Origin of the sequence: Methylocystis silviterrae (assembly GCF_013350005.1) — a bacterium.
GTDB lineage: Bacteria > Pseudomonadota > Alphaproteobacteria > Rhizobiales > Beijerinckiaceae > Methylocystis > Methylocystis silviterrae.
Genome location: NZ_JABVWW010000001.1, coordinates 1 through 114,011 on the forward strand (window position 1 = coordinate 1; position 114,011 = coordinate 114,011).

General features: G+C 63.5%; 105 protein-coding genes, 1 tRNA gene and 2 pseudogenes (1 of these 108 running past the window's edge). 59 read left to right on the plus strand and 49 right to left on the minus strand.

What is annotated here, in order from left to right:
- Together HUN39_RS18975 and rnd are read right to left on the minus strand one after the other, a co-directional pair.
- Window positions 1–194 (minus strand): annotated as a pseudogene (locus HUN39_RS18975) (hypothetical protein); the annotation flags it as partial.
- A 250-nt stretch (window positions 195–444) separates the two neighbouring features.
- Complete coding sequence (rnd, locus tag HUN39_RS00005) at window positions 445–1,617, minus strand: ribonuclease D (protein WP_175092480.1); 1,173 nt, start codon at window positions 1,615–1,617, stop codon at window positions 445–447.
- 315 nt (window positions 1,618–1,932) lie between these two features.
- Here rnd and HUN39_RS00010 point away from each other — a divergent pair, with 315 nt between their 5' ends.
- Window positions 1,933–2,883 (plus strand): tetratricopeptide repeat protein, encoded by a 951-nt coding sequence (locus HUN39_RS00010; protein ID WP_175092481.1) that lies wholly within the window; start codon window positions 1,933–1,935, stop codon window positions 2,881–2,883.
- Window positions 2,884–2,906: 23 nt separating this feature from the next.
- On the opposite strand, the gene HUN39_RS00015 is transcribed toward HUN39_RS00010, so the two are convergent.
- Window positions 2,907–3,425 carry a peroxiredoxin gene (locus HUN39_RS00015; protein ID WP_175092482.1) on the minus strand — a complete coding sequence of 173 codons (519 nt, stop codon included), beginning with the start codon at window positions 3,423–3,425 and terminating at the stop codon, window positions 2,907–2,909.
- A 136-nt stretch (window positions 3,426–3,561) separates the two neighbouring features.
- On the opposite strand from HUN39_RS00015, the gene HUN39_RS00020 reads away from it, so the two are divergent.
- Complete coding sequence (locus HUN39_RS00020; protein ID WP_175092483.1) at window positions 3,562–7,068, plus strand: AsmA-like C-terminal region-containing protein; 3,507 nt, start codon at window positions 3,562–3,564, stop codon at window positions 7,066–7,068.
- Window positions 7,069–7,089: 21 nt separating this feature from the next.
- On the opposite strand, the gene tyrS is transcribed toward HUN39_RS00020, so the two are convergent.
- Window positions 7,090–8,352 carry a tyrosine--tRNA ligase gene (gene tyrS, locus HUN39_RS00025; protein ID WP_175092484.1) on the minus strand — a complete coding sequence of 421 codons (1,263 nt, stop codon included), beginning with the start codon at window positions 8,350–8,352 and terminating at the stop codon, window positions 7,090–7,092.
- A 628-nt stretch (window positions 8,353–8,980) separates the two neighbouring features.
- Here tyrS and HUN39_RS00030 point away from each other — a divergent pair.
- Window positions 8,981–10,516, plus strand: a complete 1,536-nt coding sequence (locus HUN39_RS00030) for an MBOAT family O-acyltransferase (protein ID WP_175092485.1) — start codon at window positions 8,981–8,983, stop codon at window positions 10,514–10,516.
- 24 nt (window positions 10,517–10,540) lie between these two features.
- Entirely contained in the window at window positions 10,541–11,827 is a 1,287-nt protein-coding gene (locus HUN39_RS00035; protein ID WP_175092486.1) for an alginate O-acetyltransferase AlgX-related protein, read from the plus strand.
- Window positions 11,828–11,842: 15 nt separating this feature from the next.
- Here the strand turns inward: HUN39_RS00035 and HUN39_RS00040 are convergent, their stop codons facing one another.
- Window positions 11,843–12,697 carry an EcsC family protein gene (locus HUN39_RS00040; protein ID WP_175092487.1) on the minus strand — a complete coding sequence of 285 codons (855 nt, stop codon included), beginning with the start codon at window positions 12,695–12,697 and terminating at the stop codon, window positions 11,843–11,845.
- Window positions 12,698–12,955: 258 nt separating this feature from the next.
- On the opposite strand from HUN39_RS00040, the gene HUN39_RS00045 reads away from it, so the two are divergent.
- Window positions 12,956–13,534, plus strand: a complete 579-nt coding sequence (locus HUN39_RS00045) for a DUF992 domain-containing protein (RefSeq protein WP_175092488.1) — start codon at window positions 12,956–12,958, stop codon at window positions 13,532–13,534.
- A gap of 12 nt (window positions 13,535–13,546) precedes the next feature.
- Here HUN39_RS00045 and HUN39_RS00050 read toward each other — a convergent pair whose 3' ends face one another.
- The 8 genes from HUN39_RS00050 to HUN39_RS00085 form a co-directional block, all read right to left on the minus strand.
- Window positions 13,547–14,284 (minus strand): SDR family NAD(P)-dependent oxidoreductase, encoded by a 738-nt coding sequence (locus HUN39_RS00050; protein WP_175092489.1) that lies wholly within the window; start codon window positions 14,282–14,284, stop codon window positions 13,547–13,549.
- 225 nt (window positions 14,285–14,509) lie between these two features.
- Window positions 14,510–16,006, minus strand: a complete 1,497-nt coding sequence (purF, locus tag HUN39_RS00055) for an amidophosphoribosyltransferase (protein ID WP_175092490.1) — start codon at window positions 16,004–16,006, stop codon at window positions 14,510–14,512.
- A 96-nt stretch (window positions 16,007–16,102) separates the two neighbouring features.
- Complete coding sequence (locus tag HUN39_RS00060) at window positions 16,103–16,750, minus strand: CvpA family protein (protein WP_175092491.1); 648 nt, start codon at window positions 16,748–16,750, stop codon at window positions 16,103–16,105.
- A gap of 214 nt (window positions 16,751–16,964) precedes the next feature.
- A complete protein-coding gene (gene radA, locus HUN39_RS00065) occupies window positions 16,965–18,365 on the minus strand; it encodes a DNA repair protein RadA (RefSeq protein WP_175092492.1) in 1,401 nt (466 codons plus the stop codon).
- Window positions 18,366–18,429: 64 nt separating this feature from the next.
- On the minus strand, window positions 18,430–18,783 hold the full coding sequence (locus HUN39_RS00070; protein WP_175092493.1) for an integration host factor subunit alpha: 354 nt from the start codon (window positions 18,781–18,783) through the stop codon (window positions 18,430–18,432).
- A 247-nt stretch (window positions 18,784–19,030) separates the two neighbouring features.
- Window positions 19,031–20,008 (minus strand): beta-ketoacyl-ACP synthase III, encoded by a 978-nt coding sequence (locus tag HUN39_RS00075; RefSeq protein ID WP_175092494.1) that lies wholly within the window; start codon window positions 20,006–20,008, stop codon window positions 19,031–19,033.
- 8 nt (window positions 20,009–20,016) lie between these two features.
- Complete coding sequence (gene plsX, locus HUN39_RS00080; protein ID WP_175092495.1) at window positions 20,017–21,093, minus strand: phosphate acyltransferase PlsX; 1,077 nt, start codon at window positions 21,091–21,093, stop codon at window positions 20,017–20,019.
- Between the two features lie 152 nt (window positions 21,094–21,245).
- Window positions 21,246–21,803 carry a YceD family protein gene (locus HUN39_RS00085; protein WP_175092496.1) on the minus strand — a complete coding sequence of 186 codons (558 nt, stop codon included), beginning with the start codon at window positions 21,801–21,803 and terminating at the stop codon, window positions 21,246–21,248.
- A gap of 195 nt (window positions 21,804–21,998) precedes the next feature.
- Here HUN39_RS00085 and HUN39_RS00090 point away from each other — a divergent pair, with 195 nt between their 5' ends.
- Complete coding sequence (locus tag HUN39_RS00090; protein WP_175092497.1) at window positions 21,999–22,445, plus strand: outer membrane protein assembly factor BamE; 447 nt, start codon at window positions 21,999–22,001, stop codon at window positions 22,443–22,445.
- Window positions 22,446–22,694: 249 nt separating this feature from the next.
- On the plus strand, window positions 22,695–23,765 hold the full coding sequence (locus tag HUN39_RS00095; protein ID WP_175092498.1) for a transglycosylase SLT domain-containing protein: 1,071 nt from the start codon (window positions 22,695–22,697) through the stop codon (window positions 23,763–23,765).
- Between the two features lie 137 nt (window positions 23,766–23,902).
- Here the strand turns inward: HUN39_RS00095 and argC are convergent, their stop codons facing one another.
- The gene (argC, locus tag HUN39_RS00100) at window positions 23,903–24,838 is read right to left on the minus strand and encodes an N-acetyl-gamma-glutamyl-phosphate reductase (protein ID WP_175092499.1); all 936 of its coding nucleotides are present in this window, start codon (window positions 24,836–24,838) and stop codon (window positions 23,903–23,905) included.
- A gap of 38 nt (window positions 24,839–24,876) precedes the next feature.
- Between argC and HUN39_RS00105 the strand changes: the two genes are divergently transcribed.
- The 6 genes from HUN39_RS00105 (at window position 24,877) to HUN39_RS00130 (ending at window position 31,623) form a co-directional block, all read left to right on the plus strand.
- A complete protein-coding gene (locus HUN39_RS00105) occupies window positions 24,877–25,194 on the plus strand; it encodes a DUF1289 domain-containing protein (protein ID WP_232365825.1) in 318 nt (105 codons plus the stop codon).
- Window positions 25,195–25,271: 77 nt separating this feature from the next.
- Window positions 25,272–25,457, plus strand: a complete 186-nt coding sequence (locus tag HUN39_RS00110; protein WP_175092500.1) for a hypothetical protein — start codon at window positions 25,272–25,274, stop codon at window positions 25,455–25,457.
- An 11-nt stretch (window positions 25,458–25,468) separates the two neighbouring features.
- Complete coding sequence (locus HUN39_RS00115; protein WP_210266783.1) at window positions 25,469–25,933, plus strand: flavodoxin family protein; 465 nt, start codon at window positions 25,469–25,471, stop codon at window positions 25,931–25,933.
- A gap of 77 nt (window positions 25,934–26,010) precedes the next feature.
- On the plus strand, window positions 26,011–27,378 hold the full coding sequence (locus HUN39_RS00120; RefSeq protein WP_175092501.1) for a peptide MFS transporter: 1,368 nt from the start codon (window positions 26,011–26,013) through the stop codon (window positions 27,376–27,378).
- A 334-nt stretch (window positions 27,379–27,712) separates the two neighbouring features.
- On the plus strand, window positions 27,713–30,385 hold the full coding sequence (gene alaS / locus HUN39_RS00125) for an alanine--tRNA ligase (RefSeq protein ID WP_175092502.1): 2,673 nt from the start codon (window positions 27,713–27,715) through the stop codon (window positions 30,383–30,385).
- Window positions 30,382–31,623, plus strand: a complete 1,242-nt coding sequence (locus tag HUN39_RS00130; protein ID WP_175092503.1) for a cyclic nucleotide-gated ion channel — start codon at window positions 30,382–30,384, stop codon at window positions 31,621–31,623. Before alaS ends, HUN39_RS00130 begins: the two co-directional genes overlap by 4 nt.
- A gap of 227 nt (window positions 31,624–31,850) precedes the next feature.
- Here the strand turns inward: HUN39_RS00130 and HUN39_RS00135 are convergent, their stop codons facing one another.
- The 5 genes from HUN39_RS00135 to HUN39_RS00155 form a co-directional block, all read right to left on the minus strand.
- On the minus strand, window positions 31,851–32,252 hold the full coding sequence (locus HUN39_RS00135) for a F0F1 ATP synthase subunit epsilon (RefSeq protein ID WP_175092504.1): 402 nt from the start codon (window positions 32,250–32,252) through the stop codon (window positions 31,851–31,853).
- Window positions 32,253–32,369: 117 nt separating this feature from the next.
- A complete protein-coding gene (gene atpD, locus HUN39_RS00140) occupies window positions 32,370–33,797 on the minus strand; it encodes a F0F1 ATP synthase subunit beta (RefSeq protein ID WP_175092505.1) in 1,428 nt (475 codons plus the stop codon).
- A gap of 24 nt (window positions 33,798–33,821) precedes the next feature.
- Entirely contained in the window at window positions 33,822–34,703 is an 882-nt protein-coding gene (locus HUN39_RS00145; RefSeq protein WP_175092506.1) for a F0F1 ATP synthase subunit gamma, read from the minus strand.
- Window positions 34,704–34,753: 50 nt separating this feature from the next.
- Entirely contained in the window at window positions 34,754–36,283 is a 1,530-nt protein-coding gene (gene atpA / locus HUN39_RS00150) for a F0F1 ATP synthase subunit alpha (protein ID WP_175092507.1), read from the minus strand.
- On the minus strand, window positions 36,283–36,846 hold the full coding sequence (locus tag HUN39_RS00155) for a F0F1 ATP synthase subunit delta (RefSeq protein ID WP_175092508.1): 564 nt from the start codon (window positions 36,844–36,846) through the stop codon (window positions 36,283–36,285). The genes atpA and HUN39_RS00155 overlap by 1 nt, the downstream gene beginning before the upstream one ends.
- 250 nt (window positions 36,847–37,096) lie before the next feature.
- On the opposite strand from HUN39_RS00155, the gene HUN39_RS00160 reads away from it, so the two are divergent.
- From HUN39_RS00160 to HUN39_RS00195, 8 genes are all read left to right on the plus strand, one after another.
- The gene (locus HUN39_RS00160) at window positions 37,097–37,972 is read left to right on the plus strand and encodes an S-methyl-5'-thioadenosine phosphorylase (protein ID WP_175092509.1); all 876 of its coding nucleotides are present in this window, start codon (window positions 37,097–37,099) and stop codon (window positions 37,970–37,972) included.
- A gap of 138 nt (window positions 37,973–38,110) precedes the next feature.
- Window positions 38,111–39,127 (plus strand): YheT family hydrolase, encoded by a 1,017-nt coding sequence (locus tag HUN39_RS00165; protein WP_175092510.1) that lies wholly within the window; start codon window positions 38,111–38,113, stop codon window positions 39,125–39,127.
- 10 nt (window positions 39,128–39,137) lie between these two features.
- The gene (locus HUN39_RS00170; RefSeq protein ID WP_175092511.1) at window positions 39,138–39,896 is read left to right on the plus strand and encodes a class I SAM-dependent methyltransferase; all 759 of its coding nucleotides are present in this window, start codon (window positions 39,138–39,140) and stop codon (window positions 39,894–39,896) included.
- Between the two features lie 142 nt (window positions 39,897–40,038).
- Complete coding sequence (locus HUN39_RS00175; RefSeq protein WP_175092512.1) at window positions 40,039–40,230, plus strand: hypothetical protein; 192 nt, start codon at window positions 40,039–40,041, stop codon at window positions 40,228–40,230.
- Between the two features lie 402 nt (window positions 40,231–40,632).
- Window positions 40,633–41,061, plus strand: coding sequence for a universal stress protein (locus HUN39_RS00180; RefSeq protein ID WP_175092513.1), 429 nt, complete (start codon window positions 40,633–40,635; stop codon window positions 41,059–41,061).
- A gap of 41 nt (window positions 41,062–41,102) precedes the next feature.
- Window positions 41,103–41,444 (plus strand): c-type cytochrome, encoded by a 342-nt coding sequence (locus HUN39_RS00185; RefSeq protein ID WP_175092514.1) that lies wholly within the window; start codon window positions 41,103–41,105, stop codon window positions 41,442–41,444.
- Between the two features lie 34 nt (window positions 41,445–41,478).
- The gene (locus HUN39_RS00190; RefSeq protein WP_175092515.1) at window positions 41,479–42,159 is read left to right on the plus strand and encodes an MOSC domain-containing protein; all 681 of its coding nucleotides are present in this window, start codon (window positions 41,479–41,481) and stop codon (window positions 42,157–42,159) included.
- A gap of 110 nt (window positions 42,160–42,269) precedes the next feature.
- Entirely contained in the window at window positions 42,270–42,725 is a 456-nt protein-coding gene (locus tag HUN39_RS00195; protein WP_175092516.1) for a phosphate-starvation-inducible protein PsiE, read from the plus strand.
- 56 nt (window positions 42,726–42,781) lie between these two features.
- Here HUN39_RS00195 and HUN39_RS00200 read toward each other — a convergent pair whose 3' ends face one another.
- Window positions 42,782–43,015, minus strand: coding sequence for a cysteine rich repeat-containing protein (locus HUN39_RS00200; RefSeq protein ID WP_175092517.1), 234 nt, complete (start codon window positions 43,013–43,015; stop codon window positions 42,782–42,784).
- A gap of 228 nt (window positions 43,016–43,243) precedes the next feature.
- On the opposite strand from HUN39_RS00200, the gene scpA reads away from it, so the two are divergent.
- Entirely contained in the window at window positions 43,244–45,406 is a 2,163-nt protein-coding gene (gene scpA / locus HUN39_RS00205; RefSeq protein WP_175092518.1) for a methylmalonyl-CoA mutase, read from the plus strand.
- 202 nt (window positions 45,407–45,608) lie between these two features.
- A complete protein-coding gene (locus HUN39_RS00210) occupies window positions 45,609–45,800 on the plus strand; it encodes a DUF6494 family protein (protein WP_175092519.1) in 192 nt (63 codons plus the stop codon).
- Window positions 45,801–45,805: 5 nt separating this feature from the next.
- On the opposite strand, the gene HUN39_RS00215 is transcribed toward HUN39_RS00210, so the two are convergent.
- Window positions 45,806–47,092 carry a DUF2254 domain-containing protein gene (locus HUN39_RS00215; protein WP_175092520.1) on the minus strand — a complete coding sequence of 429 codons (1,287 nt, stop codon included), beginning with the start codon at window positions 47,090–47,092 and terminating at the stop codon, window positions 45,806–45,808.
- A gap of 314 nt (window positions 47,093–47,406) precedes the next feature.
- Window positions 47,407–47,483, minus strand: a tRNA-Asp gene (locus HUN39_RS00220).
- A gap of 202 nt (window positions 47,484–47,685) precedes the next feature.
- Here HUN39_RS00220 and HUN39_RS00225 point away from each other — a divergent pair.
- The 3 genes from HUN39_RS00225 to HUN39_RS00235 all read left to right on the plus strand — a co-directional run bounded on the left by HUN39_RS00225 (window position 47,686) and on the right by HUN39_RS00235 (window position 52,793).
- Entirely contained in the window at window positions 47,686–47,955 is a 270-nt protein-coding gene (locus HUN39_RS00225; protein WP_408631381.1) for an FAD assembly factor SdhE, read from the plus strand.
- Window positions 47,952–51,491, plus strand: coding sequence for a transcription-repair coupling factor (gene mfd, locus HUN39_RS00230; protein ID WP_175092521.1), 3,540 nt, complete (start codon window positions 47,952–47,954; stop codon window positions 51,489–51,491). Before HUN39_RS00225 ends, mfd begins: the two co-directional genes overlap by 4 nt.
- A gap of 372 nt (window positions 51,492–51,863) precedes the next feature.
- Window positions 51,864–52,793: a Spy/CpxP family protein refolding chaperone gene (locus tag HUN39_RS00235; RefSeq protein WP_175092522.1), complete on the plus strand. Its 930-nt coding sequence runs from the start codon at window positions 51,864–51,866 to the stop codon at window positions 52,791–52,793.
- Window positions 52,794–52,930: 137 nt separating this feature from the next.
- Here HUN39_RS00235 and HUN39_RS00240 read toward each other — a convergent pair whose 3' ends face one another.
- Window positions 52,931–54,589 carry a multicopper oxidase family protein gene (locus HUN39_RS00240; RefSeq protein ID WP_175092523.1) on the minus strand — a complete coding sequence of 553 codons (1,659 nt, stop codon included), beginning with the start codon at window positions 54,587–54,589 and terminating at the stop codon, window positions 52,931–52,933.
- 216 nt (window positions 54,590–54,805) lie between these two features.
- On the opposite strand from HUN39_RS00240, the gene HUN39_RS00245 reads away from it, so the two are divergent.
- Entirely contained in the window at window positions 54,806–55,804 is a 999-nt protein-coding gene (locus HUN39_RS00245) for a TonB family protein (protein WP_175092524.1), read from the plus strand.
- Between the two features lie 30 nt (window positions 55,805–55,834).
- On the opposite strand, the gene HUN39_RS00250 is transcribed toward HUN39_RS00245, so the two are convergent.
- The 9 genes from HUN39_RS00250 to HUN39_RS00290 form a co-directional block, all read right to left on the minus strand.
- Window positions 55,835–56,425 (minus strand): hypothetical protein, encoded by a 591-nt coding sequence (locus tag HUN39_RS00250; protein ID WP_175092525.1) that lies wholly within the window; start codon window positions 56,423–56,425, stop codon window positions 55,835–55,837.
- A gap of 42 nt (window positions 56,426–56,467) precedes the next feature.
- A complete protein-coding gene (locus HUN39_RS00255; RefSeq protein ID WP_175092526.1) occupies window positions 56,468–57,247 on the minus strand; it encodes a polyphenol oxidase family protein in 780 nt (259 codons plus the stop codon).
- An 11-nt stretch (window positions 57,248–57,258) separates the two neighbouring features.
- Entirely contained in the window at window positions 57,259–58,341 is a 1,083-nt protein-coding gene (locus HUN39_RS00260) for a class I SAM-dependent methyltransferase (protein WP_175092527.1), read from the minus strand.
- Window positions 58,338–59,162 carry a prolipoprotein diacylglyceryl transferase gene (lgt, locus tag HUN39_RS00265; RefSeq protein WP_175092528.1) on the minus strand — a complete coding sequence of 275 codons (825 nt, stop codon included), beginning with the start codon at window positions 59,160–59,162 and terminating at the stop codon, window positions 58,338–58,340. Before lgt ends, HUN39_RS00260 begins: the two co-directional genes overlap by 4 nt.
- Before the next feature lie 120 nt (window positions 59,163–59,282).
- Window positions 59,283–61,490 carry a 3-hydroxyacyl-CoA dehydrogenase NAD-binding domain-containing protein gene (locus tag HUN39_RS00270; protein WP_175092529.1) on the minus strand — a complete coding sequence of 736 codons (2,208 nt, stop codon included), beginning with the start codon at window positions 61,488–61,490 and terminating at the stop codon, window positions 59,283–59,285.
- 1 nt (window position 61,491) lies between these two features.
- Window positions 61,492–61,713 carry a hypothetical protein gene (locus tag HUN39_RS00275; protein ID WP_175092530.1) on the minus strand — a complete coding sequence of 74 codons (222 nt, stop codon included), beginning with the start codon at window positions 61,711–61,713 and terminating at the stop codon, window positions 61,492–61,494.
- A 21-nt stretch (window positions 61,714–61,734) separates the two neighbouring features.
- Window positions 61,735–62,550, minus strand: coding sequence for a hypothetical protein (locus tag HUN39_RS00280; protein ID WP_175092531.1), 816 nt, complete (start codon window positions 62,548–62,550; stop codon window positions 61,735–61,737).
- A gap of 24 nt (window positions 62,551–62,574) precedes the next feature.
- Entirely contained in the window at window positions 62,575–63,783 is a 1,209-nt protein-coding gene (locus tag HUN39_RS00285; RefSeq protein WP_175092532.1) for an acetyl-CoA C-acetyltransferase, read from the minus strand.
- 81 nt (window positions 63,784–63,864) lie between these two features.
- Complete coding sequence (locus HUN39_RS00290; protein ID WP_175092533.1) at window positions 63,865–65,658, minus strand: acyl-CoA dehydrogenase C-terminal domain-containing protein; 1,794 nt, start codon at window positions 65,656–65,658, stop codon at window positions 63,865–63,867.
- A 289-nt stretch (window positions 65,659–65,947) separates the two neighbouring features.
- Between HUN39_RS00290 and HUN39_RS00295 the strand changes: the two genes are divergently transcribed.
- The 3 genes from HUN39_RS00295 to HUN39_RS00305 all read left to right on the plus strand — a co-directional run bounded on the left by HUN39_RS00295 (window position 65,948) and on the right by HUN39_RS00305 (window position 71,233).
- Window positions 65,948–69,583 (plus strand): SEL1-like repeat protein, encoded by a 3,636-nt coding sequence (locus HUN39_RS00295; RefSeq protein ID WP_175092534.1) that lies wholly within the window; start codon window positions 65,948–65,950, stop codon window positions 69,581–69,583.
- A 116-nt stretch (window positions 69,584–69,699) separates the two neighbouring features.
- Window positions 69,700–69,993 (plus strand): hypothetical protein, encoded by a 294-nt coding sequence (locus HUN39_RS00300; RefSeq protein WP_175092535.1) that lies wholly within the window; start codon window positions 69,700–69,702, stop codon window positions 69,991–69,993.
- A gap of 64 nt (window positions 69,994–70,057) precedes the next feature.
- On the plus strand, window positions 70,058–71,233 hold the full coding sequence (locus tag HUN39_RS00305) for a lytic murein transglycosylase (protein ID WP_175092536.1): 1,176 nt from the start codon (window positions 70,058–70,060) through the stop codon (window positions 71,231–71,233).
- On the opposite strand, the gene HUN39_RS00310 is transcribed toward HUN39_RS00305, so the two are convergent.
- The gene (locus HUN39_RS00310; protein ID WP_175092537.1) at window positions 71,201–72,364 is read right to left on the minus strand and encodes an AI-2E family transporter; all 1,164 of its coding nucleotides are present in this window, start codon (window positions 72,362–72,364) and stop codon (window positions 71,201–71,203) included. The two genes, HUN39_RS00305 and HUN39_RS00310, sit on opposite strands and share 33 nt — an antisense overlap.
- Window positions 72,365–72,523: 159 nt before the next feature.
- Window positions 72,524–72,724 carry a hypothetical protein gene (locus tag HUN39_RS00315; protein WP_175092538.1) on the minus strand — a complete coding sequence of 67 codons (201 nt, stop codon included), beginning with the start codon at window positions 72,722–72,724 and terminating at the stop codon, window positions 72,524–72,526.
- A gap of 163 nt (window positions 72,725–72,887) precedes the next feature.
- On the opposite strand from HUN39_RS00315, the gene HUN39_RS00320 reads away from it, so the two are divergent.
- The 3 genes from HUN39_RS00320 (at window position 72,888) to lptA (ending at window position 74,803) form a co-directional block, all read left to right on the plus strand.
- A complete protein-coding gene (locus HUN39_RS00320) occupies window positions 72,888–73,502 on the plus strand; it encodes a ribonuclease D (RefSeq protein WP_175092539.1) in 615 nt (204 codons plus the stop codon).
- A 65-nt stretch (window positions 73,503–73,567) separates the two neighbouring features.
- Window positions 73,568–74,272 (plus strand): LPS export ABC transporter periplasmic protein LptC, encoded by a 705-nt coding sequence (lptC, locus tag HUN39_RS00325; protein ID WP_175092540.1) that lies wholly within the window; start codon window positions 73,568–73,570, stop codon window positions 74,270–74,272.
- The gene (gene lptA, locus HUN39_RS00330) at window positions 74,273–74,803 is read left to right on the plus strand and encodes a lipopolysaccharide transport periplasmic protein LptA (protein WP_175092541.1); all 531 of its coding nucleotides are present in this window, start codon (window positions 74,273–74,275) and stop codon (window positions 74,801–74,803) included.
- A gap of 12 nt (window positions 74,804–74,815) precedes the next feature.
- Here the strand turns inward: lptA and HUN39_RS00335 are convergent, their stop codons facing one another.
- Entirely contained in the window at window positions 74,816–75,313 is a 498-nt protein-coding gene (locus tag HUN39_RS00335) for a transglycosylase SLT domain-containing protein (protein ID WP_175092542.1), read from the minus strand.
- A 171-nt stretch (window positions 75,314–75,484) separates the two neighbouring features.
- Here HUN39_RS00335 and HUN39_RS00340 point away from each other — a divergent pair, with 171 nt between their 5' ends.
- The 3 genes from HUN39_RS00340 to HUN39_RS00350 all read left to right on the plus strand — a co-directional run bounded on the left by HUN39_RS00340 (window position 75,485) and on the right by HUN39_RS00350 (window position 76,555).
- Window positions 75,485–75,814 (plus strand): DUF3175 domain-containing protein, encoded by a 330-nt coding sequence (locus HUN39_RS00340; RefSeq protein ID WP_175092543.1) that lies wholly within the window; start codon window positions 75,485–75,487, stop codon window positions 75,812–75,814.
- A gap of 70 nt (window positions 75,815–75,884) precedes the next feature.
- Complete coding sequence (locus tag HUN39_RS00345; RefSeq protein ID WP_175092544.1) at window positions 75,885–76,157, plus strand: AbrB/MazE/SpoVT family DNA-binding domain-containing protein; 273 nt, start codon at window positions 75,885–75,887, stop codon at window positions 76,155–76,157.
- Window positions 76,154–76,555 (plus strand): type II toxin-antitoxin system VapC family toxin, encoded by a 402-nt coding sequence (locus HUN39_RS00350; RefSeq protein WP_175092545.1) that lies wholly within the window; start codon window positions 76,154–76,156, stop codon window positions 76,553–76,555. Before HUN39_RS00345 ends, HUN39_RS00350 begins: the two co-directional genes overlap by 4 nt.
- Before the next feature lie 87 nt (window positions 76,556–76,642).
- Here HUN39_RS00350 and ettA read toward each other — a convergent pair whose 3' ends face one another.
- Window positions 76,643–78,295, minus strand: coding sequence for an energy-dependent translational throttle protein EttA (gene ettA / locus HUN39_RS00355; protein WP_175092546.1), 1,653 nt, complete (start codon window positions 78,293–78,295; stop codon window positions 76,643–76,645).
- Window positions 78,296–78,426: 131 nt separating this feature from the next.
- Entirely contained in the window at window positions 78,427–79,110 is a 684-nt protein-coding gene (locus tag HUN39_RS00360) for a hypothetical protein (RefSeq protein ID WP_175092547.1), read from the minus strand.
- 140 nt (window positions 79,111–79,250) lie between these two features.
- On the opposite strand from HUN39_RS00360, the gene purD reads away from it, so the two are divergent.
- Window positions 79,251–80,534, plus strand: coding sequence for a phosphoribosylamine--glycine ligase (gene purD / locus HUN39_RS00365; RefSeq protein ID WP_175092548.1), 1,284 nt, complete (start codon window positions 79,251–79,253; stop codon window positions 80,532–80,534).
- Window positions 80,535–80,577: 43 nt separating this feature from the next.
- Here the strand turns inward: purD and HUN39_RS00370 are convergent, their stop codons facing one another.
- From HUN39_RS00370 to HUN39_RS00385, 4 genes are read right to left on the minus strand one after another with little or no spacing between them, the layout of a single operon-like run.
- The gene (locus HUN39_RS00370; RefSeq protein ID WP_175092549.1) at window positions 80,578–81,186 is read right to left on the minus strand and encodes a TPM domain-containing protein; all 609 of its coding nucleotides are present in this window, start codon (window positions 81,184–81,186) and stop codon (window positions 80,578–80,580) included.
- A complete protein-coding gene (locus HUN39_RS00375; protein WP_175092550.1) occupies window positions 81,186–81,977 on the minus strand; it encodes a TPM domain-containing protein in 792 nt (263 codons plus the stop codon). The genes HUN39_RS00370 and HUN39_RS00375 overlap by 1 nt, the downstream gene beginning before the upstream one ends.
- Window positions 81,978–81,979: 2 nt before the next feature.
- Window positions 81,980–82,411 carry a transcriptional repressor gene (locus tag HUN39_RS00380; protein ID WP_175092551.1) on the minus strand — a complete coding sequence of 144 codons (432 nt, stop codon included), beginning with the start codon at window positions 82,409–82,411 and terminating at the stop codon, window positions 81,980–81,982.
- Between the two features lie 38 nt (window positions 82,412–82,449).
- Entirely contained in the window at window positions 82,450–82,935 is a 486-nt protein-coding gene (locus tag HUN39_RS00385; RefSeq protein WP_175092552.1) for a hypothetical protein, read from the minus strand.
- A gap of 103 nt (window positions 82,936–83,038) precedes the next feature.
- Here HUN39_RS00385 and HUN39_RS00390 point away from each other — a divergent pair, with 103 nt between their 5' ends.
- The 4 genes from HUN39_RS00390 to HUN39_RS00405 all read left to right on the plus strand — a co-directional run bounded on the left by HUN39_RS00390 (window position 83,039) and on the right by HUN39_RS00405 (window position 88,839).
- Window positions 83,039–84,277 carry an argininosuccinate synthase gene (locus tag HUN39_RS00390; RefSeq protein ID WP_175092553.1) on the plus strand — a complete coding sequence of 413 codons (1,239 nt, stop codon included), beginning with the start codon at window positions 83,039–83,041 and terminating at the stop codon, window positions 84,275–84,277.
- Between the two features lie 199 nt (window positions 84,278–84,476).
- Complete coding sequence (locus tag HUN39_RS00395; protein WP_175092804.1) at window positions 84,477–85,541, plus strand: lysine-2,3-aminomutase-like protein; 1,065 nt, start codon at window positions 84,477–84,479, stop codon at window positions 85,539–85,541.
- A 52-nt stretch (window positions 85,542–85,593) separates the two neighbouring features.
- Window positions 85,594–88,275 (plus strand): DUF3772 domain-containing protein, encoded by a 2,682-nt coding sequence (locus HUN39_RS00400; protein ID WP_210266786.1) that lies wholly within the window; start codon window positions 85,594–85,596, stop codon window positions 88,273–88,275.
- A gap of 39 nt (window positions 88,276–88,314) precedes the next feature.
- Window positions 88,315–88,839: a CAP domain-containing protein gene (locus HUN39_RS00405; protein WP_232365826.1), complete on the plus strand. Its 525-nt coding sequence runs from the start codon at window positions 88,315–88,317 to the stop codon at window positions 88,837–88,839.
- Window positions 88,840–88,841: 2 nt separating this feature from the next.
- On the opposite strand, the gene HUN39_RS00410 is transcribed toward HUN39_RS00405, so the two are convergent.
- On the minus strand, window positions 88,842–89,051 hold the full coding sequence (locus HUN39_RS00410; RefSeq protein ID WP_175092556.1) for a hypothetical protein: 210 nt from the start codon (window positions 89,049–89,051) through the stop codon (window positions 88,842–88,844).
- A gap of 135 nt (window positions 89,052–89,186) precedes the next feature.
- On the opposite strand from HUN39_RS00410, the gene HUN39_RS00415 reads away from it, so the two are divergent.
- Window positions 89,187–90,263, plus strand: coding sequence for a DUF2336 domain-containing protein (locus HUN39_RS00415; protein ID WP_175092557.1), 1,077 nt, complete (start codon window positions 89,187–89,189; stop codon window positions 90,261–90,263).
- Between the two features lie 73 nt (window positions 90,264–90,336).
- On the opposite strand, the gene HUN39_RS00420 is transcribed toward HUN39_RS00415, so the two are convergent.
- The 3 genes from HUN39_RS00420 to HUN39_RS00430 form a co-directional block, all read right to left on the minus strand.
- Window positions 90,337–90,678: a DUF1491 family protein gene (locus HUN39_RS00420; protein WP_175092558.1), complete on the minus strand. Its 342-nt coding sequence runs from the start codon at window positions 90,676–90,678 to the stop codon at window positions 90,337–90,339.
- A 47-nt stretch (window positions 90,679–90,725) separates the two neighbouring features.
- On the minus strand, window positions 90,726–91,349 hold the full coding sequence (locus HUN39_RS00425; protein WP_232365827.1) for a peptidoglycan-binding domain-containing protein: 624 nt from the start codon (window positions 91,347–91,349) through the stop codon (window positions 90,726–90,728).
- A 124-nt stretch (window positions 91,350–91,473) separates the two neighbouring features.
- Window positions 91,474–93,315: a sensor histidine kinase gene (locus HUN39_RS00430; protein ID WP_210266787.1), complete on the minus strand. Its 1,842-nt coding sequence runs from the start codon at window positions 93,313–93,315 to the stop codon at window positions 91,474–91,476.
- A gap of 214 nt (window positions 93,316–93,529) precedes the next feature.
- On the opposite strand from HUN39_RS00430, the gene HUN39_RS00435 reads away from it, so the two are divergent.
- From HUN39_RS00435 to HUN39_RS00455, 5 genes and pseudogenes are all read left to right on the plus strand, one after another.
- Window positions 93,530–93,817 (plus strand): hypothetical protein, encoded by a 288-nt coding sequence (locus tag HUN39_RS00435; protein ID WP_332310696.1) that lies wholly within the window; start codon window positions 93,530–93,532, stop codon window positions 93,815–93,817.
- A 194-nt stretch (window positions 93,818–94,011) separates the two neighbouring features.
- Window positions 94,012–94,605, plus strand: a complete 594-nt coding sequence (locus tag HUN39_RS00440; RefSeq protein ID WP_175092560.1) for a hypothetical protein — start codon at window positions 94,012–94,014, stop codon at window positions 94,603–94,605.
- A 113-nt stretch (window positions 94,606–94,718) separates the two neighbouring features.
- Window positions 94,719–96,524 (plus strand): translation elongation factor 4, encoded by a 1,806-nt coding sequence (gene lepA / locus HUN39_RS00445; RefSeq protein ID WP_175092561.1) that lies wholly within the window; start codon window positions 94,719–94,721, stop codon window positions 96,522–96,524.
- Window positions 96,525–96,663: 139 nt separating this feature from the next.
- Window positions 96,664–97,158, plus strand: a complete 495-nt coding sequence (locus tag HUN39_RS19075) for a type II toxin-antitoxin system Phd/YefM family antitoxin (RefSeq protein ID WP_232365828.1) — start codon at window positions 96,664–96,666, stop codon at window positions 97,156–97,158.
- Between the two features lie 32 nt (window positions 97,159–97,190).
- A pseudogene (locus HUN39_RS00455) lies at window positions 97,191–97,409 on the plus strand (Txe/YoeB family addiction module toxin); the annotation flags it as partial.
- Window positions 97,410–97,413: 4 nt separating this feature from the next.
- Here the strand turns inward: HUN39_RS00455 and HUN39_RS00460 are convergent.
- Both HUN39_RS00460 and HUN39_RS00465 read right to left on the minus strand, forming a co-directional pair.
- On the minus strand, window positions 97,414–98,316 hold the full coding sequence (locus HUN39_RS00460) for a DMT family transporter (RefSeq protein WP_175092562.1): 903 nt from the start codon (window positions 98,314–98,316) through the stop codon (window positions 97,414–97,416).
- 274 nt (window positions 98,317–98,590) lie between these two features.
- Window positions 98,591–99,319 carry a class I SAM-dependent methyltransferase gene (locus tag HUN39_RS00465; RefSeq protein WP_175092563.1) on the minus strand — a complete coding sequence of 243 codons (729 nt, stop codon included), beginning with the start codon at window positions 99,317–99,319 and terminating at the stop codon, window positions 98,591–98,593.
- A gap of 113 nt (window positions 99,320–99,432) precedes the next feature.
- Between HUN39_RS00465 and HUN39_RS00470 the strand changes: the two genes are divergently transcribed.
- The 4 genes from HUN39_RS00470 (at window position 99,433) to HUN39_RS00485 (ending at window position 102,157) form a co-directional block, all read left to right on the plus strand.
- Window positions 99,433–100,737, plus strand: a complete 1,305-nt coding sequence (locus HUN39_RS00470; RefSeq protein ID WP_232365829.1) for a glutamate-5-semialdehyde dehydrogenase — start codon at window positions 99,433–99,435, stop codon at window positions 100,735–100,737.
- Window positions 100,738–100,935: 198 nt separating this feature from the next.
- Entirely contained in the window at window positions 100,936–101,220 is a 285-nt protein-coding gene (locus HUN39_RS00475) for a type II toxin-antitoxin system RelE/ParE family toxin (protein ID WP_018409063.1), read from the plus strand.
- Window positions 101,192–101,506, plus strand: a complete 315-nt coding sequence (locus HUN39_RS00480; RefSeq protein ID WP_175092564.1) for a HigA family addiction module antitoxin — start codon at window positions 101,192–101,194, stop codon at window positions 101,504–101,506. The genes HUN39_RS00475 and HUN39_RS00480 overlap by 29 nt, the downstream gene beginning before the upstream one ends.
- A gap of 84 nt (window positions 101,507–101,590) precedes the next feature.
- Entirely contained in the window at window positions 101,591–102,157 is a 567-nt protein-coding gene (locus HUN39_RS00485) for a nicotinate-nucleotide adenylyltransferase (protein ID WP_175092565.1), read from the plus strand.
- 70 nt (window positions 102,158–102,227) lie between these two features.
- On the opposite strand, the gene HUN39_RS00490 is transcribed toward HUN39_RS00485, so the two are convergent.
- Window positions 102,228–102,548, minus strand: coding sequence for a hypothetical protein (locus HUN39_RS00490; RefSeq protein ID WP_018409060.1), 321 nt, complete (start codon window positions 102,546–102,548; stop codon window positions 102,228–102,230).
- Window positions 102,549–102,594: 46 nt separating this feature from the next.
- Entirely contained in the window at window positions 102,595–103,944 is a 1,350-nt protein-coding gene (gene rimO, locus HUN39_RS00495; RefSeq protein WP_175092566.1) for a 30S ribosomal protein S12 methylthiotransferase RimO, read from the minus strand.
- Between the two features lie 351 nt (window positions 103,945–104,295).
- On the opposite strand from rimO, the gene HUN39_RS00500 reads away from it, so the two are divergent.
- The 8 genes from HUN39_RS00500 to HUN39_RS00535 form a co-directional block, all read left to right on the plus strand.
- Window positions 104,296–105,279, plus strand: coding sequence for a beta-ketoacyl-ACP synthase III (locus HUN39_RS00500; protein ID WP_175092567.1), 984 nt, complete (start codon window positions 104,296–104,298; stop codon window positions 105,277–105,279).
- A gap of 197 nt (window positions 105,280–105,476) precedes the next feature.
- Window positions 105,477–106,451, plus strand: coding sequence for a sulfate ABC transporter substrate-binding protein (locus HUN39_RS00505; protein WP_269750289.1), 975 nt, complete (start codon window positions 105,477–105,479; stop codon window positions 106,449–106,451).
- Window positions 106,448–107,311, plus strand: coding sequence for a sulfate ABC transporter permease subunit CysT (gene cysT, locus HUN39_RS00510; protein ID WP_175092569.1), 864 nt, complete (start codon window positions 106,448–106,450; stop codon window positions 107,309–107,311). The genes HUN39_RS00505 and cysT overlap by 4 nt, the downstream gene beginning before the upstream one ends.
- Entirely contained in the window at window positions 107,304–108,194 is an 891-nt protein-coding gene (gene cysW / locus HUN39_RS00515) for a sulfate ABC transporter permease subunit CysW (protein ID WP_175092570.1), read from the plus strand. The genes cysT and cysW overlap by 8 nt, the downstream gene beginning before the upstream one ends.
- 22 nt (window positions 108,195–108,216) lie before the next feature.
- Window positions 108,217–109,287 carry a sulfate/molybdate ABC transporter ATP-binding protein gene (locus HUN39_RS00520; protein ID WP_175092808.1) on the plus strand — a complete coding sequence of 357 codons (1,071 nt, stop codon included), beginning with the start codon at window positions 108,217–108,219 and terminating at the stop codon, window positions 109,285–109,287.
- Window positions 109,284–110,096, plus strand: coding sequence for a trans-aconitate 2-methyltransferase (gene tam / locus HUN39_RS00525; RefSeq protein WP_175092571.1), 813 nt, complete (start codon window positions 109,284–109,286; stop codon window positions 110,094–110,096). The genes HUN39_RS00520 and tam overlap by 4 nt, the downstream gene beginning before the upstream one ends.
- A 595-nt stretch (window positions 110,097–110,691) precedes the next feature.
- Window positions 110,692–113,061, plus strand: coding sequence for an alginate export family protein (locus HUN39_RS00530; RefSeq protein ID WP_332310697.1), 2,370 nt, complete (start codon window positions 110,692–110,694; stop codon window positions 113,059–113,061).
- A 430-nt stretch (window positions 113,062–113,491) separates the two neighbouring features.
- Window positions 113,492–114,011 carry the 5' portion of an NADH-quinone oxidoreductase subunit B family protein gene (locus tag HUN39_RS00535; protein WP_175092573.1) on the plus strand. 566 nt of this gene lie beyond the right edge of the window, so only the first 520 of its 1,086 coding nucleotides appear in the window; the start codon lies at window positions 113,492–113,494; its stop codon lies beyond the right edge, outside the window.

Sequence of the window (114,011 nt, forward strand, 5' to 3'; positions counted from 1 at the left end):
CCGCGATCCCCTTGCGACATGACCAAGTGAATCAACTCAACCCCGATTTGGCCAGAGGTTTTTGGAGGCGTCCAGCTCGCCGCCATAAGCGGCTTCATCGTCAGGGAAGCATCAGCTGCGGACAGGCCCGAGCTTGCTGCAAGACACAGCGCTCCGCCGAACGCCGCCGCGACAATTCGATTTCCTGTAGTCATATCTTATCCTTCCGTTTCGGAGCAGGGCCGGCGTAACGCACGACCGTCGCAGCGAACTGCGCCCCGCTCGGGATGGAAGGTAGTTACTGCATTGCAGCATGACAATATCGCAGTGCAATAACTTATCGTAATGTCGCATTATCTATATGATATTCAACGGTATTTTATGGCGCACAAATATTCGTCAGCCGCTTGCTTGCGCGCAAAAATGGCGCAGCAGCATTGCTGCGCTGCAGCGCAAGCGTGAGGCTTATTCGGCGTTCGCGGGTTCGTCCGCCGCCTGCCAGTCAAAGGTGACGACCCGGCCGTTTTCCACCGAGAGCGCCAAGCGGCCCCGCTTCAACTCCAACGCCTTCTCGCCGAAGATCGCGCGCCGCCAGCCCTTGAGCGCCGGAACGTCGGCGTGATCGTCATGCGCGACGGATTCGAGATCTTCGACCGTCGCGATCATCTTGGCGGCGACGCCCGTCTCCTCCGACACCTGACGCAGCAAAACCTTGAGCAACTCGACCGTCGCGCCGTTTGAGTTGCGTCGGTCGCGTTCGATGCGCGGCATTGTGGCGGGATCGCGCGCGAGCCCGCGCTCCACAGCGGCGATGATGTCGGTTCCCGCGCGGGAGCGCTCCATACCTTTCGGAAAGGACCGCAAATTGCCGAGCGCTTCGACAGAGCGCGGCGCGGCTTGAGCAATCTCGAGGAGCAAGTCGTCCTTCAGGACGCGCGAACGCGGCACGTCGCGCGTTTGCGCTTCGAACTCTCGCCAGGCGGCCAGTTCCATCAGAACGGCGAGATCGCGCGGCTTGCGCGCGCGATGGCGCAGCCGTTCCCAAGCGTTTTCGGGATGCTGCTCATAGGTTGCGGGCGAGGTGAGCGTCTGCATCTCGTCCACGAGCCATTCGAGGCGGTTGGAACGTTCGAGCCGCGCCCGCAGGGCCATGTATATGTCGCGAAGATGCGTGACGTCGGCGATGGCGTATTCGATTTGGGCGTTTGACAGCGGTCGGCGCGACCAGTCGGTGAATCGCGACGATTTGTCGAGACTGGCGCGCGTGATCGCCTTCACCAGTTCGAGATAGGACGCTTGTTCGCCGAATCCGCAGACCATGGCCGCGACCTGCGTATCAAAGATCGGCGCGGGTATGAGTCGGGCGAGGCGCCAGATGATCTCGAGATCCTGGCGCGCGGCGTGGAACACCTTGACGACGTCGGGATTGGCCATGAGCCCAAAAAATGGCGCAAGATCAAGATCATCGGCAAGGGCGTCGATCGCCACAGCCTCTTCTGGCGACGCCAGCTGGATCACGCAGACCTGCGGCCAGAACGTGGTTTCGCGCAAAAATTCGGTATCGACCGTGACGAAGGGATGCTGAGCAAAACGGTCGCAGACCGCCGTCAGTTCGGGATTGGTGGTAAGAAGACTCATTGAACTGGTTCTAAACGTTTTTGGTCTCGGTCTGAAGTCCTAAGGAGCAACTTAGGACGTCTCAGCCACGCTCGGCCGGCTTCGGCCCCGCCAAAATACACGGTTTTGCCGAAAATTTGCAGACCATCGGACGCCACGTCCGCACTGGACCGCGCGAAAAGCTGGCGCCGATGCGGTCCAGCAGGGGGCGCATCGACTGCTCAACTGTCGCAACAAGACAGCCCGGGCCTCTGGAGTTCCATGATTTGCAAGTTGCGGCCGATGCCCGATGGGGTAGCATGCCGCCGCCACTCTATCCGGGGAGCCACCCAATTCATGCATGAGCGTCTCACTCTCGCAGCGCGCGCGGCCGCGCGGGCGCGGTGTCCGGCGGCTGTCATCGCCGCTTCACTTCTCGTCGTCAGCGCGCCCGCCATGGCTGCGCATAAGCGCGGCGTCAGCCCGGCGTGGAGTCAGTGCCGCGCGCCTGACCCCGACGCGCGCATCGCAGGCTGCACGCAAGTCATTCGGGAGATCGACAAGGAGACCCCGCACAACAAGGTGGCCGCCTATGTCAACCGCGCCGGCGCTTATCAGGCGAAGGGCGACTACGCGCACGCGCTCGAGGACTTCGGCAAGGCGCTGGAGTTTGAACCCAAATCATCGGTGATTCTGGCCGCACGCGGCGCTGCGCATCATGCCAAGGGCGATCTCGACAACGCGCTCGCCGACTATGATCAGGCGATCGCCGCCGACAAAAAGAACGCCGCCGCGCTTCTGGCGCGCGCCTACATTTGGCGCGCCAAAGGCGATGTCGAGAAGGCTCTCGCCGATCTCGGGGACGCCGCGAAAGCCGACCCAAAATCAACGGCGCCGGACGTTGCAGCGGGCGCTCTCTATCACGGGAAAGGCGATCATGATCGCGCCATCGCGGCATTTTCCGAGGCCGCAAAGCGCGATCCCAAACTGGCCGCGGCGCGCAATGGGCGCGGCGCCTGCCACTACGCCAAGGGCGAATTCGATAAGGCGATCGCCGACTTCGACGCGGCGCTGAAAATTGACGCCAGCTACGTCGGCGCGCTTGTCAACCGCGCCAACGCCTGGCGGGCCAAGAAGGATTTCGCCCGCGCCAAGGCCGATTACGACGCCGCGCTGGCGGCCAAGCCTGATCTTGCCGCGGCGAAGAAGGGATCGGACGACATGGCCAGGCTCATCGCCAAGAAGGGTTCGGGCGCGGCGACGCCGGCCGATTCCGCTCCGCCCGAAGCCGAACACGACCACAACTGAAGCCCCGGAAGGCGGAAGGCGCGTTAAAGCGCCTTCGCCGCCGCCAGAACCTCCTCGGCGTGGCCCGGAACCTTCACCTTCCGCCAGATCTTGGCGATGCGGCCGTCGGGACCAATGAGCACCGTCGTGCGCTCGACGCCCATATATTTGCGGCCATACATGCTTTTCTCGACCCAGACGCCATAGGCGCCGAGCGTGTCCTTTCGCTCATCTGACGCGAGGGGCAGCGACAATTCATATTTGGCGCGAAATTTGTCGTGGCTCTTGATCGGGTCCGGCGACATGCCGACGACCACGGCCTTGGCCTTCGCAAAACTCTCGCGTAAGGCGTTGAATTCGATCGCTTCCTTCGTGCAGCCCGACGTGTCGTCCTTTGGGTAGAAGTAGAGCACGACTTTTTTGCCCTTCAGCGCGGCAAGCGAGATCTGTTCGCCGCCAGCCCCTGGGAGATCGAAGGCCGGCGCCAAGCTTCCTTCCTTTAAGCCTCCCTCCTTCTTCGCCTCCTTGAGTGTAGGTTCGGCCTTGCCGGCGGTCGTGCTCATGGCGCCTTCCTTTCGTCGCATCTGCAGCTAAAATCGGTCCGTAGAATGCAGACTGCGCGCCAGCCGGCAAGATCGGCGTACAAGACCGGCGTAATTGCCCGCGTCCGCGCTGCGATCGAGCCGAGAGCGAGGCCAATTGACCGACAGGACGGGGCGCAAGCCTAGCGGCGCCGGAGTCGTCGTCGATAGGGGGCGGCGCGCGATGCAGCGGGCCTGTCGCGCAGCGTTGCGACCGCCGTTTTTTTTGGCGCCGCGCCGCGGACTTCCCCGCCTGCTCATGCTCAGCGGACTTGCCGCAACGCTGCTGTGCGCGCTGACGTTCGGCGGCTTCTTCCTGCTGCTTTCGCAGGGCTCCATCACCTTTGCTTGGCTCGCGCCGCGCATCGTCGAATCGCTCGACGAACTCGCGGGCGGCCGGTACGAATTTTCGCTGGGCGCCGCTGCGATCGGCAATGGCGATCATGGCCCGACGCTGTCCGTCGACAATTTCATCATCAAGAAAGAGGGTCGTCCCATCGTGGCGGCGCCGCGCGCGGAACTGTCGCTCGACCTTCGCTCTTTGCTGATCGGCCGCATAAAGCTGCGCCGGCTCGAGGTTCTCGATCTGGACTTGCGCCTGTCGGTCAACCCGGACGGCGCCGTCGTGATTTCAGCCGGCGCTCAACCCGTTCCTGCGGCGGCGCCAGCGATTGCGCCCGGCGCGCCGGCGAACGGCTCCGGGTCGGAGCGCGTGACTCTGCTGCGCGACGCGGCGGGGGCCCTGCGCGGGCTCATGGACTTGGCCACGAGCCCGAACAGTCCAATCGCCGCGCTTGATCGCCTCGGCGTGGCGCACGGCCGGCTCACCATCGACGACCGCACGATCGATCGCGCCATCCGCTATGAAGACGTGACGCTCAGCCTCGACAAGGGCGGCGCCGGCATGCGCTTCTCGGCGGCGGCCAATGGCCCCTCGGGGCGTTGGACGGCCGTCGCCGTCGCAAAGGGCGCGCCGGGAGGACGGCGCGATTTCAACGCGCAGTTTCGCAATTTTTCGATCGACGAGATTTCGCTTGCCGGCGGCTTCCGCACCACCCGCTTCGACACTGACGCGCCACTCTCCTTCGACCTGAGATTCGCGCTCGGTCCGGGCGACGAGGTTCTCGAAGCATCGGGTCAAATGGAGATCGGCCGGGGCTATTTCCGCTTCGACGAGCCGGATCACGAGCCGGTGATGATCGAAAAGATCGCCGGCGTCGCGGTTTGGGACAGGGCCGCGCGCAAGGTCGCAATCGCGCCGCTTGTGTTCAAGGCCGGCGGTTTCGACATGACCATCGTCGGCGACGCCCGCCCGCCTGACGGCGCTAGGACCTTAGCCGATGCGGCGAGCCTGGATGGGCCATGGACGATCGCGTTGCGCCTGAAAGCGCCAACCATGGTCGCGCCTGAGCGCGCGGGAGAGAAAAATGTCCGCATTGACGACGGACTGCTCAACGCGCGCCTGTTTCGAGACGAACGCCAGATCGTCTTCGACAAATTCGCGTTCGACGGTCCCGACACGCACATCGACCTCAACGGCGCAGTGAGTTGGCGCGACGACATTCGCGTCATACTCAAGATGGGAATCGAAGAGACGCAGATACGCGCGCTCGCGCGCCTGTGGCCCACCCATGTCGCGCCGTCCGTGCGCACTTGGTTCGTCGATCATGTGCCGGTCGGCGTCTTAAAGCGCGTCCAATATGCCGCCGACTTCGACGGCGCGGCGCTGAACGCGATGCGCTACGAGCAGGCGCCGCCGGATCGCTCGCTGTTCGCCGAGGGCGACATCGTCGACGCGACAGTCTCCGACATCCTGCCGGGCATGGCGCCGCTGACCGGCATCAACGGAAGACTGCGGATCACCGGACAGACGGCGTCTTTCGACGCGACCTCAGGCGCCATGGAAACCGGGCCGGGTCGAGGCCTTGCACTATCATCCGGCCGCTTCCTGGTCGCCGACAGCGCGCTGCGCCCGACGCCCGCGATGGTCGAGGTCACTGTTGGCGGCGACGTCGAGGCCGTCTCTGACCTGCTTTCATTGCCGGCGATCGCCGACCACGCGTCTGTCCCCGTGGAAGCGGGCGCGCTGAAAGGAACCATCGAGGGTCGGCTGCGCGTCGATTTCGAGACAGGGGCGACCGCGCGCGACGCGGCCACGACTTTCGCGATCGACGCGACGACGTCGAACCTTGTGATCGAGAAGCTGATCGGCAGGGAAAAGCTCGAGAACGGCGCGCTGCATATTATCGCTGACCGAGCCGGACTGCGCGTGAGCGGAACCGGCCGACTCTTTGGCGCGCCGGCGACCCTCGACGTGCGCCGCGGCTTTGGCGACAAGGGTCCCGCACAGGCGCAGGTCGCATTCACTTTTGACGATGCGGCGCGCCAGCGCGCCGGCTACGCCATCGCCGGCGTCAGCGGCCCGATTCTGGCGACGATACGCACGCCGATCCCGGTTGAGAACGTCGATACGCGGATCGAACTCGATCTCACCCGGACGAATTTCGACAATCCGCTCCCGGGCCTGGTGAAGCCGGCGGGAAAGCCGGCAAAGTCTTCGTTCACGCTGACGCGCCACGGCGAGGCGATGTCGCTCGAACAATTCATGTTCGACGCGGGACCGACGCAAGCGCAGGGCGTCATCGAATTCGGCAGAGATGGCGCATTCCGCGCGGCCCGTCTCTCGCAGGCGCGGCTCTCGCCCGGAGACGACATGCGCGTCGACGTGCAGCGTAGCGGCGAACTGGTGAAGATCGTCGCGCGCGGCGCGAATTTCGACGCCCGTCCGATCATGCAGGGGTTGCTGCGCGCCGATCGCGGCAAGGGCAGCGTTGACGACCTCGATCTCGACTTCAAATCGCCGATCGTCACCGGCTACGGCAAGCAAATTCTCACAAACGTCGAACTGAAATTGGAGCGTCGCGGCGGCAAGCCCCGTGGGGTGGCGCTTAAAGGCTTTTTCGGCCGCGAGCAGCTCACAGTCGGCATGGGGCGCGGTCAGGATAACCAGTCGCAAATCGAAATTGCGACAAACGACGGCGGCTCGCTGCTCTCCTTCTTTGACATCTATCGGAAGATGGACAGCGGCGCCCTGACCGCGACTGTACAGCTTAATCAAAACCGAGCCGATGGCGCTTTGCGCATTCGCGACTTCTTCGTGCGCGGCGAACCGACCGTGCGCCAGCTGATGGCGCAAAGCGGAACGGCGCGCGCGGACGATCGCGGCAATTACCGCTTCGACCCCGACCTCGTTCGCGTCGGCAGATTGGAGAGCGACTTCAGCTGGTCGGGCGGACAGCTTACCGTGCGCGAGGGCGTGCTGTCGGGTCCCGAGATCGGCCTCACCTTCGACGGCTACATCGACTTCCCGCGCGAGCGGCTGGACCTCGTGGGCTCATATGTGCCCGCCTATGCGTTGAACAATCTGTTGTCGAATATTCCAGTGGTCGGCGTCGTGCTCGCCGGCGGACAGCATGAAGGCGTCTTTGCGCTGAGCTATCGCCTCTATGGCGCGCTCTCATCGCCCTCGATCAACGTCAATCCGCTCTCGGCGATCGCGCCCGGCTTGATGCGCAAGATCATGGGCGTCATCGACGGCACTGCGCGAATGCCGCAGCAGCGGTAGGTTTTCGCGGCCGCAGTGGCGCTAAGCGCGCTCAAGCAATACGTGCTTTTTCTTGCCGAGCGAGAGTTTGACGACGCCGTCGCTCGCAAACTCCGCTTCGCCGATGACGCTGCGTTCGTCCGTCACCGGCGCATCATTGACGCGCAGCCCGCCGCCCTTGATCTGGCGTCGCGCTTCGCCGGTCGACGCGACGAGACCGGCTTTGACGAAGGCCGTCAGCACGCCGAGGCCGGCGGCGACGTCCTCAGCCGAAACGGCGATCTTGGGGAGCGACAGCGCGAGCGCGCCCTCTTCGAATGTCGTGCGCGCGGTCGCCGCAGCCTCATCCGCCGCCGCGCGGCCGTGAATGAGCGCCGTCGCCTCCGTCGCGAGAGTCTTCTTGGCTTCGTTGATGTCGGCGCCTTGCAGCGCGGCGAGGCGCGCGATCTCTTCCATCGGCAGGAAGGTGAAGAGCTTCAGGAAGCGGGAGACGTCGGCGTCTTCCGTATTGCGCCAATACTGCCAATAGTCATAAGGCGACAGCATGTCGGCGTTGAGCCAGATGGCGCCCGCCGCCGTCTTGCCCATCTTGGCGCCCGACGCCGTCGTCAGCAGCGGCGAGGTGAGCGCATAGAGTTGCGGGCAGCCCATGCGGCGGCCGAGATCGAGGCCCGTGACGATATTGCCCCATTGATCCGAGCCGCCCATCTGCAGCAGCGCGCCGTAACGCCTGTTGATCTCGACGAAGTCGTAAGCCTGCAGGCACATGTAGTTGAACTCGATGAAGGAGAGTTCGTGCTCGCGTTCGAGCCGCAGCTTCACCGAATCCATCGTCAGCATGCGGTTGACGGAGAAGTGGCGGCCGACGTCGCGCAGGAAGTCGATATAGTTTAAAGCCGCCAGCCAATCGGCGTTGTCGAGCATCAGCGCGTCTGTGGCGCCATCTCCAAAGGTGAGAAAGCGTTCGAAGACGGTTCGGATCGACGCCTTGTTCGCGTCGATCTGCTCGACGGTCAAAAGCTTGCGGCTCTCGTCCTTGCCGGAGGGATCGCCGACTCGCGTCGTGCCGCCGCCCATCAGCGGCAACGGCTTGCCGCCGGTGCGCTGCAGCCAGGCGAGCATCATGATCGGCAGCAGCGAGCCGACATGAAGCGACGGCGCCGTGCAGTCAAAGCCGATATAGGCGGAGAGCGTCCCGGAGAGCGCCTTCTCGTCCAGCCCCTCGAAATCGGAGCATTGATGAACGAAGCCGCGCTCGATCAGAGCGCGCAGGAAATCGGACGTGGGAGTAAAATCAGCGGTCATGGCGGGGTGATAGGCGCTACGCGGCGCCCGCGCAAGCGAGCCCGGCTCGAGAGTTCCAGTTAAAATTTGAAGCTCCTTACGATATGTAAGTGTTCTAAGGAGATGGAGCCTGGCCTCAATGTCGAAGGCAACTCTAACCAGCAAGGGTCAGATCGCTCTGCCCGCGAAGGTGCGCCGAGCCTTCATACGACGCCTTAAAGGCGTTGTTCCGGCGCCCTCGACGCCAGTCACGCTTGAGGCAATGGAAGCGGCGATCCGAAGCCGCGCCAGCGAAAAGTGATAGCGCTCGATACAAATGTGCTCGTGCGCTACCTCGTGCAGGATGATCGCGGCCAGGCTCGAACCTCGACGCGATTTACCGAGCGAGCGGCCAAACTCTCATGAGAGGCGCAACCTGCTCCCTCTCCCGCGAAGCGGGGGAGAGTTGGGGAGGGGGCCGACGTTTCTTCTCACGTCGGAGCGCTCCTTGCCCCCTTCCGGCGCTCCCCTCGCTAACGCGGGAGAAGGGAGAGCGGCGCCGCCGCGCCTCGCGACCTTCGCGGCCGCTTTCTTGCCCCGCTGCGGGGCTTTTGGTAGAAGCCGCAGGCTTTCGCGCTCGCGCCGGCGCGCCGTCGAACGCAGGACAATCATGCTTTTCTACGAGCCGCTGTTCCTGTTCCTGTTCGGCCCGGCGGTTTACCTGCTTTATCTGTTCTTTGGAGAAGTCCGCGCGCGGCGGGCCGTCATCCTTCTTGCGGCAAGCGTGGCCTTTTACGCCTGGAGCGAGCCGGTCTTCATCTTCCTTGTCTTCGCGTCGGTCGGGCTCGACCTCTATGTGGCGCAGAAGATCGCCGCGTTATCCATCGGCGATCCCACTGTCATTCCCGACGCTTCGCATAAGCGAAGCGATCGGGAATCCAGACTTGCGAGCGAGGCTGTGATTGCTCTGGATTCCCGATCAGGCCTTCGGCCTGCCGGGAATGACATGCGCAAACGCTGGCTGGCGCTTGGCGTCGTCGGCAATCTCGCGATCCTTATCTATTACAAATATACGGGGTTTCTGGCGCTCAATTTCGATGCGCTGCTCAAGGCGTTGACGCTGCCGGGGATCAACATCCCGCAGATCGCCTTGCCGATCGGCGTCAGCTTCATCGTCTTCGAAAAGATCACCTATCTCGTCGACGTCTATCGCGGCGTCACGGCGCCGGCCCGCAGTCCGCTGCTTTACGGGCTTTACGTCTTTTTCTTTCCCAAGCTCCTCGCCGGCCCGATCATCAAATATCATGACATCGCGCGCCAGTTCGAGGCGATGCCGCACGCCGACGTCGACGACTTTATCGTGGGCTTTTCCCGCTTCATGCTCGGCGTCGTGAAGAAGCTGCTCTTCGCCGATACGCTTGCCAGCGGCGCGGATCTGATCTTCGCGCATGACGTTAGCTCCCTTGGCTTCGCGGAGGCCTGGGCGGGCGTGCTGTTCTTCACCTTTCAGATCTATTTCGATTTCTCGGGCTATTCCGACATGGCGATCGGGCTCGCGCGCATGTTCGGCTTTCGGCTGCTTGAAAATTTCAACATGCCCTATGTCGCGACGAGCATCACCGATTTCTGGCGGCGCTGGCATATTTCTCTCACCAGCTGGATTCGCGAATATCTATATTTCCCGCTCGGCGGCAATCGGCGCGGCGAAGCGCGCACTTACCTCAATCTGTGGATCTGCTTCTTCGCTTCGGGAATTTGGCACGGCGCGGCTTGGACCTATATCGCTTGGGGCGCCTATAACGGCGTGTTCCTCGTGCTCGACAGGCTATTTCTGGTCAAACGCCTGCAGCGGTTGCCGGACTGGCTCGCCAATATCATCGCGATGATCATCGTGATCGTCGGTTGGACATTCTTTCGCGCAACCTCTCTGTCGCAGGCCGGCGCGCTGCTCGCGTTGATGGCGAATCCATGGGCGCACGCCAGCGCGCCTGTCGCCATTCCTCCCGAATATGTGGTCGTGGCGCTGACTGCAGCGGCAATCTGCGTCGCGCAGCGGCTGTCGCTTTATGTCAAGGACTTCAATTGGGGACGCGCGGCGCAGCGCTTCGCATTGGCGTCGAACAGCGCGCTGTCCATGCTCTTCCTCGCGGCGCTGGCGAAGGGACTTGCCGATCCCTTCAAGCCGTTCATCTACTTCCGGTTTTAAATCGGATGAGCGATTTTAGTCGAAATGGATAAGCGCATCGAGAAACATGAGGCGGAATTTGGAGCGGCGTCGCAGTCGCGCGTTCGGGCCGAGGGCGTCATCGCCTTTTTTAAGTCGCTGACGCTCGCGCGTCTGCCGATTTTCGGTTGCGCGGGCTTCATCGCGTTTTTGTTCCTCGCCAATTTGTGGAATTTCGCCGTCGAGCGCGATTGGCCGAAGCTGCGCATCCGCAGCGCCTGGCCGCTCGCCGGCGTCGCGAAGCCAAAGCCCGCGCCGTGGACGCTCGACGCCTTTCTTTCCGGCGAAACGCAAAAGGCGGTTTCAATAAATCTTGGCCGAATGTCGCCGGTTTTTCCGATCTCCGTTCGCGCGAAAAATCAGCTCGTCTTTTCGCTTTTTGGCGGCTCGGCCGCGCCGGGAGTCGCGATCGGCCGAAACGGCCAGCTGTTCGAGCAGCTCTATATCGACAAATTTTGCGCGCGTGACGACGGCTTCGATCCGTCGCGCCTGAGCGCTTGGTCCTCGACCTTGCGCGACATTCAGGACATGGCGCAGGCGCGCGGCAAGAGCTTCGCCTATCTGATTTCTCCGTCCAAGGCGGCGCGCTATGCGGAAGATTTGCCGAAGTCCGCGCCCTGCGCGGCGCGCGCGACAATAATGCCGGAGAAGCTTGCGCCCTATCGCGCGGCGCTCGACGACGCACATGTGCGCTACGTGGACGGCGCGGCGCTCATTGCGGCGGAAAAATCCAAACAGCCGATCGCGCTGTTTCCGCGCGGCGGCTCGCATTGGAACAGCGTCGGGGGCGCGCTCGCCATGCGCGACGTGACGCGCGCGTCGCCGGCGACGCCGATCGGCGTTCTCGACTTTACCTCAGCGCCGGCGCCGGAAGCCGTCGGCACGGATCGCGACCTGCTGGATCTCTTAAATCTCCTGTGGCCCGACGCGCATTATCCGACGGCGGCGATCGGCCGGGCAGGGGAGAAGGGCGATTGCGCGCGGGCGCCGCGGCTGCTCGCGCTTGGCGGCAGCTTTCTGCATCAGGTGCTGGCGGCGGCGACGCTCGCGCCCTGTCCGCCGCAAATCGACTATTGGTTCTATATGCGCACCGAGAACAACACGATCGAACTCGGTCATTACCGGCGCGCGCCCGGCGACGCCTCGAACGGCGAACGGCTGCCGGCCACGACAGAGGAGCTCGATGAGAACCTCGCGGGCGCCGATTTCGTCCTGCTCGAAGAAAACGAAGCCGGCATCGCCACGACGAAGCAGATCGGGCATCTCGCCGAGGCGCTGCGCCGTTTGCCGTAGAGCGCGCGTCGCCGCTCACGCCGCCTGCGAGGGATCGTCCCAATATCCCTCGGAACGGGCGATCCTGGCGTATTCCGCATGCACCACGGCCGGGCTGTAGCGCCGCTCCAGTCGGCGAACCACGAAATGGCCGCGCGCGAGAGTTTGGAAATGTTCCGTGAAAGCGACATTGATCGCCGCGCCGCTGATCGCGCCGATGATCGGGACGGCCTGCGCCGCGGTCTTTTGCGACACGACCATGCCGAAACGCGCCCCGATCGCGCCGATCAGACGCGCCAGAGCCGGAGCAGCCTCATTGGAGACCTGCCGGACAGTCATAAAGCGTGCGGCGTCGGACACGGATTTCGCGAGCACGGCGCGCAACGCAAGATAGCCGCCCTCCAGCACATTTCCCTCGGCGGAATGGCCGCCGAGGGCGAAAACCTCCAGGCAGGCGAGGGCGGCGCCCGGGTGGCGCAGGTCCTCTCCCTCCGCCTGTGCGATTTCCGCGATCGAGCGCAGCATGATCGTCGTCGACACCGGCAGTTCCAGCGGCAGGCTCGCGAGGCCAACGGCGCCGCCGACGCCTCCCGTCAGCGCAGCGAGACGACGGTGAATCCGTATGGAGTCCTTCGCCGGCTGAGCGTCGAGGCTCGCCAAGGCCATCTTCATCGCCGCGGCGAGCGCCTTTTGCGTCGCAGTGGCGACCGCCGCCTGCAGTCGCGGCGGCAGCGTCAGCGAGCCAAAACTGAGCTGTCGGCTCGCCAATCCCGCCAGCCGCGTCGCAAAGCTATGTCTTTCCAGCGCCGCGACGGCGGAGTGCAGCGCTTCGACATCGGACTGCGACAAGCCCTGGTCCACGAGAATGGGTAGCGGATAGGAATGCGACACGGATGCCTCGGATTTTTGATTGCTCTTTAACAGTCGGACTCTTCCAAGGTCTTTGCAAGCGCGGCAAAGGTGTGGCGAGACGCGAATTCGCGACGCTCGCTCGTGCGCCGGCGCACATGATGCGCCCGTCGAGGCGCGACATCTTCGGTTGCGGCTGAAGCGGCGCTATTGCATTTCGGGGCTCGTCCTGTACTGCAGGGCGGGTGTTGCCGGCTTCGTTTTGTGCCGGCGGCCACAGACTAGGAAGAGGAGCACTGAATGCGGAAGTTTTTTTGGGGTCGCGCGCTGAGCGGCGCTTGCGCTCTGGCCCTGCTGGCGCCGGCGAGCGCCTTCGCGGGCGACCGCGTCGGGATGTTGCAGTGCCGGCTTCTCGGCAATGGCATCAGCGTTCTAGTCGAAAATCAGCAGATGGACTGCATTTATCGCGATGACGCCGAAGGCGCGGCTCCGGCCCACTATGTGGGCGCGCTCACCAAGGTCGGCGCAAATGTGACGATCAATGGTCCTGGCCAACTGTCCTGGGGCGTCGTCGCGGCGACAGACCACCTTGGACCTGGCGCTCTCGCGGGCTCCTATTTCGGCCCGGGAGTCTCAGCCAAGTTCGGGGTCGGGGGCGGGGGCGCGGCGCTCGTCGGCGGATCCGACAATATCTTCTCGCTGCAGCCCTTTAACGTCCAGGCCGGCTCTGGAGTGGGGTGGACGGCCGGCGTCGAGAGCCTGACGCTGGCCTATATCCCGCCGCCTCCGCCGCCCGCGCCGCGCCGCGGCCATGTCCACCATCATCACCACGTGCATCAGGGCCACACCCACCATCACACGAGCCATCACCACCACTAAGGGGTGGCGACGTCAGACTGGCGCGGAGAAACTCAGCAGCCGGTCGGTGGGGAAGTCATAAAGCCTCGCGCTCTCGCGCCATTCCGGCGCCAGCGGCGCGAGGCATTTTTTTGCGAATTCTTCAGGCGTTTTGAGCGTCATCGGATCTTCGCCCGGCATTGCCTGAGCGCGCATGCGCGTGCGCAGCGGACCCGGATTGGCGAGCATGACGGTCACGCCATCGCCGGCGCTCTCAGATGCATAAGTGCGGGCCATCGCCTCGAGCGCCGCCTTCGAGACCGCATAAGCGCCCCAGAACGGCTTCATCGTCTCGCGATGCGCCGCCCCTGAGGTGATGAAGAGGACGCGTCCGACGCCTGACGCGCGCAAGAGCGGATCAAGGGAACGGATCAGCCGCCAGTTCGCGGTGACGTTAACCGCCATGACGCGGTTCCAGTCCTTCGGATCGACGTGGGCGAGCGGCGACAGAGGGCCGAGAATCCCTGCGTTGCCAACGAAGGCGTCGAGCTTGCCCCAGCGTTCAAACAACGCGGCGCCGAGACGGTCGAGGGCGTCAAAGTCGGCCAGATCGCAGGGAACGAGCGTCGCTTGTCCGCCCTGCGCGCGGATTTCGTCATCGAGTTCTTCGAGCGCGCCCTGCGTGCGCGCCAAGGCCACGACATGCGCGCCGTCGCGCGCGAGTTCCAGGGCGAGCGCGCGTCCAATGCCGCGCGAGGCGCCGGTGACAAGGGCGATGCGGGGAGGCTTCACGCAGGGAGCTCGGGAATCATCTCGTCAACAGCGACATTCAGGCCTGGAGGATCGAGCGTCATGCGGCCTTCCTTGACGATTCCGACGACGATCTGATCGACTTGCCCGGCGGTAGTGCAAGATCAGCCGTCGGCTAAGGTCCACGACGAGATAATGCTTGACGCTCGCGATCCGAAAATAATCGCGTGGCCTCTCATAGCACGCGGATCTCGCGTCGGCCGCCTATCAGCTCGCCTCCGCCAGCAGCGACAGTTGCGCGCGGTTTTCGCCGACAAGGTCGGTCAGCGACGTAGGATACTCCCCGGTGAAGCAGTGGTCGGTGAACTGCGGCCGGATGGGATCACGGCGCTCGTAGCCCATGGCGCGATAGATGCCGTCGACCGACAAGAAGGCCAGCGAGTCGCAGCCGATATATTCGCGCATTTCATCGAGCGTATGCGTCGCGGCGAGCAGATTCTCCTTCTGCGGCGTATCGATGCCGTAGTAGTCCGGATTGGTGATCGGCGGCGACGAAATCAGGAAATGCACTTCCGTCGCGCCGGCGTCGCGCATCATCTGCACGATTTTCACCGACGTCGTGCCGCGCACGACGGAATCGTCGATGAGGATGACGCGTTTCCCGGCGACGACGCAGCGATTGGCGCTGTGTTTCATGCGTACGCCGAAATCGCGGGCGATTTGCGTCGGCTCGATGAAGGTGCGCCCGACATAGTGATTGCGGATAATGCCGAGCTCGAACGGCACGCCGGATTGCTGCGAATAGCCGAGCGCCGCCGGCACGCCGGAGTCCGGCACGGGCACCACCACGTCCGCCTCGATCAGGCGCTCGCGCGCGAGTTCGGCCCCCATCGCCTTGCGCACCTCATAGACCGGACGGCCATGGACGATGGAATCGGGACGGGCGAAATAGATATATTCGAAGATGCAGGGGCGCATCGGCTGCGGCGGAAACGGCCGCAAGCTCTGAATTCCGTCCTCGGAGATAATGACGATCTCGCCGTTCATCACGTCGCGCACGAAGCGCGCGCCGATAATGTCGAGCGCGCAAGTTTCCGACGCGAGAATATATTTTCCGTTGAATTCGCCGATGACGAGCGGCCGGATGCCGAGCGGATCGCGCGCGCCGATCAGCTTCTTGTTGGTGAGCGCGACGAGCGAATAGGCGCCTTCGATCGAGCGAAGCGCTTCAATGAAACGGTCGATGAGCAGCGGCCTGCGGCTGCGCGCCACGAGATGAAGGATGACCTCGGTGTCCGAAGTCGACTGGAAGATTGCGCCTTCGCGGATCAGTTCGCGGCGCAGCGTCTGGGCATTGGTGAGGTTGCCGTTGTGGGCGACTGCGAAGCCGCCCGTGTTCAGTTCCGCGAACAGCGGCTGCACGTTGCGCAGCATGGTTTCGCCGGTGGTGGCGTAGCGCACATGTCCGATCGCTGTGGCGCCGGGCAGGCGCTTGATCGTGTTTTCCTGAGAAAAGTGATCGCCGACCAGGCCCAGTCGGCGTTCGCCATGAAAGCGGCCGCCGTCGAAGCTGACGATGCCGGCCGCCTCTTGGCCGCGATGCTGCAAGGCGTGCAAGCCCAAGGCGGCGATCGCTGCGGCGTCCGGCAGATCGAAGACGCCGAACACGCCGCAATATTCGCGAAGCCTGTCGCCGTCGAGATCGTCTGTCGCGTCAATCTCGTGGGATGAGAATCGTTGAAGATCCTCGGCGGCCTCCGTCATGCTTCGTCCCCCGTGACGCGCCGCTCAGCACTCCCAAGCGCTCGGCCGTCGCATTCCCGTCATATGTGCCAGCGGCGGGGCCCAACCGCAAGACCATCATTCAGGCTTGTCGCCCGATTGAGGCGCCGCCTCGGCCGGAGCCTCAGCCGGAGCCTCCGAGCTTGCGTCAGTCGGCGCAGGCTGAATCTTGTCCGGCTCGACGTCGGCCGGCGGCTCCTCATTCGTCGGAGCGCCCTTCTTGGCCTTGATCTTGGCGACGAGGCTGTCGATGTCGTCGGGCAGCATTTCGCGCAGCTTCTCGCCGCCAGCCGTCAGGAACGGTTTAGCGCGCGCTTCCTTGATCCATTCCGGCTGATTCGTTTCGGGCACCAGCCAGCTGTAAAAGACGAAGGCGACGACGGCGAGCAGCGCGCCGCGAACGGCCCCGAACAGGAAGCCGAGCGTGCGATCGAGGGCGCCGACCTTCGAATCGAGGATGACGTCCGAGAGCTTCACCGTGACGAGAGAAACAGCGATCAAAGCGACGAAAAATACGGAGGCCACGGAAGCCGCGAGAGCGATCTCGTCCTTGCTGACGTATGGTTTGATGTAGGGCAGGGCGAGCGGATAAAAGAAATACGCCGCCGCCGCAGCCGCAACCCAGGACAGGATTGCAAGGACTTCGCGGGTGAAGCCGCGCAAAAGTGCGAGCATCCCCGAAATCAGAACGACGGTAATCACAGCCAAATCAAGATATGATGGCATCGCTAGCCCCTTGCTTGTTCGCCCGAGCTCTGAACGCTTCTGAATGGGCTGTTGGCCGCCTTCCGGGCGGCATCCGCACGACCCTCTCCAGAACCTGTGTCAACTTTGCGCCGCCGCGGGCAGCCAAGCGTCGGTCCGGCAGGCGTCTCGCTTTCGCACTGGCAGCCTTCTAACGCATCTTGAGGCCAGCCGGAAACACTAATGCGCGACCTCTTTAGCCGCGCGCGATGGTTCTTTCGCGCGTCGATATGCGGGCGATGGCGGCGACGAGGCCGCCGACGTCCGCGCAGGGACGGATCGTCACGCCGGCGCCGCGCCCATCATCGGAGATTTGTTGGGATTGCGGGACGACGGCGAGATGGAACCCGAGTTTCCTTGACTCGCGCAATCGCATGCCGGCGTGAATGACGGGCCGCACGGCGCCGGAGAGCCCGATTTCGCCAAAAAAGCACATGTCGGGCGGCAGGACGGCGCCGGTGAGGGATGAGACGAGCGCGGCGGCCGCGGCGAGATCGGCGGCCGGCTCGTGGGCTCGAAATCCACCCGCGACATTCAGATAGACGTCGTGCATGCCAAGCTTCAGCCCGCCATGCGCTTCGAGCACGGCCAGGATCATGGAGAGCCGATTCTGGTCGAAACCGACGACGGCGCGTCGCGGCGTGCCGAGGGAGCTCGGCGCGACGAGCGCCTGGATTTCGATCAGCAGCGGACGCTGCCCCTCCATGCCGGCGACGACCGCGGCGCCCGGCGCGCCAGAGTCTCGGCCGGCGAGAAAAAGCGCCGATGGATTGGCGACTTCGGCGAGGCCGAGGCTGGTCATCTCGAAGACGCCGATTTCGCCTGTCGCGCCAAATCGGTTCTTGGAGGCGCGCAGCATGCGGAAATGATGCGCGCCGTCGCCCTCGAAGGACAGGACGGCGTCGACCATGTGTTCGACCACGCGCGGACCTGCGACCTGCCCGTCCTTGGTGACATGGCCGACGAGAACGATCGTCGAGCCTGTCGTCTTGGCGTGGCGCAGGAGCGCCTGGGCGCTTGCGCGCACCTGCGTCACCGTTCCAGGCGCCGACTCCGCCATGTTGGTGTGCATCGTCTGTATCGAATCGATGACGATCAACGCCGGGCGGGCGCCTGTCGCGCAGGTGGCGAGAATGTCTTCGACCTGGGTTGCGGCGGCGAGCTCCACCGGCGCATCGGCGAGATTGAGCCTGGTCGCGCGCAGGCGCACCTGGGCGACGGCCTCCTCGCCCGAAATATAGACGACGCGCGCGCCGCGGCGCGCCAGAGTCGCGCAGGCCTGGATGAGCAGAGTGGATTTGCCAATGCCAGGCTCGCCGCCGAGCAGCAGCACCGAGCCCGGCACGAAGCCGCCGCCGGTGACGCGGTCGAATTCGTCGATTCCAGTCGCAATTCTTGGCGCTGCCCGGCCTTCGCCAGCGAGCCCCTCGAGTTCGAAGACGCGGCCGCGCGCGGCGCGGCGGGAAACGGCGGGCGCGCCGGCCTCCGACTCTTCAACGAGGCTGTTCCACTCGCCGCAGGAGTCGCAGCGACCTTGCCACCGCGACGCGACGGTGCCGCAGTTCTGACAGACGTAGACCGCGCGGCTTTTGGCCATGCCTGCTTGGCGCATGGCGCGCCGACGCTTGTCAAGCGGGTAAGCGCGCCCGAAGGCGCAACCGTCACTCGTCGACGTTGATTTTCGCACGCATGATGTTGGACGGCTTGAAGGAGACGACCAGCCGCGCCGAAATCATGGCGCTTGCGCCAGTCTTCGGATTGCGTCCCTGCCGCTCCTTCTTGGAGCGTACCGTAAAGGCGCCAAAGGAAGAGAGCTTGACGTCTTCGCGCGCGACGATGCGCTCGAAGATCTCTTCGAGCACCATTTCGACGCATTTCGCGGACTCCGCCCGCGGCACTCCAACTTTCCGATGGATTGCGTCTGCAAGGTCCGAGCGGGTCACGGTGCCCCCCCTCGCCATGCGCTTTTCTTTCGCTTCGCCGTTCGGCTTAGCGGTCGCGTCCCCCTTGGCCATCTTCTGCCTTACAATTCATCAAGAACGACGGTCGTGGGCTGTTCGGAGCGCGCCGGGAGGGACGACGGGGCGCTATCAGGGGCGGCGCGTTAGCGCTCCGAAACCCGCCCACAGCGGGTATTCGCCACCGGCTATTGTCAGAATTTTTCAGAATTGAATTCGGAAATCAAGCGCAGGTTGTAACCGCGCGTGTAATATTTCGCGCCAATATTTGCTTACATTGAAATAGTTCTTGTATTACGCCAGCTTACCAGCGTATCAGCGCCGATCCCCAGGTAAAGCCGCCCCCGACGGCTTCAAGCATGACGAGATCGCCCCGTTTGATTCGTCCGTCCGCCGCGGCGACCGCCAAAGCCAGGGGCACTGACGCGGCGGAGGTGTTGCCGTGCAAATGCACGGTGGCGATGATCTTTTCCGGCGCAATCCCGAGCTTTTGCGCCGACATATCGATGATTCGGCGATTGGCCTGATGCGGCACGAACCAATCGAGATCCTCGGGGGTCAGTCCCGTCGCGGCGAAAGCGTCCTTGACGACGTCGGTGACTTGGCCGACCGCGAAGCGGAACACCTCTTTCCCCTCCATGCGCAGATGACCGACGGTTTGAGTCGCGGACGGGCCGCCGTCGACGTGGAGTTTCGCGCGATGGCGTCCGTCAGAGCGCAGATGAGTCGTCAGCACGCCGCGCTCGTCGGCCCCTCCCTGCGACGGTTGCGCCTCGAGCACCATCGCGCCGGCGCCGTCGCCAAACAGCACGCAGGTGGTGCGGTCGGTCCAATCGATGATCCGGGAGAATGTCTCGGCGCCGATGACAAGCGCGCGCTTGTGCGAGCCCGAGCGTAGAAATTTCTCCGCCGTGGCGACGGCGAAAACAAATCCCGAGCAGACGGCTTGCAGATCAAACGCCACGCCGTGCGTAATGCCCAGGGCCGCTTGAATCTGCGTCGCGGTTGACGGGAAGGTCCAGTCTGGGGTCGATGTCGCCACGATGATCAGGTCGATGTCGTCGGCGGTAATTCCCGCGTTGGCGAGCGCATCGCGCGCGGCCATTTCTCCGAGCATCGACGTCGTCTCGCCTTCCGCGGCGATATGGCGCTCCTTGATTCCCGTTCGCTGCACAATCCACTCGTCGCTCGTGTCGACGAGCTTGGACAGCTCGGCATTGCTGAGCGTCTTCGCAGGCAAATAGGCGCCAACGCCAAGAACGACGGAACGCAGTTGAGGCATGCTTGTCGTCACTGAGCGGCTTCCCGGGGAGGACTGGTCGAAGCGGCGCCGTCCTGCCCCTCGAGGCGGTGCGCCAGCGCGACAGTGTCGCGAATACGATTGAGAAGGTCGCTGCCGGCCACCTCATGGCCGATCTCGACGGCCCGCGCGAAGCCGACCGAATCGGCGCCGCCGTGGCTTTTGATGACGATTCCCTGGAGTCCAAGAAACACGCCGCCATTCGTCGCCCTTGTGTCCATCTTGGCGCGAAGTTGGCGGAAGGCCCCGAGCGCGAGAAGATAGCCGAGCTTGGCGAGTAACGTGCCGCCCATCGCCTCTTTGACATAGGCGGTAATCTGCGCGGCGGTTCCTTCAGCAGTCTTGAGCGCGATATTGCCGGTAAAGCCCTCGGTGACGACAACGTCGACGGCGCCCTGTCCGATCCCGTCGCCCTCGACGAAGCCGCGATAATCGAAACCGGGCAGGGCGAGATCGCGCAGCATGGTCGAGGCGGCCTTCACCTCTTCGATGCCCTTGATCTCTTCGGCGCCGACATTGAGCAGGCCGACGGTCGGGCGCTCAACTCCCAGCATGACTCGCGCCATCGCCGCGCCCATGATCGCGAGATCGACAAGGTGGCTGGCGTTGGCGCCCATCGAGGCGCCGACGTCGAGCACCACCGACTGGCCCCTGAGCGTCGGCCAAAGGCAGGCGAGGGCCGGCCGGTCGACGCGCGCCATCGTATGCAGGCAAATTTTCGCCATGGCCATCAGCGCGCCGGTGTTGCCGGCCGAGACGGCGACGTCCGCGTCGCCTTTCTTGACCGCCTCGATCGCGAGCCACATCGACGAGACCCGCCGCCCGTAGCGCAGCGCCTGACTCGGCCTGTCGTCCATACGGATCGACACCGAAGAGTGGCGCACGTCGGCGCATTCGGCGAGGCGCGGATAGCGTTGAAGCTGCGCACGGATCGCCGGCTCGTCGCCGATCAGCAGGAAGCGGCTGTTGGGACGCCGTTCGAGCGCGCTGGCCGCGCCCGCGATGGTCACCTTTGGGCCAAAATCGCCGCCCATCGCGTCGAGCGCGATCCGAACAGTTTGCGGCATTTAATTCGTTTCCCCCGACTGCGCGCCTGGATTCGCCGTCTTAACTCTTGGCCGGCCTTTGTGACGCGTCCGAGAAGCGCGTTCGCGCTCCCGCCCTTGCGGGCGACTTGCCATTTGCTGGCCATAGGCGCAAGTGCCTATTCTGTCTCGCCTCAAGCCTCGCGGCGCGGCTTGAGGCGTCCCAGGGCGGCGAAAGGCGAGACGGCCTGAGCTCCGTCGCCAGGCTGCGGTTCGACGAAAATTGCACCTGGCTTGCGAGGATAGGGATCAAGCGCCAGCGTGAAAAACTCGGAAACCACCGCGCCGAGATCGACGCCGCCGCCGATCAACGGGTCAGGCGGATCCTCATCCAACGTGATTTCAGTCGTCTCTTCATGTCGCCTTCGGTTGCGCGGCGCCTCGTCCCGCGGCGGCGCAAAGCGCATCTGGATGGGTTCGATGAGCTCCGAGTCGAACTCCTCGAGCGTCGTGACGCAGATTTGCCGAATGCGCGCGCGCAACTCGCCCTCGATCTCCAATCCGTCGCCGCGCAGTTGCCGCGCCCGCAGTTCCGCTTGGAGCGAATGGACGGCGGGCAGCGCATTGAGCTGCGCCAGTGCGGCGCATTCGAGCGGCGTCGCGCGGATGTCGACGTCGAGACCTTCAGGGGGCACTTCAGAGAGGGCGAGACGGCGCGAAAGCGGCGCATGCGAATCGAAAGTGTTGTTCATGGCGCTATCTCCATGTCGCTGTCTCCATGTCGCGGGCGTTCCATAGAACCAGATATGTGCGTCGGCGCACGGACGCCAGCGCTGCGCAGCGCAAGAAGAGCGTCTTGCTTTCGCTGCGTTCGAAGATTACGGATTTGGCGAGGGACTATCCACCGAAGCGCAAGCGCGCCGCGGCGTAAGATTTCGGAGACATTCATGGCGCAGGCTTTGCGCGTCGTTTCTCGTTTAGCGGCCGTGGCCGGCCTCGCTGCTTCGCTTTCCGCTTGTCTCGGGTACGAGGGCGTCGTCACCCGCGGCGCCGTGCTCGATTCGCGCAGCACCGGGCAGATCAAGCCTGGCATGCCGGCGCAGCAAGTAATGGCGACCCTTGGCACCCCTTCCACAACGTCGACGGTCGGCGGCGACGCCTGGTATTACGTCAGCCAGCGTATCGAGCGCAAATTCGCCTTCATGCCACAGAATATTACCGATCAGCGCGTCTATGCGGTTTACTTCGACAAGTCGAAGAAGGTTCAGCGCGTGGCCGATTACGGCATGGAGGACGGCAAGCCGATCGACTTCATCACCCGCACGACGCCGACCGCCGGCCCCGAATATCATCTGCTCCAAGGCATGCTCTCCAAGGTGTCGAATCTGTTTTAGAGACACCCGCTCTCGTTTCGAGACGCCGGCCGCAGCAAGTTCGCGTCTCGACCAGTGGCGTCATTGTGGCGACGGCGACGCGCCTGTCTGCGTAATCTATTGTAACTCATGAGTTTTCGGCTGCCGCGCGTCTGTGACGCGGCCGTAATTGTGGCGCGAGCATGGCTCCGGCCGCCGATCTTTCGCCTCGCCTCGCAGGTAACCTTCTGTTTACGCAAACTTTGCGTAATTGTGGAGAAACCGCGAAGCATGACCGTCACGCTGACGAACGCCCCGCCGCCTTCGAAGGATGAGAAGGTCGCGTCGCCTCGCTCAGGCCCGCAGTCCAAGGCGTCGCCCCACGCGACCCTGCCGGGCTTACTGCTGGATCAATCCTGTTCTCCTTTGTTGCGCGCGCTTTGCGTCGCGACCCTGCTATCGGTGTTGGCTGTCCTGGCGATGACCGCCGAGCGCGACGAGACTCGTCGTCCGGAGCGGACCGCGCGCGCTGCACGCGTCCGCGTCGCCGCCTCTCCGCTGACGACGCTGCCGGAATCCGCCGCCGATGACGATACGGCGCTCGACTCGGACTTCTCCTTGGACCAGGCGGCGCTCACCTGGTCGCATCGGCTGGGGAGCGACGACGCCTTCGATGCGCCGGGCGTGATGCGGTTCGGGTCCGTCAAGGTGCAGCAGTCGATCGTCGAGCGCGTCGTCAAGGCGGCGCAGACGACTGAAATGGACCCGGCGCTGCTCATGGCCATCGCCGACAAGGAATCGAATTTCTCCTCGACGGCGAAGGCGCGGACGTCGTCCGCCAGCGGACTCTTCCAGTTCGTCGAAAAAACCTGGCTTAAGGCGATGAAAACCTTCGGTTGGCGCCATGGGCACGGCGAGACGGCGGCGGTGATCGCGAGCGACGATTCGGCGCGCGTCAGCGGACAGAAACGGGCGCAAATCTTGGGCCTGCGCAACGATCCCTATCTTTCCGCGGTTCTCGCCGCCGAAATGCTTAAGAAGGACAGCGCCCGGATCGCCGAGAAGCTCGGCCGTCCTCTGACCCGCGGCGAAACCTACCTCATCCACTTTCTGGGTCCGGACGACGCCGAGCGCTTCATGCGGACCATGGACGAGGCGCCGCACACGTCGGCGGCGTCGCTGCTGCCGCGGCCGGCGCGGGCCAATAAGCCGATCTTCTACGAGCAGCAGGGCCGCCGGCTCAAAACTCGCTCGGTCCAGGAGGTGCACGAAGCCTTCGAGACGATGATGGACAAGCGCACCAGCCGCTATGAGGACGTCGCTGCGAAACTGCCGGGAGGCGCCACCGCCTATGCCGAATAGGCGCGCCGAAGCTTCGCCATGGCGCTTGAGCAGGTTCCGAAAAAGTTGACAGACTTTTTCGATGAGAACCTGCTCCAACATTCCATTTTTGAGCGATTCCTTATCGATCACATGATTCGATGTGATCGGGAAGCGCTCTAAGCTGAGACGGCGATCTTCCCCATCATCAGGTCGAGATTTTGCACCGCAGCGCCGGCCGCGCCCTTGCCGAGATTATCGAGACGGGCGACGAGAAGGGCGTGGCGGCGCGCTTCGTTTGCGACGACAAAGAGCTCCAAATCGTCGGTTCCGTTCAGCGCCAGCGGGTCGAGCTTGCCGCTTGTCGGCGCGGCCGCCAGCCGGACATGTTTCGCCTCGGCGTAGTGACCCGCATAGGCGCCTTCGAAATCCTCGGCTTTGGGCTTACCGGGCAACGCGTCGAGCGCGAGCGGTATCGAGACCAGCATGCCCTGCCTGAAATTGCCGACCGAGGGCACAAAAAGCGGCCGCTCGGAAAGCTTCGAATAGGCCATGATCTCGGGCACATGTTTGTGCTCGAGGCTGAGCGCATAGAGTTCGAACGCCGGCGCTTCGCCGCGCTCATAGGCTTCGATCATCTGCCGTCCGCCCCCCGAATAGCCCGAGATGGCGTTGATCGTCAGCGGCTGGTCCGACCGGATAAGCCCGGCGTCGACGAGCGGACGGATGAGCGCGATCGCGCCCGTGGCATAGCAGCCGACGTTGGCCACCCGGCGCCCGTGGGCGATCGCCGCCGCCTGTCCCTCGCAAAGCTCCGCGAAACCGTAGACCCAACCATCCGCCACGCGATGCGCCGTGGAGGCGTCGAGCAACCGCGGGCTCTCGTCGCCAAGCGCGTCGCAGAGCGCGACAGTTTCTCTGGCCGCGTCGTCCGGCAGACACAAAATCGCGATGTCGACGGAAGCGAGAATGTCGCGCTTCGCGGCGACGTCCTTGCGCGTCTCTTGCGGGAGCGCGTGGAGCGAAATGTCCGCACGCCCGGAGAGCCGCTCGCGGATTTCGAGCCCCGTGGTGCCGGCGTCGCCGTCGATGAAGATCTTCGTTTTTGTCGTCATCGCCCGCATCTAGTCGATTTGGCGAAGGAGAAAAAGGATTGTCGCGAAGAACCTCTGGGGTTTTTGACGCGCGCGGCGCGCCATCCTATAGCGCGGCGGGACGCATCCGCCGTAATCCCGGCGCCGCGCAGTCAAAAGTGGAGCCGATGGTCGACAGTCCGTGCATAAAGATCTGCGAACTCGATCAGGACGGCGTGTGCGTCGGCTGCGGCCGCACGCGCGCCGAGATCGCGGGCTGGATGTCGATGTCGGATGCGGAAAAGGCCCAGGTCGTCGAGCGGGCGGACAAGCGCAAGCGCGCGATGAGCGCCAGCGACAAAAGCAAGCCCCAACCTCTTATCGCGTCGAGCGAATAGTGGTGACGGCGACATTGCGCGCTCTATATCGATTTATACGAAATGAGTTTTGACCGCCTCCTTGAGGAGGAGAGCTTATGGCGAAGCAGGTAACGGAGACAGACGGCGCGCTGAGAGCGTATGCGCTGCGACTGTTGGACACGGTCTACAACGCCTCGGTCTATGCGGTGATCGCCTACAGCGGGCTGCTGGTCCTGCTCGCGATCATCGGCCTGGCGATCTTCATGAAAATTATTTACGTGCCAGAATTTCATCCCTGGTAGCCGCGCTCATTTTGCCAAAGCGCCTGCTCATCGTCGCGCACGCGCCGTCGCGTAACACCGAGCGGCTGCGGGACGCGGTCGCCGCCGGCGCGCGGGCGCCCGAGATCGAGGGCGTCGAGGTTGAGACGCTCAGCCCTTTCGCGGCGACGCCCGAGCATGTTCTCGCCGCTCAGGCGGTCATTCTCGGAACCACCGAAAATCTCGGCTACATGAGCGGCGCGCTCAAGGACTTCTTCGATCGTTGCTACTATCCCTTGTTGGAGCGCACGCAGGGCCTGCCATACGCACTTTACATTCGCGCCGGCCATGATGGAACGGGAACGCGGCGCGGCGTCGAGACGATTGTGACCGGCTTGCGCTGGCGCGCGATACGCGAGCCGCTCATTTGCCGCGGCGAATGGTGGGAAGACTTCGTCGACGCGTGCCGCGAACTGGGGATGCTCGTGGCGGCGAGCCTCGACGTGGGGGCGATTTGAGCCGGTTGAACCATCGTCTATAGAGGCTGCACGGGCCACAGCGGCGCGCGGAACGAAAGCTCGGTCCGGCAGGGCGAATGCAGCGAAGCGACGATTTTCTCGGCCATCCGCGCGGGCTCGCCTTTCTCTTCGCTTCCGAAATGTGGGAGCGCTTTTCCTATTACGGGATGCGGGCGCTTCTCGTCCTCTACATGGTCGACTACTTGCTGACGCCGGCGCGCATGGACGCGGCGCTCGGCCTAGACGCCTTGAAGCGCGGACTCGAGACGATTTCCGGTCCGCTCGCCCCGCAACCTTTCGCCTCGCAAATCTACGGTCTCTACACCGGCCTCGTTTATCTCGCGCCGATTCTGGGCGGGGCGATCGCCGATCGCTGGTTAGGGCGCACGCGCACGATCGTCATCGGCGCGGCGTTGATGGCCGTCGGCCATTTCATGATGGCGTATGATCGCCTCTTTCTGATCGCGCTGCTTTGCATCGCCTTCGGCTGCGGCGGCTTCAAGCCGAACATCTCCGTCCAGGTCGGGGAGCTTTATGCGCCGACCGACGCCCGTCGCGACCGCGCTTATTCGATATTCTACGTCGGCATCAATATCGGCGCGTTCTTCGCGCCGCTGGTTTGCGGAACAGTAGGGGAGACGATCGGCTGGCATTATGGCTTCGCCTGCGCGGGCGTCGGCATGGCGATCGGCCTCGCGACGTATGTGATGGGCCTTCCGAGTCTGCCGCCCGAGCCGATGCGCGGCGTAAGGCGCGCCCCGACGGCGCAGGCGCGCGCGCAGTTTCGCCGGTCGCTCATCACCCTCATGCTGCTCTTTGCGCCTTCCGCGCTGTTCTGGGCGGCCTTCGAGCAGCAGGGCAACACGATCGCGCTCTGGGCGGCGCAATCCACCGACCGCGGCGTCGATGTTTTCGGATGGCGCGCCGAAATTCCGGTGACGTGGTTTCAGGCCTTCAATCCGCTGATGATCTTTCTCTTCACGCCGCCGCTCGTTTCCTTTTGGAGCCGGCTCTCTCGGGCAGGGCGCGAGCCCTCGACGATCAGTAAAATGTCGCTCGGCTGTCTCGGCGTCGCCGTGAGCTACGGCGTCATGGCGCTCGCCGCCTGGACGAGCGACGGAGGTAAGGCGAGTTGGCTTTGGCTCCTCGCCTTTTTTTGCGTCATCACCGTTTCAGAATTGCATTTCTCGCCGATCGCCCTGTCGCTCGTGTCGCATGTCGCGCCTGAAGGATCGCGCTCGGCGCTGATGGGCGTGTGGTTCACATCAATGTTTCTCGGCAATCTCCTGGCGGGATGGCTCGGCAGTTTGTGGTCGAGCGTGCCCAGCGTGTCTTTCTTCCTGCTCATGGCCGCGCTCGGGGCCGTCGGCGCGCTGATCGTTGAGGCTGCGCGGCGACCGCTTTGCGGCCTCCTGTCTTCCCGCGTTCGGCGCAGAGGCGACTGAGAGGAGCGGCTCGCGCTCTGTCGTCGGCTCGCCGCCGCCGCAGCGGCAATGTCAGCTGATCCGGCACGGTTTAAGTTACAAGGATGGGGAAGCTCTTCACCCGTTCCGCCCTGCCTGGCGGTCCCCTCGCCATTGCCGTTTCCCCCCGAAACTGTCATATCGCGCATGATGAAGCGCGCGACGGCGCCGCCTGCCGCAGCCTTCGCCGCAACCTCGGGTCGTCGCCTGTTTCGTTGAAACGAAAGGCCGCTCCAGGTTATTGTTTTAAACGCGTCTCCCGCATCGGCGCAAAAGCCGCTTCGGCGACAGAGACGCATTCGCGAGCCGTGACCGCATGAGTGGCGTCAACCAGATCCGAACCGCCTTCCTCGACTATTTCGCGCATAATGGGCACGAGAAAGTCGCCTCCTCGTCGCTTGTGCCGCACAATGATCCGACGTTGATGTTCACCAACGCCGGCATGGTGCCATTCAAGAACGTCTTCACCGGCGTCGAAAAGCGCGCCTATGCGCGCGCCGCCTCGGCGCAAAAATGCGTGCGCGCCGGCGGCAAGCACAACGACCTCGACAATGTCGGCTACACCGCGCGCCATCACACCTTCTTTGAAATGCTCGGCAATTTCTCCTTCGGAGACTATTTCAAGGAAGGCGCGATCGAGCTCGCCTGGAACCTCATCACCCGCGAGTTCGGGCTTAACGTCGATCGGCTGCTCGTCACGGTCTATCACGATGACGACGAGGCCTATGATCTGTGGAAAAAGATCGCCGGCTTCGATGACAGCCGCATCATCCGCATCGCCAGCGCCGACAATTTCTGGAGCATGGGCGACACGGGGCCCTGCGGTCCCTGCTCGGAGATTTTCTACGATCAGGGCGAGACGCTCAATGGCGGTCCGCCCGGAAGCCCGGACGAGGACGGCGACAGGTTCCTGGAGTTCTGGAACCTCGTCTTCATGCAATATGAGCAGGTGGCGCCGGGGCAACGCGCGCCGCTGCCGCGCCCCTCGATCGACACCGGCATGGGATTGGAGCGCATCGCCGCGCTGATGCAGGGCGTGACCTCCAATTACGACATTGATCTTTTCCGCGCGCTGACCGGCGCGGTCGCCGATTTCACCGGCGCGGCGGTCGACGGCCCGCAGGGCGCGAGCCATCGCGTCATCGCCGACCATCTGCGCGCCTCCTCCTTCCTCGTCGCCGATGGCGTCACGCCGTCGAACGAAGGCCGCGGCTATGTGCTGCGCCGGATCATGCGACGGGCCATGCGGCACGCCCAGCTTCTCGGCGCGAAGGACCCGCTGATGTGGAGGCTGGCGCCGACGCTTGTCGCCGAGATGGGCCAGGCCTATCCGGAACTCGTGCGCGCGCAGTCGCTGATCGCCGATACGCTGCTTTCCGAAGAGACGCGCTTTCGCGCGACCTTGGCGCGCGGCCTCGCGATCCTCGACGAAGAGACGGCGGCGCTCGCCCAGGGCGACAAGCTTTCCGGCGAAACCGCGTTCAAGCTCTACGACACCTACGGCTTTCCGCTCGATCTCACCGAGGACGCCTTGCGTCCGCGCGGCATCGGCGTCGACAAGGAGGTCTTCAACGCCGCGATGGAGCGCCAGCGGGCGGATGCGCGCAAGGCCTGGGCCGGCTCCGGCGAAACCGCGACGGAAGCGCTCTGGTTCGCGCTCAAGGAACGTCTCGGCGCGACCGAATTCCTCGGCTATGAAACCGAGAGAAGCGAGGGCGTCGTCACCGCCATCATTCATGACGGCGGCGAAGCCTTTTCGCTGAAGGAAGGCGCGCGCGGCGCGCTGATCCTCAATCAGACCCCCTTCTACGGCGAGTCGGGCGGACAGGTCGGCGATGTCGGCGTGATGCGCGCCCGCGGCCTGCGCTTTCGCGTCGAAAATACCGTCAAAAAGCTCGGCGACCTCATCATTCACGAGGGCGTCGTCGAAGAGGGCGAGATCACGCCCGGCCTCGCGCTCGAACTCGACGTCGACCACGAGCGGCGCATGCAGTCGCGCGCCAATCATTCAGCCACGCATATTCTGCATGAGGCGCTGCGGCAGGTGCTCGGCGAGCATGTGGCGCAAAGGGGGTCGCTCGTTGCGCCGGATCGGCTGCGCTTCGACTTCACCCATCCCAAGCCCCTCACCGATGAGGAGCTGGCCCGCGTCGAAACGCTCGCCAACGAGATCGTTCAGGACAATGCGCCGGTCGAGACGCGGGTGATGGCTCAGGACGACGCTATCCGCTCCGGCGCGCGCGCGCTCTTTGGCGAGAAATACGGCGACGAAGTGCGCGTCGTCTCGATGGGGCCGTTAAACCCCGGCGCCGCGCATCCCTTCTCCGTCGAGCTGTGCGGCGGCACGCATGTTTCGCGCACCGGCGATATCGGCCTCATCGCCATTGTCGGGGAAGGCGCGGTCGCATCCGGCGTGCGCCGCATCGAGGCGCGCACCGCCGAGGGCGCGCGCGGCCAGCTTGTCGCGCAATCGCGCGCGCTGCGCGACATGGCGGCGCTGATGCGCGCGCCGCTCGAGGACGCGCCGGCGCGGCTTGCCGCGCTTCTCGACGAGCGCAAGCGGCTGGAGCGCGAACTCGCCGACGCCAAGCGCAAGCTGGCGATGGGCGGCGGCGCTGGCGACGGCGCTGCCGAGAAGCCGCGCGACATCGGCGGCGTCAAGCTCCTGGCGCGCGCGGTCGAAGGCATCGAGGCCAAGGATTTGAAGTCGATGGTTGATGACGCCAAGAAGGCGATCGGCTCGGGCGTTGTCGCGATCGCCAGCGCCTCGCCAGACGGCAAGGCCGGCATCGTCGTCGGCGTCACCGACGATCTTACGGAGAAATACAGCGCCGTAGATTTCGTGCGCGTCGCGAGCGTCATGCTCGGCGGCAAGGGCGGCGGCGGCCGCCCCGACCTTGCGCAGGCGGGCGGCCCCAACGCCGCCGCCATCGATCAGGCGCTCGCCTCCGTCGAGGACGCGTTGCGCGGAAAAGCAGCCGCGCCATGAGCGAGCCGGACCGGCGGCGCGGTCTGGCGTTGTTGCGGCGGCGCGTCCACGTCGTCCTTGACGGCGGCAGCCACGACCGGATCGCGCGCGTCGTCCATCGCGGGCTGATTGGGCTCGTCCTGCTGTCGGTCGTTTCCGTGATCTTCGAATCGGTGCCGGAATACAGCGACCGCTATGAGGACATCTTCAACCTCATTGAATATGTCGCCGTCGCCGCCTTCACGCTCGAATATGTCTTGCGCGTCTGGTGCGCGCCCGAACATGCGCTTTACGCGCGCCGCTCGCCGATGGCGGCGCGACTCGCCTTCATCGCATCAGGCTGGGCGCTGATCGACCTCGCCGCCTTTCTGCCTTTCTATCTTTCGTTCTACTTCTCGGCGGATCTGCGCGTCTTTTTGATGCTGCGCCTGCTGCGATTCTTAAAATTCGCGCGCTATTCTCCCGGCATCCGCACATTGCTCGCGGTGATCGAAGCCGAGCGCAAGGCGCTGCTCGCCTGGCTGATCATTCTGTTTGGCGCGGTGCTGTTCTTTTCGACGGCGATGCATATCGCCGAACATGAGGCGCAGCCCGAAAAATTCGGCACGATTCCGGACGCGATGTGGTGGGCGATCGAAACGGTGACGACCGTCGGCTATGGCGAAGTCATTCCACTCACGCTGGCGGGCAAGCTCATCGCCTCCTTCGCCATGGTGACGGGCTTTCTGCTGCTGGGCCTGCCGGTCGGCATTCTCGCCACCGCCTTCGCCGAAGAGATTCACCGCCGCGAATTCGTCGTCACCTGGACGATGGTCGCCAGCGTGCCGCTGTTTCGCGGTCTCGACGCGGCCGGGATCGCCGAGATCATGCGTTACCTTCGGGCGCAGTCCATACCCCGGGGAGCAATGATCGTGCGCAAGGGCGATCCCGCCCATTCGATGTATTTCATCGCCGAGGGCGAGGTTGAAGTCGAGCTGGCGCATGAAAACGTCACGCTCGGCGAAGGGCAGTTCTTCGGCGAGATCGCCGTTCTGCACAAAACGTTGCGCTCCGCCGACGTGCGGGCGACCGCGCCGACGAAACTCCTCATCCTCGACGCCTATGATCTGCAGACGCTGACCAAGCGCAATCCGGAAATCGGAGAGGCGATCCGCGAGATTGCGCGGTCACGATCCGAGCTCGCGCCAGCGGAGCGGCACGGCGACATGATTGAAGCGGAGCTCGATGAACCGGCGGCGGAAGACGTGAGCGAGACATAGCTCACGCTGCGTTTGAGCGAATTGCCAAGGTGCGTCTATGCTTCGACACGCGCGCGATGGATACCCGCAACAAGCTCGGGCATGGCGCCGAGAGGAAGCGGATGGCGACGAAAAGACACTCGGCGTGGAAGCAGGCTCTAACGTGGATGCCCCGCGACGAGCGCGGGCATGACGCGAGAGAAGTTGCGAGTTGCGCCGCGGGCGCCGCGTGAATTATCGCGGTCTGATCAGCCGCCGATCGCCGCGCGCAGTTCCTGCAATTGCGCGAGCTTGTCGGACGCGGCGAGACGCGCTTCGTCAGACTTGGCGTCGGAGATGTCTTCGCGTGCGTTCCGAATGTCGGCGTCGACCTTGGCGACGTCGATTTCGGAAAGAGGAATCGCCTGTTCGGCGAGAATGGTGAAGCCGGACGCGTTGACGTCGGCGAATCCCCCACGCACGAAAAGCTTCTCAACCTTGCCTTCGCCGCCGGAAACGGTCACCACGCCGGCCTTCAGCGTGGTCATGACCGGCGCATGGTCCTTGAGCACGGTGAACTGGCCGTCGGCGCCAGGGGCGACGACCGACTCGACTTCGCCGGAGAAGAGATGCTTCTCGGGAGAGACGAGTTCGAAGTGGAATGCAGCCATGATGTTCTCCGACGGCGCTTTGCGTCCAGCCCGTCATGGCCGGGCTTGATCCGGCCATCCACGAAAACTGATCAGCGTCATGGCCGGAGCACGTCCGGCCAAAGCGCTTTGTAAAAGTTACGCCGCTTCTTTGGCGAGCTTCGCGGCCTTTTCGACCGCCTCTTCGATCGAACCAACCATGTAGAAGGCGGCCTCGGGGAGATGGTCGTATTCGCCTTCGACGAGGCCCTTGAAGCCTTTGATCGTGTCGGCGAGAGCGACGAGCTTGCCGGGCGAACCGGTGAACACTTCGGCGACATGGAAGGGCTGCGACAGGAAGCGCTCGATCTTACGGGCGCGGGCGACGACGAGCTTGTCCTCTTCGGACAGTTCGTCCATACCGAGAATCGCGATGATGTCCTGCAGCGACTTGTAGCGCTGCAGGGTCGACTGCACCTTACGCGCGACGTCGTAATGCTCCTCGCCGACGATCGCCGGCGACAGCATGCGCGAGGTCGAGTCGAGCGGATCGACCGCCGGATAAATGCCCTTTTCAGCGATCGAACGCGACAGCACGGTCGTGGCGTCCAAATGGGCGAAGGAGGTGGCGGGCGCCGGATCGGTCAGATCGTCGGCCGGGACATAAATCGCCTGCACCGAAGTGATCGAGCCCTTGGTCGTCGTGGTGATGCGCTCCTGCAACGCGCCCATGTCGGTGGCGAGCGTCGGCTGATAGCCCACCGCCGAGGGGATGCGGCCGAGAAGCGCCGAAACTTCCGAACCCGCCTGGGTGAAGCGGAAGATGTTGTCGACGAAGAACAGCACGTCCATGCCGCGGTCGCGGAAATCTTCGGCGACGGTAAGGCCTGACAGCGCGACGCGCATGCGCGCGCCCGGCGGCTCGTTCATCTGGCCGTAGACCAGCGCGCATTTGGAGCCTTCGCCGCCGCCCTTCTTGTTGACGCCGCCCTCGATCATCTCGTGATAGAGGTCGTTGCCTTCGCGGGTGCGCTCGCCGACGCCGGCGAAGACGGAATAGCCGCCATGCGCCTTGGCGATGTTGTTGATCAGCTCCATGATCAGCACGGTCTTGCCGACGCCCGCGCCGCCGAACAGGCCGATCTTGCCGCCCTTGGCGTAAGGCGCGAGCAGATCGACGACCTTGATGCCGGTCTCGAGAATCTGCGCTTCCGTCGCCTGCTCGGCGTAGGAAGGCGCCGGCTGGTGAATGGCGCGGCGCGATTTCGTGAGCATCGGGCCCGCTTCGTCGACCGGCTCGCCGATGACGTTGATGATGCGCCCGAGCGTCTCGTCGCCGACCGGAACCGAAATCGGCGCGCCGGTGTCGGTGACTTCCTGACCGCGCACCAAGCCTTCGGACGAATCCATGGCGATGGTGCGAACGGAATTTTCGCCCAGATGCTGCGCGACTTCGAGAACGAGGCGATTGCCTTGGTTCGTCGTCTCGAGGGCGTTCAGAATCTCAGGCAATTGCCCGTCGAACTGCACGTCGACGACGGCGCCGATGACTTGGGTGATGCGCCCGCTGGGCTTATTGGCGGCCATGTTTCGTCCTCGTCCTAAAATGACTCAGAGCGCCTCGGCGCCCGAGATGATTTCGATGAGCTCCTTGGTGATCATCGCCTGACGCGACCTGTTGTAGATCGTCGTCTGCTTCTTGATCATGTCGCCGGCGTTGCGCGTCGCATTGTCCATCGCGCTCATGCGGGCGCCTTGTTCGGAGGCGGCGTTCTCGAGCAGCGCGCGGAACACCTGCACGGAAATGTTGCGCGGCAGCAGCGTCGAGAGAATTTCGTCCTGTCCCGGCTCATACTCGTAGGACGCCTGCGGACCCTCGACGGGCGGCGCGTTTTCGTTCGAGGGAATTTGCGCCGGGATGAGCTGCTGCGCGGTCGGAATTTGAGCGATCACCGATTTGAAGCGCGAGAAGAACAGCGTCGCGACGTCGAAGTCGCCCTCTTCGAACATGCGGATGATCTTCTTGCCGATCTCATCGGCGGTGTCGAAGCCCATCTGCTTGACGCCGCGCAGCTCGATGACCTCGATGATGTTGCGCTCATACTGGCGGCGGAGCTGCTCGAAACCCTTCTTGCCGACGCAGAGGATCTTGACGGTCTTGCCCTGATCCTGAAGCCGCGCGATGTGCTCGCGGGCGAGACGCACGATGGAGGAGTTGAAGGCGCCGCAAAGGCCGCGCTCGGCGGTGGCGACGACCAGCAGGTGCGTCTCGTCCTTGCCATTGCCGGCAAGCAGCGCAGGTCCGCCCGCCGTCACGCCGGACGCGAGATTGGCGAGCACCGACTCCATCCGTTCGGCATAGGGACGCGCCGCTTCCGCCGCCGACTGGGCGCGGCGCAATTTCGCGGCGGCGACCATCTGCATGGCCTTGGTGATCTTCTGCGTCGCCTTGACGGAGGAGATGCGGTTTCGAAGATCCTTTAGCGAGGGCATATCGTTTTTGCCTGTCTCGTTTCACCAACGTCCATATGGCCGGGCGCGCGTTACGCGAAGCTCTTCGCGAAGCTCTCGACGACGTTCTTGAGTTTCGCCGCGGTCTCGTCGGTGAGATCCCTCGTCGTGCGGATGCTCTCGAGAATGTCGCTGTGCTGCGAGCGCAGCAGCGCGAGCAAGCCGTCCTCGAACGCGCGCACGCGATTGACCGGCAGCGGATCGAGATAGCCGTTGACGCCGGCGTAGATCACGCAGGTCTGCTCTTCCATCTTCAAGGGCGAGAACTGCGGCTGCTTCAAGAGTTCGGTGAGCCGCGCGCCGCGATTCAAGAGGCGCTGCGTCACGGCGTCGAGGTCCGAGCCGAACTGGGCGAAGGCGGCCATTTCGCGATACTGCGCGAGTTCGCCCTTGATCTTGCCGGCGACCTTCTTGGTCGCCTTGGTCTGCGCCGAAGAGCCGACGCGCGACACCGAGAGGCCGACGTTCACCGCAGGACGGATGCCCTGGTAGAAGAGATCGGTCTCAAGGAAGATCTGGCCGTCGGTGATCGAGATGACGTTCGTCGGAATATAGGCCGACACGTCGTTCGCCTGCGTTTCGATGACCGGCAGCGCGGTGAGCGATCCGGCGCCGCGATCGTCGGAAAGCTTCGCGGCGCGCTCGAGCAGGCGCGAATGCAGATAGAACACGTCGCCCGGATAGGCTTCGCGTCCTGGCGGACGGCGCAGCAGCAGCGACATCTGGCGGTAGGCGACGGCCTGCTTGGACAGATCGTCATAGATGATGACGGCGTGCATGCCGTTGTCGCGGAAATATTCGCCCATCGCGCAGCCGGAGAAGGGCGCGAGGAACTGCATCGGCGCCGGATCGGAGGCCGTCGCGGCGACGATGATCGAATAGTCGAGCGCGCCGCGCTCTTCGAGCACCTTGACGAATTGCGCCACGGTGGAGCGCTTCTGGCCGATGGCGACATAGACGCAGTAGAGCTTCGCCTTCTCGTCGTCGCCGTCGTTCAGGGACTTCTGATTGAGGATCGTGTCGAGCGCGATGGCGGTCTTGCCGGTCTGGCGATCGCCGATGATGAGTTCGCGCTGGCCGCGGCCGATCGGGATCAGCGCGTCGACGGCCTTCAGGCCGGTCGCCATCGGCTCATGCACGGATTTGCGCGGAATAATGCCGGGCGCCTTGACGTCGACGCGGGAGCGCTGCGTCGCCTTGATCGGCCCCTTGCCGTCGATCGGATTGCCGAGCGCGTCGACGACGCGGCCCAGGAGCTCCTTGCCGACGGGAACCTCGACGATGGCGCCGGTGCGCTTGACCGTCTGGCCTTCCTTGATGGACCGGTCGTCGCCGAAAATCACGATGCCGACATTGTCGGTTTCGAGATTGAGCGCCATGCCCTTGGTGCCGTCCTGAAATTCGACGGTCTCGCCGGCCTGCACATTGTCGAGTCCGTAGACGCGCGCGATGCCGTCGCCGACGGACAGAACCTGGCCGACCTCGGTGACCTCGGCCTCGGCGCCAAAGTTGGCGATCTCCTTTTTGAGGATCGCGGAAATTTCTGCGGCGCGGATATCCATCAGCCGACCTCTTTCATGCGTGTGCGGATTGAGTTGAGCTTGGTGCGCACGGAGGCGTCGACCATGCGTGAACCGATTTTGACGATCAGACCGCCGATGATCGACGGATCTGTCTTCACATTGAGATCGATGGTCTTGCCGCCGGTGACGCCGGCGAGCGTCTGGCGCAGCGCGGCTTCATGATCCGGCTTCAGCGGCGCCGCGATCGTCACGTCGGCGCGCACCAGGCCCTTCGCCTTGTCGTTCAGGCGACGATAGGCGGCGATCATGTCGGAGATGACGAAGAGACGGCGCTTGGCGGCGGCGAGACGGATGAAATTGGCGGCGATGCCGGAGATCTGACCCTTGTTGAGAACGGGCTCGAGGGCCTCGAGCTGCTCCTTGGCGGAGAACACCGGGCTTTTGACCATGCGCTTGAGATCGTCGCTGCCATCCAGCAGAGTCTTGAATCGATCGAGCGCCGCGGCGACGTCATCGGCGGCGTGATTTTCCGTCGCCAAATCATAGAGTGCGGAGGCGTAGCGACCCGCAACGCCCGATAAGGAATCCCCGTCTTGAGCCACTTGGTTCGCTCGTCAATCTACGCCGTTTGGAGACGCCGCTCTCAGTGCAAGTTGCACGGTCGCGACGATTAAGCGGTTAGCCTCAAACGACGGATGCTGTAGGAAAAGGAACGAGGGCCGCTGCGCCCCAGCTCCAAGGCGAGCGTCCCCTAACACAGGCGTTTTGGGGGCGCAACCCTGTCACATTGCCGCGATTTTCGGCGCCGGCCCACAACCGGCCAAGCAACAGCTGTCGAAGGAGACATAATTCATGACCAAAGCGGTCGTCGGAATAATCGGCGGGTCAGGCGTTTATGATCTACCGGGGCTCGCCAACATCCGCCGCGAGCGGGTGACGACGCCCTGGGGCGAGCCTTCCGACGAACTCGTCTTTGGCGAACTCGGCGCGACCCAGGCGGTCTTTTTGCCGCGGCACGGGCGCGGCCATCGGCTCTCGCCCTCGACCATCAACTACCGCGCCAATATCGACGCGATGAAGCGCGCCGGCGTCACCGATCTGATTTCGGTCTCCGCCTGCGGTTCGTTCAAATCCGAACTTTTTCCCGGTCTCTTCGTGCTGATCGATCAATTCGTCGATCGCACCTTCGCGCGCCAATCCTCTTTTTTTGGCGACGGCTGCGTCGCGCATGTGTCGATGGCGCATCCGATCGCGCCTCTGCTCTCCGCCCGCATCGGCGCGGCGGCGAAGGCCGAGGGCGTCGATCATCTCGCCGGCGGAACCTACGTCTGCATGGAAGGCCCGCAGTTTTCGTCCTACGCCGAATCGCTCACCTACAAAGCCGCCGGCTATGACGTGATCGGCATGACGGCGATGCCCGAAGCCAAGCTCGCGCGCGAAGCCGAAATCTCCTACGCCACCGTCGCCATGGTGACCGATTTCGATTGCTGGCACCCCGAGCACGACAATGTCGACATCGCCTCGGTGATCGCGGTCGTTCAGAAGAATTCGGCGACGGTCGCGCGATTGCTGGCGCGGGTTCTGACCGATTTCCCGCGCGAACACGAGCCCTGTCCGATCGGCTCGGACCGCGCGCTTGATAACGCCATTATCACCGCCCCGGACGCACGCGATCCGGAATTGTTGAAGAAGCTCGATGCGGTGATGAAAAGGGTGAATGGGGGGTGAGGGGCGAAGTACGGTCGGCCACGAGGCTCACCCACGAACGGAGCGAGAGGCTGCGCTGCGCTGGCCAAATCCAACGCGGCAAGCTGATCTTGCGACCAGCTTTCGCCAGCCTGCCCAGTCGGCTGTAGGCTAGGAACAATGCGCTGTGAACCCACCTCCTCAAACCCCTCGCTTCCTCCCTTTCGCGAGCGGGCGCCTTGGCTCGGCGGCGATCTGCAGACCCTGCGCAACATCATCTGCGGGGCGCCGCCGGAGCTTATAGGCGGCGAGCGGCTGCTGCTCGCCATGCCCGACGGCGATCTTCTGGCGGCGCGGCTCGACCGGCCGACAACGGATGCCGGCGCGCCGCTCATCGTTCTGACGCATGGGCTCGCCGGCTCCGAATCCAGCCGGCATGGCGTCGCCACGGCGCGCTATCTCGTGAGCCAAGGCTGGCCGGTGCTGCGCCTCAATCTGCGCGGCTCCGCGCCCTCGCGCGCCACCTCGGGCGGGCGCTACCACGCCGGCAAGACTGAAGATCTCGTCGCGGCGCTACGCGGCCTGCCGGCGGAACTCGTCCGTCATGGCATTGTGCTCATCGGCAATTCGCTCGGCGGCAATCTCGTGCTAAAATTCGTCGGCGAGGGCGGCCATGGGCTGCCGGTTCACGCCGCCGTCGCCGTGTCGACGCCGATCGACTTGGCTGCGTCCTGCGCGCGGCTGATGGCGCCGCGCAATTTCGTCTATCATCGCTACATGCTCAATGAGATGAAACGCGAAGCGCTGGCGCCGAGCGCCGCGCTCACCGCCGCCGAGCGCGCCGCGATCGCCGGCGCTCGCAATCTTTACGAATTCGACGATCGCTTCGTCGCGCCGCATTTTGGCTACCGGGGCGCGCAGGACTATTACGAATCCAACGCCGCGAAGAATTTCCTCGCGGGCGCAACGCTGCCGACGCTGATCCTGCACGCGCTGGACGACCCCTGGGTCCCGGCGGAGAGTTACACGGCGATCGACTGGTCGAATCTGCCGATGATCGAGGCGGCGTTGACGCAGGGCGGGGGACACATGGGCTTCCATGGCGTAGGCAGCCTGACGCCCTGGCATGATCGCGCCACGGCGTTGTGGCTCAAGCAAAAAGGTCTGGGCCCGCAAGGCATGTTCGAGACGAAGTGAGACCGCAGCGATGAATGCACGCCAGACGATGGTGTTCGGCGACAATGCCGACGACTATCGCGCCTTTCGCCCGCATTATCCCGACGCGCTTTTCGCGTGGCTCGCAAGCGTCGCGAAACAGGATCGTCTCGCCTGGGACTGCGGCTCGGGGAGCGGGCAGGCGGCGTTCGGACTTTCGCGCCATTTCACACGCGTGCTCGCGACGGATCCCGATCCCCGGCAGCTGGCGCTCGCGCCAAAGGAGCCCAATGTCGACTATCGTCTGGCGCGCGCGGAAGATGATCTTGGCCTGCGCGCGGAGGTCGATCTCATCGCCTGCGCCTGTTCGATCCATTGGTTCGATCTGCCGAATTTTTACGTAAACGCGCGGCGCGCCTTGCGCCCCGAGGGGATCATCGCGGCATGGACCTATGACTGGCCGCGAACGCATGTCGAGCCGATCGATTCGATCCTGCGCACGCTGAAGGAGGATATTCTCGGCCCCTTCTGGGCGGAGAATTCGGCGCTCTATTTCGAGCGCTACGAGACCCTGCCGTTTCCGTTCAAGGAGATCGATTGCCCGCAGTTTCAGACGCCGGTTGCGCGATCGAAAAGCGAGTTCGTGAGCTTTCTGAAGACCTGGTCCGCGGTCGAGAAATACAGACTGCATTATGGCCGCGATCCGCTGGCGCTCGTCGATCGGGAGTTGGAGGAGGCCTGGAGCGCGCATCCGCCGGATCTGCCGCTGTGCGTCCCGCTCTACATGCGCTGCGGCGTCAACACGCCGTGAACTTAAGTATTGGCGAGCGCTATCCTACGTGTCGCCCGCGGCTTTCCCTAATTTTGCCCGTTTCTTGGCGACGATGAAGAGTCGTCGCGTTGAGCCAATGCCGTATTTTTCCCGAGGGAATCGTTCAGCACAGGACAGCAACATGCTTGAGGCTGGCAAAATCTATAAAGTCACGACGCTTGTGAATTGCGAAGGCGCCTGGGACGAAGAGATCGATCTGTGGACCGTCACAGCGGTCGAAGGGACCCGCGCCAAGCTCAGCAATGAGAGTCGCGAAAGCCGGATCGTCGACACGGCGTCCTGGAATTTCGTCAAAGCCGAAGCGGTCGAATAGATTTCTGAGCGGCTGTCGGGGGACAGTGTCGTCCCCGCGACGAAGGATCGCGCGCTGCGCTAGCGCCGGCGCGCCGCTTTTTGCACTTCATCAGCGGAACGTCCTTCGTTAAGCCGGATTCGCTGCACAAGCCGAAATGCCTGTCGGCGTCGTCGTTCGGACAGCCGCCGCCGGAGATTTTGTCGTAAGCAGAGAAAAAATAACTGTCGAAATTCTGCTGGCGCGTTTTCCACGTGCTGAAATAATCAATTTCCGATTCGATGTTCATGTCCCTTTTCAACTACAATTTCTGCGGCGCGTCTGCGGTTTGACCTCATCGGATGCGGGTCAGTGGCTCGGCGGCGCCAGTCGCGCTATGAAGGAGTGAGTCGGCGTCGACGCCGCGCGCATCGGGAGGCGGGGATGTATAAGAAAATTCTGGTGGCGGTGGAGATCGGCGAGGAGGAAGTCACGCAGCTCGCGCTCGACGCGGCGGTGGCGCTCGCAAAAGTGGAGCATGAGGCTGAGCTTCGGCTTGTCAATGTTCAGCCGCTCGTTCCGGTGGCCTTCATCGACTACATTCCGCCCAATTTCGACGAGGAGATGCGCGAGGCGACCGAAAAGGACCTCGCAGTGTTGCGTGGCAAGATCGCCTATCCGGCGGAACGCGTGTCTTCGATCGTGCGCTTCGGCGCGGTCTACCCGGAAGTGCTCGCCGAGGCCGAGGAATGGGGCGCCGACCTTGTCGTGGTCGGTTCGCATCGCCCGACGATGGCGACCTATCTGCTCGGCTCCAACGCCAAGACCATCGTGCGTCACGCCAAATGTTCGGTGCTTGTCGTGCGCAAATAGGGCGCGGTGACAGGCGCCGGGCGCGCGGCTAGACTTCGGCGATGCTTCGATTCGCGGCTGTAGCGATTACGATTTGCCTCTTGCTCGCCGCCGGCGCCGCCGCGGCGAAAGCGCCTGTCGACGCCCAACTGCTGAAGCGCGGGCGGGCGATCGCGCAAGCAAATTGCGGTCGCTGCCATGCGGTCGGCGCGCGCGGCGTCAGCGCCAATCCCAAGTCGCCGCCGTTTCGCGATCTCGCGCGAAAATATCCGCTGCACAATCTCGAAGAGGCGCTCGCCGAGGGCATTGTCGTCGGCCATGAAGGCGTCGAGATGCCGCAGTTCCGGCTCAGCGCCGCGCAGATCGAAGCGCTGCTCGCCTATCTCAACTCCATCCAGAGGTAGACCTGCGCGACCGCTGGCGCGGGAATGAATCGCGATGGTTGAACTCCCTATCGACAGGCTCTATGCGGGGCGCCCGCGCGAGATCGCCCCAGGCCGCAAAAGCGCGATCCGCAAGGCGCCGCTTGAGCCGCCCTGGCGCATCGAGTCGGAAGGGCTCGTCGGCGATCGGCAGGCGGATCGGTGTCATCATGGCGGCGCCGAGAAAGCGCTGCACCATTATCCGCGCGAGCATTACGACGCTTGGCGCGCGGATTTGCCGGAACTTGCGAGCGAATTGGTTGCGCCCGCCTTCGGCGAGAACATTTCGACGAGCGGGCTCACTGAAGCTGAGGTCTGCGTCGGCGACGTCTTCGCGCTCGGCGGCGCGCGCCTGCAGGTGAGCCAGGGACGACAGCCCTGCCTGACCCTCAATTTTCGCTTCGGCCGTCGCGACATGGCGCGGCGCACGCAGGAGACGATGCGCTGCGGCTGGTATTACCGCGTTCTCGAAACGGGCGCGGCGCGGCCCGGTGACAATCTGCGGCTTATCGAGCGGCCCCGTGCCGATTGGCCGCTCGCCCGGCTTTTCGCCTTGCTCTACGTGCGCCCGCGCGCCTTCGACGAACTCACTGAGATGACCGCGCTGCCGGAGCTCGCGGAAAGCTGGCGGGCGCTCGCGCGCAGGCGGATCGAAAACCGCAAGGTGGAAGACTGGAGGCGGCGGCTCGGAGAGTAGGCGCAAAGGAGCTTTGGCGACAAAGTCATTTGCGTCCGGCGGCGCCATGCGCGACGTTGACGCTGTGGCCTTCGACCATGCTGGGCGCTGCACAACCTTGTGGGCAAGCGATGAAAGACTTGGACAGGAAGCAACACCCGGCGGTGCGTCGATTGCTGGATCGGATGGATCCGATCGGCTACCTGCTCACCGAACTTTTCCACCTTCTGGGACTGTTCGCGATCGGCGGCGCGACGGTCTGGGCGGCGGCGAAAGCGTTTCTCGAAATGGCGACGAAGGGGCACGCTTCGATCGAAGACCTGTTGCTGCTCTTTATCTATCTCGAAATCGGCTCGATGGTCGGCATCTATTTCCGCACCAACCACATGCCGGTGCGCTTCCTCCTCTATGTCGGCATCACGGCGCTCACCCGCCACATGATCGGCTATGTGCAGACGGAATCGCTCCCAGACGTCGGCATACTGATCCTCGCGGGCGCGACGCTCATTCTCTCGCTCGCCGTCCTCACGATCCGCTATGCCTCGGCGCGATTTTCCTCCAAGGCGTCGGACGGCGTGGACGGCTGAACGCGCCGGTGAGGCGCGCTCCCGCCGTCAGCGGCGGAAGCGCGGGAGACGGCGCGTCAGTTCTTCATCTTGGAGAGCGCATCGGCGCAGTCCGGCGTGACTTCGGCCTTATGCGCCTGAAAACAGGCGAGGACCCGCCCGCCGCCGGGCATGACGCCGCTGCACAGCCTCGAATAGTCCGATTTGCATCTTTCCTTCACATCGTCGGGAATCTGGTTCCCCGGCAAGGCCTGCGCGGGCGCCACGCTGGCGAAGAGGGCGATCAGCAACAGGCTTAGGGAATGGCGCATGTCAATTTCCTGGGTTGGGGTTTTTGGGCGAAGGCGATCGGCCGGGAATCTGATTGTGACCTGCCTGCCGCGGTCAGGGCAAGAGGACGGCGCGCCGAGCGAAAAAGGTGCGCCGAGCAGGGGCTGACCCGCAGCGCTTCAAATCGCCGCGCTCTGCCCTTTGCGGCCACGGCTTTGCGAGACAGGCCGCTCTGGTCTAAGAGAAAACGGCAAATAGCCGAGGAAAGAATGTCCGCGATACCGAACTTTGCATCGATTCCCTTTGCGCCCGTCGCGCCCGAGCAGGAGGCGAAGCCCCGCCGCTGGCTGACGCCGGAAGGGATAGAGGTGAAGAACGCCTATGGGCCGGCGGATATCGAGGGCCTCGCCTTCGTCGACGGCTATCCCGGCGTCGCGCCTTACGTGCGCGGACCCTATCCGACGATGTATGTCGCCCAGCCCTGGACGATCCGCCAATATGCGGGCTTCTCCACCGCCGAGGACTCGAACGCCTTCTACCGGCGCAACCTCGCCGCCGGACAGAAGGGCCTCTCCGTCGCCTTCGATCTCGCGACCCATCGCGGCTATGATTCCGACCATCCGCGCGTAATGGGCGACGTCGGCATGGCGGGCGTCGCGATCGACTCGATCTATGACATGCGCACGCTCTTCGACGGCATTCCGCTCGATCAGATGTCCGTGTCGATGACGATGAACGGCGCGGTGCTGCCGGTTCTCGCGCTCTTCATCGTCGCGGCGGAAGAGCAGGGCGTGCCAGCCGAGAAGCTGACCGGCACCATCCAGAACGACATTCTCAAAGAATTCATGGTGCGCAACACCTACATCTATCCGCCAGAGCCGTCGATGCGGATCGTGTCGGATATTTTCGCCTATACCTCAAAACATATGCCGAAGTTCAACTCGATCTCGATTTCCGGCTATCACATGCAGGAGGCTGGCGCCTCGGCCGATCTCGAATTGGGCTATACGCTTGCCGACGGCGTCGAATATGTGCGCGCCGGCGTCGCCGCGGGACTCGACATCGACGCCTTCGCGCCGCGTCTGTCCTTCTTCTTCGCCATCGGCATGAATTTCTTCATGGAGGTCGCAAAGCTGCGCGCCGCGCGCCTGCTCTGGGCGCGGCTGATGAAGGATCTCGGGGCGAAGTCCGAGAAGAGCATGACGTTGCGCACGCACTGCCAGACTTCCGGCTGGTCGCTGACGGCGCAGGATGTTTACGTCAACGCCATCCGCACCTGCGTCGAGGCGATGGCGGCGACTCAAGGGCATACGCAGTCGCTGCACACCAATGCGCTAGACGAAGCGCTCGCTTTGCCGACCGACTTCTCCGCCCGCATCGCCCGCAACACGCAGATTGTGCTGCAAGAGGAGAGCGGCACGACGCGCATCATCGATCCGTGGGGCGGCTCTTATTATGTGGAGCGCCTGACCGCGGAGCTCGCCAAGGGGGCCTGGAAGCATATCGAGGAGATCGAGACGCTTGGCGGCATGGCCAAGGCGATCGCCGCCGGCGTTCCCAAGCAGCGCATCGAAGAGGCGGCCGCGAAGACGCAGGCGCGCATCGACAGCGGAACGCAGGTCGTCGTCGGCGTGAACAAATATCAGCCGGTGAACGACGCCAAGCCAAATGTGCTCAAGGTCGACAACGCCGCGGTGCGCGCCGCGCAGCTCGATAAGCTCAAGCGACTGCGTGATGAGCGCGACGAAGCGAAGACGCAAGCAGCGCTCGACGCGCTGACCGACGGCGCAACATCGAGCGCCAATCTTCTCGATCTCGCCGTCAAGGCGGCGCGGGCGAAGGCTAGCGTTGGCGAGATCTCTTTCGCGCTCGAAAAAGTGTTCTCCCGCCATCAGCCGAAGGCCAATGTGATTTCGGGGGTCTATGCGCGCGAGGCCGGCAAGGAGAGCGTCCATCTCGGCCGCGTCATCGGCATGACGCGCGACTTTCAAGAGAACGTCGGGCGCAAGCCCCGTATCCTCGTCGCCAAGATGGGCCAGGACGGCCATGATCGCGGCCAGAAGGTCATCGCCTCGGCCTTCGCCGACATGGGCTTCGACGTCGTCATCGGCGATCTCTTCGCGACGCCCGACGAAGTCGCCAGGAAAGCGGCGGAAGCCGACGTGCATATCGTCGGCGTCTCGACGATGACCGCCGGCCATCTGACTCTGACGCCGGAACTGCGCGACGCGCTGAGGCGCGCCGGGCGCGGCGACATCATGATGGTCGTCGGCGGCGTCATCCCGCCTGATGATTTCCAGGCGCTGTATGATTCTGGCGCGGCGGCGATCTTCCCGCCCGGCACCAACATTCCGCTGGCGGCGGAGAAGTTGCTATACGAGCTGAATATCCGTCTGGGCTTTGCGCAGCGCGAAGTGGCGAAGGCGGGGTAACTGACGGGTTTACTGCCCCCTCTCTGTCCCTCCCCCGCTATCGCGGGAGAGGGGACGCTCACGACGATTCGCACCATCCTGATTGACGAGCGCAATCCGCTCCCTCTCCCGCGAGCGTAGCGAGCGGGGGAGGGTTGGGGAGAGGCAATAGCAGCGCTACAAAAAAGCGTTATCTAAATTGCGCGAAGTCGGGAGAAGCACGATGGACGAAGACGCTTTCAACATGGCCGTTCGGAAGTTTCTCAAGGAGGTGGGCGTCACCTCGCAGCGCGAGATCGAGCGCATCGTGCGCGAGCACAAGGTCGATAATGGCCGCTTGAAGCTGCGCATGGCGTTGACGGCGGAAGGCACGCCGCTCAACCACGTCGTCGAAACCGAGATCGACGTTCGCTGAGCCGGTCAGATCGTCGGCGCCTCGACGAAGCGAGCGGCCTCGTCGATCTGTGCAGCGAGCGCGCGTATCTGCTGCTTTTCCGACTCGAGGGTTAGTTTTGCTTCGGCGCGCGCCAGGGCGTCCGCGGACTGGCGGAGGGCGGCCTTGCCGAAGGTCGTTTCGTCATCGCGCGCCAGACCGAGCAGGATTTTCTGCAGCCAGATCTGCACTTCGACCATGGCGGCGCCGTCGCGCGCGATGGGGCGAAAGAAATCCTCGAACATGTCGCCGACGTCGAGCGGCGGCAAATAGATGTTGGGAAAGTTCACTTCCGCTTCGCTGCGGGTCTCCCATAGAGCGAGCAGGCGCGCGCCCCGCGTGAGCACGTCGATCGCCGTGCCGGGATCATTGATCGCCGGCGATAGGGCGCGCGATGCGATTTCGCAAAGCACGATCAGGCCAAATCGGGGATCCTGCTCGAAGGTTCGATTGTCGCCGACGGAAAAAACGCCTCGCAGAGTCTCCGTCAGCTCCTTGAGCCGCTCTTGCTCGATGTTCGGACATGCGACGTAACACAGGGGTTTGGTGCGATGCGCGAAGGAGCCGGGGTTCACCTCTATCCACACGGTCGCGCCTGTCTCTTCCGCCGCTTCCTGCGCGGCCGAGAGGTCCATGTGCAGGACATAGCCCGGCCGCTCCGCATGGATCGGCGTCGCGTTCTCGGGTGGAGGCTCGATTGAGGGGTTACATCCGAGGTATGGCGATTCGAGCCGCTCCTCGAGCGCTTCGGCGGTCGCCTTCTCCACCCGCGGCAGAAGGTCCGAAAAGCGGCCGAATACGCGCAGCAGATCAATCCAGCGAATGAAATTCCAGAACATCAGCGCGATGACCACAAGCGTGACGAAGAACAGCAGAAGCCGTCCGGCGCCGCCGTACATCCCCATTTTGAGCGTGACGATTCCGACGAGGCTGAAGACGAATGCGCCGAGAAACGTCGCGATGACCTTTTGAGAGGTCTTATCTTCGAGCAGAAGCTGTATCGCGCGCGGCGTCGCGCTCGATGCGGCGCTCGCGATCGCGGCCGCCATGATGCCGAGCGAGAAGGTCGATACCGCCAGCATCGAGGAGGCCAGTATCGTCAGCACGCTTTCGATGGCGTCGGCGCCGAGCTCCTGGTCGATCCATTCCGGCACATAGGTGCGCAACAGGAAGGCGGCGAAGGCCGTGACGCAGGCGCCGATCGCGTAAAGCGTGACCCGCACCCATAACTGCTGGAAGAAATGGGACAGCCGCCAAGCCCACTTACTTTGCATGTCCCATTCCCTCTGAAACGCCGCGTCGAAGCTCAAGAGAGGCAAATAGCGCGCGCCGGGAGCCAAGCCACAGCGGTCTAATTCAGGCGAAGGCGGGGCTGTTAGGGAGCGTAGCGCTTGGCCAGCGAAGATAAGCCGGCGTCCTTATAAGTTGAGAACGCTTTCTCCGGAAGCGAATTGGAAGAGGGCCACGACCGAATGGGCGCCTTGCGCCTCGCAGTCGCGTCGTCGGTTGGAAGAATTCGCCAGCCCCGGTGGCGCTGGAAAAGCGCCGGATCGGCGATGTGCGAGGTTTTTTGATGCTATGGAAGTTATGGCGAGAGAGACGGGACTTGAACCCGCGACCTCCGGCGTGACAGGCCGGCGCTCTAACCAACTGAGCTACTCCCCCGCGAGCGCGCGCACGCGAGAGGCGCCAGATAGCGCAGCCGCATCTTGAGGTCAAGGAACTTCGCGAATGCGGAGCCTCAGACGAAGCGCCGCGGGGCCGGGCAAGCCGTGCGAGCGCCCCGCTGCTCGGCGTCTTTCCCTGACCTTCCTTTGCCTTTCCTTTGCGCCTGCATTAAGCCTCGCGCCATATAAGGAGACAGACGTTGGACGACGACATGCGCAGGCGGCGCATCCGGGTGCGCGCCTGGCGGCGAGGCATGCGCGAGATGGACATCCTGTTGGGAGGCTTCGTCGACGCGCGCGTCGAGACGCTTCCCACGCAGGCGCTGGACGAACTCGAGGCGCTGCTCGACCTGCCCGACGCCGCGGTGTTCCGATGGCTGTCGGGGGCTGAACAGCCTCCAGCCGAGCATGACACGTTGGTTCTGCGGCAGATCATCGCCTTTCACCAACACGACGGGCCGATCCATTGAGCGCGGCTGCGACAAAGCTAAAGAAAGCGGCGGCGGGACTTCAAGCGGCGCGGAGCGGTCTGGTCAAAGGCGAAAGGCTGATTTTCGCCCATGCGCCGGACGGCTTCGACGCTTTCGTCAGCGCCGATCTAGCGCGCGCGCTCGCGCGCGAGGCGGAAGGACATGCGGCGGTCTTCGTGCATGTCGCGCGCGACGGCGCGCGGTCGGCGGCCTTTCGCACCGCCCTGCGTTTCGCCAATCCCGACGTCGAAATCCTCGACATTCCGGGATGGGACTGCCAGCCCTATGATCGCGTGTCGCCGCACGCGGGTGTGGTGGCGCGGCGCATGACGGCGCTTTCGCGTCTCACGCGCGCAAAATCCTCATTTGAACGTCCGCGCGTCGTCACGACGACCGTCGACTGCCTGTTGCAGCGCGTTCCGCCGCAGAAGATGGTCGCCGCCGAAAGCTTCGCCGCGGCGCCCGGCAATGTGGTGAAGCTCGACGAATTGGCGCTTTGGCTCGAGTCGAACGGGTATTTGCGCGCCAGCACGGTGCGCGAGACCGGCGAATATGCGCAACGCGGCGGCATTGTCGATCTTTATCCGCCGGGGCTGCCGGCCCCGATCCGTCTCGATTTCTTTGGCGAAACGCTCGAATCGATCCGCTCGTTCGATCCCGATACGCAACGCGCAACGGGGCAGCTCCGTTCGCTCGACCTGACGCCGATGAGCGAATTGCGGCTGACGAGCGAGACGATGCGCCGCTTCCGGCAGTCTTACGCTGCGCGCTTTGGCGGGCAGACGCGTGGCGACGCCCTTTATGAGGCGGTCAGCGAAGGCCGGCGCTTCCACGGCATGGAGCATTGGCTGCCGCTCTTCTACGAGCGGATGGATACGCTCTTCGACTATCTGGGCGAGGCGCCTGTCGTGCTCGATCCGCTGGTCGAGGATGCGGCGGCGGAGCGCGTCAAGCAGATCGAGGATTATTATGACGCGCGCAAACATACGCATGATCTCGATCCCGCCGCCTCAAACTACAAGCCGCTGGAACCGCGCGCGCTCTATCTGTCGCTTGAGGATTGGCGCGCGGCCATAGAGGGGCGCGCGGCTGCGCAATTCACGCCTTTCGCGGCGCATGAGGGCGAGAAAGCCATCGACTGCGGCGCGCGGACCGGCCGCGACTTTGCGCCCGAGCGCAACACGCCCGACGTCAATGTGTTCCAGGCGGCCGCGGACCATGTCGAGGCGCTGCGCGACGCGGGCAGAACGGTCATCGTCACCGGCTGGTCCGAGGGCTCCTGCGAGCGGCTCGGCCATGTGCTCGCGGAACACGGCTTGCCCGACTTGCCGCGTGTCGCGTCGCTTCCGCAGGCGTTGGCGAAGGCCGTCTCCATAGCTGTTCTCGGGATCGAACACGGCTTCGAGACGGATGCTTACGCGGTTCTGGGCGAGCAGGACATTCTTGGCGATCGCTTCGTTCGTCGCCGCCGCAAACGCAAGCCCAACGAAAATCTCCTCGGCGAAGTCGCCGCGCTCGCCGCCGGCGATCTTGTCGTGCATGTCGATCACGGCATCGGCCGCTTCATCGGCCTCGAAACGATCTCCGCTGCCGGCGCGCCGCATGATTGCCTCGAACTCCACTACGCTGGCGGCGACAAGCTCTATCTGCCGGTCGAAAACATCGAGCTCTTGACGCGCTATGGCGGCGAGGACGCCGAAGCGCAGCTTGATCGCCTCGGCGGCGCCGGCTGGCAGTCGCGCAAGTCGCGGATGAAGAATCGCATCCGCGAAATGGCGAAAGGGCTCATCGAGATCGCGGCGCAGCGGCAGCTGCGCGAGGCGCCGAAGCTCGCCCCGCCGGAAGGACTCTACGACGAATTCTGCGCGCGCTTTCCTTATGACGAAACCGAGGATCAGCTCGCCGCCATCGACGCGACGCTCGACGATCTCGCCGCCGGCCGGCCAATGGATCGACTGGTTTGCGGCGACGTTGGTTTCGGCAAGACCGAGGTCGCGCTGCGGGCCGCCTTCTGCGCCGCCATCAACGGCAAGCAGGTGGCCGTCGTTGCGCCCACCACCCTGCTTGCGCGCCAGCACTACAAGACTTTCAGCGAGCGTTTTGCGGGCCTGCCGGTGCGCATCGGACGATTGTCGCGCATGGTCGGCGCCGCGGAAGCGCGCGAGACGAAGAAAGACCTCGCTGACGGCCGAATCGAAATCTTGATCGGCACGCATGCCGTGCTCGGCAAGACAGTGAGCTTCAAGGATCTTGGACTCGTCATCATCGACGAGGAGCAGCATTTCGGCGTCGGCCATAAGGAGCGGCTGAAGGAATTGCGCGCCGAGGTGCATGTTCTGACGCTCTCGGCGACGCCGATCCCGCGCACGCTGCAGCTCGCCATGACGGGCGTGCGCGAGCTTTCGATCATCGCTACGCCGCCGGTTGACCGGCTGGCGGTGCGCAGCTTCGTCTCGCCCTTCGATTCGCTCATCGTGCGCGAAGCGCTGCTGCGCGAGCGCTATCGCGGCGGCCAGGCCTTCTTCGTCTGTCCGCGCATCGAGGACCTCGAGGAGGCTGCGGCGTTTCTGCGCGAAAACGTGCCTGAGTCGAAATTCGTCGTGGCGCATGGGCAGATGAGCGCGAGCGAACTCGAAGACAAGATGTCGGCGTTCTGCGACGGCAAATTCGACATTCTGCTGTCGACGACGATCGTCGAGTCGGGCCTGGACATTCCGCGCGCCAATACGCTGATCGTCTGGCGCGCCGATATGTTCGGTCTGGCGCAGCTCTATCAGCTGCGTGGCCGCGTCGGCCGCGCCAAATTGCGCGCCTACGCGCTGTTCACGACCCCCGCCAACCGCACGATCACGCCTCAGGCGCAAAAGCGTCTGGACGTGCTGCAGTCGCTCGATACGCTTGGCGCGGGCTTCCAACTCGCCAGTCACGATCTTGACATTCGCGGCGCCGGCAATCTGCTTGGCGACGAGCAGTCGGGACATATCAGGGAGGTGGGCTACGAGCTGTATCAGCAGATGCTCGCCGACGCGATCACGCTGTTGAAAGCTGGAATCGAGGAGCCGCAGGAGGAAGTCTGGTCGCCGACGATCGCGATCGGCGCGCCGGTGACGATACCGGAAGATTACGTCGCCGACCTCACGCTGCGCCTGCAGCTCTATCGTCGTCTGTCGACGCTCGAAACGGATCAGGACATCGAAGCTTTCGCCGCCGAGATGATCGACCGTTTCGGTCCGATCCCGCCGGAAGTGGAGCAGTTGCTCGAGATCGTCGCGATCAAGGCGCTCTGCCGGCGCGCGCATGTCGAGAAGATCGACGCCGGCCCGAAGGGCGTCATCGTCGCGTTCCGCGAAGACAAATTCGCAAATCCCGCCGGACTCGTGCGTTATGTCGCGGAGCAGCGGACAAGCGCCAAGGTGCGTCCCGACATGCGCGTTGTGTTCATCCGCGAATTCGAGAACACGAAACAGCGCCTCGCCGGCACGCGCCGAATTCTGCGCGCGCTCGTCGAGATCGCGGAGAAGAAGAAGGCCGCGTAAGCTTTTGCGCCGCAACGCAGCGGCGTTTTTCGCTTGTGCGAAGAAAAGCAAATTGGCGCGACGAATTTGCGACATCGAACCTCGCGCGCGTTGCGCAAGAGACGTGGCCGAGTGAAAGACGGGCGTTGGGCTTGCGCCTATCGGTTTTTGCGTCGCGGAATCTGTTCAAAAAAAGCAAAGATCGCTTTCAAAATTCATGCGCCTGCGTGACGATTCGCCCATCGCCTCACGGCTTGATCTGTGACAAAGTTGCAGACGTTCAACGGCGCCTGATGCTCGGTTAGGCGCTCAACATGCGCGAAACTCCATCAACGATTCGTCGCGCCAGCGACGACAGGAGCGATCGCGACAAACATTTCAAGGGAGGGCGCCATGACGACGCGAAAACAAACATCGCGCGGAAAATTGCTTGCGGCGAGCGCCGCCGCTTTGCTCCTCGCAGCTGGACTCTCCGTGGCGCAGGCGCAGCAGGGTGGGGCCGAACACAGCGGCATGGACCATGGCAAGATGGAGCACGGCGGCGCCAACGCCCCAGCGCAATGGGCGGACCCTGGCAAGGCGCAATCAGGCGGCGCTGAATCCGGCAAGGCCGAAGAGCGGAAGAGCGAAGCGGGCAAGGCCGACGAAGGTCATGCAGGCCATCACGGCGGTATGTCGGGTATGGGCCAAGGCGGCGGCATGGGCGGCATGGGCGGCATGATGGGCGGCATGTCGGGCATGGGCGAGGGCGGCGGCCAGAGCGGCGGCAAGGGCGGCATGATGGGGGGAATGTCGGGCATGGGCCACGGCGGCGGCAAGGACGGCGGAAAGGGCGGCGACGGCATGAGCGGCATGTCGCATTCCGCCGGCGGGATGATGAACAAAATGGTCTGCGGCTTCGCCGATCATCTTGAGGGACGCCTCGCCTATCTCAGGGCCGAGTTGAAACTGACCGACTCGCAAACCGGCCCCTGGAACGCCTTCGCCGAGGCGTGGCGCGCCGCAGGGCAAAAGGCCAAGCAAAAATGCGACGCCGCCGATATGCGCGCGGACCATTCCAAGCCGGAAGTTTTGAATAAGCTCACGATGATGGAGAACCATATGGTCGACCATCTCGAGGTGGTGCGCGCGCAGAAGGCCGCGATCGAGTCGCTCTTCACCAGTTTGAGCGATGAGCAGAAGAAGACCGCAAATGAGACGCTGAGCGGCATCATGAAGGTCGGCATGTCCATGGGCGACATGATGGGCGGCATGGGCGGCGGTATGGGCGGCATGTCGCATTCAGGCGGAAGCATGGGCGGAATGGGCGGCATGCAGCATTAGTCCGCGCAAAATCGCTCCCGGCGGGCCGAAGGCTCGACCGGGAGTGCGTTTGAATAGGCAGCTTTTAAGATTGAGTTAGATAGACGGCTTCTGGATTTGAGAATGCGCTTCACGGACGCCGCGCGTCTTGAGCCGCTCTACTCCACCGAGAACTCGCGCATCATGCCCGCGTCCTCATGTTCGAGGTTGTGGCAGTGATACATGAAGCGGCCTTTGAAATCGCCGAACGGCTTGATGATTCGCAGGCGCTCGCCGGGCGTGACGAGCACGGTGTCTTTTAGGCCGCTGTCGATGAAGCCGTCGCGGATCGAGGCGTAGGCGTCCTCGTCGCCCTCGAAGCTGCGCTCGATAATCTCGAAGGGCTGGCCGTGTAGATGGATGGGATGCGCCATCGACATCATTCCCATCATGCCCATGCCGCCCATCATGCCCATGCCCATGCCGCCCATTCGGCCGCGCATCATGCCGCCGCCCATCATGCCGCGACCTCGCATTCCGCCCATGCCCATCCCGCCCATGCCGCCGCGCTCATGGAAAATTTCGATGAGCTGCGTCGTGTCGACGGGAATGCGTTCGCGCGGCTGGATGTCGTCGTGGCCGTAGGGCCGGCCGTTCAGGAACATCGCCATATGGTCCATGGTGATGGCGATCGGAATCGGATCGCCGGGATTGGCGGTCTGTTCCTTGCGGATACGCCGTATCGTCGAGAGCTTTTCCGGCAGCTTCCACGTGTCGTTTGAAGCTTTCGTCACGCTCGCCGCAAACAGGGGGAATTCTTCCCCCATCGCGAGATCGCTGCCCATCATGCGCTGCGCCATCGGCGGAATCAGACCGTAGAATTCTCCGCTCAGCATCGTCAGCTTCGAGCCTTGCGGGCGGCCGCTGAAATCGACGATGAGATCGACGCGTTCGGCGGGCGCGAGCATCACATAGGGCCGCGTCTCCGCCTTCTCCAACAGACCGCCGTCGACGCCGATCACGGTCAGCGGAGTCCGGTCGTCCCAGCACAGTTTGTAGATGCGCGCATTCGAGCCGTTGAGGATCCGCAGACGATAAGCGCGGCTCGCGACGTCGAGCGTCAAATTGCGTCGTCCATTGACGAGCACGCGGTCGCCATAAAAACCGAACATGCTCGTATGCATGTCGTCGCCATAGGCGAGCTGATTGTCGCCGTCGAAGGAGCGATCCTGAATGACGAGCGGAATTTCGAATTCGCCGGAGGGCAGTCCGAGCGCGCGCTCTTCCTCGTCCTCAATGATGATGGCGCCCGCCAGGCCGCGATAGACCTGCGTCGCTGTCTTCTCGTGCGTATGCGGATGATAGAAATACATGCCGGCGCGATTGCGGATCTCGAATTCGTAGACGTAAGTTTCGCCCGGATCGATCGCCGCCGTCGGATGGCCGTCCATCAGCATCGGCACATGCAGGCCGTGCCAATGCGTGATGGTTTCCTCCGGCAATTCGTTGCGAAGCCGAATGCGAATCTTTTGTCCCTTGGTGAACCGCAGCAAGGGGCCGAGGTAAGCGTCGGGCAGCGCCGTCAGCGCATTGGGCGGACCTTTGATCAGATTGCCGACGTAGCGCCACACGCGCGTCGGCTTGCCCGTCAAAATCGGCGTCTTGTCGCGCTTGCAGATTAATTCGAGTTCAACGTCCGGCGTGAAGGCGTCGGACGCCCGGTTCGGCGCGATCCGGCGCATCGCATGGCCCTGGCCGAAGGCCGGGGCGCCGATCGTCGCCGCTGCGCCCGCGCCGATGAGAAGTCCCCGGCGCGTCAAAAGCCTAAAGCTTTTCATGCATCCCCCTGAGCGGCGTTCGAGCGCCACTTAAATTAGATATTGCTTATATATGTGGTCTCAGGGCGTTGATAACTGCGGCAAAACGCGTCATGTTTTTACGGGGGGCGCGTTTTTGCCCAAAGGCGGCTATAACTTTAAAGTGTCGCCCCCCGATCACCGACCAAGATCGATTATGCAAGCAGCGGCGGCGCTGGAGCGCGGCTTTCCATCGCAATGAACGACAGCAGCCAACAACGCGCCTTTAGCGCGACCTTGGCCGTGGACGCCATTCGGCGGCGCCGCGCGCTCGTCGTGCGCCCGCGCTTCCTCATGTTTCTCCTGCTGTGCCTGCTGGCGCATCTTTGCGTCCTCGCGTTCCTGCTCTTGGAGGACTGGCGCTCGGCCCGCGAAGCGCCGCGTATCGTCGAGGAAACTCCCGTCGAGGTGATCACCGAACCGCCCGCGCCGAAGCAGGAAGAGCCTCCTGCGCCCGAGCCAGAAAAGCCGCCGGAGCAGCAAAAACAGCAGCAGAAGCCGCCGCCTCCGCCGCCGCTGGAAGACGAAAAGCCGGCTTTCGACGCCCCCGAGGCCGAGAGCAAGACCAAGTCCGACGTTAACGCGCCGGAGGAGAAGGACCTGAAGACGCCGAAGAACGCGGAGGAGAAGGACGCGCCCAAGGACGACAAGCCTCAGGGCATGAAGGACGGCGAGGACGAAGACGGCAAGGCGAAGGCGCCGGAAGAGACCAAGGACACGCCGATCGAGGACAAGAGCGACGCCGAGATCATCGAGAAGGCCGCGCCCGACAAGCAGCCGCAGGAAAAGCCCGACCCGAACGAAAAGGGGCCGGTCAAGAAGGGCGAGGCCAACTCGATCGCCGATCAGCTCGCGGCGCTCGCGCCGATACCCGATTATAAGCTTGCCGCGCCGCGCAAATTCTCGCCGGTCGGCGGCGGCCACGCGAAGACGACCTATCTGACGATCCTCTATGGCCTCATCATGCCGCACATGCGCATTCCGCCGCGCGTGCGCGGGAGCGGCGCGATCGGCAGGGGCGCGGTTGTCTTCTACATCGACGAGTTGGGCAATCTCACTCATCAGGCTGTCCACCAGCCGAGCGGCGCGCCCGATCTCGATGCCGCCGCTCTCGCCGCCGTGCGCCGCGCTGCGCCGTTCCCCGCGCCGCCGCGCGGCCTGCCGCACTCGATGATCTTCAGCTACGCGACGAAATGATTGTTGTCGTGGTGGCGGCGTTCTCGCGCTTTACTCGCGGTGCCTCTTGAAAAATAGCCAGTAGGTTGGGAAGAGCCCGAAACCTAAGATCAGGCTTCCCGCACAAAGCGTCCGTTCCGACAGGAAAAGTAGTTTTCGTACGAAACTTAAATCGCCATCGACTGGCAGTAGAGCTATCAAATAGGTAAGTCCGTAACATATGAGGCTGCATCCAATAAGATAAAAGCAGAAGTCACCAAATTTAGGATCAGGGAATCCCTTCGCACGTGGTCGCGCGAACCATACAGGCGGGATTGGCGCTCCAAAATAAATAAATCCCGTGACCACGAAGAATGTATATTCCATGAGCATCCACTCGAAGGAGCAGATTTCAGCGCTCTTTATGAAACCGTGATAAATCGCCCTTTCGAAAAACGGTAGTTCAGCCATATGGAGTATAGGCTTCCGACAAAAATCGGTGTCGGAGGCTAACCGTGGCGCCAGAAACATCCAGACCACCGCGACGAGCATGAAGCCCTGGAACACTTTTTCCTCAAGGGGGCTTTCCAGTTCAGTCGCGCCGTCTCGTTCCTCCTCGTTTCTTTTTTCTTCTGCGTTTGATTTTTCCGTTCCTTCCATCATCGAGTCTGCCCGCGTTTCTTGCAGTCGTTATGGATAGGCAAATCAGACGAGCGCAATCGCCGAGACGAGCCGCCCATAGTCGGGCTCGCGGCGATGGACGCTGCGGCGGTAGCTGAAACAGCGGGCTTCATCCGCATAAGTGTCAACGCCGAGGTCTTCGAAAGAGGCGACATCCAGCGCCTCGACGCGTGAGGCGATGAAGCCCGGCAGATCGAAGGTGGCATGGCCTTCGCGCGCCGTCGGCGTAAAAAAGCGCGAAAAGGACTCGTCGGCTTCGCGAAACTGATCGGTGAATTCCGGCCCGACTTCATAGCTCGTCGCGCCGATCGCCGGGCCAAGCGCGACATGGATGTTGGCGCGGCGCGCGCCATGCGCCTCCATCTCTCTGACGGTCGCTTCGATGACGCCGCCGAGCGCGCCCTTCCAGCCGGCGTGACAGGCGCCGATGACGGCCGCCTTCGCGTCGGCGAAAAGCAACATGCCGCAGTCGGCGCCGGTGACGCCGAGCGCGAGCGAGACTTCCGTCGTCACCACGCCGTCGCATCGCGGCCGCGCGTCAGCGCTCCACGGTTCGCGCACGGCGCGCGCCTCCGCGGAATGGATCTGGAACGGCACCAGCAGGCGCTCGGACGCCACTCCGAGACGCGCCGCCATGCGGGCGCGATTCTCCTCGACATGCGGTGGCGCGTCGCGCGATCCGACGCCGCCATTGAGCGATGCGTAGACGCCTTCGGACACGCCGCCGTCGCGGGTGAAAAAGGCGTGGCGCAGGCCGGGCAGGCTGAGATTTCGCGCGGTCAGCGCAGGCGGTTCGAACGTCATCGCGTCAGATGTTACACGAAAAATCCGGGCAGGTCGGGCATGTCGGGATGGGTTACCGCCATCACTTTGAACAGTCCGCCCATCTGATGGCGCGCGTCGTCGACGCCGGTGAGACGTTCGAAGGCGTCGATGATCGACTGCGCCTGTTCCGGCGTCGCCTTTTTCGACAAGGTCTCGGCGCGGCGTTCGATGCCAAGCTGCAGCAGAAATTGCGCTTGCGTCACCGGGCCCATCACCTTGGCGCCGCGCGCGCGTGCGGCGCGCGCCAAAGCGGCGAAATCGACGTGCGCCGTCAGATCCGCTTCGCCCGGCGCCGCCAGCGGATCGACATAGGCGTGGCGCGACACCGCCTGCAGACTTTCGCCAAGCGATGTCTGTTCATAGCCGTAGTCAATGAGCAGCAGCGCGCCGCCTTGGGCGACGAGCCGCGTGGCGATGTCGCCGATAAGCTTTTGGCTCACGGCGCTGACTTCGATGATTGAGCCTTCGCGCGCCGGAACATTGAGCGTCGGCTCGATCTGATCGGACAGTCCGAAGGCGAGTTCGCCTTGAGCGTCGAGCCCGACAAGTTGTTCGCGCCAGCCGCCGGCGGTCTTGACGAAGTGCCTGACGGGCAGGGCGTCGAAAAATTCATTGGCGAGGATGAAGGCTGGACCAGGCGGCGTCTCGGCAAAATCCAAATGCCACTGCGCCGGCTTCGCGGCCCTGGCCAGCGTCTGGCGCTGCGCCTCGCGCAGAACCGGACTGGTTTCGACGAGATGCACGCTGACGGCGGAAAAGAAGTTGGGTGCGATCGGCGTCACACGCAGCACGTCCGACATCAGCGTGCCGCGGCCGGGTCCGAGTTCGACAAGCCTTGCCTCAGTCGGCGCGCCCGCGGCGCGCCAGGCCTCGGTGACCCAGACGCCGAGCAATTCGCCAAACATCTGGCTGATCTCCGGCGCGGTGACGAAGTCTCCGCTCGCGCCGAACGGGTCGCGCGTCATGTAATAGCCGTAGCGCGGATGCGTCAGGCAGAGCGACATGAATCGCTCGAGCGTCATCGGTCCGTCATGAGCGATCGTCTCGACGATCTCTCTTTTCAAGGCGCTCATGCCGTCGCGCTCCTCGGGCGCAGCGCGAACATGATCGCCGCCGCGCCAATTAAAACAAGCGGCGCAGAAAGGACCATGCCCATGGTCAATCCATTGGGCAGCGCTTCCTGAACCGGATCCGGTTCGCGAAAAAACTCGCAGAAAATGCGCGCCAGCCCGTAGCCGACGCCAAAAAAGCCGGTGGCGAGACCCGGGTGTTTGAGCGCGCCGTGGCGCGCGGCGAGCCATAACAGCAGGCCGAGCGCGACGCCTTCGAGCCCCGCCTCATAAAGCTGGCTGGGATGGCGCGGGACGTCGCCCGCGCCGGGAAAGACCATCGCCCAGGGAACGTCGGTTTCGCGCCCCCACATCTCCGGCTTGATGAAATTGGCGAGGCGGCCGAAGAAAAGTCCGATCGGCGCGACCGTGGCGCAAATGTCGCTCACGGTGAGCAGCGGCACGCCGCTGCGACGGGCATAGAGGGCCATGCCGATGATCGCCCCGATGAGGCCGCCATGAAAGGCCATGCCGCCCTTCCAGGTCTGAAAAATTTCCAGCGGGTGCGCGAAATAGAATGCCGGATCATAGACCAGCACATGCCCGAGTCGTCCGCCGATGACGACGCCGAAGGCGACGAAGACGAGAAGATCATCGAGCGACTCTCGGCTCGGTCGCGGTTGGCCGCGCCGCCAGAGCGCGTCGTTTGCGGCGAGCGCGCGCAAGCCGAGCCAGCCGAAGATGAAGCCGCCGATATAAGCGAGCGCATACCACCGCAACGGCACGGGCCCGATGTTGACGGCGACGGGATCGATCACTGGAAAGGGAAGCACGAAAATCGGCATTAACCAGGTCCGGGCGCGGGCGCGCGTTTCAAACCTACACGCCCAGCCTGTCTTTTACCTGTCGGCCCTGCGGATGTCATGTCCAGTCTGAAGCGTTTCAAAACGCGCGCGAGACGCAGATCACGCCGCCAATTTCCGAGTCATGAAGCGTCCGTAGAAAGTTTCGCCCTTCGCCGCCATGTCGCGCAGCAGTTGCGGCGGCTCGAAACGCTTGCCGTATGTTGCGGCGAGCTTGTCGCAGAGCGCGACGAAGGCCTTCGCGCCCATGCCGTCGATGTAGGAGATGACGCCGCCGGTGAAGGGCGCGAAGCCGAAGCCGAGAATTGAGCCGACGTCGGCCTCGCGCGGATCGGTGACGACGCCCTCCGCCATGGCGCGCGCCGCCTCGACCGCTTGCGTCACGAGAAAGCGCTGCTTCATTTCGGCGACGTCGAGCGTATCGGGGTCGATCTCATTCTGCGCCAGGGCCGAGAGACCGGGCCAGAGGCTTTTCGTTCCATTGGTCTGATAGTCGTAGAAGCCCTTGCCGTTCTTGCGGCCGAACCGGCCGTTTTCCTCGACCATGAAGCGCAGCACGCGCTCCTGCGCGGGATCGACGGAGCCTTCGCCGAGGTCTTTCTTCGTCGCCTGCAGGATTTTCCACCCGAGATCGAGCGCGACTTCGTCGTTGAGCGACAATGGCCCAACCGGCATGCCGGCCATGCGGGCGACATTCTCGATCATCGCCGGCGGCACGCCGTCGACCAGCATGATCTGCCCTTCACGAACATAATTGAGCACGCAGCGATTGGCGAAAAAGCCGCGCGAGTCGTTGACGACGATCGGCGTCTTCTTGATGATGCGGACGAAGTCGAGCGCCGTGGCCAGCGCGCGATCGCTCGTTTTCTCGCCCATGATCACTTCGACGAGCAGCATCTTCTCGACGGGCGAGAAGAAATGGATGCCGATGAAGTTCTCGGGCTTCTGCGTGGTTTCCGCGAGCGATGTGATCGGCAGCGTCGACGTGTTCGAGGCGAAGATCACGTCGGCGCCCACAACCTCCTGCGCGCGCTTGGTGACGTCCGCCTTGACCGCGCGGTCCTCGAATACGGCTTCGAGCACGAGATCGCACCCTTTGAGCGCCGCATAATCGGCGGTGGCGACGACGCGCGCCATCAGCGAATCCTTGTCGGCCGCGGTGGCGCGGCCCTTGCTGACAGAACTCGAGATGAGCTTGTCGATCGTCGCCACGCCCTTGTCGGCGCTCTCCTGATCGCGATCGATGAGAACGACGTCGAGGCCGTTCAGCGCGCTGATATAGCCGACGCCCGCGCCCATGAAGCCCGCGCCGATAATGCCGATCTTTTTGAGATTGGTGGGGCCGACGTCCTTGGGCCGATGCGCGCCCTTGTCCAATTCATTCTTCGAGAGAAACAGCGAGCGGATCATCGCCGCCGCTTCCTTCGAGCGCAGGATATGCGCGAACCAGCGCGATTCGACGGTCAGCGCCTGGTCCATCGGCAATTGCAGCCCTTCATAGACGGCGTGCAGTATGGCCTTGGCGGCGGGATAATTGTCGTAGGTCTCGCGACGATAGATCGCATTGGCGGCGGGCCAGATCATCATGCCGGTCGGCGAGAACACCCTGCCGGACGGAGTCTTGAACTCCTTCGCGTTCCATGGCGCCTGCGCCTTGCCGCCGTTGACGATGAAGGCGCGGGCGCGATTGATGATCTCCGCTTTCGGCGCGATCTCGTGCACGAGCTTGGCGCCGAGCGCGGCTCTGGGCTTGATCTGATCGCCCCTGAACAGGAATTGCAGCGCATCGCCGGTCTGCATGATGCGCGACACGCGCTGCGTGCCGCCGGCGCCCGGAAAGAGCCCGACCTTGATTTCCGGCAGCCCGACTTTGGTTTTCTCGTCATCGGCCATCACGCGATAATGGCAGGCGAGCGCAAGTTCGAAGGCGCCGCCAAGGCAGACGCCGTGAATGGCGACGGCGAAAGGTTTGCCGCAGGTTTCCAGCTTGCGGTAGAGCAGCGAAAGGCGGCGCGAGAAGTCGAAGAACTGCTTGTTCGCCGCGTCTTCGCCCTGCTCCTTGAGCGCCTTGGCGTATTGCGCGGCGCCATGCTGCAGCATGGAAAGATCGGCGCCGCCGGAAAAGGCGCTCTTGCCCGACGCGATGACGCATCCCTTGACGTTCGGATCAGCGACCACCGTGTCGATGATCGTCTCCAGCTCGTCCATCACTTCCGGCGTGATGACGTTCATCGAGCGCTCGGGCATGTCCCAGGTCGCAAGCGCGACGCCGTCGGGATCGGTCTCGAAGCGGAAATTTGTGAGATTCATTTCACGATTCCTTGCTCAATTCGTCTTCGTCGTCGTCGAACCCAAGATCTAACTCTCGCGGCATCTCATGTATCCTCTCGAGATCGATGTCAGAGCCACGAAGCGGCGAATTCATTAGGAATTCCGCAAGGGTTTGTTCTTCGCCGGATGATTGACGACGGATGGGGTCGACCTGCTCGCGATCAAACTTTAGCTCGGTTTTATTTGCGCCGCTTTTGCTCATTTGCTCTGCTCAAAGCTTCCTTTAGCGCTTCGTCGACGAAGGTTGACGCACGATTTCGTTCCATAGTTCTTCGTTAGTAACGTCATCATCGAAATTTTCGATTGTTTTGACAGCGGGGCCAGAGGGACTCCACAAATCATGAAGAGTGAATTTCTCCCAACCCTCGGCGGTGATGCGGATGATTGTTTGGCCATACTCGATGAAAAGCGCTGCGAAAGCCGGGGTACGTGACCAATAATCACTGAGCAAGGGAAAAAGAATGTCGAGCGCCGCTTCTTGATGTACGTTTGGTAATGGCGTGTTTGAATATACGGATAACCATGTCTCTTGACAGTCATGAGTATTGTAGCGGGGCAGCTTGATAAGCTTCTCGTCAACTCTTTCTTGGATATACGAAGCCCATTCATGTTCTACGCTGTTGCCGCCCCAACCTTCCGATCTCAATCGCTTCTCACTCAGCGATTTTCGTATCTCCGCAGCCGAAAGTTTCGGCGTCCCTGGTCTAAAAAGACCCAAATCGATTATCGCGTCGGGAAACTCTCTCGCAGCGAGTGCGCGACACTCCGCGTAGTTTTGGGAGGTCGCTTCCGTTACCTCGATGCCTATCTTGGCATCGCCCAGATAGGCAAAGAAATCCGGTTTGTCGGCGTGGCTTACTGTTAGCGGATAGGTGAGTTTTCCAGTATGCGCTAAAGAAGAAAGCAGTCGGCAGATTGTCCAGATTTCAGTGTGCTTAGTGGTGCGTCCTTCGGAGAGTCCCGGAACAGAGATATCGATCTTCTGTAACTCATAATAGAGTTCGGCCTCATTTTTTGCGCCTGCAATGAGAGTTGTCACGGTGAATCCGCTCCTTGCCCGCAATCACACCCGCTCCACGATCGTCGCCGTGCCCATGCCGGCGCCGATGCAGAGCGTCACGAGCGCGGTGGATTTTCCCGTGCGCTCCAATTCGTCGATCGCGATTCCCATCAGCATGGCGCCCGTCGCGCCGAGCGGGTGACCCATGGCGATCGCGCCGCCATTGACGTTGACCTTGGCGGGATCGAGTTCGAAGGCTTCGAGGTAGCGCAGCACGACGGCGGCGAAGGCTTCGTTCACTTCGAACAGATCAATGTCGCCGATGCTCATGCCGGCGCGACGCAGCACTTTTTTCGTCACGTCGACAGGGCCGGTCAGCATCAGCGCCGGGTCTGAGCCGATATTGGCGTAGGCGCGAATCTTCACGCGAGGTTTCAGTCCGAGTCTCTCGCCCGCCTCTTTCGAGCCGACGAGCACCGCCGCGGCGCCATCAACGATGCCTGACGAATTGCCGGCATGGTGCACGTAATTCAATTTCTCGACTTCGGGATGCGCCTGAATCGCCACCGCGTCGAAGCCGCCTTGCTCCGCATAAAAGGCGAAGGAGGGCTTCAACGCGGCGAGCGACTGCATGTCGGTTCCCGGCCGCATATGTTCGTCGCGGTCGAGCAGGGTGATGCCGTTGACGTCCTTCACCGGCACGATCGAATGTTTGAAACGACCTTCTTCCCACGCCCTCGCCGCGCGCTTTTGCGATTCGACGGCGTAGGCGTCGACGTCGTCGCGCGAGAAACCGTATTTGGTGGCGATGAGATCCGCCGACACGCCCTGCGGCATGAAATAGGAGGGAATGGCGATCGTCGGATCGACGGGCCAGGCGCCGCCCGACGCGCCGATGCCGACTCGGCTCATGCTCTCGACGCCGCCGCCGATCGCCAGATCATGCTGGCCGGACATGATCTCGCCGGCGGCGAAATTCACCGAGTCCAATCCGGACGCGCAGAAGCGGTTGATCTGCACGCCGGGCACTTTGTAGGAGTAGCCCGATGCAATCGCCGCGGCGCGGGCGATGTCGCCGCCGGCTTCCCCAACCGGATCGACGCAGCCGAGGATGACGTCGTCGATTTCGGGACCTTCGAGCTTGTTGCGTTTCCTGACCGCCTCTAGCGCCGTGACGGCGAGGCCGAGCGAGGAGACCTCATGCAAGGAGCCGTCCGGCTTGCCGCGGCCTCGCGGCGTGCGAACGGCGTCATAGATAAAAGCGTCGGCCATATCGTCTCCTGTAGCGGCAGTCGGCGGTCGGGCTTCGGCAGTAGGAGGTAACAACTGCCGACTGCCGAAATCCGACTGACCTCAAAACATCTCCTCGGCGAGCGACATCATCGTGTCGGCGCCGGTTGAAATGCGCGTCAGGCGCAGGCGCGTTTCGGGCAGCATGCGCTCCATGTAGAAGCGCGCGGTCAACAGCTTCGCATCCATCAGTTCGGCCCGTTCAGGCTCTTGCGCCTTGATCGCCATCGCCGCCTGCGCGATCTTCACCCACATCACGCCGAGCGCGACGCGGCCGAAGAGATGCATATAGTCGTAAGAAGCGGCGCCGGCGTTGTCGGGCTTCGCCATGGCGTTCTGCATCAGCCACATCGTCGCCTTTTGCAGATCGTCGAGCGCCGCCTTCACCGGGACGGCGAAGGATTTCATCGCTTCGTCCGATTCGAGCGGCGCCAACAGCTCCGTGGTGTCCTTGAAATAGGCCATGATCGCTCGGCCGCCGTCGCGCGGCAGCTTGCGGCCGACGAGGTCGAGCGCCTGGATGCCATTGGCGCCCTCGTAGATCATGCTGATGCGCGCATCGCGAACGAACTGCTCCATGCCCCATTCGCGAATATAGCCGTGTCCGCCGAACACCTGCTGGGCCTTGACGGTGTTTTCGAACCCCAGGTCGGTGAGCACGCCCTTGAGCACGGGCGTGAGCAGGCCGAGCCGGTCTTCCGCCGCCTGGCGCGAGGCGGCGTCGTCGGAACGATGCGCGATATCGCTGTCGAGCGCCGCCGACAGCGCAAAGCCGCGCGCCGCTTCATTGAAGGCCTTCATCTCGAGCAGCATCCGCCGCACGTCCGGATGGACGATGATCGGGTCGGCCGGCTTTCCGGGGTCTTTCGGACCGGAGAGCGCGCGGCCTTGCAGACGTTCCTTGGCGTATTGCGCGGCGTTTTGATAGGCGACCTCGGAGAGCGCGAGGCCTTGCATGGCCACGCCGAGCCGCGCCTCGTTCATCATCACGAACATGGCGTTCAGTCCGCGATTGGCTTCGCCGACGAGAAAGCCTTGCGCGCCGTCGTAATTCATCACGCAGGTGGCGTTGCCGTGGATGCCCATCTTTTCTTCGATGGAGCCGCAGCTGACGCCGTTGCGCGGTCCAAGCGCGCCATCGCCGTCAACCAGGAACTTCGGCACGACGAAGAGCGAGATTCCTTTCACGCCAGCGGGCGCGCCCTCGATACGCGCGAGCACGAGATGCACGATGTTTTCGGTCAGATCGTGCTCGCCGGCGGAGATGAAGATCTTTTGCCCGGTGATCGAATAGGAGCCGTCGCCGCGCGGCATCGCCTTGGTCGTCAACAGTCCAAGATCGGTGCCGCATTGCGGCTCGGTCAGATTCATCGTGCCCGACCAGCGGCCTTCGGCCATTTTCGGCACATAAAGCTTCTTCTGCTCGTCGTCGCCATGGCGCAGCAGAGCGGCGAGCGCGCCTTGCGTCAGACCCGGATACATGGCGAAGGACATGTTCGCCGAGGAGGCGAACTCGTTCATCGCCATCGACAGCGTATAGGGCAGGCCCTGTCCGCCATATTCCTCGGGCACCGCGAGGCTGATCCAGCCGCCTTGAGCGAAAGCGTCATGGGCCTCCTTGAAGCCCGGCGGGGTTGAGACGGAGGCGTCGTCGTGGCGCTTGCAGCCCTTTTCGTCGCCAATCTGGTTGAGCGGCGCGAGCGCCTCCTCGCAGATCTTTCCTGCCTCCAGGAGAATTTGCGACATGACGTCCGGCGTCACGTCCGCGAAGCCTGGCAGATTGCCGAAACGCTGAAAATTCAAGACATCATTTAGCAGGAAGAGGGTGTCGTCTACAGGCGCTTTGTAGCTCGGCATCAATGCCTCCTTGCAAGCCGGCGCTTGGGGCCGAGCCGTCGCGCCGCGATTCTCTCGGGCTGCGTCATAGGTAGAGAGGCGCCGGCGCGGGCGCAAGCGAGCCGCGGTGCGACAATCGTGAGCGCGACAGCTCTTTGGAGCCGTTTCTTAACGGCTTCTTTACTTCGATCGACGGAAAGTCACGGCGGTCGGCGGCTCGCGCCGACAGTCGCGCGCGATTCGGGCGTTCGCGTCGGTTCCACCGCGTTTTTGTCCCAATTTCCACGGGTCGATCCCGCCGGACAGCCACATGACCAAGGCGCAATTTCCTGATCAGGGTCGTCCGAATTCCGAGTCGCCCGAAGATGAGCGCGAGGCTGGACATCGGGAGGAAAATCTTCCCAACGCGGAAAAGCCACGCGAGGAGAACCGTAGCGTCGACCAAGACTCCATCTGGCGGTCGATCGCCGCGCTCTCCAAAAGCCGTATCGAGAGCCAGCTCGGCGAGCAGCCTTCCGCGAATGCGCGGCCGATTCGAAATGCGCTGGCGGAGCTCGAATCGCGGCTCGCGCGGCTGTCGGGCGAACATTGCGGCGTCGACGTCGAGAAGACGCTGCGCGGCCTTGATCAGCATCTCGCCGAAATTGCAGGGCGCCTGGACGAAAATGCGGCGCGCGGGGGCGTAGCGAAGCCGGCCATGACGTCGGGCGCCTCCGGCGGATCGCGCTTTGAGGCGCTGCAGCGCTCGATCGATTCCGTCACGCAGGGGTTAGACAGCTTTCGCGAGGACGCCGCCGAGCGCGGCGACCAGCAGCTCGTGATGATGCGACAAATCGAAAACGTCCGTCGCGAACTCCAGGATGTGGCGCAAGCGATCGGCGAGCTCGCGCCGCGCGCATCGGTCGCCGCCATCGAAACGGCGATGGGCGATCTCCGCCAGGGCATCGAGTCGCAACGCGGGCGGGGGGTGCCAGACGAGACGCTCGCGCCTGCCGAGAGAATTATCGGCGAATTGCGCGCCGTGATCGAAGATCTCGATCCGGCTCCTATTGTGCGCAACCTGCGCGCCGATGTCGAAACGATCGGCTTCAGGCTGGAGAAGCTGCAGAATGGAGACGTTGCGAACGCGTCCGCTGTGCGCGACCTCGCGCGCGAAACTCACGAGATCAAGGAACAGCTGACGGCGCTCATGGCGCGCCCGCTGCCGCTTGAGCGGATCGAAACACGCATCATTGACGTCACGCAACGTGTCGACGCTCTCACGCTTTCCTGCAGCGCGCCTGGGGCGGATCTTGGCGAAGTCGTCAAGGCGATCCGCTCCATCGTCGCTGCGGAAACAGGCAAGGGGCTGGAGACCTTCAACAAGCGGCTCGAACGGCTTGCGCGCAAGCTTGACGTCGTCGCCGAACAATCGGCGGCGGCGCGGTTCGACGAGATCGGCGAGCGCATCGACGAACTTGGCAAGACGCTGACGCAGCGCATCGATCGCGGCGCCGCGAACATGGCCCCCCTCGAAGCGCTCATCACAACGCTCGCTAAAAAAATCGATACGGCGCTGGACGGCGACAATAACGCCTCGGCGTTCGAGGAGATCGGCCGCAGGTTCGATCGGTTCGAGTCCCGCGTCGTGGACAGCGCGCCGACAGAGTCGCTCGCGCGCATCGAGGCCATGCTTGCCGAACAGAACGCCGAACGTCAGTTCGCCGATCTCGCGCAGCGCATCGACGAGCTTCGACAGACGATCGCCGCGCGGTTGGAAAACCCCTCGGGCGCCGGCGATTCCAAAAATTTCGCAGCTCTCGAGAATTTGGTGCGCGGCCTCGACAGAAAAATGGATGCCGCCTTCGCCGCCGACGCGCGGGATCTCGATCTGCAGGCCGTCGAGCGTCAGCTCGCGCAGCTCTCGTTCAAGATCGACCGGCTCGACGATCCATTCTCAGCGCCGAGATTTGGCGAACAGAACGCTCGGCTCGATGACATCGTCGAGCGCCTCGACCGTATGCACGCCGCATTCGCGCAGCGGGTCGAAGACGGCGCGCGCGTCGAGAAACGAGAGAGCGAACTGGCGGCTCTCGTCGGGTCGCTCGCCGACCGCATGAAGCAGACGGCTGACCCCACGGCCGATGACGGCGCGCTCAAATCGCTCGAAACTCAGATCGGCGCGCTGGCGCAGCGGCTCGAACGACTCGACGCAGGGAGCGGCGCGCTCATAGGCTTTGAATCGAAGATCACCGATCTTTTCGTGCGCCTGGAGGACACGCGGTCCGCAACGACGCAGGCCGCGGAGGCGGCGGTTCGCCGGGCCGCCACGGAGGTTCTCCGCGATGCGGCGGGCGCTCAGCCGGCGGCCGTGCGCGTCGCTGTGCAACGCGAATTGAACGACATCCTCAAGACGCAAGACGCGAGCGGCCAGCGCACGAATGAGACGCTGACGGCGGTCCATCAAATGCTCGAGCGCGTCGTCAATCGTCTAGGCGTGTTTGATGACGAATTGACCGAGAACCGCGGCGTCGTACGGCGCTCAACTGATGCCGAACTCGGGCTCGAACTTTGCGGCGATGATACGCGCGAGCGCGTCGGCGCGCCGGTCGCCTCTGGCGCCCAAGACGCTGTAAGCGAAGCCTTGGCGCCAGTCGATCCGATGGAGTTCCTGCTGCCGGTCGGCGAGGTCGTGGAGCGGCGCGAGCCTTTCATTGCGCCGCCAGGACTGGAGGCCGATCAGGCCGCGCATCGCAGCTCGATACAGTCGGACTTCATCGCCGCCGCGCGCCGCGCTGCGCAAACGCCTTCGGCTGAGGCCGACGCTCTGTCGGCCGAAGCGGCGCGCCACGCGGGACAGGCTCAGGAAAAGCCGCAGGCCGCCGCCGTGGTCAATTTCAGCGCCCTCATCCAGGACCGCAAGCGTCCGCTGCTCTTAGGCCTTGCCGCGGTCATGCTGCTGATCGGCGCCTATCAGATCGCGCGCATGGAGGGGCAGGGCGGCTTGACGGTCGGGCCGTCGCTCAGACAGCAGGAGGCGAAGGCGCCAGCCAAGGCGGTTCGGCCGGCTTTGTCGCCGGAAAAGCGGCTAGCCTCTAACCACGCCTCGTCGCCGGCGGTGGCCGCGCGCCCGGCGACGCCTGGGCCGGTCCTCAAAGAGCCGCCCGCCGAGACGGCGTCGGCGACCCTCGAACAACCTGTCGCCGCACAGCGGAACATCGATCCGACGCCCACCGGAACGATCGAGGCGCCGCCGCTCTCGTCCGGCGACGCCTTGGCGACGATCGAGCGCCTCGCCGTCGAGGGCAATCCGGTCGCCCAGTATGAAATGGGCGCGCGTCTTGTCGAGGGACGCGGCGCCGCGCGCGACGCCAAGGTGGCCGCGCATTGGTTTGAAAAGGCAGCCGAAATGGGCCTGGCGCTCGCCCAATACCGGCTAGGTTCGATGTATGAGAGGGGCGTCGGCGTCGCGCGCGACTACGCCCGCGCCAGGCAGTGGTACGAGCGCGCGGCCGATTCCGGCAACGCCCGCGCCATGCATAATGTCGCCGTGCTGCTCGCCGAGGGCGGCGACGGCAAGCCGGATTACGCCGCCGCTGCAGAGTGGTTTCGTCGGGCGGCCGAATACGGCATCCGTGACAGCCAGTTCAATCTGGGCATCCTCTACGCCCGCGGCCTCGGCATCAGCCGCGATCTGCAGCAATCCTACGTGTGGTTTTCCGCCGCAGCCGACCAGGGCGACGACGACGCGGCCAAAAAGCGCGACGAAATTGGCGCCCGGCTGGATTCCAAGGAGCTTGCCGCGGCCAAGGCGCTGGCCGCCGCGTTCCGCGCCAAAACCCCGACGTCGGAGGCGAATGACGCGCCGACGCTCAGGACGGGCGGCGGCCAGGGCGCGCGGGAGCAGACCCCGGTCAAGCAGGCGCCGAAGTCGCCTTCCGGCAAGCCGCGCGTCTCGCAGCTTTGAAGCTTCGCCAGGCGTTCATTAACGATTCATCTACGGGATCGCTCCTATTGTCCCGTCGAGCGAGCTTGCCGGCGCAGCGCGTGCGGATGTGGCCCGCCCATCTTGGGGAGAGTATGATGCGCAAAACTATCGCGACGCTTTCGGCGGCTTTGGCTCTCGGTGCCGCAGCCCTGGCGCCGACTGCGCCGGCGCGCGCCGATTCCGCCGGGCCCGCCATTGCGGCGGGCATTGGCGGGTTTGCGCTTGGCGCCATCACCGGCGGGGCGCTCGCCGGTTCCGCGCCGCCCGTCGTCTATGCGCCCGCGCCCGTCTATGTCGCGCCGCCGCCGGTGTGCTGGGTCGAGCGCCGTCCCGTCTTTGACGAATATGGCGAGGTGATCGGCTCCCGCCCGCGCCGCGTCTGCGAGTGACGCGGTCTTTTCACGGCCGATGCGGCTCATGAAAAAGCCGCGTCCTTACGCTAGAATTCGCGGCATGAAGGCACATCATCTTCTGGCGGCGCTTGCCGCGCTCATGCTCACGGCCGCGCCCGCCCGCGCCGAATGGTCGAGCTGCCTCTCCAGTCTGCGCTCGGCGGCGGCCGGCGCCGGCGTCAGCCAGCAGACGATCGCGTCGGCGACGAATGGTCTCGCCCCCAACGACGCCGTCAGCTTCATGGACAAGCAGCCGGAGTTTACGACGCCCGTCTGGGACTATGTCGCCGGGCTCGTCGACGAGGAGCGCGTGGACGAAGGGCGCGTGATGCTGCATCAGCATTCCCGCGCGCTGCACGCCGCGGAGAGCCGCTACGGCGTCGACGCCCCGACCATCGTCGCCGTGTGGGGCGTCGAATCCGACTTCGGCAAGAGTTTCGGCAAGCGCCCCGTGGTGCAGAGCCTCGCGACGCTCGCCTGCGAAGCGCCGCGCCGCAATGACTATTGGCGCAAGGAATTCATCGCCGCGCTCAAAATCCTCGACCACGGCGATATCGCGCCGGAGGAGTTCTACGGTTCCTGGGCCGGCGCCTTCGGCCACACGCAATTCATGCCGTCGACCTTTCTCGGCATGGCGGTCGATCTCGACGGCGACGGGCGGCGCAATATCGCCAGCTCGGCGGCCGACTCGCTCGGCTCGACGGCGAATTATCTGCGCAGGAGCGGTTGGCGCGCCGGCATGCCCTGGGGCTTCGAGGTGCGCTTGCCGGAAGGCTATTCCGGACCTTCCGGACGCAAGGGCCGCCAATCGATGGGCTTCTGGCAGGCGCGCGGCGTGACGCGCCTCGACGGCGGCGGCCTTGGCGGGGGAACTGCGGCGCTGCTCCTGCCGGCGGGGCGGAACGGACCCGCGTTCCTGGTGACGAAAAATTTCGACGCGGTCTACGCCTATAACGCCTCAGAATCTTACGCGCTGGCGATCTGCGTCCTGTCCGACAGGTTGCGCGGCCGGCCGGGCATTCAGACGCCATGGCCGACCGACGATCCGGGCCTCTCGCGCGCCGAGCGCCGCGAGTTGCAAGCGCTTCTGACCCGCAGCGGCTATGAGGTCGGCGAGCCCGACGGGGTGATCGGCACGAAGACCAAAGAGGCGATCGCCGATTTTCAGTCGCGTGCCGGCCTGCAGCGCAACGGCCGCGCCGGCCTAAAGGTTCTTAACGCCTTGCGCGGACGATAGCGCCGGCGACTTCTCCACGTTGAAGTCGGGCTCGGCGTCCGTTTCATTGACCAATTTGAGGTCGTCGGCGATCCAGGCTTTCGTCAGCTCCCAAACGACGGCGAGCACGACCGGTCCTGCAAACAGGCCGGCGATGCCATGCGCGAGAACGCCGCCGATCACGCCCACGAAAATCACCGGTATTGGCGTCGACAGCCCATGCGCGAAAATGAAGGGCTTCAGCACGTTGTCCACGTAATTGACGCTGAGCATGCAGATCGTCAGCGCCAGCGCCGGCCCGGTCGCCAAAGTCGTCCACGCCCAGAAGATGACAGGCGCCACGACGAGCAACGGCCCGATCTGAATAATGCCGAGGACGAGAATGGCGATCGTCAGCAGGCTCGCGCCCGGCACGTCGGCGAGATACATGCCGGCGCCGCCGACGACGGCCTGCAATAGCGACAGGCCCATGACGCCGCGCGAAACCGCGTTGATCGTCGCGCCGGCGAGATCGACGAATTTCTCGCCGCTCGAAGGATCGATGCGCCGCGACAGCGCGCGCGCCCCCGCAAGCATTTGCGGCGCGGCGGCGAGAATGAAGCCCATGAGCAGGACGGAGACGAGAAATTTGAGCGTGCCTGCGCCGGCGCTCTTCGCCATGTCGAGCAAGAATTCCCCGGCGGGCTTCAGCTGCGGCAAAACTTGGGTGAAGGCGCTGCGCAGATTGGTCGAGGCTAGCAGCCAGAAGGAATAGAGCTGCTCGCCGACGAACGGCCAATCCTTGATCGACGCGGGCGGCGGCGGGACGGCGATATTGCCCGTCTCGATCCCCGCCATCAACGTTTTGATGGGGTCAATGGCGCCGACCGCCATCCAGGTGACGGGCCCGATGATCAGCACCAGGCCGGCGATCGTCATCAAAACGGCGGCTGTTATTGGCCGGCCGCCCAATATTTCCGCCACCACGCGAAAAATCGGATAGAGCGCCACGGCGAGCACGACGCTCCACAGAATAATCGCCGCGAAAGGCAGGACGATGATGAAGGTCCAGTAGATCAGCGCGCCGATCGCGAACAGGCGGATCGCCAGTTCGATGACCCGCGCGTTGAAGCGGCGGTCGGAGCCGTTAAGGCCATTGGTCGGATCATTCACCTGCGTTCTCTTGTCATCCCGCGACTTTTGCATCGCAATAGAGTGAAGACTTGGCGGGCGTCTGACAAGAGGAGCGGTTTGCGGGTTATCGGGCGAGTCGGTTCCGGGCGAACCACAGCTCGCCGAACGCCAGCCGAAGCCCTGCGGCGTCACAGCGCCCTAATAGTCGCCGCTTCCAACCAACGGATGGATGCCGCCAGCGCCGCTGCGATCGGAGTTCTGCCGATTGCGCTTGCCGGTTTTTGTCGCCTGGTCCGATTTCGAGGCCGAAACGGATTTGGCGGTGGATTTCGAGGATGCCGCGGAGGCAGGCGGCGCAGCGATTGCGCAAGCGAGAATCAAAGCAAGAATGTAACGCATGGGGTTACTCCCTGGGCCAGGAGGTCCATCGACCAGGGCCCAGCCATTAGGTAGCACAATTCGCCGCGCAGGCGAGCGAGTCGGGCGCGAACCCGCAACGCTTCGACAAGCCTTGCGCATTCTGCGATAGACTGTCCGCTCCACATCGAAAGATTCGAGCCGCATGACCATCCGCCTCCACCAGGGCGATCTCCCCGAGGGGATCGGCGCTGGCGCCATTGTCGCGATCGACACCGAGACTCTGGGCCTCAATCCGCATCGTGATCGGCTGTGCTTGGCGCAGCTTTCCTTCGGCGACGGGAACGCCGAGCTTGTCCAGTTCGGGCGCGGTCAGACGCGCGCGCCCAATCTCGAGCGCCTGCTGGCCGATCCGGCCATTTTGAAGCTCTTCCACTTCGCCCGTTTCGACGTCGGCATATTGGCCAAGACCTTCGGCTTCGTTCCGGCGCCGGTCTATTGCACCAAGATCGCCTCCAAGCTCGCCCGCACCTATACGGACCGGCATGGCCTCAAGGATCTCGTGCGCGAGCTTCTTGGCGTCGAGATTTCGAAGCAGCAGCAGTCGTCGGACTGGGGCGCGCCGGTTCTTTCCGACGCGCAGCAGGCCTATGCGGCGTCGGACGTCCTCTATCTGCATCAGCTCAAGGACAAGCTCGACGCCATGCTTGCCCGCGAGGGTCGCGCCGAACTGGCGCAGGCCTGTTTCGACTTTCTGCCAGCCCGCGCCCGGCTCGACCTCGCCGGCTGGCCGGAAACGGATATTTTCGCCCATGAGTAAGGCTCTGGCGATCGAGGCTTTGGCTTTGCCTCGAATTCGCCACCTGCATGCCTCATGATGACAGCATGACCGACGTCTTGCCGGCGCCCAGCGCCCGCGATCGCTTGGGCGGCCTTGTTGCGCCGCGCCAGAGCGCCTTTCCGGAGGCGCTGCGCCACACGACGCGAGTTGCGCGCCTGCGTCGCTGGATTCTTTGGGGGGCGGGCGGCGTCGTTGGAGTCGTCGGCCTCGGCCTACTGATCAGCTCGCTGCGCTTTCTGCCCGCTGATCTGAGCCTGGCGCGCGTCGCGCTCAAGGGCTCCCGCATCGTCATCGAGAGCCCCAAGCTCGTCGGCTATCGCAAGGACGGGCGTCCTTACGAGGTGCGCGCGCTCGTGGGCACGCAGGATCTGGCGAAGCCTGATGTCTTCGAACTCGATCAGCTCGAGGTCCGGGTCGAGAACACCAAGGACAATTCCATAGTCCTGTCGGCGGCGAAGGGCGTCTACAACAGGAAGGCCGATCGGGCCGATATGAGCGGCGGCGTCGACATCCACGAAGACAACAACTTCGACATGCGGCTCGAGTCGGCGGTCATGGATTTCAAGGATAGCGTGATGACGTCCGACAAGCCCGTGCTCTTGAAGATCGACGGCGGCGAGGTCACCGCGCAGTCTGTCGAATTTTCCCAAAAGGAGCGTCACGCGTCCTTCGCGGGCGACGTCCATTCGGTGCTATACGGGGAGGGCGATACGCCCCCGCAAACTTCGGGCGCCGCGACCAAGGACTAAATGCGCCGCCACCCTTTCGTTCTTCTCCTTGCTGCGCTCGTCGCCGCGACGCCGGCAGGCGCCGCAGGCCGCTCGGGCGGCATTCTGCCTGGCGCCTCCGCCAAGGATCCGCTCAACATCGACGCGGGCAAGCTCGATTATTTCGAGAAGGAGCAGAAGCTCATCTACTCCGGCAGCGTCATCGTCACGAACGGGCCCTCGACGCTTAAGGCCTCGCGCCTCATCATCTTTCTCGAAGGAAAGGGCAGCGGACAACCCGCCGCGACGACCAACGACCGCGTCAAACATATCGACGCCGAAGGGCCAGTGACGCTGGTTTCAAAGGACCAGATCGGGACGGGCGATCGGGGCAGCTACGACAAGGCCGAAAACAAGGTTTATCTCGTCGGCAACGTCACGCTCACCCAGGCCGAGAACATCGTGAAAGGCGACAAGCTCGTCTATGACGTGGCGACCGGCATGGCGACCGTGCAGGGCGGCGCGGCGCAGGGGGGGCGGGTGCGCAGCACCTTCACGCCAAAAAACCAATAAGGCTTCGGGCATTCACTGCGAGGCTGACGTCACCAGCTCGTCGAGCATCCGCTTGCGCTTCGCCTCATAGTAGTAGCCGCCGGCATACAGCTTGATCGCCCGGCCTTCGTCGCGGCCGCTGACCTTATAGGCGTTGGCGAGATAAGGCACCGCGAACGCAAGATTGGTGTCGGCGTCGAGAAGACCGCTCGCCGGGCCCTGATAGCCCATGTGCCGCGCCGTGTCGTGGCGGATCTGCATCAACCCCCAATAGGGTCCGTGCCGGGCGTGGGGATTGTAGTTGCTCTCGCGGCGGATCGAGCGATGAATGAGCGATTCCGGAATGTCGTAGATGCGGGCGTAATGGGAGATTCGCGCATGCAGCGCGTCCTGGCCGGTGAGCTCGGTCGCCTTAGCGGCCTCGTCATAGGCGGCGGGCGCCGAAGCGACGGGCGACTCCTGCGGCGCGCAGCCCGCGAGCGGCAGAACGCCGATGGCGACAAAGGCGGCGGCCCGGCGGAATAGTCTCATCTAAATTTCCCTCATTGGCCGCCCAAGACCCAGCCGGGAAATCCGCCACGCGCAAATGGCGATTTCGTGGCGGTCACGCTTCAGGAACGTTGATTTCTGTGGGCAGCCGACTACCTGCCCAAGGACTCCTGACGAGTGCTCCTGACAAGCGCTCCTGAGATGAGGCGGATGATGGCGCAAAGGCAGCCGAAAAGCCGCGCGCCGGCAAAAAGTTCAAAGACGGCGACCAACTACTGGTCAGGCGAGGTCACGCGCCACAGCAACGCGCTCGATCTCGACGCGGGGGTATTCACTTGGGACGACCCCGTGAAGATCGCCCGCTCCCTCAAGCGGTCGGCGGAGGTGAGCGAGCGGCGCAAAGCGGACCCGTTCCGTTCCGCCATGTCGATGCTGACTTTCTACATCAACAGGGCCGGCAAGGATTTGCCGCAGGCGCGCCGACAGGTGCTGGAGCAGGCGAAGGACGAGCTGCGGAAGGCGTTTGGGCGAACGCCTCATTGAGCGCACCGCAGATTGACGCCTCGATCGAGTGGGTATTACTCTTCTTGAGCGAGTATTACCCATTGGCGTCATGAGCACAAAAGTCACCATAAAGGGCCAGGTCACCTTGCCAAAGGCCGTACGCGAAGCGGCCGGCATCCGGCCCGGCGACCGCGTCAACGTGCGCGCAAGGCCGGAGGGCGGCGTGCTGGTGGAGCGAAGTGATGCAGCTCAGGCGGACCCCGCGGCGCTGAAGGCGGCGAGGAGCAAGATTGAGCGGGCGCTCGCCGCGCTGGATCGCAAGGGCGTGAAATTTCGAACGACGACTGACGAGTGGATGCGTCTCCTGCGGGGCGACGATTGACGCTTGTCGACACCAATATCTTCATCGACCTGCTGACGCACAATCCCAATTGGTTTGAAGCGTCGCAGCAGGCGCTCGAACGAAGAATGTCGCTTGGACCGATCTTGATCGTCGATGCCGTCTTTGCGGAGCTGGCGACCGGCTTTACGGCCGAAGCCGATTGTTCCGATTTTTTAGGCGCGCTCGGGGCGGAACATTCCACAATGTCGCGTCAAGCCCTCTGGCGCGCCGGGCAGGCGTTTCGCGACTATCGGGTACGCGGCGGCGCCAAGACGAATGCACTGGCGGATTTCTTTATCGGCGCGCAGGCGGAAACTCTCCGCGCTCCCCTGCTGACCCGAGACGTTGCGCGTTATCGGACGTATTTCCCGGAGGTCGCGATTGTAACGCCCGGCTGAGAACGGAGCAGGCTATTCAGGCAAGACGAACTTGAATTGAGAAGCTTTTGCGGCGTACGAAAACAGGCCAAAGTGCATCAGCCATCGTCACCGCGCGAACTTCTTATATTTCAGCCGGTGCGGAATGACGCTGTCGATCCCGAGGCGCCGCTTCTTGTCCTCTTCGTAATCGGCGAAGTTGCCTTCGAACCATTCGACATGGCTGTCGCCTTCATAGGCGAGAATATGCGTCGCGATGCGGTCGAGGAAAAAACGATCATGCGAGATGATGACGGCGCAGCCGGCGAAATCGACGAGCGCCTCTTCGAGCGCGCGCAGCGTGTCGACGTCGAGATCATTGGTCGGCTCGTCGAGCAGCAGCACATTGGCGCCGCTCTTGAGCATCTTGGCGAGGTGCACGCGGTTGCGTTCGCCGCCTGAGAGCTGCCCAACCTTCTTCTGCTGATCGGCGCCCTTGAAATTGAAGGCCGAGCAATAGGCGCGGCTGTTGATCTCGCGCTTGCCGAGATAGATCACCTCATTGCCTTCCGAGATTTCCTCCCAGACGGACTTGTTGGCGTGCAGCGCGTCGCGCGACTGGTCGACATAGCCGAGCTGCACGCTGTCGCCGATCTCGATCGTCCCGTTGTCGGGCTTCTCTTGTCCGGTGATCATGCGAAACAGCGTCGTCTTGCCGGCGCCGTTCGGCCCGATCACGCCGACGATGCCGCCGGGCGGCAATTTGAAGGAGAGATCGTCGATCAAGAGCGTGTCGCCATAGCCCTTCGACAGATGGTCGAAATCGATGACATTGTCGCCCAGACGTTCGGCCACCGGAATGACGATCTGCGCGGTCGTCGGCGCCTTGTCGTTCTGCTTGGCGACGAGTTCCTCATAGCGCTGAATGCGGGCCTTGCTTTTCGCCTGCCGCGCTTTCGGCGAAGCGGCGATCCACTCGCTCTCGGCTTCGAGCGCGCGCTGACGCGCCTTGTCCTCGGAAGATTCCTGAGCCAGTCGCTTCTGCTTCTGCTTCAGCCAGCTGGTGTAATTGCCCTCGTAGGGAATGCCGCGGCCGCGATCGAGCTCCAATATCCATCCGGTGACATTGTCCAAGAAATAGCGGTCGTGGGTGACGATCAGGATCGCGCCGGGATACTGGCGCAGATGTCCTTCGAGCCAGTTGACGGTTTCAGCGTCGAGATGGTTCGTCGGTTCGTCGAGGAGCAGCATTTCCGGCTGTTCGAGCAGCAATTTGCACAGCGCGACGCGACGCCGCTCGCCGCCCGAAAGCTTGGTGACGTCAGCGTCGTCCGGCGGACAGCCGAGCGCGTCCATCGCCTGGTCGACCTGGCTGTCCAAGTCCCAAAGGCCTTTGGCCTCGATTTCGTCCTGGAGCTTCGTCATCTCATCGGCGGTCTCGTCCGAATAATTCATGGCGAGATCATTGTAGCGATCGAGAATGGCCTTCTTGTCGGCGACGCCGAGCATGACATTGCCGCGCACGTCGAGCGTCGGGTCGAGGTGCGGCTCCTGCGGCAGATAGCCGACCCGGGCGCCCTCGGCGACGAAGCCCTCGCCAGAATACTCTTTGTCGACGCCCGCCATGATGCGCAGCAGCGTCGATTTGCCGGAGCCGTTGACGCCGAGAACGCCGATTTTCGCATCGGGATAAAAGGAGAGATTGATGTTCTCCAGGACCTTCTTGCCGCCCGGATAGGTCTTGCTGAGGCCCTGCATGTGATAGATGAACTGGCGCGCCATATCGCCTCGCAAAGAGAGATTGCGCTGTCTTTAGAGCATTTTCACTCCGGGAGGGAAGCTGTTTGGCCTACCGCGCGGCATAAAAATACCCCCGGTAGGAGCCGGGGGCATTTATTGCGCTGGCGTTGCGATCAGGTTCGCATAAAGCTCAGAACCGTGGCGCTAAGAGTGCTGCCCGTGAGCACAATCGTGGAGCCGAGCGCCAGCAGCGCGACCAGGTTCAGGGTCAAATCGGCGGGACTGCCGGCAAGCGCCAGAATGCCGAGGACGATCGCCGCCAGTCCTGCGAGCGCCTGAATGCCCGCTGAACCCGACGCCATTTCGCTCGCGAGCATCTCGGCGCCGACATGTTGCGATTGTCCAACCGTGGTCTCCATCTGGGCGGAGGCGCGCCGCAGCACATAGAGGCGCCAAACGGCGTTGCTGCTCAGAAGCAGAGCGGTGCCAAAGCCGATCACGGCCACCGGCGACAGAACGGTGGCGCTGATGCCGAGAAGCGACAGGACGCCGAGCACTATGCCGCCCGCGCCAACCAGAAAGACGAGCGCGAGGCTATTGCCGCCCATCTGCTCGATGGAAGAGGTTCGAACGCCGCCGGGAAACACGACTTGCGTATATTCCGACAGCATAGCTCCGCCTTGAATTAACAGTGCGACGCCAAACACGATCGTCGCGATCGCGACCATCATGGGGGGCGCTATTCCAACTAAACCGCAAATTACAAGGACTATGGTGGCGACGCCGCCTATGGCGTCAATGAGACCGCCATAGGCGACCGCATTGTCATGCGATGCGATATCTCGAGTAATGGACATGTGGGACACTCCAGCCGCTAGCCCCCGGTCGAATAGCTAGCGGCGCTTACGCAACGGGCAAGCCTAGCATTTCGGCGGCGGATTGCCTTTTGGCGTCCGCGCGCTCTAGAAGCGGAAACGAAGCAACCGGGCGAGCGTTAATGAATGTTCTTCTGATCGGATCGGGCGGTCGCGAGCATGCGATCTGCAATGCCCTAAAGAAAAGCCCGCTGCTGACGCGGCTCTATATCGCGCCAGGCAATCCCGGGACGGCTCGCCTGGGAGATAACGTCGATCTCGACGTCGCCAACCACCCCGCCGTGATCAATTTTTGTCGGGAGGCGGGAATTGCCCTCGTCGTTGTCGGGCCCGAGCAACCGCTGATCGGCGGTCTCGTCGACGAACTGGAGAAGCACGGGATCCTCGCCTTCGGGCCGACGCAGGCGGCGGCTAAGCTGGAAGGCTCCAAAGGTTTTACAAAGGATTTGTGTCGCGACTACGGGATTCCGACCGCGAGCTATGCGCGGTTTGCCGCGCTTGAGCCGGCGCTGCGTTATCTGCGTGAACACGGCGCGCCGATCGTCGTCAAGGCCGACGGGCTCGCCGCCGGCAAAGGCGTCGTCGTGGCTCGGACGCTTGAGGAAGCGGAGCGCGCCGCGCAGGCGATGTTCGGGGGCGCGTTTGGCCTCTCGGGCGCGGAGGTGGTCATCGAGGAATGTCTCGAAGGCGAAGAGGCGTCGTTCTTTGCAATCTGCGACGGCGTGCGCGCGGTGCCTTTCGCGACGGCGCAGGATCATAAGCGGGTCGGCGAGGGCGACGTGGGGCCGAACACAGGCGGCATGGGCGCCTATTCGCCGGCTTCAGTGGTGACGCCAGAAATAGAAGCGCGCGTGATGGCCGAGATTATCGAGCCGACGATGCGCGCCATGCGCGACAAGGGCGCGCCCTTCAAGGGCGTGCTCTACGCCGGACTCATGCTGACACAGGAGGGGCCAAAGCTCATCGAATACAATTGCCGCTTCGGCGACCCCGAGGCGCAAGTCATTCTGCCCCGTCTCGAGAGTGATCTGCTCGAGCTGATGCTTGACGCCGCGCGGGGCGAATTGCCTCATCAGCGACCGCGGTTTTCGCCGCTCGCGGCGCTGACGGTGGTGTTGGCGGCGAAAAACTATCCGGGAACGCCGATGACCGGATCGGAAATCCGCAACGTGGAATGCGCCGAAGCCGTCGAGGCCGTCACCATCACCCACGCCGGCACGCGCGAAGAAGGCGGCCGGCTGCTTGCCGCGGGCGGTCGCGTGCTGAATGTCACCGCGCTCGGCGAAAGCGTTGCGGAAGCCCAGGCGCGAGCTTACGCGGCGGTAGACCTCATCGACTGGCCGGGCGGATTTTGCCGCCGCGACATCGGCTGGCGGGAAGTCGCGCGCGAACGAGAGGGCTCCTGAGCGTGGGCGACGGATAGGCCGCCCGGTTAAGAGGCGCGGCCCGCTACATCACATAGATTTTGTCCGGCAGTTCGTCGCCGCTCGCGCCGGGCGGCGCATGCCGCGCCAGGAGGCGCGCGCATTCCTCGATCGCCGCGACAAAGCCGTCCGCCACTCTCTCGCGCCGTATGTCTTCCAGCAGCAGATCCAGCGCGCCCTGCCATTCGTCATCACTGATCTTTGCGGCGATGGCCTCGTCGGCGACAATGCGCGCATAACGCTCTGCGAAAGAGACGAATATGAGCACGCCCATGCGCGCCTTGGTCGCCGAAACGCCGCGCGAGAAAAATTGCTCAATCGCCTCGCGCGCGGCGCGGGCGCGCTTCACGGCGCGCGGCGTCAACAAAAAGCGCACCGGTCCCCATGAAACGACGAGCGTCGCAACAATAAAGATGGCGATCTGCGCGGCAAATATCTCACGAGGCGAATGTTCGGTGAAAAGCAGCATGGGCCAAGGCGACGCTAGCGCGATAAATGCGCCCCAGAGCGGCGGCACGAAAGCGTAATCCGATGAGCGACGCGCCAGCACGCAGACGATCTCGCCGGAGGTTTTTTCTTCGGCCCGACGAATAGCCTCCGCGATGCGCTCGAAGTCGTCCGCCGTGAGTTGCATCACCAGTCCCCCGAAGCGCCGCCGCCGCCGGACGAGCCGCCGCCGCCAGAGAATCCGCCGCCGTCTCCGAAACCGCCTCCCCCTCTCCACCCGCCGCTAGAACCACCCCCCCAGAAGCCGCCGCTCGGGGGCAGCACGACGATCGGCGGTCCGCCGCGCCTGTAGCCCCGGTAATTCGTCGGCCTGCCGCCGCGCGCGCTACGCGCCATCCAGACCACGATGAACAGAAACAGGGCGAAAAAAATGAGCGGGGATAGCTCATCGAAGGTCGTGGACTGTGGCCCCTGCGCGCGTTTCGTCCATTCGGCGGAATCGCCGGAGAGCACCTCGATGATTCCCTCGACGCCGCGTTCTATCCCCGCGCCATAGTCTCGCGCTTTGAATCGCGGCGCCACCGCGCTCGTCAAAATGATCTTCGACAGCGCGTCGGTGAGCGTTCCTTCCAGGCCATAGCCGACTTCGATGCGCATTTTGCGCTCGTTTGGCGCGACAAGGAAAAGAACGCCATTGTTCTTTTTTGCTTCACCGAGCTTCCAAGCGCGAAACAGGCCGTTGGCGTAGGTTTCGACGTCCAGGCCGTCCAGCGAATTGACCGAGGCGACGACGAGCTGAATGCCGGATTTATCCTCGAGATCGCTCAGCTTTGTCTCAATCGCGCTTTTCGTCGAGGCGGCGATGATATCGGCTTGATCGACTACTCGACCAGTCAGCGGCGGATAGTTCGCCGCCGCAAAGGCCAGCGAGGCGATGAAAAAGAGGAGCGGCGCGAGCCAGCGCGCGGCGCCCCGCATTGCTATTTGCCTTCGCATCGGGCGCAGCGCCCGGCGATTTCCACGACGCGCGTGCGGGCGCTGAAATGCGCCGCCGCGACGAGCGCCGCGAGTTCGCGGGCAAAGCCTGGCGACGTCGCCTCTTTCACCTCGCCGCATTGCTCGCAAATGATGAAAACCACCGGCTCTTCGGCCTCATGCGCGTGGCCGCAGACGATATAGGCGTTTTTTGACGCGAGCCGATGCGCGAGGCCGTTGTCCATGAGATAGCCGAGCGCGCGATAGACGGAGACGGGCGCGGGCCGCTTGCCCTCTTCGTCGGCCATGAGGTCGATCATCTCATAAGCGCCGACCGGCCGGTTCGCTTGCGTGAGAATGTCGAGCGCTCGGCGGCGCGCGGGAGTCAGGCCGGCGATCTTGGGCCGTGTGGGGTTTTTCGTCGTACGGCTGCTCATTGCGTCAATTTAGGGGGCTCCGACGTAAAAAACGAGGCTTAGCGCTTGGCGCAGGCCGCGGCGAATTTCTTGAATTTCTCCGTCGCGTCGGCGAGAGGCGCCGAGCGCTTCGCCCCGCCAATGGCGATGTCGAGCGTTTCCCCGCCGGCCATCGCCGCGAAGATCGGGTCTTTCGCCGGCAGCCGCCCTTCAAAGCTCGGCACGCCGGCTTCTTCATTGGGGACGAGCTTGCCGGCGACCTTCGCCGTCTTTTCGCCGACGGAAAGGATCGCCGTCGCCTTGTCTCCCGCTTTAAGCTTGTCGCTGGTTTCGGCGATCCAGATTTTGACCAAGCCGCCCCCGGGCGCGCAGGTGAAGCTCCCGAGGCTGTCGTCGCTTTCCGGCACCCCATAGCCAAGGTAGATGCTGTCGGCGGCCTTCTCCTCCAGTCCGCCGAGCGTCCAGACGCGCTGGTCGGTTTGCGCGCAGAGACCCGACAGCCCCAGGAAAGAAAGGACGCCCGCCAGGGCGAATGTTCGCTTCACGCCATTTCTCCTGCGCGGACGTGGGCCGCGTCGCGCCGCCTTGCGCTCGGGCCCGCGGCGCCTATAGTCCGCGCGCAATCGCCCCCGCCGAGCCAGAGCCAAAATGACCCGCCAGAAAAAAGAAATCAAACGCGTCGTCCTCGCCTATTCCGGAGGGCTCGACACCTCGATCATTCTGAAATGGCTGCAGACGACCTATGGCGCGGAAGTCATCACCTTCACCGCCGATCTCGGTCAGGGCGAGGAGCTCGAGCCCGCGCGCGAGAAGGCGCTGCTTCTGGGCGTGAAGCCTGAAAACATCTTCATCGAAGATCTGCGCGAAGAATTCGTGCGCGATTACGTCTTCCCGATGTTCCGCGCCAACGCCCAATATGAGGGGCTTTATCTGCTTGGCACCTCGATCGCGCGCCCGCTCATCGCCAAGAAACAGATCGAGATCGCGCGCAAAATGGGCGCCGACGCGGTCTGCCATGGCGCGACCGGCAAGGGCAACGACCAGGTGCGGTTCGAACTCGGCTATTATGCGCTCGAGCCCGATATCACCGTGATCGCGCCCTGGCGCGAATGGGATTTCGTCTCGCGCGCCGATCTCATCGCCTTCGCCGAAAAGAACCAGATCCCGATCGCCAAAGACAAACGCGGCGAAGCGCCGTTCTCGACCGACGCCAATCTTCTGCACACGTCTTCGGAAGGGAAGGTGCTCGAAGATCCGACCAACGAGACGCCCGATTACGTCTATTCGCGCACCGGCAATCCCGAGGATGCGCCGAACGCGGCGCAATATGTCACGATCGACTTCGAAAAGGGCGACGCGGTCGCGGTGGACGGCGTCAAGCTTTCGCCGGCGGCGCTTCTCGCCAAGCTCAATGATCTGGGGCGTCTTCACGGGATCGGGCGACTCGATCTTGTCGAAAATCGCTTCGTAGGCATGAAGTCGCGCGGCATGTATGAAACGCCCGGCGGCGCGATTCTGCTCGTCGCGCATCGCGGAATCGAAAGCCTTACGCTCGACCGCGGCGCCGCGCATCTCAAAGACGAGCTGATGCCGCGCTACGCCGAACTGATCTATAACGGCTTCTGGTTCGCGCCGGAGCGCGAGATGCTGCAGGCCGCGATCGACAAGAGCCAGGAGCATGTCACGGGCCGCGTGCGCATCAAGCTCTACAAGGGCTCGGCGACGCTTGTCGGCCGCGAAAGCCCCTGGTCGCTTTACGATCAGGACCTTGTCACCTTCGAAGAAGGCGGAACCTACGACCAGCGCGACGCGGAAGGCTTCATCAAGCTCAACGCCCTGCGGCTGCGCACCTTGGCCAAGCGCGCCGCGCGGGGGGCGAAGCAATAACGGACCGCGCGGTGCGTTTTTCGCGGAACGTTTGACGCCTCCCTCTCCCGCGGAGCGGGGGAGGGTAAGGGAGGGGGAATATATTCGAGCCGAGCGCAAACCGCATCGCCCCCTCTCCAACTCTCCCCCGCTGCGCGGGAGAGAGAGCGATTGCGCGGCGGAGAAACGCTTGCCGTTGGATCAAGGCGCGGCCGCGCGAATGCGCGCGCCGTCGCGCACGCTTACCTCGCTTGCCGATCTGGTTGACGCGCGCCTCATGAGCGAGGTCGACGGTCTCGATCAGGTGACGCAGCGCTACAGCATCGCCGTCACGCCGGAAATCGTGGCGCTGATCGACCGCGCCGATCCGAATGATCCGATTGCGCGACAGTTTATCCCCGATCTTCGCGAGGCCGCGACGACGCCGCAAGAACGCGCCGATCCGATCGGCGACGACGCGCATTCGCCGCTGCCCGGCCTCGTGCATCGCTATCCCGATCGCGTGCTCTTGAAGCTGCTGTCCGTCTGTCCCGTCTACTGCCGTTTTTGTTTTCGGCGCGAGACCGTGGGGCGCGGCAAGGGCGATCTGCTGCCCGAGCGTCACGTCGCGGCGGCGCTCGACTACATCGCGCGGCGACCGCAGATTTTCGAAGTGATCCTCACCGGCGGCGATCCGTTGATGCTGTCGGCGCGTCGTCTCGGCGCCATGTCGCGCCGGCTTGCCGAGATCCCGCATGTGCGGCTGTTACGCGTCCATACGCGCGTGCCGACGGTCGCGCCCGATCTCGTGACGCGCGAGCGGCTTGCCGCGCTTCGCGAAAGCGGCAAGACGCTTTTCATCGCCTTACATGTCAATCATGCGCGCGAATTGACCGAGCCGGCGCGCGCGGCGATCGCTCAGTTGCGCGAGGCAGGCGCAGTCCTTCTCTCCCAGACCGTGCTGCTCAAAGGCGTCAATGACAACGTCGACGTCTTGGAGCAGCTGATGCGCGATTTGGCAGGTTTGGGCGTTCGGCCCTATTATCTGCACCATCCAGATCTCGCGCCGGGGACCGCGCATTTTCGGCTCAGCCTGGCGGCGGGCAGGCGAATCTACGCAGAGCTCTCGCGCCGGGTGACCAGCGTTGCGCTGCCGGCCTATGTGCTCGACATTCCGGGCGGGTTCGGCAAGGCGCGGGTCGCCGAGGGCGCCGCCGCGCCGGACGGGCAGGGGGGATGGACCGTGATCGACCGGAACGGCGACAAGCGGTCCTACCGCGACGAACTCGAACCGCCGCGAGATTGACCGTTCGCCCGTGTGCTCGAAACCGATTTGATCGGCTCGCTCCACTCAAGGAATGCATGTGCGCATACTGACGCTCCTCATCGCTATCCTGATTGCGACGCTCGCCGCCTCTGGATCGCGCGCCGACGAAGCCCCGGCTTCGATCGAACAGTTCAACGCGCGTCTCGATCGCGCGCGCGCCACGCTGGACGAGGTGCAGAAGGCGCTTGAGCAGCCCGAGCTTTCGGACGCCGCGCTGCGCAGTCTGCGCGCGCGTATCGAACCCTTGCCGCACGAACTCGAGGAAACGATCGAAAAGCTGACGCCGCGCCTTGCCGCGATTGATGCGCGGTTGAAGGAGCTTGCGCCCGCCGCCGCAAAACCCCAGGAGCCGCCAAAAGAGGCTCCGAAGGCGACCGAGAAGCCGGCGGAGCCCAAGCCGCCCGGCAAACCCGCTGTGAAGAACGGCGTCGCGAAGCCGCCGCCGGCAAGAGGGCCGCCGGTCCCGGCGCCCGAAGCGACGCCGAACGGACCCGACTCCGCCGACGCGGCGGCGCGCGTCAGCGCCAACGCCGAACTCGAAGAGCAGCGTCGTCTGTACGACGCGGTCGACGCGACTCTGAAACGTGCGCGCGCCATGTTGCTCGAGACGCGGCAGGTCGCCGTCACGATTGTCGCGCGCCAGCGCGGGCTCTTTGCGAAGAATCTATTTCTGCGAACGAACGGTCTATTCTCGCCTTCGCTGTGGCGCGCCGCGCTCGACGGCGCGCCCGCCGCGATCAGCGATTCCGCGAGGTTTCTTTCCGACCGAGCGGCGAACGTCGTAGATCGCGTCAACAGCGGCCGACGCGCGCAGTTTTTTGCGGTGCTTTTATTGATCGCGGCCAGCGTCGCCTTGGCGCTCTTCATGGCGCGACGCGTCGCCCGGCGTTCGGAAAACGAGTCCGCTCCGACGGCTTTGCGCAAGGCGGCCGCCGCCGGATGGACCGCGCTCGTCATAGCGGCCGCGCCGGTTGTGGCGGTCGGAGCGTTAAGCCTCGCCTTCGACGCCTACGACCTTATCGACGCCGCGCTCGAACCGATCTGGCGACGCTTCGTCGAGGGCGTGGCGCGAATCGCCTTCGCCTACGCGATCGCGCGCGCGGTTCTGGCTCCCGCGCATCCGAACTGGCGGCTCGTTGATCCCGGCGATCGGCTTGCGAAACGTCTCACGCAACTCGTCACGCTGGCTGCGGTGACACTTTCCGCGGCGCGCTTCCTGGAGCAATTGGAAGAGGCCGTGCAGGGGGGCCTTTCGCTCGTGATCGTGACGCGCGGCCTCGGCGTTATGATCGTCACGGCGCTCATCGCTATCGCGCTCTTCAATCTGCCAAGCCGAGTCGAAGTCGAGGAGGGCGCCGCCGTCGTCACCCCCGAAGGCCGCGACTGGATGAGCGCCGCGCGTTTTTTCGGCGCGCTTATCGTGCTCGTGCTCGTGGGGGCGAGCGCGGCCGGCTATGTCACATTCGCCAATTTCATCATTCTGCAGATCGGCTGGACGGCGGCCGTGCTGGCCATCCTGTATGTCGTCGTCACCCTTTCGCGCGGCGGCATCGAGGCGGCGCTTGCGCCGACAAGTTTCCTCGGTCGCAAAATGATCAGCGGTCTTGGCGTGCGCCGCGAGCAGCTCGCGCCGCTCGCCGTGCTCCTGTCCGGCATTGTCACGCTGCTCTGTTTCCTCGCCGCGGCGTTGTTGGCGCTCGCGCCGCTCGGCTATGAGTCGGGCGATTTCCTGAGCAATATTCGCTCGGCGTTCGTTTCCTTCAAGATCGGCGACGTCACGATCTCTCCTTCGAGCGCGCTTGTGGCGATGCTGCTCTTCGCCGCGGCGCTTGCCGCAACGCAGGGACTGCGGCGCTGGCTTGACGCGCGTTTTCTGCCGCTCACCCGGCTCGATCTCGGTCTGCGCAACTCCATCAGCGCGACGCTCGGCTACGCCGGCTTCATTTTCGCGGCGGCGCTCGCACTGTCCTATGTCGGGCTCGGTTTCGAAAAACTCGCGATCGTCGCCGGCGCCCTCTCGGTCGGCATCGGCTTTGGCCTGCAATCGATCGTCAACAATTTCGTCTCCGGCCTCATCCTGCTTTGGGAGCGCGCCATTCGCGTCGGCGACTGGGTCGTGGTCGGCGACGAGCAGGGCTATGTCAAACGCATCAATGTTCGCTCCACCGAGATCGAGACCTTCGATCGCGCGACGATGATCGTGCCGAATTCGAATCTCGTCGCGGGCGTGGTGAAGAACTGGCTGCGCGGCGACAAGGTCGGCCGCATCAGAATCGCCATTTCGCCGCATGTCGGCGTCGATCCGGAAAGAATGCGCGACATTCTTCTTGCGGCGGGGCGCGCGCAGGAAGGCGTTTTGCGGATTCCCGCGCCGCAGGTGATGTTCCTCGGCATGGAGGCGAACATCTTTAAATTCGAGCTTTGGTGCTACGTCGAGGATGTCGAGCAGTCCGCGCGCGTGCGCAGCGACCTGCACTTCGACCTCTATGAGCGCCTCAAGGACGCCGGAATCTCGATCGGTCCTATTGCTGCGCCGCCGCCGCCGACAATCGTCAACATCCCCGAACTCGACAAGCTGGCCGCAGCGGCCGTCGCGAGCGCGCTGGCGATCGAAGCGAATCTGGCGGGCGGCAAGAGCGAAGAAGAGCAAACCGAACGGTCCGAGACCTCTAACGAGGACGCCGCGACGTCGGACGATGCGCAAGCGAAGTAACTCCTGCCATTCATTGTTTCTCAAACAATGAGGAGCGAGATGCGCTTAATGTTTCCGTCGCATCTTCCTCGCGTCGCCATTCTCCTGGCGCTCGGCGCGCTTGCCGGCTGCAACGCCGGACAAGAGCCTGCGCCTCGGGCGACAGGGGCGGAGCCGCCGATGTATCGCTCTCTGGCGGCGGCCGGCGCGCGCGTCGATCCCGTGACGGCGCGCGACATGATCTCGCTTTATCGACGCAACAGCGGGCTCGGCGATCTGACGCTGGATGACGGGCTGCAGCGCGTCGCGGAGACGCAGGCGCGGGACATGGCGCAAAGCGGGGACCTTGCAGCGCGCGGCGAACTCGGCGACCGCCTCGCGGGCGCGGGCGTTCAAACGCCGGCCGCCGTGGAGAACGTATCGGCGGGCTATCGTACGCTGGCGGAGGCTTTTTCCGGCTGGCGCGATTCCGCGCCGCATAATGCGCGCATGCTGGATAAGCGCGTGAAGCGGATGGGGATCGCGACGGCATACGCGGCCGACGCGAAATATAAAGTCTATTGGGCGCTCGTTCTTGCCGACTGAGGTCAGGCGCGGACCCGGCGCCTGCGCTTGCCGCCGCCGGGCCGCGCGCCGCGGGATTCCGGAGCGGGCTTCTCCTGCGGATTGACGAGGGCGTCCTCCATCCGCAGGTAGCGCACGCCGAGAAAGAACAGGATCTGCGCGTCGCGCTGCTGCACGTCGTTGCGTATCGACGCCCCCCTCGTGCGCGGTTGGAAGGCGATGACCTTCCCCATGGCGATTTCTCCAAGCTCGGTCCGCCGACGATGAATCAGCCGTCCCAAACGATTAGGAATTGGCGAGGGTTAATGCTCCGTCAACGACCGGATGCTAAATTTTCTGCTCGTTGCGTATGGTTTGAGTGGTGAGTGATGGGCGCCGATAGGGAACAGCGTCGGACGGTCGACGCGTCGCTGCTTCGAGCGGTCGTCGATCAGTTTGTCGAGCGATCGATGCATCCGACGGCCGACCTCCGGCAGTTCGAACAGCTCGCGCTCGGGCTCATCGACATTGTCGATGCTGAAACAGTGGCCCGCGCGGCGCTGCCGCTCTGCTTTCATCCCGAAACGCCTGCCTCGATTTTCGCGCGTCTTTTCGACAAGGGCGGCGCTGCGGCCGCGCTTGCCTTTCAATTCGCGCCTAATCTCGCGCAGCGGGATATCATCGCCACCGCCGAGCAGGGGCCGGCGCAATTCGCGGCGGCCGTGGCCCGCCGACGCGGTCTCGATCGGGAGACGATGCTGGCGCTTGCCTCGCGTCGCGAGGGCGAGGTGCTTCGCGCGCTCGCCGGAAATCTCGCCGCGCATTTTGATTCGGCGTCCAGGCGCGCACTGGTCATGGCGGCGCGCGATGATCTGACGCTCGCGCGCATGTTGCTCGATCGCGACGACCTGGATCTCGATCCAGAACCGCTTTTCCTTGCGGCGAACCGGCTCGAGCGCACGGCCATCGTGCTCAACGCCTGTCGCCAAATATTGGCGAGCGGCGCGACCGAAGCGCCGCTTCGCGCCGACGGCGCTCTCGTCGAGAAACTGGAAGCGGCCGCGCAACGCCATGACCGCAAGGCGATGGCCGCTCTCCTCTCCGAGGCGCTCGAGTGCCGAAAGGATCGAGCGCGCGCGCTCGTCGTCGATCATCTCGGGGAGGCGCTCGCTCTGGCGCTCAACGCGATCGGCGTCCCGCTCGAATCGGCGACGCGCATCTTTCTTTGCGCCGAGCCTGGCATCGCCCATGACGTCGAAGTCGTGCGGGCGTTGCTCGGCGTGATGCGCTCGACGCCGCAGCGTGCGGCGGCGCGGATCGTGGGCGCAATGACCGGCGCGGCGCGATCGGAGCGTGAGAATTCTCGCCGTGCGGCGCGAGAAGATCCGGGCGCGCTGACGCGACGCCGCGCGGCGCCGCAGCAGTCATTGGCGCGGGCATCGCGCAAATTCGATCAATCCGCTTAGAGCGCTTCCCGATCGCATGGAATCATGTGATCGATAAGGAATTGCTCAAAATCGAAATGTTGGAGCGGGTTCTCTAAGCGGCGAGGTCGACGAACACGCGGCCGTCGGGGTCCTCGATCTCGACGATCCAAAGGTCCGGGTCGAACATGATCTCGCGCTTGAGCCTCTGCTCGGCCTCCGCCGGATCGAGCCAGTCGCCTGCATGGACGCGCGCGAACAGCCGATCGACACCCTCCGGCGGCTCTTCGCTCTGCGGGGCAGGGCCATAAACTGCGGCGCGCCCGTCAAGCCGATCAAGCTTGACGAAGATCGCGCCGGCCTCGGCGGCGCCCCGCCGGCGCAGCATGGCGACCGCGCCTTGCACCTCGGCCCGGCGGATCAGCGCGGAGACGAATATGTCGGACCTCAGTCGCATGGGCGCAAACTAGCGCTTGAGCGGCGTGATTGTCGAACGCGCGCGACTCAGGGGAGCGGGAGGCGGGAGCGCGCCGCGAGCTGCTGCAGCAGTTTCGGGGTGATCCGGCCTTTGACCGGAAGGCCGGCGTCGCCCTCGAACTTCTCCAAAGCGTGGCGCGTCGCGCCGTTGAGAACGCCGTCGGAGCGCACCACGTAGCCGAGCTTCAGGAGCGCGCGCTGTGCATAAAGAACATTCTTATCGACAGGCGCAGTTTTGTCGGCGCTGGCCGCCTTGTCGGCTTTGTTGGCCTTGTCGGCGCTTGCCTTAATCGGCGGCGGATCGCCGACGATCAGCAGGCCGATCGCGTCCCGCTTCCTGTCTGTGGCGTGCGGCGGGTCCACGTTCGCCGGCGCGCTCTTCCCCCCGTCGGGGCTTTTGGCGACGTCAAGCTTTTCGATCTTGCTGGCGATGGGGTCTTTCGGAGTGGCGCGCGGGGGGACATTCGCTTCTCGCTCGATCCGTGCGGATTCAATCACGGCCGGTCGTCGCGCCGGCGGCGTCGTCGCGCCTAGGACCGTGTTCGAAGGCGGAGACGAAAAGAGCGGCGCCGGATGTCTTCCGTCCTGGAGGAACAGCGCGTTCATGGGCACGCCGATCGCCGCCACGGCGGCGATGCCGAGGATAAGCATGACGCCGATTCGTTTCGCGCCGAACACGCGCGCAAGGACTGAGCGACGACCATTGCGCCGTCCGTCGCGCGGCGGGGCGCGATCGGTGGGGGAAGCCTGAAAGCGAGAGGCGTAGAGCGAGGCGTCACGCAATTTTCTTCACCGTTGCTGGTTCTACGCCGACGACGACGGCCGCGCTTGGCGGCGCGCCAAGTCGCGCGATCGTTGCGATTCTTGCCGGAGCGCCGGTTGCGCCGCTGTTACGGCAGTCGAGCGGCAGGCGCACAGAAACCATGGTGCCCGCCTGCGGTCCGCTTTCGATGGTGATCGAGCCGCCGTGCAGACCCACGAGTCCGCGCACCACGGAAAGTCCGAGGCCCGTTCCCTCATGCCCGCGTTCAAGCGACGCGCGCGCCTGAAAGAAGGGATCGCCGAGCCGCGCGAGATCGCCTGCGGCGATGCCTGCACCATCGTCGGCGACGGTGACGACGACGTGATTTCCTTCGACCTGAAGCAACAGCTTGACCGTGCCGCCGCGCGGCGTGAATTTTAGTGCGTTCGAGAGCAGGTTGATCAGGATCTGCCTGCAGCCGCGTTTGTCGGCGACGATCTCGCCAAGGGCATCGGCATATTCGCGCGCGAGCGTTACGCCCGACTGATCGGCCTTCAGCTGCATCATGTCGCAGCACTGATCGGCGAGTGTCCGCAGAGCGAACGACTCGGCGGCGATTTCCATGGCGCCGGATTCGATCTTGGACATGTCCAGGATGGAGTTGACGATCTCGAGCAGATGGTGGCCGGAGTCGCTGATGATTGACGCATATTCCCGCTGTTTGGCGGGTTCGGAAGGCGCAATCTCGTCGGTCGCCAACATTTGGGAGAAGCCGATGATGGCGTTGAGCGGCGTGCGCAGCTCGTGGCTGACATTGGCGAGAAGGCGCACGTTGCTGGTTGCGGCGCGCTCGGCTGCCGCGTGAGCCGCCGCACGCGCGATATCGGCTTCGAGCGTGGCGTTTACGTCTCGCAGGACGCAGAGGACGGCCTCCGCCTCGCCTTCCTCGCCGTTGGACTGAGCGCGGCGCACACGCGCCTCGAAAGAGTTGAAAACGGGCGCGACGAATTCGCTGGAAGCATTGCTCGCAACGCCAACCTGAACGCGAACGGCGGTCGCCACCGCCTTGCCGTCGACGGCGTCGGAGACCGCCTTGAGGAAGCTCGGTCGGTCGGCGACGTGAATACGCTTGAAGAATTCGCGGCCGATCAGATCGCGCTTGAGATCAAAGACGTGGCGCCCGTCGCCCAGGACCGCGTTGACGAAGCCGGCGCGATCGAGGTGCAGCAGGATGTCGCCAACGGCGCCTGTCAGGAGCATGAGGTCGCGGTCGTTGCGCGCTTCGGCGCAGGCGCGAGCCTGCTCGACCCGGACGGCGCCGAAGACGAGAGCGGCGATATAGAGAAACAGCGGCGCTCCGAGAAGGACAGTCGTCGTTGCATGTTCGGTCAGCAATTCGCGCGGCGCCTGCAGATTGAGACCGGCTGTCAGCGCGAGGGCGGCGATGGCGACCACTTCTATGACGATGACCGCGCCGACGTCGGGCGTCAGGGCAGCCTCAACGAGCGCAACGAGCAACAGCGCGATTGAAAGCGCGTCGTAGCCCGGCATTAGCGCGTGGATGGCCGTCGCCATCGCCAGCCAGCCGCCGATCGAGAGGCTCCGCGCAAGGCGCAAATCTCCCGCGCGCGATAACAAGATCACGGAGGCGAGCGGGATCTGCGCAAGCAGGAAAAGGACGCAGTCGCTTGTCGTCGGCGCGCCGTGGAAGAAGAGAAACAGCGGCGCCGAGAGCAGGACACAGGCGGCGACGACGAGCCGAGCAATGATGAATGCCCGATGACGCGCCTCTTCCACCGGTCGTCCGGCGACCCGCTCATGCAATGCGGCGTCCACGCAGGACGGGTAGGGGCTATCGTCGGCAATGCTACTCAAGGCGTACGCTCCTTATCGGCAATAGCGATAGCAGGGCGTCCTTAAGCAGCCGCTAAGCCGATGCGTAAGCGTCAACAGCCGCTCGGCGACGCATCGACATGGTTTGCATTTTATTGCCGTAACTTTCAGGGACAGAATCGATGGAGCGTTTACGAAGGCTCAACCTGGCGGCCACATCACTTACAAAGAAAGCCGCTTTCCCTGAAGGAGACGAGTGTTGGTTTTTCTCGCCAAATGCGCGATTTGCATTCTCCTCGTCTGCGTCGCCCTGCAATGGCGGGCGGATCACGCGCCAGTTGCGCCGAAAAGCGCAGCCGTCCGCGCTTCTGCGCCCCAGCACGCGGCTGGCCTCGTACTGGACTCTATCGAGAAAGCGTCCGCGCTGATTCGCGCCGGCGGCGACGCGCTCGCCGGCGCAGCGCGCGATAAATGTCTGGCGGCGCCGCGCGACTGCCTCTCGGCGGCGCAGCGCGTGCAGTCCGCCGCCGGTCGCGCGCAGTAACAGCCAATCCACGAGGGTAGAGTGTGCAATAGCCGCGCTGCTGCGGCGGTTTTTGCAAAATCAGTTTTTTGACACTAAACATGGTCGCGCTTGGCGCGCGATTTTGAGGCCGAACCGCCACCGAGGCCATTCCGTTTTTGCTCGCGCGACCCGTTCGCACATCGCGAGCCATCCTCTCCCTAAAGGAGGCGGCCATGTCCGAAGAAACTTCCTCGCAACCCGAAGATACGGTTTCCCGCTCCGAACTGACCAATCTGCAGGAGCAGCTCAAAGCGACGCGCATGGAGCGCGACCGGCAGATTTTCGAGAAGTCCGAGATCGTCGCAAAGGCGAACGCCTACGCCAAGGAGCGCGACGATGTTCGCGACAGCCTGGCGGCGATGACCGCCGAGCGCGACCGCCTCGCCGCTGAGAACGCCGGGGCGTCGACGAAACTGCTTGAGACCTCCCGGCAGCTCGAAGCCGCCAATCGCCGGGCCGACGAGGCTACGGCGGAGGTCGTGCGGCTGCGCCACGCGATCGCCACCGCGCCCTCATCCGATCCCGCCGTCGTGCTGTGGAGCCTCATCTCGGAAAAGACCAGGGATGGCGTCGCCTGGGTAAGAGGCAAGATTCCCGCCGACAGCCCGGCTTTGCCCTGGTTCGACAAGACGGTCTCGGTCGTGACCCAGGTCGGCTGCATGGCCGTGAAGGCGGCGGACGCCTTCATCCGCTGGGCCGTGCCCAAAGCTATCGAGCTTTTTAACAAGGGCAAGGCGGAGCTCGAGGCGCGGATGGAGAAGAAGTAGGCTTCCAGAAGGCTCAGGCGGCGCGCTGGGGCGCCAGCCTAAGAATGAAATGGCGCCGGGCGCGGGCTGACGCGCCCTTTCATTCCTTGGCGGGCGCTGCTATCCCCGCGCACATGACCGCCCATAAGATCGAAAACATCCGCAATTTCTCGATTGTCGCGCATATCGACCACGGCAAATCGACCCTGGCCGACCGGCTCATTCAGGAGACAGGGACTGTCGCCGCGCGCGACATGGTCGAGCAGGTGCTCGATTCGATGGATATCGAGCGCGAGCGCGGCATCACGATCAAGGCGCAGACGGTGCGCCTCAACTACAAGGCCAAGGACGGCAAGCATTACGTCCTCAATCTGATGGACACGCCGGGCCACGTCGACTTTGCCTATGAGGTGTCCCGCTCGCTGAAGGCCTGTGAAGGCTCGCTGCTTGTCGTCGACGCCTCCCAGGGGGTCGAAGCGCAGACGCTGGCCAATGTCTATCAGGCCATCGACGCTGGCCATGAGATCGTTCCCGTCCTCAACAAGATTGATCTGCCGGCGGCCGAGCCCGACCGCATCAAGGAGCAGATCGAGGAGGTCATCGGGCTCGACGCCTCGGGCGCGGTGCTCATTTCGGCCAAGACCGGCATCGGCATTCCGGACGTGCTCGAGGCGATTGTCACGCGCCTGCCGCCGCCAAATGGCGACGAGAAGGCGCCTTTGAAGGCGCTGCTCGTCGACAGCTGGTATGACGCTTATCTCGGCGTCGTCGTGCTGGTGCGAATCTTCGATGGAACCCTGAAGAAGGGCCAGAAGATCAAGATGATGGCGACCGACGCCCACTACGAAGTGGACAAGATCGGCGTCTTTCGTCCCAAAATGCAGGATGTCGCGTCGCTTGGTCCCGGCGAAGTCGGCTTCATCACGGCGCAGATCAAGCAGGTGGCGGATACGCGCGTTGGCGACACGATCACCGACGACAAGAAGCCGACCGCCGAGGCGCTGCCCGGCTTCAAGCCGGCGCAGCCCGTGGTGTTCTGCGGACTGTTCCCCGTGGACGCCGCCGACTTCGAGGATTTGCGCGCGGCGATCGGCAAGCTGCGCCTCAACGACGCCAGCTTCTCCTATGAAATGGAGACGTCCGCCGCGCTCGGCTTCGGATTCCGCTGCGGTTTCCTGGGCTTGCTCCATCTCGAAATCATTCAGGAACGGCTGCAGCGGGAATTCAATCTCGACCTCATCGCGACGGCGCCGTCGGTCATCTACAAGATCACCTTGACGAACGGCGACGAGATCGAGCTGCACAACCCCGCCGACATGCCGGATGTCGTGAAGATCGAAGAGATCAAGGAGCCCTGGATCCGGGCGACGATCCTGACGCCCGACGACTATCTCGGCTCGGTGCTGAAACTCTGTCAGGACCGCCGCGGCGTGCAGGTCGATCTCAACTATGTCGGCAAACGCGCCATGGCGGTCTACGATCTGCCGCTCAACGAGGTGGTGTTCGATTTCTATGACCGCTTGAAGTCGATCTCGAAGGGCTATGCGTCCTTCGATTATCAGATCACCGACTATCGCGTCGGCGATCTCGTCAAGATGAGCATTCTCGTCAACGCCGAGCCGGTCGACGCGCTCTCCATGCTCGTGCATCGCACCCGCGCCGACGGACGTGGCCGGCAGATGTGCGAGAAATTAAAGGAGCTGATCCCGCCGCATATGTTCCAGGTGCCGATTCAGGCGGCGATCGGCGGCAAGATCATCGCCCGCGAAACGGTGCGCGCCTTCCGCAAGGACGTCACGGCGAAATGCTATGGCGGCGACGTGACCCGCAAGCGCAAGCTCCTGGAGAAGCAGAAGGAAGGCAAGAAGAAGATGCGCCAGTTCGGCCGCGTCGAGATTCCGCAGGAGGCGTTTATCGCCGCGCTGAAGATGGAGGAGTGACGGATGGCGGCCGCCGATCCGACGGCTCTGGAGCTATTGCAAGCGGATTTCTCAGAGCTTTTCATCCAGCTTTCCGAGATCGAGCGGCGCATTCGCGAACGCATCACGGAGCATGCCGTCGGCAATCGATTAAAGGGCAATGAGCACGTCGGTTGGCTCGGCGAAATATATTGGAAAGACGCTCTTCGGCGGCTCCTTGGTCGGCGATCGGCACGAGCACGATTTCGAGACTCCTGCCGGCTGGCGCGTTTCGGTCAAGACAAGAAAAGGTTGGGGTAAAGGCTGGAAGCAAACGAGTCCTATTCCGACCTACGACGGTGAGCAATGCCCCACTCATCTGCTGTTCGTCCATCTCGATGACCATTATGCGATCGACCGAATATGGCTTTTTTGTTGGAAAGAGTTGGTTACCGCGAAACGATTCAAGGCGCACAAAGTACGTGGAATGCATCGTTCTTACGTGTTCAGACTGGCCGAGAATCAAGATGCTCCGAACATCGTCTATCAGCGATCTACGATCAGGGGCATTTCGGAGACGAATCATCTTCTGAAAAGCCCGTGCAACGCCGAGCGCCTTGGTGCGGCCATCAAGGAACTCGATGCGGGGTGCGGCAATGAACGCAAGCTCGTTTAATGAAGCTCGTCTTCTCCGAGTAGGCTTAGGCCGATTATCTCCATTGGCGGGTGCAGGAAAAAACTCTCGAACGCATCAATGTGTTCATAAAGGAATGCAGGCGGACGCTATTCAAGGGCCTTGGCAAGCCGGAACCCTTACGTGGCGATTTACGCGGCTGGTGGTCACGCCGCATCGATCGCGAGCATCGCCTCGTTTATCGCGTCGAAGACGGCGCCTTGCTGATTGCTCAGTGCCGCTACCATTACTGACGGCTTACTCCCGCGCCAGCGCGATCATGACCGCGCCAAGCAACATCACCGCCGCGCCAAGCAGCCGGCCGCTCGACTCCTCCTTCAGCACACGTCCGCTCGCGACAACCGTGAAGAGCGCCGATAGACGCTTGATGGCGATCACGTAAGGCGTGAACAGCACGGTGAGCGCCCACATCTGCAACGTGTTGCCGAAGGCCATCGCCGAACCCGCGCCGATGGCGTAACGCAAATTGAACGCGCTTGGCGCGGGCCGGCGCCCGGCGACCCAGTAGAGCAGGGCGCACAGCGAAATGACGATCGTCACCGCTGTTATCCAGACGAGCGGCGTCGACGCCCTGACGCCGAGCTTGTCGATATTGGCGGTGACGCTCCAGATCACCGCGGTGCCAATCATCATCCGCGCGCCTCTATCGCGCGCGAAGACATGGAAGTTGAAGCGGCGCCCGTTTGCCCGGTCGGCGTCGAGCAATCCGACGCCGAGCACGGTGAACAGCACGCCGAAGACGCCCATCGGCGGGGCATGCTCGCCCGTCATGATCGGCGAGGTGAACAGCATCAACACAGGGGTGAGCAGCACAAGCGGCGCGACCAGCGACGCGTCTGACAGTCGAAATGCGCGGATGTACAGCACATAGGCGACGACGTTGAGCGCGCCCGACCAGGCGAGGAGACTCCAGAATTCGGGCCTCGTCAGCGACGCAAGCGTTTCGCGCGGCGCGCCGAGAAGGCCAGGATAGAAGATGACGCAAGCAAGGCTCAGCAGGACAGCGCCCGCGCACCATTGCGCGGCGAGAATGGCGCGATCGTCGGCCGTTCGCGTCGCGGCCTTGGTGCCGAGATCGGTGACGGATTGGCAGATGGCGGTGACGAGCGAGGCGAAGAGAGCGAGAAGCGCGAGGTCCATGGCGCGCTATAACGCATGATCAGCGAGAGCGGGAGTTGGCGTTGCGAGCGGCGCGAGTTTGGCCGCCTACGCCCTCATGCTGAGGAGGCGGCGCAGCCGCTGTCTCGAAGCGCGAGGGCGAACAGAGGATGCGAACGAAGGTTTCCTCGTCCTTCGAGACGCGCCCTTCGATCTCGGGCCTGCCCGAGATCGACATTAAATCCGCAAGTCGGGTAAACCGCGACTTGCGCACGCTCCTCAGGATGAGGAAACCTTATCCGATCAACATGCGTTCTTAGTCAGGCCTGACCGCAGTCACCAGCGTGTCCACGCCGTCGCGGAATTCAACCGCGACCGGCGCGAAGCCCGCAGCGCGCAACTGCTCGAGCGCCGGCGCGAAAGGCATGATGTGCAGAGGGGATTCGTCGCTTAGCAGGTGCACGATCCAGTCTTCGAGCAGATCGAGTCGGTTCATCTTCGTGAAAATCTTGAACCAACCCCGCACCACGGCTTGCGTATCGGCAAGATGCGCCGCCGGGTCGTCCATCGCATAGCGGTCGCCGTTGACGAAAATTCCGCCCGGCTTCAGGACGCGGAAAATCTCCCAAACCACGGCCTTACGGTAGTCGTCAGGGAAGTTATGGATCGCGTAATTCGAAATGACGACATCCCTGTGCGCATCGGGCAATGCGCGCAGCGCCGACAGCGCATCGGCTTCGATAAATTCGACGCGGCCCGCCAGGGCGTAATCGGCGAGATTGGTTCGCGCCTGATCCAGCATTTCGCCGGCGCTGTCGATCGCGGTGAGCTTCAGGTCGCCCCGCGCCGAGAGCGCCGCGAGCGTGCTGATCCCCGTTCCGCAGCCGATCTCGAAGCCATCGATTGGCCCTGCGTCGGAACGCCACTCGGCGATTCGGTCGCCGATCTTTTTGGCGAGCGTGGCGGCGTTTGGACACATCAGCCGCAGCACGTCATATTCGGCCGCAATGGGCCCAGTGAATGGATTTTCTTGAAGCGCGGACATGCGGCTTTTTTTCATATCGCGACAGGCCTCGCAAGGGCGGCTTTTCTTGAGGGCGGCTTTTCTTGCCGGGGCCGCCATGTTAGCGAAACTCCAGCATATCCCGTGAGAAAGCTATGACGCAGGCATTCCGCAGCGAGCCGCAGGCAGGCGGCGCAGACGCGACGCTGAGCGACTCGTTTGTCGCGCTGGGGCGCGCCGCGCGCGCAGCGGCGCGGGCGGTGGCGCTCGCCTCCACCGACGCCAAGAACAAGGCGTTGCGCACAGCGGCCGGCGAAATTCGCCGCCAGAGCAACGCCATACTGGCCGCCAATGCGCTCGACGTCGCTGACGCCAAGGCGCGCGGAACGGCGGCGTCTTTCCTCGATCGGCTGACGCTCGATGCCGCCCGCGTCGAGGCGATCGCCCGTGGACTGGAGGAGATCGCCGATCTGCCGGACCCGGTCGGCCGCGTTCTGGCGAGTTTCGATCGCCCGAACGGCCTGAAGATCGAGCGTGTCTCAACGCCGCTTGGCGTCATCGGCGTAATCTATGAAAGCCGGCCCAATGTCACCGCCGACGCCGGCGCTCTGTGTCTGAAGGCCGGCAACGCCGCGATTCTGCGCGGCGGCTCGGAGAGCCTGCGCTCCTCGGCAGCCATTCACGCCTGCCTCGTCGCGGGGCTGAAGGCCGCAGGCCTTCCCGAAGCGGCGATCTCGCTTGTCGCGACCGCGGACCGCGCCGCCGTTGGCGCGATGCTCGCGGGCCTCGACGGCAATATCGACGTGATCGTGCCGCGCGGCGGCAAGAGTCTCGTCGCCCGCGTGCAGCAAGAGGCGCGCGTGCCGGTTTTCGCGCATCTCGAGGGCATCGTGCATGTTTTCGTGCATAAGGACGCCGATCTCGACATGGCGAAACGCGTGTTGCTCAACGCCAAGATGCGGCGCACCGGCATTTGCGGCGCGGCGGAGACGCTGCTCGTCGACAAGGCCTGCGCCGCGACCCACCTTCAGCCGCTCGTTTCGATGCTGATCGATTCAGGCTGCGAAGTGCGCGGCGACCCAGCCTCTCAAGCCGCGGACGCGCGCGTGAGGCCGGCGCGCGAAGACGACTGGCGCGCCGAATATCTCGACGCCATCATCGCAGCGCGGGTCGTCGACGGGTTAGTGGGCGCGATCGATCACATCGAGACTTACGGCTCGCATCACACCGATTGCATTATCACGCGCGACGCCACTGCGGCGCAGCGCTTCATGAACGAGGTTGATTCCGCGATCGTGCTGCACAACGCCTCGACGCAATTCGCCGACGGCGGCGAGTTCGGCTTTGGCGCCGAGATCGGCATCGCCACGGGCCGTATGCATGCGCGCGGACCCGTCGGCGTCGAACAGCTGACCTCGTTCAAATATCGCGTCTACGGCGACGGCCAGGTGCGGGGGTGAGTGGCGAAGCCAAATCTGAAGAGTGACTCTGCCGCGAGCGTGCGCAGTTTCTGAAGGCGTTTTGAGCGCCGGTTCGCTTTCCGCTATCGGCATATGACGGTTTCCCACGACTGTTCGATCGGCCGCCGAAGCGCTCTTTCCTCCTGTTTCGCTTGCGCTGGCAATTGAAGCGTATAACGTTATGCGTTATAAATTTTCATGATCAGGAGTTTCGCTGACTCCGAGACTGAATCGATCTGGTCGGGTCATCGCAGCCGCAGGCTGCCGCCTGACATTCAGGCCGTGGCTCTGCGCAAACTGCGCCTGCTCAATCAAGCGCGCATATTGAACGATTTGCGCGTCCCGCCGGGCAATCGTCTTGAGGCGCTGAAAGGCGATCGGTTCGGCCAGCATTCAATCAGGATCAATGACCAATGGCGCGTCTGTTTTATCTGGATCGAGGGAGGGCCGTCCGATGTCACGATCGTCGACTACCATGACTGAGCTGTTGCCCAACCCGACCCCGGGCGAAATTCTTGCCGAGGAATTTTTGAAGCCGATGGGACTGAGCCAGAATGCGCTCGCGCGCGCCATTCGCGTGCCGCCCCGCCGCATCAATGAGATCGTTCTTGGCAGGCGCGCGATCACCGCCGACACGGATTTGCGTCTGGCGCGATATTTCAGGATTTCGGAAGGCTTCTTTCTCGGGCTGCAGGCGGACTATGACCTTATGGCCCGGCGCCGGCAGATCGGCTCCGAGCTCGGCGCGATCGAGCCGCGCGCCGCCTGAGAACGCTTGATCTAACCCAAGCTTGCGCCGCATATCGGCTCGATGACTTCCACCCCCGTCCGTCTCCCGCCTCACGCGCCCGGCATGCGCATCGGTCTCTTTGGCGGCTCGTTCGATCCGCCGCATGAGGGCCATGCGCTGGTCTCGCGCGTGGCGCTGACGCGCCTGAAGCTCGATCGGCTGTGGTGGATCGTCTCGCCCGGCAATCCGCTCAAGGACGCAAGCGAACTGCCGTCGATTGACGCGCGAATAGCGGCGGCGAAAAAAATCCTGCGCGATCCGCGAGTCGCATTCACCGGATTCGAGGCTGAGATCGGCGCACGCTACACTTGCGACACGCTCGAATTCCTGCACGCGCATTGTCCGGGCGTGCGCTTCGTCTGGATCATGGGCGCGGATAATCTATTGCAGTTTCATCGCTGGCGGCGATGGAAGGACATTGCGCGGACGACGCCGATCGCTGTCATCGACCGGCCGGGCGCGACGCTCAAAGCCGCCAACGCAAAGGCGGCGGTCTTCTTTGAGCGCGCGCGGCTGTCCGAGCACGACGCCGGTATCCTCGCCGTGACGCCCCCGCCGGCTATCGTCTACCTGCACGGGCCGAGACTCGAGCATTCGTCGACAGAACTGCGCGCAGGAACGCGTTCATAACCGCGCTCCGGTTTCTTGATTTGACGCAATTTCGGACGCTCCGGCTTCGCCTTCGGCGGAGAATGCTTCCTTATTTGCGCTCGAAGAGCGGCAATATCCAGCGCTTATAGGCCCAGAAGCTCAGAGGAATGCCGACGAAGATCGCGACCCACATCAGAGCCGAATTGTCCGTGCTGTGCTCGTAAAAGCCGCCGCCTTCGGTCACGGACTGCGTATAGGGATTGCGCACGAAGAGCGTAATGGCGAATGAGCCGATGACGATCAGCGCGGTCGCGATGTAGAGGCTGCGTGGAATTACGAACTTGGGCAGCTGCGGCTGCGTCGGCCTATCGGGCATTGGCGCCGGGGTTTCCTGCGGCGGCGTGCCCTTGTCTTGCGGTTCTTCGGTCATGGCGCTTCTCTCCCAAATCTATCCTTGGCTCCAATATAGGGCTGCCCTAGGTCGCTGCGCCATAGACGTCATAGGCCTCCGAGCGTTCAATTTTCGCCGTGACAATGTCACCCACGCGCAGCGGGCGCCGCGACGCGACAAAGGCCGCGCCGTCGATCTGCGGCGCGTCGGCCTTGGTGCGGCCCTTGGCAAGCGCGCCAGAAGGTCCGCCGCCCGGTTCGTCAATGATGATCGAAAGACGCTTGCCGATCTTGCGCTTCATCAGCCGCGCGCTGATCGCGTGCTGTTTCTCCATGAAGCGCTTCCAGCGCGTCTCCTTCACGTCGTCGGGGACGGCAGGTAGGCCAAGCGCCTCGGCCGGCGCGCCGGCGACAGGCTCATATTTGAAGGCGCCCGCGCGGTCGATCTCGGCCTCCTCCAGCCAATCCAAGAGATAGTCGAAATCCGCGTCAGTCTCGCCGGGAAAGCCGACGATGAACGTCGATCGCAGCGCGAGGTCGGGACACGCCTCGCGCCAAGCGAGAATGCGCGCCAGGGTCTTCTCCTCATTCGCGGGGCGTTTCATGGCCTTCAGCACGTTCGGCGCGGCGTGCTGAAAAGGAATGTCGAGATAGGGAAGGATTTTCCCCTCCGCCATCAATGGCATCACCTCGTCGACATGAGGATAGGGATAGACGTAGTGCAGGCGGACCCAAAGGCCGAGATCGCCAAGTTCGCGCGCAAGATCGAGAAAGCGCGCGCGCACGCTACGGTCGCCGAACATGCTCTCGGCGTAGCGAATGTCGCGGCCGTAGGCGCTCGTGTCCTGCGAAATGACGAGCAGCTCCTTGACGCCGGCGCGTGCGAGCTTCTCCGCTTCGCGCAGCACGTCGGCGGCCGGCCGCGAGACGAGCGGCCCGCGCAAATGCGGGATGATGCAGAAGGAGCAGCTGTTGTCGCAGCCTTCCGAGATTTTCAGATAGGCGTAGTGGCGCGGCGTGAGCTTCACGCCCTGTTCGGGAAGAAGATCGACAAACGGGTCATGCGCGGGCGCGGCCGCCCGATGTACGGCGTCGAGGACGCTCTCATATTGCTGCGGGCCGGTGATCGCCAGCACTTGCGGGAAGCGCGTCGTAATCGCTTCGGGCTCGGCGCCCATGCAGCCGGTGACGATCACCTTGCCGTTTTCGTTCAGCGCAGCGCCGATCGCTTCGAGCGACTCCGCCTTGGCGCTATCGAGGAAGCCGCATGTGTTGACGATGACGACGTCGGCCCCGGCGTGGCTGCGAGACAGCTCGTAGCCTTCGGCGCGCAGCCGCGTGATGATCCGTTCGCTATCGACGAGGGCCTTCGGACAGCCGAGCGAGACGAAGGAGACGCGCGGGCCGGCGCTCAGCGGCCTCTGTTGTTCCTGCATGGCGCCCCTTGCCATGCGGCGGCGGACTTTGCAATCGCGGGCTCGGCGTTACGCCGTCAGTGCGCCAATGAGAGCGAAGAGCGCGGCGGCGGCAAAGATGATAGCGTGGACCGTAAACGCAACTCCGACGAGCCCCGAATTGGTCTAGTTGCGCGCGATATAAGAAAGAGTTGAGGGCCTTGTTCTGGGAGAGTTTTCGGCGCTGGCGCAAAAAAGCCAATAAGTCAGCGACGATGAGCGCCCTTGCCGGAGTTCAAAAAAGAAAAATTTGCGCTCGGCCTGAGCCGCTCTTAATGAATAGCGCCTCGCTACGAGCTTCAGCCACGCCGTCTCAGAAGGAAGCGCCACGTCTTGACGAATTCCATAGTTCTCGGAACTGGGTCTTATGCGCCGCAGCGCGTCATCTCCAATGCCGACCTCGAGAAAATCGTCAGGACGAACAATGAGTGGATCGTCAGCCGCACCGGCATCAAAGAGCGCCGAGTGGCCGCAGAAGATGAGGCCACATCGGATCTGGCGGCGGCCGCAGGGCGCGAGGCGCTGCAGTTCGCTGGCGTAAAGCCGGACGACGTCGACATGATCGTCGTGTGCACGGTGACAGGCGATGCGCCGACGCCGTCCTGCGCGTCGTTTGTTCAGGCGCAGCTCGGCGCGAAGAACGCTTTCGCTTTCGACGTCGGCGCGGCCTGCGCCGGCTCTCTTTACGGTCTGTCCATCGCCGACCAGTTCATCAGAACCGGCAAGGTGAAGCGCGCGCTGGTGATTGGCGCCGAGACTCTCAGCCGTTTCGTCGATTGGACCAATCGCGAGACATGCGTGCTGTTTGGCGACGCCGCTGGCGCAATTTTGCTCGGCGCCAGCGAAGAGGAAGGGCGCGGCCTGCTCGCCGCGAGCCTGCGCACGGACGGTTCAATGACGGGCATTCTCGGCATCTATGGCGGCGGCAGCCGCCGCCCGCCATCTGCCGAAATGCTCGAAGAAAAGGCCGGCAAAATCAAGATGCGCGGGCGCGAGGTCTATAGGGTGGCGACGCGGCTGTTGCCTGAAGTGGTCGGCGACACGCTCGAAGCCGCCGGTCTGACCGCAGCCGACGTCGATCACGTGATCGCCCACCAGGCCAACAAGCGCATCATCGAGTCCGCGATGCAGAATCTCGGCGTTCCGTTCGAGAAATGCTGGATCAACATTGACCGCTACGGCAATACGTCGAGCGCCTCGATGCCGATCACGCTCGATGAGGCCAATCGCGCCGGAAAGCTGAAAAAGGGCGACGTCATCGCGATGATGGCGATCGGCGCGGGAATGACCTGGGGCGGCGCAGTGCTGCGCTGGTAGGCGCTTCCTTTCGCGGCCCGTCCAACTCCAAACTTCACTGACGCCAAACAGGCCAGCTCGACGCCGGCTTTTTCGCCTTGCCCCATAAGTCTACTCATGCTAGCGTTTTTATAGACTATTGGAGAGGCGTCACCATGAGCGAGAATTTGCAGAAGAGTCTGGGTCTGGGGATTTTAGGGGGCTTGGTTGCGCTTACGATGCTGGCGAGCGCGCATTCTCAAGCGGGGCAGACGTTCCTGAACGTCTCATATGACCCGACGCGCGAACTCTACAAGGCGATCAACCCCGCTTTCGCGGCGGACTGGAAAGCCCGGACCGGCGAAACAATCGAGCTTCAGGCGTCGCATGGCGGCTCTGGCGCGCAGGCGCGCGGCGTGATCGAGGGGCTGAACGCTGATGTCGTGACGCTGGCGCTCGCGGCCGACATCGACGCGATCGCCAGCAAGAGCGGCAAAATTCCGGTCGATTGGCAAAAGCGCCGACCGAATAACTCGTCGCCCTATACGTCGACGATCGTGTTTCTCGTCCGCAAGGGCAATCCGAAAGCCGTCAAGGATTGGGACGATCTGGCAAAGCCCGGCGTCGCCGTGATCACGCCCAACCCCAAGACGTCCGGCGGCGCGCGTTGGAATTATCTCGCGGCCTGGGGCTATGGGCTGAAGAAGTTCGGCGGCGACGAAGCCAAGACCAAAGATTTCGTCAAGGCGATCTACAAGAACGCCCCGGTCATGGACACGGGCGCGCGAGGCTCGACGATCACTTTCGCCCAGCGCGGCATCGGCGACGTGCTCCTTGCTTGGGAGAACGAAGCCTTCCTTGCGCTGAAGGAATTCGGCGCTGACAAGTTCGAGATCGTGACGCCGCCGCAGTCCATTCTGGCCGAGCCGCCGGTCGCGGTCGTCGACGCCAACGCCGACGCCAAAGGCAACAGGCAGCTCGCGGAAGCCTATCTCGACTTCCTCTATTCGCCGCCGGCGCAGGCGATCATTGCGCGCAATTTCTATCGTCCCGTTCATCCCGAATATGCGGCGAAGGACGACGTAAAGAAATTCGCCAAGATCGATTTCATCACCGTCGATAAAAGTTTCGGCGGCTGGGCGGCGGCGCAAAAGAAGCATTTCGCCGACGGCGGCATTTTCGACGAGATTCAGAAACAAGAGCTGACAAGGTGACCTCCCCGAGCCTTGTCGGCAAAAACGCTCGGCGCTTCACAGCGCCGAGCGTCATTCCAGGCTTCGGCCTGACCTTCGGCTATACGCTGATCTATCTTGGCCTCATTGTCCTCTTTCCGCTCGCGACGCTCATCTGGCAGTCATCGGGACTGGGATTCTCCGGCCTCTATGAGATCGCCTCGGAGCCGCGCGTCGCCGCGTCGCTGCGCACGACGTTCTTCATTTCCTTCGCCGCGGCGGTCGTCGACCTGTTCTTTGGCCTCATCGTCGCCTGGGTGCTCACAAGATACGATTTTCCCGGCCGTCGACTGCTCGATGCATTCGTCGATCTGCCCTTCGCGCTGCCGACGGCCGTGGCCGGCATCTCGCTTGCGGCGCTCTATTCGCCGAATGGCTGGTTTGGCGCGCCGCTCGCCGATTACGATATCAAGATCGCCTTCACCCGCTGGGGCATTCTGGTCGCGCTCATCTTCATCGGTCTGCCGTTCGTCGTGCGCACCGTGCAACCGATTATTTCGGAACTTGAAGCGGAGCTGGAGGAGGCCTCCGCCACTCTTGGCGCGGGCAGGCTGCAAACCGTCATCCGTGTGATGCTGCCGCCCCTGGCGCCGGCGCTGCTCACCGGCTTCGCGCTCGCCTTCGCCAGATCCATTGGCGAATATGGGTCGGTGATCTTCATCGCCGGCAATATCGCTTACGTCTCCGAGATCGCGCCGCTGCTCATCGTCGTGAAGCTAGAACAATATGATGTCCCGGGCGCGACCGGAATCGCGACGATCATGCTGGCGATTTCCTTTGCCGCGCTGCTTCTTATCAATCTGGTCCAGGCATGGAGCCGCAGGAGATTCGGCCATGTCTGAGATCGCGATCACGTCCAGCGGCCGCGATCGCGGCGTCAAATTCCGGCCGGTCACGCACGACTCGGCGTTTGCGCGCTACGCGCTTATTGCGACCGCGGTGCTGTTTCTCGCCATCTTTCTTTTGGCGCCGCTTGCAATCGTCTTCGTTGAAGCCTTCAGCAAAGGGATCGGACCCTTTCTTGCGGCGTTTGACGATCCAGACGCGCGCGCCGCGATCCGTCTGACGCTTCTTGTCGCGGCGATCGCTGTGCCGGCCAATCTTGTGTTCGGACTCGCAGCGTCCTGGTCGATCGCCAAATTTTCCTTTCCCGGCAAGAGCGTTCTCATCACGCTGATTGATCTTCCGTTCTCCGTATCGCCGGTCGTCGCCGGCCTCGTCTATGTGCTGGTGTTTGGCGGCCAGGGCCTCTTCGGCCCATGGCTCGCCGCTCACGGCGTGCAGATCATTTTTGCCGTGCCCGGCATCGTGCTGGCGACCATCTTCGTCACCTTTCCTTTCGTTGCGCGCGAACTCATTCCGTTGATGGAGGAGCAGGGCAAGATTGAGGAGGAAGCGGCGCTCACGCTCGGCGCCTCCGGCTTCAAGACTTTTCTGACCGTGACGCTGCCCAACATCAAATGGGGCCTGCTGTACGGCGTGCTGCTGTGTAACGCCCGCGCCATGGGCGAGTTCGGCGCCGTTTCGGTCGTATCGGGCCACATACGCGGCTTGACCAACACAATTCCGCTTCAGGTGGAGATACTCTACAATGAGTACAATAATGTCGCCGCTTTCGCGCTCGCGGTTCTTCTTGCAGGCTTGGCGCTTGTCACACTCGGGCTCAAGACGTTTCTCGAATGGCGGCACGCCGACGCGCTCTCCGGACGCGCTCGCCGCCACTGAAGGAAGTAAGCGCGGAACTTCCATTCGCATCGAGGGAGTCGAGCAGGATTTCGGCGCCTTTCCGGCCTTGCGCGACGTCAGCCTCGACATTCAGCCTGGCGAACTCGTCGCGCTGCTTGGCCCCTCGGGCTCCGGCAAGACGACGTTGCTGCGGGTGATCGCGGGCCTCAATTCTCCCGATCGCGGGCGCGTTCTGTTCGACGGCGAGAACGCGACCAATCTCCCCGTGCAGGACCGCCATGTCGGCATGGTGTTTCAGAACTACGCGCTCTTCAAACATATGACCGTCGCCGACAATATCGTCTACGGTCTGAGAGTTCGCCCCAGACGCACGCGCCCCTCGCGGGCGGCGATCAAGGCGCGCGTCACGGAGCTTCTGCAGTTCGTGCAGCTTGACGGACTTGGCGGCCGCTATCCGTCCCAGCTCTCCGGCGGCCAGCGTCAGCGCGTCGCCCTCGCGCGCGCGCTCGCCATCGAACCGCGCGTGCTGCTGCTCGACGAACCTTTTGGCGCGCTAGACGCGCGCGTGCGCAAGGATTTGCGCCGCTGGCTGCGCGACATCCATAAGCAGACGGGATTGACGACAGTCTTCGTCACGCACGATCAGGATGAAGCGATGGAGCTCGCGGATCGCGTCGTCGTGCTCAACGAAGGCCGCATCGAACAGATCGGCACGCCTGAAGAGCTTTACGACCGCCCGGCTTCGCCCTTTGTCATCTCCTTCGTCGGCGAAGCGGTCGCGTTGCCCGTCACCATCGCCGACGGCCACGTAACATTCGGCGGCCGCGAACTGCACATCGATACCCACGGCTTGCGCAGCGGGCCGGCGAGAGTCTTCTTCCGCCCGGCAGACATCGCCGTCACGGCGGAAGGGAGCGGCGATCTCGAAGGACGCGTCGAGAGCCTGCGACGCACGCCTGCCGGCGTTCGCGCCACGATCGCCATCGACGGCTATGATCAAACGCTCGAAATTGACTCGCCGCTCGACCGTTCGGCTTCGCTCGGCGGCCGCGTCCCGCTTTCGCTCGCGAAAGCCCGCATCTTTCCGGCCGACGAGAATGGCGACTATGTCGACGCCGGAGACGGCATTTGAGCCCCGCGCTTGCTGACGGTATCGATGAAAGGCGCGCGACAAACGACTGGAATTCGGCGCTCTATCTGAAATTCGAAGCGGAGCGCACGCGCGCCGCCCGCGACCTGCTTGCGCACGTGCCTTATTGCGACACGCGAGCGGTTTTTGACCTCGGATGCGGACCTGGAAACAGCACCCGGCTCCTCGCGATGAGCTTTCCCGGCGCTGACATCATCGGAATCGACAAATCCGACAATATGCTCTCGGTCGCTCGCGCGTGCACGCCGACGGCGACGTTTATCAAAGAGGATATCGCGCATTGGCGGCCCTCGGAGCCGGCCGATCTCATCTTCGCCAATGCGGCGCTGCATTTCCTTCCCGATCATCGCGGGTTGATGACCAGGCTTTTGAGTTATTTGCGGCCCGGCGGACGTCTTGCGGTCCAGATGCCGAACAATACGCATGAGCTTTCGCACGCGGCGATGCGCATGGTGGCGGCGGATGGCCCCTGGGCGCCGCGTCTGCTTCCAGTCGCCAAGTCGATCATGACGCTCGGTCCGCTCGAGGAATATTACAATTTGCTCGCGCCGCTCTGCACCACGATCGACATTTGGCAGACAGTCTATGTCCACCCGCTCGACGGCCCTGACGGCGTGGTCGAGTGGTTCGAAGGATCGGGCCTTCGTCCTTTCCTCGACTTGCTCGATGCAAATGAGCGCGTCGAATTTCTTGCGCGATACAGCGGGAAGCTCGCGCAGGCTTATCCGCGGCAACCGGATGGCAAAGTCCTTCTGCGCTATCCGCGCCTCTTCTTCGCCCTGCAGAAATAGGGCGGCGGTCTGGGTCTCTGGTCCGCTATGGCGGCGCCCCAGTCTGACGAACTGTGACATTACGGCAACGACTTCGCTCGACATATCTATTGGTCTACTAAATCTATAGACAAACAGATACGCTTTCGCTTTACTGCCTTTTGCGGCGTGGACGGAGAATCGTTCGCAGAGGGCAATACCCTCGACGGACGAGAGAGAGCTGGAATGTCGAGGCGAAAATTGAAGGCGCGGGCTGCAGTTGCGGCGTTTACTGTGGCTATTTCGCAACAGCGCAAGTCGAAAAATCGAGTTGACTAAAACATCAGCTTAACAGCTCAGCCGTGACGGCATACCGATATGTATACGGTTTACATATCGGTCCGTCGCTCAGAGCGCGCCAACCGGAGTTGGGTTAAGCGATACGGGACAAAAGTCGATGGCGACAAGCAAAAACAGAAAGAAGTTAAGGTTAGCCGCATTTGGCGCCGTTGTCGGCGCTGCCCTTAGCGTTCCCGAAATAGCGGGCGCCGAAGACAAAGCGCCCTCTAAGGAAGTTTCGGGAAACGGGGGTCAGTCGGGGGGCGGCGCAAAAACCGCCGCGCCGGAAAAAGGGTCAGTGAAGACGAAGACCGATGGCACAGGTGTCGCTGCTCGTCCCGCGGCGCCAGCGGCGCCGCTGGTGAAGAAGAGCTACTACGTGCCGACCCGCGGCTATCGTTTGGAGCCGCAGCCCGATATTCCGCCTTATGTGCGCAATCTGGCTAAGACCTACAAGGAATTCGAAGGCGTCGACTGGCTGAACGTCGGTCTCGACTCGCGCGTGCGTTTTGAATATCGCAAGGACGACTATCGACCTTGGACGAACACGACGACCAATCCGCCGACGTCGCAGCGCAAATATTTTCCCAATTCGCTATGGCTGTCGCGCACACGGGCCTATCTGGGCGTGCAGAACATCCTCGATCCCTTTCGATTCGCCGTCGAATTTCAGGACTCGCGCGCCTACAACAGCATCTATGAATATCAGGGCCAGGAGATTAACCAGACGGAGCTTATTTCCGGCTATGGCGAACTTTATTTCAAGGACGCCTTCGGCAAGGACGATCTCGGCAATGATCGGCCGCTGACCCTGCGTGCCGGACGCTTCCACTTCGAGCTGCTCGACAGACGATTGATCGCCGAGAATGAGTTCCGCAACACGACGAACAACTTTGACGGCTTCCGGATCAAAATCGGCAAGAAGGATAATGACTGGGACATTGACAGTTTCCTGATGCGGCCGGTTATTCGTTATCCATATCAGTTCGACCGACCTGATTGGCAGAACTGGATCTACGGCGGCGTGTTCAGCATCCGGCGCTGGTCGGAATATGCGACGATCCAGCCTTATTTTCTAGGCCGTAAGCAATATGGAGATCCGCTCAACGTCTCGAACGCGCTGAAGTTTCATCGCAACACTTATGCGCCCGGCATACGCGTCTATGGCGTGATCAACGACTTCGATTACGACTTCGACATCAACAAGCAGTTCGGCGAAACGGGCGAATTCCGCGATCTCGGCGCGCGTCGCAACGCCATTCAAACGACCGTCCAGCACGACGCCATCGCCTATGCATTCGAGGCTGGCTACACATTTTCGGAGCACCCGTGGAAGCCGCGGATCAGCGCCAACTACGCGTATGGCACAGGTAACAAGAGTCCATACGACAGCGCCAATCAGACCTTCGATATCTTCTATGGCTTCAACCAGCCGTTCTCACGCAACGACTATATCGCCTGGAATAACATCAAGGCGCCCAAGGCGCGCTTGGAATTTTCGCCTTTCAAAGATCTCCGGATCGATACGGCGTTCAGCGCCTATTGGCTGGCGAGCGCGGCGGCGGCCTGGGACCGCGCCAATCTCTTTGCGCCGCTCGGCAACAGAGGCACATTCATCGGCACGGAATATGATCTACGCATTCGCTACAAACTCAATCAGTTCATCAATTTGACGGCGAGCTACGCGCGGTTCTGGCCGGGCTCCTTTACCTCGAGCTTCGCGCCGCCGGTCGCGTTGCAGCCGTTCTTCCCGCAATCTTTTTCTGGACAGAGCACGACCACGAATGGTCTGACCGGGCGCCCGACCGACTTCTTCTATTTGGAAGTCTCAGCCAACGCCTTTGGCGACGGCAATCCGATCACAAAGCCGCCGGGCTCAGATTTTCTCGCTCTCTTCTCGCCTGAGGGGCCTCCCCCGCCGCCTGCGCCGCCGCCAAGCTGGTCTGACGTCTACGTCGGCCTCAATGGCGGTGGGGCGTGGTCGAGCCCGCGGTCGTTCGTACAGCCCTGGCCCTTCGGCGCAGCCGCCGCGAGTCCAGCCGTGGCCACAAGCGCGACGCCGATCGACCAGACGAACCATCTCGCCGGCTTCATCGGCGGTTTCCAGATCGGCGCCAATTGGAAGTTCGCCGACAGCTTCTTGGCCGGCGCCGAGGCGGATTTGCACGGCGTTTCCGGCAACACCGACACGCGGTGGCAAGCGACCCTGGCGCAGGGGGGCGGCAATAGTTTCGTCACTTATGCGCAGCGCACCGCGACCCTCAATTATTTGGGAACGATCCGCGCCCGATTGGGCTATCTCGTCACCCCGACGCTCGCCCTCTATGGCACGGGCGGCATGGCCTATGGCGGCGTCGTCTCCAACGCCGCGATCTTCACCCGAAGAATTGGCGGGACGAACCAAACGCTCGTCAATCCCGTCTATCAGGACAGCTTGATCGGCTGGACGGCGGGCGGCGGCGCTGAATGGATGTTCACGCCCGATTGGAGCGTCAAGGTCGATTATCTTCGCTACGATCTCGGCAATGCGACCGCTTCCGCCTTCGCGGCGCAGTCGAACGGCTTTTACGCTTACGGCGCGTCAAGCTCGACGCGCTTCAATGGCAACCTCATCCACGCCGGCGTCAACCGCCACTTCGATCTCATCAGCATCGCAGAAGCGAAATAGGCTCAAGCTGAATTGCGAGGCGCTGCGTCAGTTAAGGCAGCGCCAGTGCGCGACTGAAGTGCGCTTACAGGGCCGCTTCAGTCGCGCTCTCGCCTTCGATTTCGCTCGGCCGGGAACGGCGATCGCGCTGCACGGTTCAACACTGCGCCAGCCATGGTGGAAGAAATGCGTCGCATCGGCGAAGAAGAACTTGCGCGCCCGGCAGTGTCGTTCTGGCGGTCCGGCATGACGCACGAGCTGTGCATTTTGTTCATACCTAGGAACATTTCTCAAGTTCCAGAGTTTTCCTTCAGCCTCTGACGGGCCTGTCCGCCGCCGCTGCGTGTCGGCGAAGATTGCGTGCGCGTCGCCAAGCGAAAGCCGAGCAAGCTGGCGCGGGTTGAAATTTTGTGTCGCCCCTCGCCACGTCTTTTGGTGAAAGGATTGACCGATGGCTCCAGACCCCAATCCAGTTCCCAAAGGACAAGAGCGGCCTCCATCCACAATCGAAGAGCTTGATGTGCTCTGGCTTACGGCGGGGCTGAGTTGCGACGGCGACTCGGTCTCAATCACCGCTGCGAGCGAACCGAGCATAGAAGACGTCATTCTCGGAGCGATCCCAGGCCTACCGAAGGTGCGCTTGCACAATGCAGTGCTCTCCTACGAAGTGGGCGATGATTTCATGAAGGCCTTCCATCAAGGCGCGCGGGGCGAACTCGAAAACTTCGTCCTTGTGGTCGAAGGCTCCATCCCGAACGAGAAGCTCAGCGGCGATGGCTATTGGGCCGCGATCGGCACGGATGCGGCGACCGGACAGCCAATCAGAACCACCGAATGGATTGATCGTTTGGCGCCAAAGGCGCTCGCCGTAATCGGCGCCGGAACATGCGCGACATTTGGCGGCATCCACGCGATGAAAGGCAATCCAACCGGTTGCATGGGCCTTCAGGACTATCTTGGCGCCGAGTGGA

Coding starts and splice junctions, on each gene's coding strand:
- HUN39_RS00175 (WP_175092512.1), top strand. CDS start 40,039: ATGCTTGAGGCTGGCAAAATCTATAAAGTCACGACGCTTGTGAATTGC.
- HUN39_RS00145 (WP_175092506.1), bottom strand. CDS start 34,703: ATGCCCTCGCTAAAGGATCTTCGAAACCGCATCTCCTCCGTCAAGGCG.
- purF (WP_175092490.1), bottom strand. CDS start 16,006: ATGACGGAGGCCGCCGAGGATCTTCAACGATTCTCATCCCACGAGATT.
- HUN39_RS00275 (WP_175092530.1), bottom strand. CDS start 61,713: ATGAGCAAAAGCGGCGCAAATAAAACCGAGCTAAAGTTTGATCGCGAG.
- HUN39_RS00465 (WP_175092563.1), bottom strand. CDS start 99,319: ATGTCCGCGCTTCAAGAAAATCCATTCACTGGGCCCATTGCGGCCGAA.
- HUN39_RS00160 (WP_175092509.1), top strand. CDS start 37,097: ATGACCAAAGCGGTCGTCGGAATAATCGGCGGGTCAGGCGTTTATGAT.
- HUN39_RS00320 (WP_175092539.1), top strand. CDS start 72,888: ATGACCATCCGCCTCCACCAGGGCGATCTCCCCGAGGGGATCGGCGCT.
- HUN39_RS00210 (WP_175092519.1), top strand. CDS start 45,609: ATGGACGAAGACGCTTTCAACATGGCCGTTCGGAAGTTTCTCAAGGAG.
- HUN39_RS00485 (WP_175092565.1), top strand. CDS start 101,591: ATGCGCATCGGTCTCTTTGGCGGCTCGTTCGATCCGCCGCATGAGGGC.
- HUN39_RS00415 (WP_175092557.1), top strand. CDS start 89,187: ATGGGCGCCGATAGGGAACAGCGTCGGACGGTCGACGCGTCGCTGCTT.
- HUN39_RS00470 (WP_232365829.1), top strand. CDS start 99,433: ATGACGCAGGCATTCCGCAGCGAGCCGCAGGCAGGCGGCGCAGACGCG.
- HUN39_RS00075 (WP_175092494.1), bottom strand. CDS start 20,008: ATGCCTCAACTGCGTTCCGTCGTTCTTGGCGTTGGCGCCTATTTGCCT.
- cysW (WP_175092570.1), top strand. CDS start 107,304: ATGTCTGAGATCGCGATCACGTCCAGCGGCCGCGATCGCGGCGTCAAA.
- HUN39_RS00505 (WP_269750289.1), top strand. CDS start 105,477: ATGCTGGCGAGCGCGCATTCTCAAGCGGGGCAGACGTTCCTGAACGTC.
- HUN39_RS00490 (WP_018409060.1), bottom strand. CDS start 102,548: ATGACCGAAGAACCGCAAGACAAGGGCACGCCGCCGCAGGAAACCCCG.
- lptA (WP_175092541.1), top strand. CDS start 74,273: ATGCGCCGCCACCCTTTCGTTCTTCTCCTTGCTGCGCTCGTCGCCGCG.
- HUN39_RS00250 (WP_175092525.1), bottom strand. CDS start 56,425: ATGATGGAAGGAACGGAAAAATCAAACGCAGAAGAAAAAAGAAACGAG.
- HUN39_RS00090 (WP_175092497.1), top strand. CDS start 21,999: ATGGCGCAGGCTTTGCGCGTCGTTTCTCGTTTAGCGGCCGTGGCCGGC.
- HUN39_RS00440 (WP_175092560.1), top strand. CDS start 94,012: ATGTCCGAAGAAACTTCCTCGCAACCCGAAGATACGGTTTCCCGCTCC.
- HUN39_RS00420 (WP_175092558.1), bottom strand. CDS start 90,678: ATGCGACTGAGGTCCGACATATTCGTCTCCGCGCTGATCCGCCGGGCC.
- atpD (WP_175092505.1), bottom strand. CDS start 33,797: ATGGCCGCCAATAAGCCCAGCGGGCGCATCACCCAAGTCATCGGCGCC.
- HUN39_RS00290 (WP_175092533.1), bottom strand. CDS start 65,658: ATGCCGAGCTACAAAGCGCCTGTAGACGACACCCTCTTCCTGCTAAAT.
- radA (WP_175092492.1), bottom strand. CDS start 18,365: ATGGCCAAAAGCCGCGCGGTCTACGTCTGTCAGAACTGCGGCACCGTC.
- alaS (WP_175092502.1), top strand. CDS start 27,713: ATGAGTGGCGTCAACCAGATCCGAACCGCCTTCCTCGACTATTTCGCG.
- HUN39_RS00085 (WP_175092496.1), bottom strand. CDS start 21,803: ATGAACAACACTTTCGATTCGCATGCGCCGCTTTCGCGCCGTCTCGCC.
- HUN39_RS00255 (WP_175092526.1), bottom strand. CDS start 57,247: ATGACGTTCGAACCGCCTGCGCTGACCGCGCGAAATCTCAGCCTGCCC.
- HUN39_RS00245 (WP_175092524.1), top strand. CDS start 54,806: ATGAACGACAGCAGCCAACAACGCGCCTTTAGCGCGACCTTGGCCGTG.
- lepA (WP_175092561.1), top strand. CDS start 94,719: ATGACCGCCCATAAGATCGAAAACATCCGCAATTTCTCGATTGTCGCG.
- HUN39_RS00120 (WP_175092501.1), top strand. CDS start 26,011: ATGCAGCGAAGCGACGATTTTCTCGGCCATCCGCGCGGGCTCGCCTTT.
- lgt (WP_175092528.1), bottom strand. CDS start 59,162: ATGCCGATTTTCGTGCTTCCCTTTCCAGTGATCGATCCCGTCGCCGTC.
- atpA (WP_175092507.1), bottom strand. CDS start 36,283: ATGGATATCCGCGCCGCAGAAATTTCCGCGATCCTCAAAAAGGAGATC.
- HUN39_RS00035 (WP_175092486.1), top strand. CDS start 10,541: ATGGATAAGCGCATCGAGAAACATGAGGCGGAATTTGGAGCGGCGTCG.
- HUN39_RS00400 (WP_210266786.1), top strand. CDS start 85,594: ATGCATGTGCGCATACTGACGCTCCTCATCGCTATCCTGATTGCGACG.
- HUN39_RS00340 (WP_175092543.1), top strand. CDS start 75,485: ATGGCGCAAAGGCAGCCGAAAAGCCGCGCGCCGGCAAAAAGTTCAAAG.
- HUN39_RS19075 (WP_232365828.1), top strand. CDS start 96,664: ATGAGCACGTCGGTTGGCTCGGCGAAATATATTGGAAAGACGCTCTTC.
- HUN39_RS00395 (WP_175092804.1), top strand. CDS start 84,477: ATGCGCGCGCCGTCGCGCACGCTTACCTCGCTTGCCGATCTGGTTGAC.
- HUN39_RS00070 (WP_175092493.1), bottom strand. CDS start 18,783: ATGGCCAAGGGGGACGCGACCGCTAAGCCGAACGGCGAAGCGAAAGAA.
- HUN39_RS00165 (WP_175092510.1), top strand. CDS start 38,111: ATGCGCTGTGAACCCACCTCCTCAAACCCCTCGCTTCCTCCCTTTCGC.
- HUN39_RS00095 (WP_175092498.1), top strand. CDS start 22,695: ATGACCGTCACGCTGACGAACGCCCCGCCGCCTTCGAAGGATGAGAAG.
- HUN39_RS00460 (WP_175092562.1), bottom strand. CDS start 98,316: ATGGACCTCGCGCTTCTCGCTCTCTTCGCCTCGCTCGTCACCGCCATC.
- HUN39_RS00375 (WP_175092550.1), bottom strand. CDS start 81,977: ATGCGGGGCGCCGCGCGCTGGCTCGCGCCGCTCCTCTTTTTCATCGCC.
- HUN39_RS00200 (WP_175092517.1), bottom strand. CDS start 43,015: ATGCGCCATTCCCTAAGCCTGTTGCTGATCGCCCTCTTCGCCAGCGTG.
- HUN39_RS00305 (WP_175092536.1), top strand. CDS start 70,058: ATGAAGGCACATCATCTTCTGGCGGCGCTTGCCGCGCTCATGCTCACG.
- HUN39_RS00180 (WP_175092513.1), top strand. CDS start 40,633: ATGTATAAGAAAATTCTGGTGGCGGTGGAGATCGGCGAGGAGGAAGTC.
- HUN39_RS00045 (WP_175092488.1), top strand. CDS start 12,956: ATGCGGAAGTTTTTTTGGGGTCGCGCGCTGAGCGGCGCTTGCGCTCTG.
- HUN39_RS00235 (WP_175092522.1), top strand. CDS start 51,864: ATGACGACGCGAAAACAAACATCGCGCGGAAAATTGCTTGCGGCGAGC.
- HUN39_RS00370 (WP_175092549.1), bottom strand. CDS start 81,186: ATGCAACTCACGGCGGACGACTTCGAGCGCATCGCGGAGGCTATTCGT.
- HUN39_RS00060 (WP_175092491.1), bottom strand. CDS start 16,750: ATGCCATCATATCTTGATTTGGCTGTGATTACCGTCGTTCTGATTTCG.
- HUN39_RS00130 (WP_175092503.1), top strand. CDS start 30,382: ATGAGCGAGCCGGACCGGCGGCGCGGTCTGGCGTTGTTGCGGCGGCGC.
- HUN39_RS00195 (WP_175092516.1), top strand. CDS start 42,270: ATGAAAGACTTGGACAGGAAGCAACACCCGGCGGTGCGTCGATTGCTG.
- HUN39_RS00030 (WP_175092485.1), top strand. CDS start 8,981: ATGCTTTTCTACGAGCCGCTGTTCCTGTTCCTGTTCGGCCCGGCGGTT.
- rnd (WP_175092480.1), bottom strand. CDS start 1,617: ATGAGTCTTCTTACCACCAATCCCGAACTGACGGCGGTCTGCGACCGT.
- HUN39_RS00260 (WP_175092527.1), bottom strand. CDS start 58,341: ATGAGCGCCTTGAAAAGAGAGATCGTCGAGACGATCGCTCATGACGGA.
- HUN39_RS00295 (WP_175092534.1), top strand. CDS start 65,948: ATGACCAAGGCGCAATTTCCTGATCAGGGTCGTCCGAATTCCGAGTCG.
- purD (WP_175092548.1), top strand. CDS start 79,251: ATGAATGTTCTTCTGATCGGATCGGGCGGTCGCGAGCATGCGATCTGC.
- HUN39_RS00215 (WP_175092520.1), bottom strand. CDS start 47,092: ATGCAAAGTAAGTGGGCTTGGCGGCTGTCCCATTTCTTCCAGCAGTTA.
- HUN39_RS00360 (WP_175092547.1), bottom strand. CDS start 79,110: ATGTCCATTACTCGAGATATCGCATCGCATGACAATGCGGTCGCCTAT.
- HUN39_RS00110 (WP_175092500.1), top strand. CDS start 25,272: ATGGCGAAGCAGGTAACGGAGACAGACGGCGCGCTGAGAGCGTATGCG.
- HUN39_RS00405 (WP_232365826.1), top strand. CDS start 88,315: ATGCGCTTAATGTTTCCGTCGCATCTTCCTCGCGTCGCCATTCTCCTG.
- tyrS (WP_175092484.1), bottom strand. CDS start 8,352: ATGACCGCTGATTTTACTCCCACGTCCGATTTCCTGCGCGCTCTGATC.
- HUN39_RS00390 (WP_175092553.1), top strand. CDS start 83,039: ATGACCCGCCAGAAAAAAGAAATCAAACGCGTCGTCCTCGCCTATTCC.
- HUN39_RS00015 (WP_175092482.1), bottom strand. CDS start 3,425: ATGAGCACGACCGCCGGCAAGGCCGAACCTACACTCAAGGAGGCGAAG.
- lptC (WP_175092540.1), top strand. CDS start 73,568: ATGACCGACGTCTTGCCGGCGCCCAGCGCCCGCGATCGCTTGGGCGGC.
- plsX (WP_175092495.1), bottom strand. CDS start 21,093: ATGCCGCAAACTGTTCGGATCGCGCTCGACGCGATGGGCGGCGATTTT.
- HUN39_RS00345 (WP_175092544.1), top strand. CDS start 75,885: ATGAGCACAAAAGTCACCATAAAGGGCCAGGTCACCTTGCCAAAGGCC.
- HUN39_RS00010 (WP_175092481.1), top strand. CDS start 1,933: ATGCATGAGCGTCTCACTCTCGCAGCGCGCGCGGCCGCGCGGGCGCGG.
- HUN39_RS00185 (WP_175092514.1), top strand. CDS start 41,103: ATGCTTCGATTCGCGGCTGTAGCGATTACGATTTGCCTCTTGCTCGCC.
- HUN39_RS00285 (WP_175092532.1), bottom strand. CDS start 63,783: ATGGCCGACGCTTTTATCTATGACGCCGTTCGCACGCCGCGAGGCCGC.
- HUN39_RS00335 (WP_175092542.1), bottom strand. CDS start 75,313: ATGAGACTATTCCGCCGGGCCGCCGCCTTTGTCGCCATCGGCGTTCTG.
- argC (WP_175092499.1), bottom strand. CDS start 24,838: ATGACGACAAAAACGAAGATCTTCATCGACGGCGACGCCGGCACCACG.
- scpA (WP_175092518.1), top strand. CDS start 43,244: ATGTCCGCGATACCGAACTTTGCATCGATTCCCTTTGCGCCCGTCGCG.
- HUN39_RS00240 (WP_175092523.1), bottom strand. CDS start 54,589: ATGAAAAGCTTTAGGCTTTTGACGCGCCGGGGACTTCTCATCGGCGCG.
- HUN39_RS00190 (WP_175092515.1), top strand. CDS start 41,479: ATGGTTGAACTCCCTATCGACAGGCTCTATGCGGGGCGCCCGCGCGAG.
- HUN39_RS00270 (WP_175092529.1), bottom strand. CDS start 61,490: ATGAATCTCACAAATTTCCGCTTCGAGACCGATCCCGACGGCGTCGCG.
- HUN39_RS00300 (WP_175092535.1), top strand. CDS start 69,700: ATGCGCAAAACTATCGCGACGCTTTCGGCGGCTTTGGCTCTCGGTGCC.
- HUN39_RS00410 (WP_175092556.1), bottom strand. CDS start 89,051: ATGGGGAAGGTCATCGCCTTCCAACCGCGCACGAGGGGGGCGTCGATA.
- ettA (WP_175092546.1), bottom strand. CDS start 78,295: ATGGCGCGCCAGTTCATCTATCACATGCAGGGCCTCAGCAAGACCTAT.
- HUN39_RS00380 (WP_175092551.1), bottom strand. CDS start 82,411: ATGAGCAGCCGTACGACGAAAAACCCCACACGGCCCAAGATCGCCGGC.
- HUN39_RS00480 (WP_175092564.1), top strand. CDS start 101,192: ATGTCACGATCGTCGACTACCATGACTGAGCTGTTGCCCAACCCGACC.
- HUN39_RS00475 (WP_018409063.1), top strand. CDS start 100,936: ATGATCAGGAGTTTCGCTGACTCCGAGACTGAATCGATCTGGTCGGGT.
- HUN39_RS00170 (WP_175092511.1), top strand. CDS start 39,138: ATGAATGCACGCCAGACGATGGTGTTCGGCGACAATGCCGACGACTAT.
- HUN39_RS00135 (WP_175092504.1), bottom strand. CDS start 32,252: ATGGCTGCATTCCACTTCGAACTCGTCTCTCCCGAGAAGCATCTCTTC.
- HUN39_RS00425 (WP_232365827.1), bottom strand. CDS start 91,349: ATGCTTATCCTCGGCATCGCCGCCGTGGCGGCGATCGGCGTGCCCATG.
- HUN39_RS00315 (WP_175092538.1), bottom strand. CDS start 72,724: ATGCGTTACATTCTTGCTTTGATTCTCGCTTGCGCAATCGCTGCGCCG.
- rimO (WP_175092566.1), bottom strand. CDS start 103,944: ATGCAGGAACAACAGAGGCCGCTGAGCGCCGGCCCGCGCGTCTCCTTC.